The sequence below is a fragment of the Micromonospora sonneratiae genome (assembly GCF_042679305.1).
GTDB lineage: Bacteria > Actinomycetota > Actinomycetes > Mycobacteriales > Micromonosporaceae > Micromonospora_H > Micromonospora_H sonneratiae.
Map to the genome: position 1 here is coordinate 115343 of NZ_JBHTMP010000001.1, position 113182 is coordinate 228524.

The following is a 113182-nucleotide window of genomic DNA, read 5'->3' on the forward strand; positions in this document are numbered from 1 at the left end:
GTCGTCCCGGCAGGCCATCGTGCGTTCCTGGGCCGGCCCCGCCAGCACGTTCAGGTAGTACAGGTCGTACCCCGGGGCGGCGATCGACGGACCGTGGTAGCCGTCGGGGACCAGCACCACGTCGCCGGTGCCGACCTCGGCCAGCACCTCTGTGCTGCCGTAGACCCGCTGGTAGGCCAGCCCGCCGGTCTCGAAGTAGTAGATCTCCTCCAGCACCGCCTCGCCGTCGCCGTCGGTGTCGTGCTTGTGCGGCGGGTACGACGACCAGTTCCCGCCGGGCGTCAGCAGTTCGACCGCGACGAGCCGGTCGCACTCGAACGCCTCCGGGGCGCAGAAGTTGTTCACCTGGCGGGTGGCCGGACCGGCGCCGCGTACCTCCACCGGTACCCGGTCGGCCGGTCCGTAACGGGCCGGCAGCCGACGCGAGGCCCGGGCCGAGGGCAGCGCGCAGCGCAGACCGGTGCCGGTCGCGACGGTGACGGTGGCGGCGATCGGCAGGTACGCGAAGTCGGTGACCCGGTCGAACACGCTGTCCCGGCCGTCGAGCCGGAACGTCCGCCCGTCGCAGGTCACCTCGCCGCTACCGGCCAGCGGCAGCAGGATCTGCTCGAACTCACCGGTGTCGAAGGTGACCTCACCACCGACGGGTAGTTCCAGCACCCGCAGACCGCAGTAGTGCCAACCGGCCAGTTCCGGGGTCACCTGGACCGGGCAGCCGTCGCCACCGCTGGCCGTTCCCGCTGGTAGATACATGTCCTCACCCCAACAGTGCGGCGGCGGCGTCGACGGCGGCAGTCACGTCGTCGTCCGGTGGATAGAGCAGCGCCCGCCCGACCACGAGACCGCGTACGCCCGGGTTGGCCAGTGCCTTCTGCCAGGCCGCGTACGCCTCCTCGCCCGCCGACTCACCGCCGAGCAACAGCACCGGCAGCGTGGTCGACTCCAGTACCCGGTCCATGTCCGGCACCACCGGCAGTTTGAGCCAGGTGTACGCGGACGATGCGCCGAGCGCCTGGCCGACGCCGATGGCCCGGATCAGCGCCTCGGGCCGGGCGTCCAACTGTGCCCTACCGTCGGTCCGGGTCACCGGTAGCGGTTCGATCATGGCCATCAGCCGGTGCCGCGCCAACTCGGTCACGGCGCGTCCGCAGGCCTCCAGGGTGCTGATCGTGCCCGGGTCGGCCGGGTCGATGCGGCAGAGCATCTTGCCACCGTCGAAGCCCATGTCCACGATGGTCCGGGGGTCGTAACCGGTGAACCGGTCGTCGAGTTCGAACACCGCACCGGTGAGGCCGCCCCGGTTCATCGACCCGATCACCAGGCGACCGTCCAGGTCACCGAGGAGCAGCAGATCCTCGATGACGTCCGCGGTGGCCATGACGCCGTGCACCCCCGGCCGGGACAGCGCGGTACGCAGTCGCTGGAGCAGGTCGATCCGGCTGGCCATGGCGTCCGGCCGGTCCCGTACGGCGACGGTTCCCCGCGCCGGATGGTCAGCGGCAATGATCATCAGCCGTTCGTCACCCCAGCCGGTCCGACGACGCCGGTCCGCGGCGGCCTGCGCCACCAGTTCGGGACGGCTGGCTCGCTGGCGGGTCAGGGCACGGATCGCATTCTCGGTCGTCATGCTGCCTCTCCCATCAGTGCGCACACCTCGTCGACCGTGGGCATCGCGTCCGAGCAGGCCAGCCGGGCGGCGACGTGCGCGCCAGCCGCGTTGGCGAAGCGCAGGGTCCGCTCCAGTGGCCAGCCCGCCAGCAGTCCGTGGCAGAGCGCACCGCCGAAGGCGTCTCCCGCGCCCAGTCCGTTGACCACGTCGACCGGTGTCGGCGGCACCACGATCCGCCTACCGTCGACGTGTCTGGCCAGCACACCGTCGGGGCCCTGCTTCACCACGGCCAGCCGTACCCCGGTGGCCAGCAGGGCGTCGGCCGCCGCATCGGGCTCGGTCTCACCGGTGGTGACGGCGCACTCCTCCCGGTTGCCCACGGCGATGGTCACCGCGCCGGTGGCCAGTGCGTCCCGGTAGGCCCGGGTGGCCTGCGCCGGCTCGGCCCACAGCCCCGGCCGGTAGTCGAGATCGAGCACGGTCCCGCCGTCGGCCGGACCCGCTGTAGCCCGGTCGCGTCGCAACTCGAGTACGGCATGGTGCGCGGCCCGGCTGGGCTCGGCCGAGAGGCCGGTGCCGGTCAGCCACACCAGCCGCGTGGCGGCCAGCACTGGCCGGTCCAACTCGTCCGGATGTATCGCCAGGTCAGGGGCTTTCGGCTGGCGGTAGAAGTAGATCGGGAAGTCGTCCGGCGGGAAGATCTCGCAGAAGGTGACCGGGGTGGGGAGCCCGGGCACCTCGGTCACGTACGCGTCGTCGACCCCGTACGCCCTGAGGGCCCGGCGCACGAACGTCCCGAACGGGTCGGCCCCGGTCCGGGTGACCACGGCGGTACGTCGACCGAGACGGGCCGCTGCGACGGCCACGTTGGTGGCGCTGCCGCCCAGGAACCGGGCGAAGGTGTCCACCTCGGACAGCGGCACTCCGGAGCGCAGCGGGTACAGGTCGACGCCGACCCGGCCGATGGCGACGAGGTCGTAGGGCCCCTCGCGCGGCGACCGGTCCAACACGGGTGTGCCCATCACGCACCTGCCGAAGAGGCGAGACGGGCCAGGCTGCGCTGGACGTCGGTCAGTGGACCACTGCCCCCGGCCGGCTCGCCGACCAGCACGGTGTCCTGTTCCATGACGTACCAGCCGGCGTAGCCGGCACCGGTCAGCGCGGTCAGGATCTCGGCGATGCCGACGTCGCCGTCGCCGAGCGGCCGGTACATCCCGGTGGCGACCGCGTCGCGGTAACCGACGTCCCCGGCCCGCACCCGCGCGGCCAGCGCGGCGTCGACGTCCTTGAGGTGTACGTGGGCGATCCGGTCGGTGGCCTTGCGGGCGATCTCGACCGGATCGGCACCACCGACGAGCAGGTGTCCGGTGTCCAGGCAGAGCCCGATGTCACTGCCGTCGAGGACCCGCCAGACCTCCTCGGCCCGCTCGACCAGGGTGCCCACGTGCGGGTGCAGGGTCGCGACGATCCCGTGGTCGGCGGCTACTCCGGCCAGTGCGTCGAGGCGGGCCAGCAGCGTACGCCAGCCGGCGGTGTCGCGCGTGCGCCGCTGGTCGTACCCGACCTGCCCGGTGGCCGCCGCCAGCACCAGCGTGGACGCTCCGCTGGCCAGGAACGCCGGTAGCTGCGCCAGTACCTCGGGCACCGGATCGTGCCCCGGTTCGTGCAGTACGACGGGCACGAAGCCGCCCACCGCGGTCAGCCCGTACCGGCCGAGGAACTCCCGCCGCTGCGCCGGGTCGGCGGGCAGGAACCCGTCCGGCCCGAACTCGGTGGCGACGATGCCGAGGGCGGCCATCTCGGTCAGCACCCGGTCGGCGGTCAGCTGATGACCCCAGCCGGGCACCTCGCACACGCCCCAGGAGATTGGTGCTCCGGCGATCCGCATGGTGTTCACTGTCCCCCCACTCCGGCCGGCTCACCGAGTCGGACCTCGTCGACGCGTACCGGGCGACGCTCGTGGCGGGACAGCTCGGCCGCCTCGGCCACGTACAGCGCCTCCAGGGCCTCGTCGACCGTGCACGGGCTGGCGGTACGCCCGGCCACCACGTCGACGAACGCGGCGATCTCGGCGGCGTACGCCGGCCGGAAGCGGTGCCAGAAGTCGGGCCAGGCCGGTTCGACGGGTGCGGTCACCCCCGGCTCGGCCGAGCGCAGCGGGGATCGCGGGTCCAACCCGACGACGTAGGTGGCGAGGGTGCCGGCCAACTCGACCCGTACGTCGTACCCGGCACCGTTGTAGCGGGAGCCCTGCACCGTGGCAAGTGTCCCGTCGGTGAAGGTGAGAATGGTCGTCGCGGTGTCGACGTCGTCCGCCTCGGCGAAGAACGCCGCTCCCCGGTTCGCTCCGGTGGCGTACACCTCGACCACGTCGGCGCCGGTCAACCACCGGGCGATGTCGAAGTCGTGGATGTGGCAGTCGCGGAAGATACCGCCGGAGAGGGGGATGTAGTCGGCGTGCGGCGGGGCCGGGTCCCCGGTGACCAGGTGGAGCCGGTGCAGCGTGCCGACCTCGCCGGCCTGGAGCGCGGCCCGGGCCGCCAGGTATCCGGCGTCGAAGCGGCGTTGGAATCCGATCTGGACGGGAACACCGGACTCGGCCACCCGTCGGGCGACGTCGACGGTCTGCCGGACGGTCATCGCAACCGGTTTCTCGCAGAAGACCGGGATACCTGCGGCGATCGCCCGGAGGATGAGGTCGGCATGTGTCGCGGTGGGTGTGGCGATCACAACGGCGTCGGGGCCGGTCGCGAAGGCCGCCTCGACATCGTCGGTGTACGCGGCGTCGAGCGCTTCAGCGGCGGCGCGGGCGCGACCGACCTCGGGATCGACGATGATCAGCTGGGAGACCTCACGGTGGACGTGCAGGTTGGCTGCGTGCGCCGTACCGATCCGTCCGGCTCCGAGCAGGGCGATGCGCATTGACGAACACCTCCTGGTGATGACCGTCGACACCGTGGGGTCGGGCAGGAGCTGGTTACGTGGCTAGATTTCTAGCTCTCGAACGCACACCATGTCAACATTTTGTAAAGACATTCTGACGTCTGATATTCTCGTTCGACAATGAGGAATTCGCGAGGAGCATCTTGACCAGTCCGCTGCCCATCACCCTCGACCGGTCGAGTCCGGTTCCCCTCTACTTCCAGGTCGCCCAGCAGATCGAGCAGCTCATCGACCGGGGCGAGTTGGCGCCCGGGTCACGCCTCGACAACGAGATCCAGCTGGCCGACCAGACCGGGCTGTCACGACCCACCATGCGACAGGCCATCCAGTACCTGGTCGACAAGGGACTACTGGTCCGCAAGCGCGGCGTCGGCACCCAGGTCGTACATGGCATGGTCAAGCGTCCGGTGGAGCTGAGCAGCCTCTACGACGATCTCAGCCACGGCAACCAACGCCCCAGCACCAGCGTGCTGGCGGTCGAGACGGTCCCGGCCGACGACGCCACCGCCGTCGCGCTGCGGATGCCCCCCGGCACCGAGGTGGTACGGCTGGAACGGCTACGTTTCGCGCAGGGGGAACCACTGGCCATCATGCACAACTGGCTACCCACCGGCCTGACCGAACTAACCGTGGAGCGCCTCGAGCGACAGGGCCTCTACGAACTGTTGCGCGGTGCCGGGGTGCACATGCGCGTGGCGAACCAGCGCATCGGTGCCCGCTCCGCCACCGCTGCCGAGGCCCGGCTGCTGCACGAGCGCCGGGGTGCCCCGCTGCTGACGATGAGCCGCACCACGTACGACGACAACGGTCGGGCGGTCGAGCACGGCTCGCACGTCTACCGACCGACGCTCTACAGCTTCGAGATCGCCCTCGTCGAGCGCTGAAACCGGGCCGCCGACCCACACCTGCCCGCCGAAGGCGGCCGAGGGTGAGCGAGCGGTGTGCCGACCCCCGCCGTCGTCGGAGGTGGTCGACACACCGCTCGACGTTTCAGGAGCGTGGACTCCAACCCGAGGTGTCGACCACCAGGCCGGCTTCCTCGGCGACATCGTCCCACTTCACGAACTTGAAGTTGGTGTTCTCCCGTACCTCGCCGTTCTCGTCGACGGCGACCGGCGTGTTCTCACCGTCGTGCACGACCAGCAACCCCTCGTCGAAGGTACTGCCGAGCGGCACGTTCAGCACCGCAGCGCCGTCGCACACCTCGGAGCCGTCCGGGTCGTCCGGGTCGTCGTCGGCGACGACACGGAAGTGTCCCTGGTACGCGTTGGCGCCCTGCAACTGGTAGACCGCGAACGCGTTCTCACCCTGGCTCGACGCCAGCAGGTAGCCCCTACCCGCGCCCCGGTAGTAGATGGTCAGCCCCTCGACGTCCGAGGACAGGTGGGTACCGCCGTATCCGGGGTCGGTCCCGTACGTGCACTCGTCGGTCGCCGGATCGTAGGTGGCCGGTACGCCGTACTCACGCACCCTGTCGACGAGCACCGGCGTACCGAGCAGGGTGGCCGGCATCCGCCAGATGCCGACATCCTCCTGGCCGGCGTAGAGCGTGCCGGTCCGCGCGTCGACCACCATGCCCTCGAACTGCGGATCCTCGCCCGGCTCCAGGCAGGGCTGCCAGTTCGCGCCGTTGGGCAGGGTGAAGCTCGCCGGCATGGTCAGTGTCCGCTCCACGGTGTAGGTCACCCTACCGGCCGGTGTGGCGATCAGCCGCAGTAGCGCAAGCTCCGTGGTATCCCGCCGGCTCACCAGGGCGTACGACCGGCCGGTGGCCCGGTCCTGCCAGGCGGCCAGCCCGTACACGGTCCGCTGCTCGTTCACCTCGTCCTGGTCGACGGAGAAGATCAGTGGTGCCGCCGGGTCGGTGACGTCGACCAGCGGCGCTGCTCCGACCCGGGCCGCCGCCGGGTCGATCCGGTAGACGCGCAACTGGTCACGCCCACGGTCGGAGACGACGGCGAGGTCACGGGGCGTACCGCCGACCTTCACGTCGTACAGCAGGTCGACGTTGTTGAACCGGCCACCCTCGTCACCGGGACGAGGTGGCGCCGGCACCGGGACGGCTTGCAGGACCGAGCCGGAGAGCGAGTAGGCGAACAGCCCGCCTTCCTTGGCGGTACCGATCACCACACTTCGGGCCGGGTGCGTCGGGTGTAGCCAGATGGCGGGGTCGTCGGCGTTTGCGTTGCCACCCGCGTCATCGTCGAAGAGAGCTGGTGTCTCCAGCTCCGCCTCGACCTCCGGAATGCCGGCGGTCTGCGCCGCCTGGGCAGAGAACGGGGACACGGTCATGGCGATGGCGATGGCAGCCGCCGTGAGTAGACGGCCCCTTCGATTTTGCACAAGTGCCTCCCAGGGAAGAGGGGTGTTCCGACAGGGGGAAGGACCTTGAGGCAGGAGATTACATTAAGATGTATTGACAAACAATGCTCTAGACATAGATCGAAGTTGAACTTCCAGCGAAGGATCCGGGTGGCGGTATGCGGCCGATGGAGGTGAAACGGTGCAACGGGCATGGTTCGGCAGGGACGGTCCAACGGGCACGGACGCCACCGGCGAGCTACGACGCCGTCGGGAAGTCCAATGCGGAACGAGCCGCCTCCGACGGCTCCGGCCAGCGACCGGTGACCACCTTGCCCCGCGTGTAGAAGGCGACCCCCTCGGTGCCATGCGCGTGCACGTCGCCGAAGAGCGACGCCTTCCAGCCGCCAAAGGAGTGGTATGCCATCGGCACCGGTACCGGCACGTTGACGCCGATCATGCCGACGGTCACGCCACGTACGAAGCGGCGGGCAGCGGCACCGCCCGAGGTGAACAGCGCCGTGCCGTTGCCGTACGGGTTGGCGTTGATGATGGCGATCGCCTCGTCGAGACTTTCGGCCCGCAGCACCACCAGCACCGGGCCGAAGATCTCCTGCTGGTAGGCCTCCATCGTCGGCGTCACCCGGTCCACCAGGCACGGACCGACGAAGAACCCGTCCTCGTGACCGTCGACCCGCAGTGCGCGACCGTCGACCACGATCTCGGCCCCGGCCTCCCGCGCTCCGGTCACCGCGGCGACCACCCGTTCCCGTGCCTGCGCCGTGACCACCGGGCCCATCTCGCTGCCTGCCTGATCACCCGGTCCGACGACGATCGCCGCCGCCTGCCGGGCCAGCAACTCGACCAACTCGTCCGCGATGGACCCCACCGCGACCACCACCGAGACGGCCATGCAGCGCTGCCCCGCGGAGCCGTACGCCGCCCCGGCGATCTGCCGGGCCGCGTCCACCAGGTTCGCGTCGGGCAGCACCACCGCGTGGTTCTTCGCACCGCCGAGTGCCTGCACCCGCTTTCCCGACGCCGAGGCCCGCCGGTGGACGTGGCTTGCGATCGGGGTGGAGCCGACGAACGAGACCGCCGCAACGTCGGGGTGGTCGAGCAGCACGTCGACCGCCTCCCGGTCACCGTGTACGACGTTGAACACCCCGTCCGGCAGGCCGGCGTCGGCGTACAACTGCGCGACCAGGTTGGCGGGCGAGGGGTCCCGCTCGCTCGGCTTGAGCACGAACGTGTTGCCGCAGGCGATGGCGATCGGATGCATCCACATCGGCACCATGACCGGAAAGTTGAACGGGGTGATCCCGACACACACCCCGAGCGGTGCCCGCAGCGAGTACGAGTCGACACCGGTGGACACCTGATCCGAGTACCCGCCCTTGAGCAGTTGCGGGATGCCGCAGGCGAACTCGATCACCTCCCGGCCGCGTACCACCTCGCCCCGCGCGTCCTCGACGGTCTTGCCGTGCTCGGCGGTGATCAGGCGCGCGAGTTCGTCCTCGTGCCGCTCGACCAGGTCACGCAGCGCGAACATCACCCTCGTACGTCTCGACAGCGACGTCTCGCTCCACGTGTCGTACGCCTTCGCCGCCGCAGCGACGGCAAGGTCGACCTCGGCCCGCCCGCCGAGCGCCACCTGTGCCTGTGGGTGTCCGGTGGCCGGTTGCCAGACCGTCGCATACCCGATGCCGCCCGCGGCTGGCGCTCCGCCGATCCAGTGATCGATGGTACGCATCGAGCCTCCCCTCGTCGCAGGTATCGACGTCGAGCCTCACGCGAGAGAGCACATTTGTCAAGACATACTAATGTCAGCTGGAGACTCCCCTCCTCCGCTCTGCGGGCATGTGACGATCCTGGGGAGATCCTGTGTGTGGGCACAGCCGAAACCCGACTGTCCATCGATACTGGCAAGTCGAAGCGGCCACCCAAGGGCTCGCCTCATCGTGGGGAGTTGTACAGACGATGCTGTCCAAGTTCGTTCCACAGGGGAAGGTACGGGCTGCCACCGTAGCCACGGCCGGTACCTTCGTCGCCTCGGCGGCAGCCGTACTCATGGCCATGCCGGCTGCCGCCGCAGTCACGCCACCAAATCAAGTCCACAATGCCCCTGCCACCGACAACCAACCACCGGACAAGCCAACCGGCCTAACGACCTCGCCACAGACCTTCTGCACCGCGGTGCCCCCCAGCTACGCCGGGGATGGCTCCATTTCCCTCTATGCGCCGGTTTCCGATCCCGACACCGGCGTGCTCGGCGTCGAATACAAGCTGTGGAGGACCGCCGACCCGACCGAGACAGCAATCGTCTCGTCCGATCCGAACCTGCTCACGTACCCGTCAGGCAGCACAGCGCTGCGTGTCGTGCCCGTGGACACCCTGCGCACCGCGGCTGCGGGCAGCCTCACCGATTTTTCCTGGAAGGTGCGGAGCACCGACTTCGACAGCAACAGTCCGTGGTCCGACACCTGCCGGTTCGTCTTCGACCCGACCCGCCCCGGGGCACCGACGGTCACCCCGCCCACCACGCAGATGGTCATCGGCCAGCCCGCGACGTTCACCATCACCCCGCCCGCCGGCCTTGTCCCCACCTACTACAACTACCAACTCAACAGCCGGCCGCCGAAAATTGTCCCGGCGACCTCCGGCCACGCGACGATCGCCGTCACCCCTACCCGGTTCACCAACACCCTCACCGTCACCAGCCTCTCCGTCGCTGGAAACTTCGGTGAGTCCACCACGATCTTCTTCAACTCGATCGAAGGACCGCCGGCACCAGATGGTGACCTCACCGGCGACGGAGTCCCCGACCTGCTCACCGTCGGCGCGACCAACGACCTTCCGTCCGGGCTCTGGCTGGCAACGGGTGGGGGCGCCAGTGGCGTCAACCCGAACATCACGAACCTGGGCGCGAACGGAAGCGGGATGACCGGCAACAACTCGCCGGCAGATTTCGACGGCACCCAGGTAGTTACCGGCCGGTTCCTCGGCGGCAGCCTGCAGGACTTTCTCATCTACTACCCCAGCTCTGGGCAAGCCGGAATCCTCCGCGGAAACGGCGACGGGTCGGTCATCGAAGCGCAAAGCAGCGGCAATCAATTCAGCATCGATCCCAGCCAACTCGTGGATCAGGACGGCAATTCGCCACTACAACTCGCCAGTGCAGGCGACAGTCGAGGGCTCAACACCCCGTACCCCGACCTCGTCGGCACCAGCGGCGATTCCGTCAACGGCTATCACCTCACCTATTACACAAACGGGGGATGGACCGGCGGTTACAACTCGGTGATCCGCACTGCCACCGCCACTCCCACGGCTGGAAGCGACTGGCAGAACTGGACCATCACCACCGCACAGTTGGCCACGGGCACCGCCATGTTCCTCTGGAACCGGACCACCGGAGCCCTGCATCTCTGGACCAACCTCGGGTTCGACGCCGAGACAGGGCAACTCACCTACACTCCGTACGCCCTGGCCACCGGCTGGAACATCGGAACCACCCAGACCCTGCAGGCCGCGGACATCGACAGTGACGGCGACGCCGATCTGTGGACCGTCGGCCCCGGCGGACAGAGCACCGCCTGGTCGGTCAGCGGTCTGGCCGCCGGTACTGGCACCATCACCGCCCAACCATCCCAGCCCCTGATCCCCTCCCCCTGAAACCACCGATGACGTCGGTCGCCGGAGCACCATCGACGGGTGGCGGTGTTCCGGCGGTCGGCCCATCCTCCGGTCCGGCCGCCGGGACCACTGTCCGCCGGAGGTCAGTGGCTTCGGGCGGGGGTGAACCGGTAGACGGCGAAGACGAAGTCGGGGCACACCATCTGGCAGGCCGTACAGCCGGTGCAGCCGGCGGTCAACTCCGGAAAGCGGTAGCCCAGCTCGTTGACCTCGGTCGACATTGCCAGGACCTGTGGCGGGCAGGCGCTGATGCACAGCTCGCAGCCCTTGCACCTGTCCTCGTCGATCACCAGGGTTCCCCGGCTCACCTTCGGCGACTCACCACCCGGCTCACTCATTCCTACCCCCTCTGGTCGTTGCGTGGACGATGGCCAACACCCGGGACCGGTCAGCGGCCGTCGCCGGGGTGGCCTCGGCCGGGAAGACACCTCGCTGTCGGAGCGCCCGTACCGCGTTCTCGGCGGTCATCCGTACGTGGTCGAGGGCTGCGGCTGCCGCCGCGTCCGCGTCACCGGCGACCAGCGTCTCGTACTCCCGGCGCAGCGCGGCCCGCTCGTCGTCCATCGCGTCCTCGATGGAGAACCGGGCGGCGACCGGCACCAGTCCGCTGAAGCTGCGCAGCAGGGCCCGCAGGTGCGGACCGGCGGCGGCGTGGTTGACGACCTTACGGAACTCCCGGGCCAGCCGCTCGAACTCTGCCACCTGCCCACAACCGGCCAGCGCCTCGGTGAGCTTGCCCAGGGTCTCCCGTACGCCGGCATCGGCCCCGGCGGCGGCACGGCTGCTGGTCAGGGCGCTGAGCATCCCGTACAGCTCGAATGCCTCGCGAACCGTGTCCGCGTCGAAGGCCGCGACGAACGCGCCCCGGTAGTGCGGCATGCTGACCAGCCCGTCGCGTTCCAGGTGCATGAGCCCTTCGCGGACCGGGGCCCGGCTGATGCCGAGCGCCTGGGCGACACCGTCCAGGTCGATCCGGTCGCCACTGCGCAGCGTGCCGTCGAACAACAGGCCGAGGACGTACGCGGCGACAGCCTCGCCGGTCTTCATCCGCACCAGCGGCGTCACGTTACCAACTCCCCGAGTGGATAGATCTGCTCCATCGACTCGCCAAGATAACCAGGCCCCTCGGCGGCCGGTACGAACCAGCCGGTCGGACACATGGTGAGGATCTCGACCAGGCTGAAGCCGGCCCCGGAGAGTTGGGTCTCGAAGGCGCGCCGCAGCATCCGCTTGGTCTGGGCCACCCCACCCGCCGTCGACACCGCTCCCCGGGCGACGTACGCGGTGCCGCGCAGCCCTGCGACCAGGTCGGCGACCGGGATCGGGTAGCCGTGCGCCTCCGCGTCCCGTCCGGCGAGACTGGTCTTGGTCCGCTGGCCGAGTACGGTGGTCGCGGTCAACTGGCCGCCGGTGTCACCGAAGACGCCGTTGTTGAGTAGCACGCAGGTGATCTTCTCGCCCCGGGCGGCGGCATGCAGCACCTCCTGGAGTCCCTCGTTGGCCATGTCGCCGTCGCCCTGCATGGTGAAGACGGCGCACTCCGGACGCACCCGCTTGATGCCGGTCGCGCAGGATGGTGCCCGGCCGTGCAGACACTGCAACACGTCCACGTCCATGATCCGGACGAAGCTGCCGTAGCAGCCGTGGCCGACCACACCGATCGTGCGCTGCACGATGTCCAGTTCCTGCAACACCTCCAACAGCACCCGGAGCGCCACCGGCTCGCCGCAGCCGGGACACAGCGAGTGTTCGCCGAGCAGCAGCGACGGCCGGAAGTCGGCGACCTTTCGGGCGGGTCCCGAGGGCGGCTGGGAGGTGTCGATGGTGACTTGTTCGCGGGTCATGCGGCAGCACCTCCGGTGGCAGCGGCGAGGATCCGGTCCCGGATGACCGGGGCGTCCATCAGCTCGCCGTAGGCGAGCCCCGACTCGGCGATGCTCACTCCGCCGATGAACCGCACCGCCGACCGGTCGGCGGCGTGGATGCGTACGTCGTCGAGCATCTGTCCGGCGTTGAGTTCGAAGACCAGCACCCGTTGGACACCGGCGGTGGCGGCGGCCAGGGCGTCGCCGGGGAACGGCCACAGGGTCACCGGCCGGAACCACCCGATCCGGTGTCCGTCGGCTCGCAGTTCCTCGACGACGTACTCGACGAACTTGGCGGCGGAGCCGAACGCCACCACCAGCGTTTCGGCGTCGTCGGCGTACGCCTGCTCGTGGCGGGCCTCGACCGCGTCGATGGCGGCGAACTTGTCCGCGATGGCCCGCCAGTGCCCGTCCGGCCCCGGTCCCGGGTCGGTGGCCTTGCCCATCGCCCAGGTCCAGATCTGCCGCGACCGTCCGGTACCACCGCCCGTACCGTCGAGCACCCAGTCCTTCTCCGGCAGCGGCCCGAAGTCCAGCGGTTGCACCGAGACCCCGACCCGGGTCTGGGCCAGCAGCGGATCACCGTAGAGGATCACCGGTACGCGGTACCTGTCGGCGAGGTGGAACAGCAGCTGCGTGTGCTCGACAGCCTCGGGGATGTCCTTCGGGGCGAGGGTGATGGTCCGGTAGTCGCCCCAGCCACCGCCGCGCGTGCACTGGAAGTAGTCCTGCTGGTTGCGGGCCATGTTGAAGACCACGAACGGCGTTTCGTTGAGCGCCGCCTCGGCAATCGTCTCCTGCATCAGCGCGATGCCCTGCCCGCATGATCCGGTGGCGGCGCGAGCACCGGCCGCAGCGGCACCGAGGACCATGTTGACGCCCTCGATCTCGCTCTCCGCATTGAGGCAGACACCGCCGGCCTCGGGCATCCGGTGCGACATGTTCTCCAGCAGCCCGGTGAAGGGCGACATCGGGTAGCCGGCGAAGAACCGGCAGCCGGCTGTGATCGCCGACTTCGCGATGGCGGCGCTGCCTTCGAGTAGTTCCAGGGTCATCGGGAGACCTCCGCGAGGTTCAGGGGGCCGGCCTGCGCGTCGAGCGCGGCGGCACCGGCGGCCAGCGCGCGGGCGTTGGCCGCCGCGTGCTGTTTCCGGTACGGCGGGAGCAGTTCCTCCATCGCGGCGACGAGCGACGCCGGTTCGACGAGGCGGGTGACGGCGTTGTATGCCCCGAGGAGGGCGAAGCCCATCGCCTGGGGTGCGTCGGCCGCCTTCGCCACGGCGGCACCGTCCACGCCGTACACCGTCATGGTCGGCATCGTCGCCGGGTCGACCAGGGGCAGATTGGCGATCACCGGACCGCCGGGGCGTAACCGGGCGAGCGCCGGCTGGCTGAACCGGTGGTGTACGACGATCGCCGACCAGGCGGAGGCGAGGACCGGCAGGCCCCGCAACGGCCCGTCGCCGATCACCACACTGGCCCGGGAGGGTCCGCCGCGCATCTCGCCGCCGTAGTCGGCGCTGAGCATCGCGTGCCGCCCCTCCCGGGTGGCGGCCAGGGCAAGGGTCTTGGCCAGCAGCTGGATGCCCTGGCCACCGACCCCGGTGACCACGAGTTCGCGCTCCATGGACCCTCCCACGTCGAGATCTTGACTCCGTTTGAATATTGAATACAAAATTCAAACGGACGGTCAAGGGCTGGACGTCAAGGAGGAAGCACAGTGCGCGCAGCGGTTCTGCACGGCTTCGGTGATCTCCGGGTCGAGGAGGTCGCCGACCCCGAGCCCGGGGTCGGGGAGGTGGTGGTCGACGTCGCCTGCGTGCAGCCGAGCGTCACCGAGTGCATGCTCGTCGCCGGTGACCGGGTCGCCCTGCACCAGCACCTGGCCGACGCGCTGGCCGCCGGTCCCACCCGCTTCGGCGGCCACGAGTTCTGCGGCATCGTCCGGTCCGTCGGGCCGGACGTCCGGCACGCCCGCCCCGGCGACCAGGTCACCGCCGTCGAGACCATCACCTGCGGCCGGTGCGCCGCCTGCCGGAACGGCCGGTCCGACGCCTGCGTCGCACCACAGTTCATCGGGTTCACCCGGCCCGGTGCCCTCGCCGAGCAGGTGGTGGTGCCGGAGTCGTGCCTGGTGCCCGTACCACCGGGGGTGAGCGCCGCAGCCGGAGCCGCCATCCAGCCGTTGGCCGGTGCCATCCACGCACACGCGCTGGCCGCCGTCCAGCCCGGCGAGACGGTGCTGGTCATCGGCGCCGGGGTCATGGGACTGCTGGCCGTACAGGTCGCCCGGTACGGAAACGCCGGTCTGGTCGCCGTCAGCGGACGGAGCCCCGCCAAGCTCGCCCTGGCCAGCCGGTTCGGCGCCGACCTGGTCGTCGACGCCAGCACCGGCCACGACGGCGTGCTGGCAGCGGTACGGGACGCGACCGGCGGTGTCGGGGTCGACGTGGTCGTCGAAACCGCCGGCGGCTCCCCCGAGGTCGGACTCGCCGGCACCGGCACCCTGGACCTGGCCGCCCGTTGCGTACGACGGGGTGGGCGGATCGTGATGGTCTCCGTACTGCCCGAGCAGGCCCCCGCCCCGCTCGGCCTGCTCCGCGAACGATGTGTCTCGCTGCTGCATCCCCGGTCCGGGGCCGGCGGCTACTCCCCCAGTGGTGGAGTGTTCGCGCACGCGCTCCGGCTGGTGGCCCGAGGCGACGTCGACGTGGAATCGTTGATCACCCACCGGTTGACCGGCGTCGACCTGATTCCCGAGGCGGTGGCGATCACCCGGGACAAGTCCACCTACGGCGCGATCAACCCGGCTCAGGTCGACCTCACCGCCGCTGGAGGACTGTCATGGAACTGCTGATCGGTGACATCGTCCGACAGGCCGCACGGATGTGCCCGAGCGCGGTGGCAGCGACCCTGGCCGGCCAGCGGGTAACCTTCCGTGAGCTGGACCAGCGTGCCGACCGTACCGCCAACGCCCTGGCCGGGCTGGGTGTCCGACGCGGCGACCGGGTCGCCTGGTGGACCGCGCCGACGATGCGTACGCTCGACGGCTTCCTCGGCTGCGCCCGGCTCGGTGCCGCCTTCGCCCCGATCAACCCGACCCTGTCGGACACCGAACTGGCCGGTGTGCTGTCCTACCTGGGCCCGCGCCTGCTGGTCACCGACCGGGACACCGTCGCGTACGACGGCGCACTGGCCCACATCGGTGGACGTCCGGCACCCGGAGCCGACCTGGACGCGCTCACCGCCGCCGCAGCGGCCGTACCACCCGACGGGCACGACCGGGTCCTCGACTCCGACCCGCACATCGTCTACCTGACCAGCGGCAGCACCGGCCGCCCCAAGGGCGCGCTGGTCAGTCACCGGGCGAGTTGGCTACGGGCGGCACCCGGCGGCGGCACGTTCACCACGGGACTGCGTGGCCGGGGCGGGGTGCTGTGCAGCTTCCCGCTCTACCACTACGGCGGTTGGCACTACGTGATGGAGGCGTGGCAGAACCGCACCGCCGTACACCTGGTGGGTAGGGCCGACGCACCGCAGGTGATCGACGCGGTACAGCGGGAACGCCCGTCGGCGATCTACTGCATTCCGGCGGTGTGGGAACGCCTGCTCGACCCCGAGCACCGGCATGCCGACCTGTCGTCGCTGCGGCACGCCGACACCGGCACCTCCGGGGTGTCCGTCGACCTGATCAACCGGATCAGGCAACGGCTGCCCGGCACCACCACGACCATCCTCTACGGCTCGACCGAAGCGGGTCGGATGGCCGCGCTGCCCGACGGTGACCTGCTGAGAAAGCCAGGCAGCGTCGGTCTGCCCGCCTTCCCCGGAGCACTGTGGGTGGACGCGGCGGCAGTCGGCGAGGTGGGTGAGGTGTGTGTCAGCGGACCGGGGCTGATGTCCGGCTACCACGACCTCGACGCGGAGACCACGACGGCGTTGAGCGACGGTGTCTACCGCTCCGGTGACCTCGGTTACCTGGACGACGAGGGCTACCTGCACCTCACCGGACGGCAGCGCGAGGTGATCCGTACCGGTGGTGAGTCGGTCTCACCGTACGAGGTGGAGTACGCCCTGCGGGACCTGCCCGACGTGCGGGACGTCGCCGTGGTCGGGTTACCCGACCAGCGGTGGGGCGAGGTCGTCTGCGCCGTACTGGTGCTGGCACCGGGGGCCACCTGTCCCGAGGTGGCCGCCATCCGCACTCACGTCGCCGGACGGCTGGCCGGGTTCAAGCAGCCGCGCCGGGTGGCGGTGGTGTCGTCGATCCCGCGTACCCCGGCAACCGGCCAGATCCAGCGGTCCCGGATCCGGGAGTCCCTTCAGGAACGTCACCTTGGCCAGCCTTCCTGACCCGTGACACCAGCCAGCGGGGCACCGACCTGCGACACCGACCGCACCGCCGGAGCCCGGTTCAGCGCTGGACCCGGGCTCCGGCACCGGCCATCAGGGCTTCGACGTCCCGGCGGCTGACCATCGAGGTGTCCCCGGGGGTCGTCATGGCCAGGGCCCCGTGGGCGGCGCCGTACTCGACCGCCACGGCCAGGTCGCCCCGCTCCTGTAGCCCGTAGATCAGCCCGGAGGCGAAGCTGTCACCGCCACCGACCCGGTCGAGGATCTCCAGCCCCGGCCGGTGGGTGGCCTCGACGAACCCGGTCCCGGCGGACCAGGCGAGCGCACCCCAGTCGTTGACGGTGGCGGTACGTACGGTCCGCAGGGTGGTCGCCACGACGCGGAAGTTGGGGTACTCCGACGTGACCGCCTCGATCATCCGCCGGAAGTTGGCCACCTCCAGCCGGGAGAAGTCCTCTTCCGTCCCGGGCACGTCGAACCCCAGTGCCGCGCTGAAGTCCTCCTCATTACCGATCATCACGTCTACGTACCGCGCCAGCTTCCGGTTCACCTCCTGCGCCCGCGATTTTCCGCCGACCGCCTGCCAGAGACTGGGCCGGTAGTTGAGGTCGTACGAGATGACCGTGCCGTGCCGACGCGCAGCGACCATGGCTGCCTCGATGGTCTGCGCGGCGGTCGGCGACAGCGCCGCGTAGATACCGCCGGTGTGCAGCCAGCGAACGCCGCGCCGGCCGAACAGGTCGTCCCAGTCCACGTCGTCGGCGCGGAGTTGACTGGCCGCGCTGTGTCCCCGGTCCGAGGTGCCGACCGCACGACGCACACCGAAACCACGTTCGGTGAAGTTCAACCCGTTGCGCACCGTACGGCCCACGCCGTCGTACGGCAGCCAGCTGATGTACGAGGTGTCCACCCCGCCCTGTAGGACCAGGTCCTCCAGCAGCCGACCCACCTCGTTGTCGGCGAACGCGGTGACGATGGCGGTACGCATTCCGAAGCAGCGCCGCAGCCCCCGCGCCACGTTGTACTCGCCGCCGCCCTCCCAGACCCGGAAGCTACGGGCGGTGCGTACCCGTCCCTCCCCCGGGTCGAGTCGCAGCATCACCTCGCCGAGTGACACCAGGTCGTAGCGGCAGGTGTCGGCGGGACGTACGTCAAGCGGTGGCATGGCTCCTCGTTCGACTTTCGTGGACCGTGGCCACTGCGGCCGAGGTCCGGGTGGTGACTTCACGCCAGTTGCCGGCGGTGATCAGATCGGACGGCGCCAGCCAGGTGCCACCGACTGCCAGTACCGCCGGGTGGGCGAGGTACGTGGCCAGGTTGCCGGCGTGCACACCGCCGGTGGGAATGAACCGCACGGACCGGAACGGGGCGGCCAGGGCCCTGATCATGGCGATGCCGCCCAGTTGCTCGGCGGGGAAGAACTTGACGGTCGTCAGTCCGGCGTCGAGGGCCATCTGGATCTCGGTGGCACTGGACACCCCGGGAAAGACCGGTAGCCCGAGTTCCTGGCAGTGCCGCACGACGGTGGGGCTGAAGCCGGGACTGACGACGAACCGGGCACCGACGGACACCGCCCGGTCGACCTGCGCCGGGGTCAGTACGGTGCCCGCACCGACGAGCAGGTCGGAACGGGCGGACAGGGCCGCGATCGCGTCGGCCGCCGCATCGGTGCGGAAGGTGACCTCCACGGTGTGCAGGCCGCCCGCGGTGAGCGCGGCGGCCAGCGGGTCGGCGTCAGCGGCGGTGTCAAGCACGACGACGGGCAGGACGCCACCGGCCGTGATGGCTGCTTCGACGTCCACCGCCCGTTCGGCCCGGCTGGTGGAGGTCACCTCGTGGTCTTGTCCCATCGTCTGCACCGGCTCTCTCAGAAGTAGGTACGCAGGACGTCGACGATGGTGTCGCTGTCGTCGACGACCGGGATGAACTGCCACTTGTCGAAGGCAGTACACGGGTGGGAGATACCGAAGCAGACCAGGTCACCGGGCCTGACCTCGGCACCGGGCGGCACCCGGAGGTAGGTGTGGTGGTCGTTGATCCGGGTGACCTCCGTCCCGTCGGGGACGGTGTCGACGGCTCCGGAGGTCCGCCGGATCCGCAGCGGGACCGGCAGCCCCTCGTCGTACGACGCGTCCCGCTTGCCCATGCCGACGATCGCCAGTCCCGCCTCGGGGGTGGAGTTGACCTGCGCCCAGAGTTCCAGCGCCGGTTCCAACGATCCCCCACCGGGAATCCGCCGGAACGGGGTGCGCTCGGCGTAGAAGCCGTGGTCGTGGCTGACGTACGCGCCGCTGCGCAGCACCACACGCAGCGTGCGGCCGGGTAGCCAGGCCCCGCCGAGTTGGTCGGCCACGACGTCGAAGTACGCACTGCCACCGGCACTGACGACCACCTCGTCCGTCGGTAGCAGACCCCGTGCCGCCAACTCGACGACGGCCTCCCGGGTCCGGCGCAGGTACGCCGAGACGGCGGCGACGTCCGGTAGGCCCCCCTCGTAGGCGGTGACGCCGTCGAGGCGTACCCGGGGTGTGGCGGTGACGGCCTCGGCGACCTCGACCAGCTCGGCGACGCTACGGCAACCGGTCCGCCCGCCGGGGTGGCCGAGTTCGGCCAGTACCCGTACGGGTGTCTCCCCCGGCTGGTCGGCGAGCGCGGCACCGATGGCCGCCACCCCGGTGACCGAGTCCACGAAGAACCGTGCGTCGAACCCACGGTCGAGTTCGCCGGCCAGCCAGCGCAGCGGGCCCGGATCGAGCAGTTGGTTGGCCAGCAGTACCCGGGGCACCCCGAGGGCACGGCAGGCCAGCAGCTGGTTGGCGGTGGCCACGGTGACGGCCCAGGCACCGGCGGCCAACTGCGCGTCGAGCAGGGACGGGGCCATGGTGGTCTTGCCGTGCGGGGCGAACGAGAGTCCGTGGCGGGCGCAGAACTCGGCCAGCGCCGCGATGTTGTGCGTGAGGGCGGCACGACGGGCGACCAGCACCGGCCAGGTGACGGCTCCGTCGAAGAGACGGTGTCCGGCGGCGGCGAATTCGGCGGCGGCCACCGGGGGACCCGGCTGCCAGAACCCCTTCGCCCGCCAGTCGAGGGTGCCCCCGTCGGCTCGGTCGCGACGCATCCTCTCCCCCAGACGTTCGAATGTGGCTCGCTTGTTGGCTGCACAGCATGCACGATCCTGATCCGTGGGTCAACGTCTTGACGCCGCCGACCAGCAGGGCGCAGGCTATACGCCGTCGCCGTTTACGAACTATTTTCGAACCTAACTATTTCGAACCTGGAGTGCTGATGGTGATCGGTCTGGTCATCCACACCAGCCACCGTGCCGCGTTTGAGGACGCGGCGCGCACCCTGGCCGGGGTGACCGTCGAGTGGGTCGTCTACGAACACGAGGACGCGGTCCACGGGCTCGTCGGGGACCTGCTCGACCGGCGGGGTGTCGACGGGCTACTGCTCGGCCTGGTCCCGTACGCGAAATGCCGTGACCTGCTGCCGCCGGACCTGCCGGTCGCCATCCTGCGCTCGGCCGGCCTGGACCTGTCGCTGGCCTTCTTCAAGGCCCTGGCCCGGGGCTGGCGGCCCACGCCGGTCAGCATCGACACCTACGACGCCCAGACGGTGTCGGAGGTCGTCAACGCGCTGGAGCTGGACCCGGCCCAGGTCACCTGCCTGCCGTACGACCCGGAACAGAGCGTGGCCGAGATCGTGGCGTTCCACCGCACGGCGCTGGCCCGCACCGGCGGCGACTACGTGATCAGCCTGCGTACGGCAGCCGCGGCCCAGCTCCAGGACGACATCGGCGTGATCGGCGGGCTCCCCGGACCGGCCACGATCCGGGCCCAACTGCACGAGTTGGCGCTGCGGGTGCAGTCCAAACAGGCCAGTGCCCTGCGGTTCGCCGCCGGAGTCTTCCTGGTGGGCAGGGCCGGGCCGAAACTGGACCTGGACCGGGCCCGGGTCGGCCTGATGAACCTGCTGCTCAACACCCCGGGTTTCGCCGACGCCTGGATCGAGGACCGGGGCCGACGGGGGGTGGTGGTCTTCGCCCACCAGGCGCTGTTCGAGCAGGCGACCGACAACTGGGTGTCGCTGCCCGCGCTCAGCCAGGCCCAGGAGACGCTCGGCATCCGGGTCGCGGCGGGCTTCGGCGTGGGGGCCTCCGCCCGTAGCTGCCTGCACCTGGCCGAACGGGCCGCCGCCCGGGCGGAACAGGAGCAGCAGCCCAGTGCGTACCTCATCGAGGACAGCGGCGTCATCATCGGTCCGATGGGCCCGGTCGGTTCCGCCGTCGCCTTCACCTACCGGGAACACGGGGCCGAGTTGGAGCAGCTGGCCACCGAGGTTGGCCTGAGCGCGGCGACGCTGTCCCGACTGGCGGCCGTCGAGCGGTCGCTGGAGGGCCGCGCGATCTCCCCCAGCGACCTCGCGCAGCAGCTCGGTATCACCGACCCCAGCGGGCGACGGCTGATCCGCAAGCTGGGCGACTCCGGACTGGTCGAGGTCCAGGGCAGCACCCAGGTGCACCGCAAGGGTCGGCCCGCCCAGTTGTACCGGCTGTGCATCGGCGCCGCGATGGAGCGCCGATGAACTGGGACCTGCTGCTCGCCGGTGGTGACCTGCTCGATCCCGGCACCGGACGGACCGGACGGCACGACGTCGCGGTCCGCGACGGCCGGATCGCCGCGGTGGCACCGGCCCTGCCCCGCGACCAGGCCGCCGAGGTCGTCGACGTGACCGGCCGCCTGGTCACACCGGGTCTGGTCGACCTGCACACCCACGTGTACGCCGGGGCGACGTACTGGGGCATCGACCCCGGGCCGGTGGCCTGGCGTTCGGGCGTGACCACCTGGGTGGACGCGGGGTCGGCCGGGGCGTACTCGTATCCTGCCTTCGCCGCCATGACGTCCGGCTACGCCGTACGGGTACCCGCGCTGCTGAACATCTCCGCAGTCGGGCTGATCGCGCCGGTCGGTGAGTCGCGGGACCTGGCCAACTGCGACGTCGACCTGGCGACGGCGACCATCCGGGCGCACCGCGACACCATCGTCGGCATCAAGGCACGGATGGACCGGAACACCGTCGGCACGCACGGGCTGGCCCCGCTGCACCGGGCGATCGAGGTGGCCACGACCTGCGGGCTTCCGGTGATGGTGCACATCGGAGCGGCACCGCCCTCCCTGGCGCAGCTGTTACCGCTGCTCCGACCGGGAGACATCGTCACGCACTGCGCCAGTGGCATCGCGGCCGGATCGGACGGGTTCGACCCGGCCACCAGGGACGCCTACCAGGCCGGCGTGCTGTTCGACATCGGGCACGGTTCGGGTGGCTTCGCGTACGACGTGGTCGAGGCGCAACTGGCCGCCGGCATGCCACCGCACACCGTCTCCACCGACCTGCACAGCCGGTCGCTACACGGTCCGGTGTTCGACCTGCCCACCACGATGGCCAAGCTCCTGGCCGTCGGGATGAGCCTCGATCAGGTGGTCGCGGCAACCACCGTCGGGCCGGCACGGGCACTCGGCCTCGCCGACGGGGTGGGCACGTTGGCCCCCGGCGCGTGCGCCGACATCGCCGTCTTCCTCGTCGAAGCCGGCCGGTTCGAACTCTCCGACGTGCACGGACAGCGGCGGACCTCGCCGCTGCGGCTGGTCAACGAGCTGACGTACCGCGCCGGTCGGCCCCTGCCGCCACGACTACCCCACCCCGTCCCGCCGTGGATCGGGCTCACCGACGCCCAACGGCACGCCCTGACCGGGCGGGACCACACCGTACGCAACCTGCTGACCACTCCACTGGTGGGCCCGGAAGGGCTCGCCGAACAGTTCCCCCGATTCCCCCGATCCGGAGGTTGACCCATGCCCAAGAAGATCATCATGACCGACCGGGCGGCACCGCCCGGCGGGCCGTACTCGCACGCGGTGGTCGCCGGTGACCACGTCTACCTCGCCGGGGCGTGTCCGGTGCTGCCGGACGGCACCTGGGTCAGGGGCACCTTCGTCGAGCAGGCACGCGCCGCGTTCACCAACCTGTCCAGGGTCGCCGAGGCGGCCGGCGGCGACCTCAGCCGGGCCGTACGGGTCGGGGTCTATCTGCGCGACCCCGCCGACTTCGCCGCGATGAACGAGGTCTACCGGGAGTTCTTCGGCACCGAGAACCTGCCCGCGCGGACCACGCTGCCGGTCGCGCTGGACGGGTTCGACATCGAGGTCGATGCGGTCCTGTATCTGGGCGACTAGTCCCACTGCCCGCCACCGGGACACCGATCCGGTCCGCACCGCCCGCTGATCGCGGGAGCCACCCCCGAAGGCGGCTTTGGCCTGCCCGGAAAACCACCCTGAGCTGGGAAATTGCACCTTGACGAGCGTCGCCGGGCAGCCCACTCTGTACGACATTGAAATCAACCTAATTACGAACATAGCTCGTTATTGAGGGAGAAAACCATGCGGAAACCCCTCGCACTCACCGTGCTGCTGGCGCTGGCGCTGGGCGTCGGTGCCTGCGCCCCGTCCACCGAAGCTCCCCGCGAAAGCACCGACGACAAGACCGGCACACTGCGCGTCTGGCTCTTCGACGAGGCCAACCGCGCCGCCAAGGAGGCGGTCGTCAACGCGGCGATCGCCGAATTCACCGCCTCCCGTCCGGACGTCAAGGTCGACGTGAGCTACCTGGCGACCGACACCCGGGCGGAGAAGTACAAGGGGGCGCTCAGCGACCCCGCCAGCGCACCCGACGTGACCGAGATCGGCAACACCGACCTGGCCAGTTTCGTCGCCGCCAACGGCATGGCCGACGTCACCCAGGACCTGAAGAACTGGTCGGAGAACGCCGACCTGCCGGCGGACCTGGTAAAGACGGTGACCGTCGACGAGAAGGCGTACGGCGTACCGTGGTGGATCGGCGTCCGGGCGCTTTACTACCGCACCGACGTCTTCACCGAACTCGGGCTGCAACCGCCCACGTCGTACGACGAACTCGTCGACGCGGCCCGCAAGATCCGCTCTGCCCGCAAGGACATGCTGGGTATCGCGGTCGGGGGGCTCTACACCTTCGGCGCGCTGCCGTTCGTCTGGGACGCCGGCGGCGACATCGCCACCAACTCCGGTGGCGGGTACACCGCGACCATCGACTCACCGGCGTCGAAGGCCGGCATCACCGCGTACACCAACCTGTTCAGCGACGACATCTGCCCGGCGCGGCAGTGCGTCGACCTGACCGGCGGCGGCACCGTCGAGGCGTTCGCCGCAGGCCGGGCCGGGATGGGCATCCTGGGCAACTTCAACCGCTCGGCGGTGGAGGCCGGTGCGGTCAAGGGCAAGTACGCCGTGGTCCCGCTGCCCGGCGCGAAGGCCGGATCGATCGCCCCTGCCTTCGCCGGCGGCAGCAGCCTGGGCGTCTTCCGCTCCACCACGCACCGCAGCCTGGCCGTCGAGTTCATGCAGCTTCTGGCCAGCAAGAAGTACACCCTGAAGCTGTACGACGCGATGGGCTTCGTACCGGCGATGAAGTCCGCCCGGTCCGAGGTGATCGCCAAGGAGCCGTTCCTCAAGCCGTTCGTCGACACGATGGACGCCGGAACCCGGTTCGTCCCGGTCCACAAGGCCTGGACCACCATCGACGCTGAGAAGATCCTGCCGAACCTGCTCCAGAAGGTCATCACCCGGCGGGCCTCGGTTGACTCGGCGGCAGCCGAGGCGAACACCCAGATCACCGCGGCGTTCGCGAAGTAATGACGATGTCCCCGACGATCCGCCGGCAGCGGCTGACACCCCTGTGGCTGCTGCTGCCGGCGCTCGCCGTGCTGGTGCCGATGTTCGCGTACCCGATCTACCAGCTCGGCCTGCTCTCCCTGTACGAATACGGACAACCGCAGGTCAGCGGCGGCGAACCGGCCCGGTTCCTGGGGGCCGGCAACTTCCAGGCCCTCTTCGGGGATCAGGTCTTCTGGACCGTGCTCGGTCAGACCGTGGTCTTCGCCGCCGGCTGTGTGGTCGTAACGCTCGCGCTCGGCGCGGCGCTGGCGGTTCTGCTGACCCGGGTCGGCCGGACCGCCCGGGCGGTGCTGTCGTTCGCCGCGCTGGCGGCCTGGGCCGCACCGGCGATGACCGGCTCGGTGGCCTGGATGTTCCTGTTCGACAGCAACCTCGGTCTGGTCAACGAGGTGCTCGGGCTGCCCGGCTACAACTGGCTCTACGACCGGAGCGTGGCCTTCGCCCTGGTCGGCGCGGTGGTGGTGTGGCACTCCTTCCCGTTCGTGATGATCACCCTGTACGCCGGCATCCAGGCGATTCCCAGCTCCGTGCTGGAAGCCGCGGCGCTGGACGGGGCGGGGGCGTTCACCACCTTCCGGCGGATCACCGCGCCGATGCTGCGGCCGCTCATCACCATCGTGGTGATCCAGTCGATCATCTGGGACTTCAAGGTGTTCACACAGATCTACGTGATGACCCGCGGCGGCGGCATCGCCGGACAGAACATGGTGCTCAACGTGTACGCGTACCAGAAGGCGTTCGCCTCGTCCCAGTACGGCCTGGGCTCGGCGATCGGCGTCGTGATGACGGTGATCCTGCTGGTGGTCACGCTCTTCTACCTGCGGGCGCTACGCCGCAGCGGGGAGGCGCTGTGATCCGCCGTCGCATCGCGGACACCGTGGCGATCCTCGTCGCGGTCGTAACGGTGTTTCCGATCTACTGGATGGTCCTGTCGGCGCTGAAACCGACCGGCGAGATCCAGTCCTCCGACCCGAGACCATGGACGCTACATCCGACGCTGGACCACTTCCGGTCGGCGCTCGGGGTGAGCGGATTCGGCCGCTACCTTCTCAACAGCCTGACCGTCGCCCTGGTGGTGGTCGCACTGAGCGCACTGCTCTCGTTCCTGGCTGCGGTCGCGCTGACCCGCTACCGGTTCCGCACCCGTACCACCATCCTGGTGATGTTCCTGATCGCGCAGATGGTGCCGGTGGAGGCACTGAGCATCCCGCTGTTCTTCCAGATCCGGGACCTGGGCCGCACCGTGCCCGGCCTCGGGCTGAACACGCTCGGCTCGCTGATCCTGGTGCAGCTGGCGTTCAGCCTGCCGTTCGCCATCTGGATGCTGCGCGGATTCGTGGCGGCGGTGCCGCAGGAGGTGGAGGAGGCGGCCACCATGGACGGCGCGGGCCGGTTCACCATCCTGTGGCGCATCCTGTTCCCGCTGGTGGCGCCCGGTCTGGCCGCAACCAGCGTGTTCTCCTTCATCACCGCGTGGAACGACTTCCTGTTCGCCAAGACGTTCATCATCAGCGCCACCGAGAAACAGACGTTGCCCGCCGCGCTGCTGGTGTTCTTCAAGCCGGACGAGAACGACTGGGGTGGCATCATGGCTGCCTCCACCCTGATGACGATCCCGGTGCTGGTCTTCTTCATCTTCGTCCGACGCCGCATGGTGTCCGGTCTCGGTGGGGCGGTGAAGGACTGATGCTTCCCCGGCCGGTCACCGCCCACCCCCGGGCGGGCAACCACGTCCTGACCGAGGCGACGACGATCGGTAGCGACCCGACCTGCGTCGGGGTCGCCCGGCAGTTGCGGGACATGCTGTCCCGCTCCACCGGCCTGCCGCTGCCCGACGCCGACCCGTCGGACGCCGTCATCACACTCGCCGTCGACCCGGCACTCCCCACCGAGGGATACCGGCTACGGGTACGCCCGGACCGCATCACCATCACCGGCGGCTCGCCCGCCGGAGCCTTCTACGGTGTGCAGAGTCTGCTGCAACTACTGCCACCGGCCGTGTACCGCCACGCGCCGGTGGCGTCCGGGCCATGGACCGTGCCCGGGGTCGAGATCGAGGATCGGCCACGCTTCGACTGGCGTGGCTGCATGCTCGATGTCGCCCGGCACTTCATGCCGGTGTCCGGCGTACTGCGTCTCATCGACCTGCTGGCCGCACACAAACTCAACGTCCTGCACCTGCACCTGACCGACGACCAGGGCTGGCGGGTCCAGATCCGCCGCTACCCGAGGCTCACCGAGGTCGGGGCGTGGCGGCACGAGTCGATGGTCGGGTCCCGCCAGCACGAACGCTTCAACGGCCGGCCGCACGGCGGCTACTACAGCCAGGACGACATCCGGGAGATCGTCGCCTATGCGGCGCAGCGGTTCGTCACCGTGGTGCCCGAGATCGACCTGCCCGGCCATACCCAGGCCGCCATCGCGGCGTACCCGTGGCTCGGCAACGCCCCCGACGAGCCGGTCGCCGTCTGGACCCGCTGGGGTGTCTCCCATCGCGTGCTCAACGTCTCCGACCGGACCATCGAGTTCTTCCGGCACGTGCTCGACGAGGTGATGGAACTGTTCCCGAGCCGATACATCGGTATCGGCGGCGACGAGTGCCACAAGGGCGAGTGGCGGGCCAGCCCGATCGCCGCGCAACGGATACGGGACCTGGGCCTACGTGACGAGGACGAGTTGCAGGGCTGGTTTGTGCGACAGTTCCAACAGCACCTCACCGCCAACGGACGGGTGTTGTTCGGCTGGGACGAAATCCTGGAGGGCCACCTCTTCCAGGGGGCGGCGGTGGCGGCCTGGCGTGGTCCGGCGCTGGCCGTCGCGGCGGCACGGGCCGGGCACGACGTGGTCGCCTGCTGGGACACCTCCGCCTACCTGGACTACCGCCAGTCCGACTCGGCCGAGGAGCCGATCCCGGTGGGCACGGTCCTCACCGTCGCGGACGTCCGGGCCTTCGAGCCCGTACCGGCCGCGTTGCCCGCCGAACTGGGACATCGGATCCTCGGTGCCCAGTGCAACCTCTGGACCGAGCACGCCGACAGTCCCCGTGCCGTCGACTACCTCGCCTTCCCACGGCTGTCGGCGTTCGCCGAGGTAGCGTGGTCCCCCGCCATGGCCGCGCCCTGGGGCGACTTCGACGGGCGCCTGCACGAGCACCTGAAACGGCTGGACGTGCTCGGCGTCGAGTACCGCCCGCCCGGCGGGCCGTTGCCCTGGCAGCGCCGGCCGGACGCGCCGGGCTGGCCGCGCGAACGGGCCGACCGGGACGCCGAACTCGCCGCGCTCACCCACAACGTGCTGCATGCCCCGAGCGGAACCGGGGACCCGCCTGCTTAGACCAGGGCCGGGGAGTAGCGGCAGGGGGTCATTGACGGTCTGGCCGGGACCAGCGGGGCATCGTCTCGGTGAAACAGCCCGACTCGTGCTTCAGGATCAGGTACGCCTCGTGGTCGGCGGCAGAGTCCCGCGTCCACAGTTGGAAGACGTGCTCCTCGCCGTCCACGGTCCACAGTTCGAGGATTCCGCCGGTGAGGCCCCGGCTCAGATGTGCCTGGTCGATGTCGTCGAGATCGAACTGGACACCCTGGATACTGAACTTCCTTCCCAACGGGCACCCCCTCCGACCTGGGTCACGAGGATACCCCGAATGCCCGGGAAACACCCCCCGTGGCCGATGGGCCGGGGTGGATACTTCCCGGGCGTTCACTCCGGTACGGCGTCCTCCGGTGTCCCCCGGGCCAGGCCGGCCAGCACGTCCAGAGCGTCGGCCAGCACGTCGTGGGTGGGTGCCCCCAGGGCGAGTCGTACGGCGTTCGGCGCGTGGCCGGCGCCGACGGCGAATGCGGCACCGGGCGCGACGGCGATCCCCTGTCGGGCGGCAGCGGCGACGAAGGTCTCGGCCCGCCACCGGTCCGGCAGTTCCCACCAGCAGTGGTACCCGTGCGGGTCGGCATGGACGGTGAACCCGGCCAGCCGCTCGGCCCTGATCCGCTGGCGCTGTTGCGCGTCGAGATGCTTGGCCCGGCTGATGGCGGCGACGGTGCCATCGGCCAGCCACTGGGTCGCCACGTCCAGCGCGAACCGGGAAGCCGTCCAGGCACCGGAACGCAGCGCCGACATGACGCGCTGTTCCACGTCGCCGGACGGCGGCACGGCGAACCCCAGCGTCAACCCCGGGGCCAGCCGCTTGGAGAGGCTGTCCAGCAGGATCGTACGTTCGGGAGCGAGTACGGCCAGCGGCGGCAGATCGTCCCGGAGGAAGCCGTAGATGCCGTCCTCGATCGCGTAGAGGTCAGCCCCGCGCAGGGCTTCCACCAGCCGTACCCGGCGGTCCTCCGGCATCGTCACGCCCAGTGGGTTGTGTACCGCAGGTTGGAGATAGACGGCACGCAGCGGCAACGCGGCGGTCACCGCCTCGGGGACGAGGCCGTGCTCGTCCATGGCCAGCGGGACGAGGGTGATGCCGAGTCTGGCGGCGATGCCCTTGACCACCGGATAGGTGAGCCGCTCCACGCCGAGTCGTTCGCCGGCCGGAACCAGGGCGGAGAGCACGGCGGCGATCGCCTGCCGGCCGTTGCCGGCGAAGAGGATCCGTCGGGGGTCGGGGCTCCAGCCGGCCCGGGCCAGGATCGCCGCTGTCGCCTGTTGGGCCGCCGGGGTCCCTGCCGGCCCCAGCGCAGCCATGCTGGCCGCGAACACGTCCGGGCGGGACATCCGCGCCAGGCCGGCGGCCAGCAGCTCCGACTGCTGCGGCAGAACCGGGAAGTTCAGTTCCAGGTCGACCCGGGCCTCTGCCGGCTCGACGAGTGCAGGCTCGGGACCTGCGGCGGCGGCCCGTACGAAGGTGCCCCGGCCCACCTCCCCGACGGCCAGCCCTCGGCGGACGAGTTCGCCGTACACCCGCGCTGCCGTGGAGCCGGCGATTCCGCGCTGTCGGGCGAACCTGCGCTGTGGTGGCAGCCGTTCACCCGGGCGTAGGCGTCCGGCCGCGATGTCGGCCGCGAGTTGGTCGGCAATGCTGCGGTAGTCCTCCACCAGCCCACTCCGTCCAACCATCGGGAAAATTGTACCGAGATCAATCTTTATATTGCTCCGCAATATTGCACCGAATAGCATCGAGTCGTCAAGGCGGAGAACGCGGAGGAATCTCGATGGGCACTGTGACACTCGACGGCATCACGTTCGGCTACGACGACACCGGCAGCGGCGACCCGCTGGTCCTCGTACACGGCCATCCGTTCAACCGGACCATGTGGCTCCCCCAGGTCGAGACCTTCAGCCAGCGCGGCTGGCGGGTCATCACCCCGGACCTGCGCGGCTACGGTGAGAGCACCGTCGTGCCCGGGAAGACGACGCTCACCACCTTCGTCCACGACATCACCGCGCTGCTGGACCACCTGGGAATCGACCGGTTCGTACTCGGCGGCCTCTCCATGGGTGGACAGATCGTCATGGAGTTCCACCGCCTGTTCCCCACGCGGATCCGTGGTCTCGTACTCGCCGACACCTTCGCCGCCGGGGAGACCGAACAGGGCAAGATAGGGCGTAACGCCCTGGCCGACCGACTGGTACGGGAGGGAATGGGACCGTACGCCGACGAGGTGCTGGCCAAGATGGTGGCACCGGCCAACATCGAGGCGCTGCCGGCGGTGGCCACACACGTGCTGGACATGATGCGCGGCACCGACCCAGAAGGGGCCGCCGCCGCGCTGCGCGGCCGTGCCGAGCGTCCCGACTACCTGGGCATGTTGGCGCACATCGCGGTGCCGACCCTGGTCGTGGTCGGCAGCGAGGACGAGTTCACTCCCATCAGCGACGCCCGGGTGCTGCACAGGCGGATCCCCGACTCGACCCTCGCGATCATTTCCGGGGCCGGACACATGCCCAACCTGGAACGGCGTGCGGAGTTCGACGCCGTACTCGGCGACTTCCTCGATGCCCTACTCGTCACCAACACGCGCCCCGGTTCGGCTCCCTCGACGACGGAAGCCCGGTGAAAGCCATGTCCGTACGGCCATCCACCGTGTTCGTCACCGGTGCCAGCTCCGGCTTCGGAGCCGCGATCGCCCGACGCTTCGCGGCCGACGGTGCCCGGGTCGTCGCCTGCGCCCGCCGGGTCGACCGGCTCGCGGCGCTCGCCACCGATCTGGGCCCGCATCTCCTGCCCCGGCAACTCGACGTACGGGACCGGCAGGCGGTGGAGCAGGTGGTGTCGGACCTGCCCGCCGAGTTCGCGGAGATCGACATCCTGGTCAACAACGCCGGCCTGGCCAGAGGGCTACGGCCGGCCCACGAGACCGACCCGGAAGACTGGGCGGAGATGGTGGACACCAACTGCAAGGGACTGCTGCACTGCACCCGGGCGATCCTGCCCGGCATGGTCGCCCGGGGACACGGTCACGTCGTGAACCTTGGCTCAATCGCCGGGACCTATCCGTACCCGGGTGGCAACGTCTACGGTGCCAGTAAGGCGTTCACCCGCCAGTTCAGCCTCAACCTCCGCGCCGACCTGCACGGCACGGGCGTACGGGTGACCTGTGTGGAGCCCGGACTCAGTGGCGACACGGAGTTCTCCACGGTGCGCTTCGACGGTGACCAGGCGAAAGCGGATGCGGTGTACGCAGGGACCCGACCACTGCTACCGGACGACATCGCCGAGGCGGTGTACTGGGCGACGGCGCAGCCGACCCACGTCAACGTCAACACCATCGAGTTGATGCCGGTCACCCAGAGTTTCGCCCCACTCCAGGTGCATCGCGACGTTTCCTGACCGGTCTCCGTCCCGCAGTCCCGGGCACTGGCCAGGCGTCCGCAACCAGGGATCGCGCCATTCGGTCCCGGCTAGTACGGTGCCCTGGTACGGCGGGACGGAGGGCGTGGGCCGGTGCAGACAGAGGAGTCAGCCGCTGTCACGGGTCCCGCCTGGACATCGTCCAGGTCCGGCACCTACCCGGGACGGTTCCCGCTGTCGGTCGAGCGGCACACGATGAACCTGGTCGACCGCCTCGTTCCCGGTGTCACCACCGTTACCCTCAACGCGCGCTACTACGCGCTGCACGGGCTGGTCGCATCCGAAGTGGATCGACGCGGGCTCAACCTCGCCGCCGCACAGAACCTGCTCCGCCGTGCGGAGGTGACCATCGGAGCGGTTTCCACCCGGCACTACCAGCGGAATCCCGCCGCCCACGAAGCACTGTCCCGTCCTCACGCGTACGACACGATCCTCCCGCAGGTACGGGCAGGCCAGGTGGATCTCGACCGGCTGGCCGCTCCACAGGTCTACGCCCAGCCGAACTGGGGCTTCTGGCCGGCCTACCGTGGGTCGGAGATGCTGCTGCGGATCGTCACCCGCACCAACGAGATCGGACCGGGTGAGCGCCTGGACCAGTCGGCCGTCCAGGCCGGGTTGCGGGACGTGTTGGAGTTGCTCGACGAGAAGACGCTCGACGTCGACCTCCTCGACGCGTACGAGGAGCTGTGTGTCTGCCGAGCCGTCGACAGTCCGGACGGGGCCTGGCTTGCCCGCCTGCTCGCAGCAAGCGGCACCGACGCGGACGGCACCCGGGCCGCCGTCCGCCGGCAGACCCTGCGAATGATCGCCCGCTGCCTGCAGTTGACCGAGGTATACCAGGTCAGCACTGACGTGTCCCAGTTCGTGGCCTACGCACCCGAGTCCTTCGAAGACAGGGTGTTGACCAGCCTCGACCTGACCGCCGAGTGGCGTGGTCTGATCCTGCGGAACCACTCGGTGGCGGCGTGGCGGGGCCTGTGGGCCTGGCTCGTCAACGGAATGAGCGGACTGACGACCCGGTCCCAGTTCACCGACCGGTTCGCCGAGGCCCTGCCCGACGTCGCGGTGGCGGACTTCCTCGCCGGCCTGCCCCACACGTCGACCCCCGCCGGTCGTGCGGCACCCGCCGAGCACGATCCCGACCTGGACGCCGCCGCGACGCCCGTACGCTGCCTCGGCGTCCTCTGCCTCGGTGCTCGACGCGCCATGGAGCTGCGTGGACGGGAGCTGCACGGCTTCCAGGGTCACGATCCGGAGGACATCTTCGAGGAGCTGGCACCGGCCTGGCTGGCGGCCCAACTCGACAGATGGAAACCCCGCTCACTCCGGGACTTCGCACGCTGGCTGGCCGAGGTCATGCTCAACCGCTCGCAGCGACTCGCCCTGGCCAAGGCTCGCCGCGACCCTCGTAGCGGCACCCTGAAGATTCCGACCCGGGTACACACCCGCGACGAGTTCGTCTTCCGCGACTCGGTGGAATCCTCCGGTGGTGCCGCGCTGCGATGGGACCAACTGGCCGGCATCCTCGCGGGGGCGGGCCTGCTCAGCCGAGTCGATGGGGTATGGACCCTGGGACCCCGTGGAGACCTGATTGTCTGACCATCCCGTCACCGAACCGAGCATCAGCAGCGCCGACGCCCCGGTGGACGTGGCGGTGTCTCCACTGGGCCACCTCTTCGCCGAGGAACGCCACGGCGATCGGCAGGCCCGCGAGGCGGTGTTCTGCACCTTCAACGCGGATCTCGGCTTCTTCGAACGGACGGTGCTGGGCGTCACCCAGGCAACCGGTGCCCGCATCACGGTTCTCGGTGACGCCCGTATGTCGAACCCGGATCCTCGTGCGGCCCGCAACGCCGGAACCCGGTACGTGCACGGCATCGCCGTCACCGGTAACGGCAGCGCCTTCCATCCGAAGCTGATGGTGGTGGCCGGGCCTGAGCGTGTCGTTCTGGCCATCGGCTCGGGAAACCTCTCGGTGGGCGGTTGGCATCTCAACACCGAGACGTGGACGGTGACGACGGCCGACCGCCAGCGCTGTCCGGCGCTGGTGCCGGAGGCCGCCGCCTGGCTGCGTACCCTCGGTCGCGTCTGCACGATCACGCCCGGGGCAGTCGCCGGTCTGCACCGCACCGCCGAAACACTCGACACCCTGGCCTCCCACAGCCAGGTCATGGCGACCGGACACCGCCTGGTGCACAACTCGGAGCAGTCGATCATCACCCAGCTACCGTCCGATCCGGTCGAGGAACTTCTCCTCCATGCGCCGTTCCACGACGACAACGCCGCGGCCATCCACGCCCTCGTCCGACGGCTCGCCCCCGGCCGCGTGACGCTGGCGGTCCAATCCGGTGGCCGCACCGTCATCCAGCCTCAGGCACTCGCGCGAGTGTTCGACGAGCTTGCCGTGCCGCTGAAGGTGGTCGAAGACCGTGGAAAGGCATATCGGCACGGCAAGCTGATCGAGGCCCGTACGGTGGCTGGTCACCGTTGGACGCTGACCGGCAGTCCGAATCTCTCGGCAGCCGCGCTCCTGCGGTCGGTGGCCGATGGCGGCAACGTCGAACTGGGCGTGCTCGCCCAGCCCTCGGTCAGTCTCTTCCCCGACGGTACGCCCATCACGCTGGCCGAGGTGCCGGCCATGTCGATCACAAGCCCTGTCGCCAGCCGGGCCACGCCTTCCGTGTTCCTGGTCGAGGCCGTCCGCTCGGTCGACGGGCTGCGACTCACCCTCGCTCGTCCGCCCCAGCAGCCGGTGCAGATCCTCGCCTCTCCTGGAACGGACTACGACACCTGGAACGAGATCGGAACCGTTCCGGCCGGCAGCGCGACCTGTCTACTCCAGAACGTCGACCTACCGGGTGGATGCCGAGTGCGCCCCTGCTGGCAGGCGAACGGCATCGTCCGAGAAGGCCCGTTGACATTCGTCACCGACCCGGTCCGGGTACGTGCCAGGATCGGAGACGGGCACACCCGCCACGACGCGTCCCCCGGTCCGATCGAACTGTTGGGCGACGCCCGGCTGATCGAGCGCTGGTTGGACGCCGTCCAACAGTATGCCGCTGCCACCCGCGCCGTCACGCTACCCCGGATCGGGGCGACCGGGCCCGCTGGTGTCGCGTCGGAATCCGGCACTGCGGGACCGCGCATCGATTCCGACAGCGAGGATTGGCTGACGTATTCCGACGACGCGAAGAGTCGGCTGGGCGGCAGGATGTTCCGATTCGCCCTCGGTGTTCGCCCCACAGCGGCCCTCATGATGGACGAGGCCGACCCGACACTGCTGGCCCCCACCGACCGCCTCCTCGACGAACGTACGACGGGTCTGCAGGACGATGATCCGAACAGCGTCGACGACGACACCGCCCCCGCCGGTTCCGGGGACGCCAACGGGGAGGCTCCCACCGGTCAGGAACCGTCCGACGGGCAGACCGTCGACAGTGGGGACGACCGACGACGGCTCTCCCCACAGGAGCGGCGACGGATCCGACGCCGCCTCTGGCGAGCCGCCCACGAAGAGGCACCCGACCTGCCCGCTATCGACCGGCTGACGATCGGCACGCTCGTCCTGGTCTCCATCGATTTGGGGATCTGGGACAGCGCGGACGGCGACGACGGGTGGGCCGAGGTCCTCGCCACCCTTCTGACAGTGCTCGACCTCGGGGACGTCCCGACCGAGGTCGAGGCCAGTGCAGCCAGCTTCGCCGCCGTGGCGATCTACCTGATCCGCGACCACCTGCCGGTCTCCGGACGTACCCGAGAGGTCATCCGATACGAGGCTGCTGCGGAAAAGACCGCCCACCTCTATCCGGCAGCCGACCTCGACCTGATCGGCAGCCATTCCGATGGCCTGCACAACAGCCGAGGCTTCCCGGTCGACCCCGACGAGGTGGTACGGGTCATCTCGATGATCGTCCAGGACGATCCGCTGGCCGACGCCATCGAAGTCCTCGGTACGCGGCACGGTGACTGGACGATGCACCGTCATCAGGGTGCCGTGCTACACGTCCACGGAGCCTTCCGTAACCCGTTCACCGCTGCCGCCGAGGCCCTGGATGCCGCCGATCGAACGGACATGTTGGCAGTGTGGGCCACCAATACCCACGGTGGCTGGGCCCTGGCGGTCCGCTCGGGCCAGGATCTGTTCCACATCGAACTGTCCCGTGGGCTCGTCATGTGGCGGCACTACCGCCTCGGCCGACTGACCACCGCGACCCGGCTCTGCCGGGACAGTGAGCTGGCCAGCCGGCTACGCGTGTCCCACGGCCCGCTGACCCAGCCGATCCCTGGTGCCACGACCGCGTTCCTCCGCGTCGGACTGGACGTCGCGCACGGCCCGCCCGACTGTTTCTGAACCACTGGTGGCAGTCGCCGCACGATCCTCGGACGGCTCGGCCACTCACGGCCCGGTAGATCACATCTTTCATCCGGTACGGAGGCGGGTACGCAGTTCCGCCTTGGCGACCTTGCCACCGGAACCGCGCGGCAGTTCGTCGACGATCTCCAACCGCTCCGGCCAGTTCTCCGGGGAAACCCCACGAGCACCGAGGTGCGTCCGCAGGCCGTCCAGGTCGAGGGTGGCACCTGGCCGGAGCACGACGACGGCACAGACCCGCTCGCCGTACGTCGGGTCGGGCACCGCGACCGCGGCCACCATGGCCACGGCCGGATGGGTGCCCACCTGCTCCTCGACGGCGGCGGCGCTGACGTTCTTTCCGCCCCGGATGATGAAGTCCGACTTGCGGTCCACCACCCGTAGGTAGCCCTCCTCGTCACGGACGCAGATGTCCCCGGTCAGCATCCAGCCGTCCGGGGTGAACAACCGTTCGTTGGCCTCGGCATCGTTGAAGTATCCGAGACAGGTGGCCGGCCCGGCGCAGGCCGCCTGTCCCGGGCCGCCGCTCGCGGTGACGTCGGTGCCGTCCTCGGCGAACAGCCGTACGTTCATCTCGTCGATGATGCGACCGGCCGTACGCAGCCGCCGGTCCCGGCTGTCCGTGGTCCCGGTACGCGACAGCGCGCCGGTCTCGTTGGACCCGAAGAACTGCAGCACCTGGGCACCCGTACGTTGTTCGAACTCGGCGGCCCGCTCGAACGGGATGGCCTCGCCGCCGGTGAACATGCAGCGCAGCGAACTGAGGTCGTATCGGTCGGGTTCGGCGTTGAGCATCATGATGAACTGGGTGCTGACGCAGCACACGACCGTGACGCGTTCCCGCTCGATCAGCTCCAACGCCGTGGCGGCGTTGAACCTCGGCATCACCACCGTGGGCGAGCCGAGCAGGGTGGGGGTGAAGTTCGCGGTCCACTGCGCGAAGCCGTACGGGGCGGGGATGAGGGTGAGGAAGACGTCGTCGGGGGTGAAGGCACCCGCCTCTACGGCGAGTTCGTGGTAGTACATCCAGCGGTTCTGGTTGTGCACCACGCACTTCGGCATGCCGGTGGTGCCGGACGTGCCGTTGAGCAGGTGGATCTCGCCCAGCCCCAGGGCACGGGCGGTGAGCTGCTGCCGTTCCGCCACCGTCGGTTCCGGCCAGTCTGCATCCGTCAGCTGCATCGGCAGCTCCAGTCGGATCCGCAGCGGTAGGCCGTCGACGAGTTCGCCGATCGGGGTTCCCCGGTGCTCCGCGTGGCTGATCAGGGCGCTCGCGCCACCGACGGTGAGCAGGTGGCGCAGTTCCAGTCGGCCGGCCCGGGGCCCGACCGCCACCACCACGACTCCGGCCTTCTGCGCGGCAAGATAGGCGACGTGCACCGGGACGCCGTCCGGGAGCAGTACGCCGACCCGTTCACCCCGGGCCAGCCCGCTGCGCAGCAGCACCGCCGCCAACCGGTCGGAGAGGTCGTCGAACGCCTGCCAGGTGAGCCGGTCGTCACCGGCGATGAAGGCCGGCCGGTCCGGGATGCGGGCCGCGTGCTGGCGTACCCGTTCGACGAGAGTGTCGGTGCCCCACCGGCCCACCTCGGCCAGCCGGTCGGCAACGTAACGCTCGTGGACGCTTCCGGGAGCCGGTGCCGTCCCTCGGGGGAAGAGATCCGTCACGTCGCTGAACTCCACCATCCACCCCTACCTAACAAGCGCTTGGTTGTGGCATTCTGTTTCCGATCGAGGACGTATGTCAAGGAGTCGGGATGCAGATCTGGAAGGGACCCGCCGGGCAGCAACTGCTTACTCGCCCGGTCCAGGTGGGCGAGCATACGCACCGCTCGTTCGAGGTGGGGCCGAACATGGTCACCGACCACGTGCCGGGAGCGCCATCGGTCCTCTCCACGCCCGCACTCATCGCACTGATGGAGGACACGGCCGCCGACATCCTGCGTCCGCACTTCCTGCCGGGCGCGGCCTCCGTCGGCACCTGGATCGGCGTACGGCACACCGCGCCCGCCCTGGTCGGAGAGCAAGTCGAGGTCCACGCCACGGTGGCCGAGATAGCGGGCCGACGGGTCACCTTCGACGTGGCGGCCCAGGTTGCCGGGCGACAGATCGGCGACGGTCAGGTCACCCAGACCCTGATCCGGGGCACCGCGCCAGACCCCGGCACGACCGGATGAGAGTCACCTCCGCCACCGGCTGACCGCTTGACAACAACCGCTGGCTGGCGAAGAGCCCGATCGGGACACGGACCTCCATACCGGTCGCGATGGGCGGCGTCTACCCGATCACGGATTGTCCGCCAGCGTTGAATTCCCGGTACCTTCTGATGTACTCGGCAGCTACGTCCGGCATCGGCGCGTCGTCGTTGTCGGCGAACCAGATCTCGTTCTCCAGCCAGTACCGGCACAGGAACGTCTCGAACGACTCACCGCAGAACACGATCGCGTCGGGTTCGGTGCCATCGCCTTCCTCGGCCTCGTAGGTGTCCTCGGAGCCGTAGAAGTCGGCCGAACAGACCACAGCGTGATCACGGCCGTCGGCGGTGAGGTACAGGTACCAGTACAGGCAGCCCTGCTGATCTGCGAGGAACCTGACCAGGTAGCCGTCGCCGACGGGCGATCGGACGGGCTCAGCGGCGACATCGACGAAACACGCCGTGCAGGACCGGATCCGGCGCTGCAACGTCGGTGTGCGCATCAGCGCCAGAAAGGCTGGTGGTAGTGACACACCGAGCCTTTCGCAGGCCGACAGCAGGGCCGGCAGTTCGGTCGCCGGCTCGGTACCGATGCTCCATTCGTCGTGCGTGGGCTGCGCGGCCAGCCAAGCCAGGTCCCCGGTCATCGCAAACGGCACCGGTGGCAGGTCCTGAAACTCGTATCGGCCGTAGGTGCCCACGTCAGGCCGGCTGTCCACCCCAGCGCCCTCCAAGCCGATCCCCCACCAGTAGGGACGGAACGGCGAATCCTGCGGTAGCACGCGAATCTCCTCCTGCCCGGCGCCTGTCACCGTCATCCGGCTCGGGTGGAAGGTATTGCCCGGGTACGACAAGATCACCGCACCCTTCAACCGGCACATGTCGGCACGGCCGCCGCACGACCCGACACGCTCAATCGGCCGAACTGATGACCTGCGACCGCCCACCTGTCAGGCTGGCACGGCAACGGTGACCGAGCGACCGCCAAAGCGTGACTTTTCGTTCCGATGTTCCCCAAGGGCCGGTGACGGTGAGCGTCTGGGCGATGGCGGCGGCCACGGCGTGCCGCACGCAAGCCGGGCGGTTCGAGGACGCTCTCAGTTGGGCACGATGCGCTGCGGCAGCCCGGCGCGTAGCTGGGACATCTTCGCCAGCAGGTCGTAGAACGTCGACGAGACGCATTCACCGATCAGAAGAGGCCTGTCGCGCATCTCGGCGGGCGTGAACGTCAGGCCCGCCAGGGCACACACGATGCGCATGTTGATGTAGTAAGGGTGGTCGCTCTCCTCATCATCGGTCGCCGCCAGGATGGCGGGCCGAAGGACCTCCGGCGTCTCCTCGTCATAGAACTCAGCGTTGTACGGCTCGGTGATGTGACAGAGAATCTCGCCATCCTCGGCATAGCCGAAGCTCTCATCGGAGTTGATCGTGAAGATACTGGTGGCCGCCATCCGACCGTCCTGCGACAAGCCGACGGCCATCAGCTGGTGATCGGCGGTGTCCGCGGTCACCCCTGACGCGTCGTACACGAACGTCCACTCACCATGCTGCCCGGCGACGAGCAGATCCGCCATTCGATCCGCACCCACCGCCGCGTGCATGACGGTCGACCACTCGTCGGGGCGCTGGGTCGGCAACTCGTTCGGCGCAAGTCGTCGAACGACCCTGCCGCCCACAAGCTCCATCGCGGCCTGCGGGTCCAGACCGCGCACCACGTGCAGCAGGTGGTTGGGATCACGGGTCCCGAGTTCGGACAGCCACCGGGGCACGCCTTCATCCAGCGCCTCAGGGATGAAGCCGGGAACAACCATGGCAAGCCCTCCAAACACTTCAGGTGTACCTGCCTGTTACACGTACCTGACCAACGGCCGGTTCATGCCATCGAGCTGGCGCACGGCCTCCCCGCCAGCTCGTCCGGTCATCGACCCGCCTACGGGTGACAGCCCATCGGATGCGCCGGCTGGTACATGGGCGGCTCGGGTAGCAGCGCGGCGAACTGGACCCACAACGGCTCGATCAGCCATGCTGGGACGGCAGGCACCGAACCTCCGTGACCTGCGGCTGAGTGGCTCAGCCAGCTCTGCCGTCGGTACGCCGAGTCGGGCGAGGGCCCGGGCGGCGGACAGCCTGCTCCAGCGGTCGTCCAAACGATCGCGCAGCTGCGGTTCCAGGTGCACGACCGCTGCCCGGGACGCGTGCGCGAGGTCGGCGATGAGGTCCGCAGTATGGTGCGCGGGCGTGTCTCCGGCGACGAGCACGCCTTCCACCGTTGGCAGCACGCCTTCCGGCTCCGGCCACGGCCGCTACCACCCGCGCCGCCAGGACTTGTTGGTCCCGCTGAGGATGTAGCCGCTCGGCCGTACCGGTCGGATATGCGGTCGCTACGGGCAGCAACGGCGTCAGAGCGTCACCGAGCTCGTTGATGACCTACATCGACGTCCAAGGCACCCGCGCGTTCCCCGCCAGGCTGGCGCGCAGGGCGTCGGGCACCACGTCCCTGTCCCCGGTCAGCCGTCGGACGGCCAGGGCCGCTCGCAGGTCGCCCGCCTCCAACGCTCGGGTTCGCCACTGCGGGACGGCCGCGTGATCGTCATGACCCAGCATGAGCAGCGCCTCAGCGCCTCAGCGGCCTGCGGACCTGCGTACGGCATCGCGGCCAGCAGGTCCGGCACGAGGTCGGCGGCGTCCGGACCCCAGTGCCCCACCATCCCCGCCAGCACCTCGACGGATGCCGGATGGACGGCTGCCGCACACACCGGCTCGATCCAGCGCGGGTCACCGAGCCGCTGCAACGCGCTGCCGTACGCGTGCGACAACCCAGACAATCGCATCAAGACCATCAAGCACGCAGGCAGCCTACGGGCCCGTCCACACAGCAGTGCGGGTCCAGCCCACCGCATCCGCAGACGGCACGACAAGCCGTCCAGCATGGCACCAACACGTCACGGTACGGCCGGAGACAGGACCTTCCCGGTCACACCAGCCTGCGCAGGGCCGGCTTGTCGACCTTGCCGCCCGCGCCCATCGGCAGGACGGGCAGGTGGACCAGCCGCTCCGGCCAATTGACCTTGGACACCCCGCCGTCGGCCAGGTGTTTCCGCAGGTCATCGAGGGTCAGTTCGACGCCGTCCCGGGTCGCCACGAAGGCGCAGACCCGCTCGCCCAGCACCTCGTCCGGCATCCCGACCACGGCAACCTGGGTCACCCGGGGATGTCCGCCGACCGCCTCCTCCACCACCAGCGCGCTGACGTTGTGCCCGCCCCGGATGATGAAGTCGGCCGTCCGACCGGTCACCGACAGGAACCCGTCCTCGTCCAACTGTCCGAGGTCACCGGTCAACAGCCAGCCGTCCGGCCGGAAGAGGATCCGATTCGCCGCCTCGTCCCGGAAGTATCCGGCGGTGCAGCCCGGCCCGTTGGTGGCGATCTGTCCGGGGCCGCTCTCCACCGGTACGCCCTCCGGGGTGAAGAGCCTCACCCGGGTGCCCGGGACCGGGCGGCCCGCCGTACTCAACCGTTTCTGCTGACCATCGTCGACCCGGGTCAACGAGATCGGGCCGGCCTCGTTCGACCCGTAGAACTGCAACACGGCGCAACCGGTGCGCTCCTCGAACTCCATCGCCCGCCGATACGGCACCCGCTCACCCCCGGTGAACAGCACCCGCAGTGAACTGAGGTCGTACTCGGCAAACTCGGGGGAGTTCAGCATCATGATGAACTGGCTGGTCACCGCCGCCAGCACGGTCACCCGGTGCCGCTCGACCAGACGCAGGGTCTCGGCCGGGTCGAACTCGGCGGCCAGCACGGTGGGATAGCGGTACTGGGCTGGCACCACATGGGCGCTCCACAGCCCGAAGGCGTACGGCGCGGGCAGCGCGCTCAGCACGACCTCGTCCGGGCCGAAGGCGCCCGCGTCGGCGGCCAGCGGCCCGAAGACCTTGCGTACGTTCATGGTCTGCCGCACGCACTTGGGCAGACCGGTGGTGCCCGAGGTGGAGTTGAGGAAGAACAACTCGTCCGGGCCGAGACCGCGTCCCTCAATGGCGACAGCAGCCTCCGTCAGGCCGGGCACCGGCAGGGCGACACCGTCACCTGCCAGCAACAACTCCGAACCGACCAGGTCCAGCACCAGGTGCCGGGGAGCACCTACCGCCCGTGCAATCTGCTCCCCCGGCCGGCCCCGGTGCGTCGACCGGGTCACCAGGGCACCGGCGCCGGTGTGCCGCAGCAGGTGGGTGATCTCGGCATCCCCGGCCCGGGGGCTGAGCCCGACCGTGACCAGTCCGGCCTTCTGGGCGGCCAGGTACGCGACATGGGTGAGCGCGCCGCCGGTGAGCAGGACCGCCAGCAGGTCACCCGGCTGCCAGCCGGCGAGGGCGTAGGCCCCGGCCAGTCGGGTGGCCAGGTCGTCGTACTCCCGCCAGGTCAGCGTGGCGTCGCCGGCGTGGAAGGCGACCGCCTCCGGCGCGGCGGCGGCATTGCGGGCGACCAGGTCGGCGATGGTGTCGATGTCCCAGACACCATCGGCGTAGTAACGATCCCTCGTCGCCTGCGGAAACTCAGACACCTGCTCCACCATCCAATCTCAGCACCGCGCCGGTGGCGAACCTTGCCTCCGCCGAGCCGAGGTAGGCGATCGCCGCAGCGATCTCCTCGGGTTGGGACACCGGCGGGTCGACCAACGCCCGTCCGTGGGCCAGCAGCCGGGGGTCGGCGTCCGGTACCGGCGTCAACTCCCGGGTCAGCGGGGTGTCGATCGACCCGGGGCAGACGCAGGCGACCCGTACGCCGACCGGGGCGTACTCCACCGCCAGCGCACGGGTCAGCGCGACCACACCGCCCTTGGCCGCCGAGTAGGCCGCGCTGTAGCGGTAGCCGCGTACGCCGGCCAGCGACGAGACGGTGACCAGCGCGCCCTTCGTCTTTGTCAGGTGCGGCAACGTCTCCCGGGCAACCAGGAAGGTGCCGGTGAGGTTGACCGCCAGCAGTCGTTCCCACTCGTCGAGTGCCACGTCGGTGGTGTGGCCGAAGGAAGCCACCCCGGCGGCGGTCACCACCAGGTCCAGTCGGCCACCCCACTGGACGGCCCGGGTGACGGCCGCGCGTACGGCGCGTTCGTCACGAACGTCGGCCGGTACGGCGAGACCGGCCGGGCCGAGACCGGCGTCGTCCTCGGTCACGTCCAGGCAGGCCACCCGGGCACCCTCGTCCGCCAACCGCCGAGCCGTCGCCCGGCCCAGCCCGGAGGCGGCCCCGGTGACCAACGCGACCCTACCCGGGTAGCGGCCGGTCGTCACGACCGCACTGGTCATGACGTCCGCGCCGGGCCGACAGTCGGGTCGCCAGGAGTGGCGGCGGCCCGGGTGGCGGCATCGCGCATGGATCGGGCATCGTGACCGGCCAGTGAGTCGGCGCCGACCTCGGCGTTGTGGGCGTGCGCCAGGTGGTGCAGCCCGAAGACGGAGTCCATGCCCGCCTGCAGTCCCATCAGGTCCTCGGCCTGGTTGACCGCCTTCTTCGTCAGCGCCAGCCCGAGCCGGGGCATCGCCGCGATCCGTCGTGCGATGTCCCGCGTCGAATCGATCAGTTCGTCGCGGGGCACCACCCGGTTGACCATGCCGAGTTCCAGGGCACGGCCGGCTGGTACCCGCTCACCGAGGAAGAGGAACTCCTTGGCGAAGCGTGGCCCCATCACCCACGGGTGGGCGAAGTACTCCACGCCCGGTATGCCCATCCGGACCACCGGGTCGGCGAAGAACGCGTCGTCGGCGGCCACGATCAGGTCGCAGCACCAGGCCAGCATCAGCCCTCCGGCGACACACGCGCCCTGCACCATGGCGATGGTGGGCTTGGGAATCTCCCGCCACCGTCGACACATCCCCAGGTAGACCTCGGACTCACGGGCGAACCGGCTCTCCGCACCGGCCTTGCCGACGTGGTCCCACCAGAGGCCGGCGCGGCGTGGGAACGACCTGTCGATGTCCCGTCCCGGCGTGCCGATGTCGTGACCGGCCGAGAAGTGGTCCCCCGCCCCGGCCAGCACGATGACCTTGACGTCGTCGTCGGCGACCGCCCGGTAGAAGGCGTCATCGAGGGCGTAGGTCATCGCCGAGTTCTGCGCGTTGCGGTATCTCGGCCGGTTCATGGTCACGGTCGCGATACCATCGGCCACCTCGTAGCGGATCACCTCGTCGGCCGGTCCGCCCGCTGCCTCGTCGCTCACGCCGCCACCTCCTCGTTCAGGTCGAGCGCGCCGGCCAGCCGGTCCAGGTGCGCGTCCACGTCGCAGTTGGCCGCCAACGCCCAGGTGCGCTTGGCGTAGAGGTGCAGGTCGTACTCGACGGTGTAGCCGATGGCGCCGTGGCACTGGATCGCCGCCCGCGCCACCTCCTGCGCCGCCTCGGCCGCCAGGACCGCCGCCATCGAGACGTCCGTGGCGCGGTTCGGCCGCCGTTGGGCCACGGCCCAACCCGCAGCCTGTACGACGGGAGCAGCGAACTCGGTGCGCAGCAGCGCGTTGGCGAGGTGGTGCTTGACCGCCTGGAAACTGCCGACCGGTACACCGAACTGGCGGCGTGTTCCGACGTACTCCACGGTCAGGTCGAGCATCCGGCGGCCGAGTCCCACCAGTTGTGCCGCCGTGGCCAGGTCGACGTGGAGGCGGGCCGTCGACACCAGCTCCGGATCGTCGGTGACCGGGTCCCCGGCGGTGTCGGGCAGCCGGGTCAGCGCCCGCGATCCGTCCACGGTGGCCAGGGTCGGACCGGGTTCCGGTGTGACGAGCCGGGCCTGGGTGTCGGTGAGGACCAGCACCAGGTCGGACCGGTCGCCGTACGGGACCAGACCGTCGGCACCGGCCACAGCGACCCGGGTGGCCCCGGACAGGACGTCCGGCAGGCGTGGGTCACCGACAGCGGCCAGCAACGGGGTCACCACCATGGCGGTCTCGGCGGCCGGCAGCGGCACCGCCGCGTAGCCGAACTCCTCCAGCAGCGGTACCAGGTCGGTCTCGTCCAGGCCCAGCCCGCCGGCCTCCTCGGGCACGGCCGTGCCGAAGACGTCCATCTGCGCCAGTGCGGTCCAGAGTTCGTCGACTGCGGCCTTCTCGCCGTCGGGCCAGGCTGCCCGTACCACGGCGGGCGGGCACTGGGCAGCCAGCATCTCCCGGACCGCGTCCCGCAACGCGATCTGGTCCTCGCTGAGGGCGAAGTGCATGTCACCTCCCTTTGTGCGTCAGGCTCGGGGCAGGCCGAGCACCCGCTCGGCGACGATGTTGCGTTGGATCTCGTTGGTGCCGGCGTAGATCGGCCCGGAGAGGGAGAAGAGGAAGCCTCGACTCCACGGTCCGTCGAGTTCGGCGGCCGGTCCGAGCAGGTCCTGGGCGGTGGCGTGCAGGTCGATGTCGAGTTCCGACCAGAACAGCTTGTTCAGGCTGGACCGGGCGCCCGGCTGCCGGCCGTCCAGCAACTCACTGACCTGGCGCAGGGTGAACAGCTGGTACGCCTGCGCGTTCAGCCAGGATCGGACCACCCGGTCCCGCAGGCGGGGCGGGAGTCGGCGGGACCGGGCCAGTTCGACGAGCCGGTCGGCGGCGGAGAGGAACCGCCCGGGTGAGCGCAGGGTCAGGCCCCGCTCTGAGCCGGTGGTAGCCATCGCCACCCGCCAGCCCTCGTCGACCCCGCCGAGGACGGCGCTGTCCGGCACGAAGGCGTCGTTGAAGAAGACCTCCGCGAAGCCCTCGTCGCCGTCGAGCCGTCCGAACCCGCGCACGGTCACTCCCGGGGTGTCCAGCGGAACCAGGAAGTAGGTGAGTCCCCGGTGCCGCTGTGCCGTCGGATCGGTACGGAACAGTCCGAACAGGTGGGTGCAGAACGCGCCCCGGGTGGTCCAGGTCTTCTGGCCGGTGAGCCGCCAGCCGCCGGCTGCCTCGTCCCGTACCGCCCGGCTGCTGATGCCGGCCAGGTCGCTGCCGGCTTCCGGTTCGGACCAGCCCTGACACCACAGGTCCTCGGCGGCGGCGATCCGGGGCAGCAGCAGATCCTGTTGCTGCGGGGAGCCGAACTCGAACAGGGTGGGCGCCAGCAGGAAGATGCCGTTCTGGGTGACCCGCTGCGGGGCACCGGCCGCGTAGTACTCCTCCTCGAAGATCAACCATTCCCACAGCGAGGCGTCACGGCCGCCGTACCGGGCCGGCCAGGAGACCGCCGCCCACCGTGCGGCGTACAACTGCTTCTCCCATTCGACGTGCCGGGCGAAACCCTCCCGGGTGTCGCCGGACGGCAGCGGCTCGGCGGGTACGTTGGCCCGCAGCCAGTCCCGGGCCTCGGCCCGGAACGCCGCCTCCGCCGGAGTGTCGGTCAGGTCCATCAGGGCCGCCCGAACTCGTCACGGACCCGGTCCGCCACACCGGACAGGTTGAGTTCGAAGGTGAAGCCCTGCTCGTAGCGGTAGCTGCGCTTGACGTCCCACGGGTCGATGCCGTTGAGCGAGGCCTTGGCGGCCCGGATCACGGTCGGGTCCTTGGCCGCGATCTCCCGGGCCACGGCCAGCGCCGCGTCGCGCAGTTCCGCCCGGGGCACCACGGTGAGGACCGAGCCGTAGGCGTGCAGTTCGGCGGCGGTCGCGGTGGCGGAGGTGTACATCATCGCCCGCATGCGGTGCTGCGGCACCAGCCGGGACAGGTGGGTGGCCGCACCGAGTGCGCCCCGGTCGACCTCGGGCAGACCGAAGGTCGCGTCGTCGCTGGCGACGATGATGTCCGAGTTGCCGACCAGGCCGATACCGCCACCGAGGCAGAAGCCGTGCACCGCGGAGATAACCGGTACGGGGCAGTCGTAGACGGCGGCGAACGCGGCGGCGCACCCCCGGTTGACCTCGACCAGCGCACCGAAGTCCGTGGCCGCCTGTAGCTCCTTGATGTCCACCCCGGCGTTGAAGCCCCGGCCCTCGGCCCGTAGCACCACCACGCGTACGGCGGCGTTCGCCCCGAGTGCGTTGAGCGCGTCGGCGAGGCCGTACCAGCCGGCCACCGGCAGGGCGTTGACCGGCGGGTTGTCCATGACGACCTCGGCGATGCCGTCGCCGTCCACCGTCGTGTTGATCATGTTTGCTCCTCGGAGAACGGTGACCGCCCGGCCACAAACGTCGCCCAGCCCTGTACGGCCACCGCGCCGGTCTGGGTGCTACAGGTCAACTCCAGGTCACAACGGGTTTCACCGTCCTGCTCGTACTCCCGCACCACCTGGCCGGTGCAGGTGAGGGTGTCGCCGGGAAACACCTGTGCGGCGAAGCGCACCCGGAACCGTCGTACCGCGTCGGCGCCGAGCCAGTCGGTGGCCCAGGTCGCCAGCAGCCCGGCGGAGAGCATGCCCAGGGCCAGTGGTGCCGGCAACCCGGCGGCGCGGGCGAACGGCTCGTCGTGGTGGATCGCGTAGAAGTCGCCGGAGGCACCCTGGTAGCGGACCAGGTCGGTACGGGTCAACGGCCCGTAGACCAGCGGCTCGGGAACGGTGACCGTACTCATGCCGACTCCCCCAGTCCCGCGGTCTCCACCCCGGTCAGCCGCGCCTCGGCGACCAGCCGGCCGGAGGCGTCACGGAACTCGGTCACCATCACGGCGAAGGTGAGCGTCCCCCGCCGCCCCTGCTTGTCGTAGATGTCCTCGATCCGGGACCGGCAGGTGAGCTTCTCCCCGGCACGGGGCGGCGGTCCGTGGAAGACGAACTCCTGCTCGGCGTGCAGGCCCCGGCTCGGGTCCATCCGCACCTCCCGCCAGGGGTCGGCCTCCTCGGACTGCCAGAAGACCATCGTGGTGAGGAAGGTGGCCGGGACGACCGGTGCCGGGTCCACCAGGTAGGCCGGGTTTTCCGAGCCGGTGGCCACCGCGAACTCGCGGATCTTTCCGCGCTCGATCTCCATGCCGAACTCGGCGCCGGCGCGGCCCTTCGCCGCGACATCGACCATCGGGCTCTTCCCTTCTGACGAGTGCTGGTTGCTGACCCGCGCACGGGTGTTGGCTGCTGCTGGCCCCCACTCGGGGGTGCCGGCTGCTGCCGACCTGCTCAGGGGTGCTGGCTGCTGACCGAGATGACCTCGCCGACCAGGTACGAGGCGTAGTCGCTGGCCAGAAACACGATCACGTTGGCGACCTCCCAGGGTTCGGCCGCCCGGCCGAACGCCTCCCTACTGGTCAACTCAGCGAGTAGGTCGTCGGTGGTGACCTTGGACAGGTGCGGGTGCATCGCCAGGGACGGGGCGACCGCATTGACCCGTACGCCGGCCTTGGCGGCCTCCAGGGCGGAGGCGCGGGTCAGCGCCATCACCCCGGCCTTGGCCGCCGCGTAGTGCGCCTGCCCCTCCTGCGCCCGCCAGCCGATGACCGAGGAGTTGTTGACGATCGCGCCGGTCCCCCGGGGCATCATGTGCCGTAGCGCGGCCCGGGTGCAGCGGAACGTCCCGGTCAGCGTGACGTCCAGGACGCTGTGCCACTGTTCGTCGGTCATCTCCACCACCGGTGCCGTACCGCCCAGGCCGGCGTTGTTGACCAGGACGTCGAGCTGCCCGTACGCCCCGATCACCGTGTCGAACATCCGCTGCACCTGCGCCTCGTCGGTGACGTCGCAGACCACCGACACCGGCTCGCTGCCCATCACCTCGGCCAGCCGGGCGGCCGACTCGGCGAGTCGGCGCTCGTGCCGGTCGCTGATCGCCACCCGGGCCCCCTCCTGGGCACACCGTTCGGCGGTCGCGTAACCGATCCCGGTGCCGGCGGCGGCGGTCACCAGCACGGTGCGGCCGGCGAGTAGTTGATGACTGGTCGGTGCGGACACGACAGACTCCTTCACCGTCACGTCCCGGCTGATCCGGACGGACATCTCAGAGAAGCTACCAAGCGCTTGCTTGGGATGTCTAGGGTTCGGCTCGTTGTCGGCGGTACTCGGCCAACGGCACGGCCACACTGGCGTCAGTGGACAACCGGGGTCGGTCGGCCTCGACCGCCGGCAGCGGCGTCACCGGGCGCAGGGTGGCCAGCGACCGCTCGGCCAACCGCTGATACGTCCGGGTGCCGTTGGCCTTCCAGGCCAGTTCGTCGGCGGTCAGCTGTCGCCGTACCTCGGCCGGAGCGCCGGTGACCAGCGTCTGCGGCGGCACCACGAATCCCGCCCGGACGAAACTGTGCGCTCCGACGAAGGCCCGCTGGCCCACCACGGCACCGTCCATCACCACGGCACTCATTCCGACGAGTGCGCCCTCGCCGATACGGCAGCCGTGCAGCACCGCGCCGTGCCCGACGTGGCCGTCCCGTTCGAGGACGGCCTCCGTACCCGGGAAGGTGTGGAACGAACAGTGGTCCTGGAGGTTCGAGCCGGCCGCCATGACGATCCGGCCGAAGTCACCGCGCAGGCTGGCGAACGGGCCGACGTAACAGCCCGGTCCGACGTGTACGTCGCCGATCAGGACCGCCGTCGGGTGGACGTAGGCGGTCGGGTCGACCACCGGAACGACACCGTCGATCTCATACGCCGGCATCGACGTCACCACCGAACGAGGCCAGCACGCTCCGGGCCTGTCCCATGATCCGGTCGATCAGTTCGGCGCAACCGGGCAGGTCGTCGATCAGTCCGCTGACCTGACCGGTGGACATCACCCCGAGTTCCGGTCGCCCGTCGACCATCGCGGCCTTGAGGAGCATCGGGGTGTTCGCCGCCAGCACCACCTGACTGAGCGCCAGGCCATGCGAGCGGCGCATGGCCAGTCCCTCCCGGACCATGTCGCGCCACGGCGTACCGGTCAGCTTCTGGAAGGCCACCGCACTGCGCAGTGCCCGCGCCAGCCGCCGGGTCCGCCCCGCCCCGGCCAACCCGTCCACGAACGGGGTACGCAGCAGGCGCTGCGGCACCCCGTCCAGCGCGTCGGTGACGACCGTGTCGGTGACCGAGGCCCCCAGATAGAGCTGCTTCACCGCGTCCGGGACGTCACTGTCGCTGGTCAACAGGAACCGGGTGCCCATCGCGATGCCGGCGGCGCCGTAGGCCAGCGCCGCCACCAGGCCACGTCCGTCGAAGAACCCACCGGCGGCGATGACCGGGATGTCCACCGCGTCGACCACCTGGGGCAGTAGCAGGGTGGTCGGCACCGGGCCGGTGTGACCGCCGCCCTCACCACCCTGTACGACCACCGCGTCCGCCCCCCAGCCGGCGACCTTCTCAGCGTGCCGGCGAGCACCCACCGAGGGCACAACGACCACGCCGGCGTCCTTGAGCCGGGCGATCAGCTCGGGTTTGGGCGCCAGCGCGAACGAGGCGACCTTCACCCGTTCGCGGATGAGCAGCGCGACCCGGTCCAGGACGTCGGGGGCGTCGGCCCGAAGGTTGACCCCGAACGGCGCGTCGGTGAGTTCCCGGGTCTCCCGGATCGCCGTCTCCAGCTCGGGGTAGCTCATCGTGGCACTGGCCAGGATCCCCAGCCCACCGGCGTTGGCGGTGGCCGCCGTCAGCCGTGGTCCGGAGACCCAGCCCATGCCGGTCTGCACGATCGGATAACGCACCCCGAAGAGGTCACAGATCCGGGTGTGCAGGGCCGTCGTCAACGGACCTCCTTCGAACGGGCGTCCCGGGGGTCGATGACCTCACGGATCAGACGCAGTTCCTCGGCGGTCGGCTGCCTGGTCTGCGGCACCTCGTCGGGCACCACCAGCTCGAACCCGGTGGCGGCCTGGACCTCGGCCACGGTGACCCCGGGGTGCACCGAGACCAGTCGCATCCGGTGGTCCGGGGTGGCGAAGTCGAAGACGCCCAGGTTACTGACCACCCGGCGCAGCTCGTGGAAGCGGCTCACCACGTCCCCGGCGGCGGCGGCCCGGTCGTAGCCGACCCCGCTGACCATGTCGACGGCCGCGGTGAAGACGCGCGGACTGTGCCGGGACACCCAGTAGCTGGTCGGGTGGTGCACGGTGTTGCCCGGCGCCCCCCGCACCCCGAGGAGTTGCACCTTGGGCCGGTCGAAGTCACCGATCGCGGAGATGTTCATGTTGCCGTAGCGGTCGATCTGGCTCGGCCCCATCATCACGTGCCGCCGGCCACCGTAGATCAGGTCGAAGATGTTCCGGAACGGGATCCAGCCCTCGATCACCGGCGGCGGCTGGCCGATCGCCCAGGTGCCCCGGGTCAGGTACGCCTCGCCGTCGGACAGGAGCAGGTCGGGCTCGAACGTGGCACGGGCCAGTCGGGCACCGATCATCGGGATGAGCCCGATCGGGCTGGCCAGGATCTCCCCGTCCCCGCGCCACGCCTCGGCGCAGGCGACCACGCACACCTCCGCCCGGGTCGCGCCCGCCACCACCGTACCCGCGTTGTCCATGTCGCTCACTTGTCCGCTCCTTCACCGCTGGAGGTCGTCGTGGCCCCGATCGACCGCACTGCCTGCCGACCCCGTACCGCTGCCTGGTAGCCGGCCTCGTCGGTGTCCAGGTACCGCGTCCGGAACTCGGCCCAGGTCTCCGGGTCGGCGGCGGCGCTGACGTACTCCCGCTGGAACTCCTCGTCCCGGTCGTAGTCGGGGACGCAGGAGGTGAAATGTGCCCCGTTGGGCGCCTCGACCACGCCCCGCACCATCCAGCGCTGGATCCGCAGGGTGTGTACGGAGGCGGTGGCGGTCAGCTCCTCGGTGGGCACGATCCGCTCGCAGGAGACGTAGGCCCGGTCCGCAGCCATGCAGAAGAGGTCGTCGAAGTACGGGTCGGGGCCGAGGAACTGGGCGTTGCCGTGCATGTCGGCCCGGTTGAGGTGCACCAGCGCGGCATCCAGCCGCAGTGCCGGTACGGCCAGCAGTTCCTCGTCGCCGTACGGGGACGTCACCGTCCTGAGGTCGGGGTTGACCCGCAGCACGTCGGAGCCGAGTCCGGCCCGGGTGGGCAGGAACGGCAGCCGGCAGGCGGCCGCGTACAGGCCCCATTGGAGCATGCCCTCGTCGTACTCACTGACCTCGACGGCACCCGCCTGCCGGGCGGCCCGGAAGTGCGGTTCCAACGGAATCGAGTCGAGTGAGACGAAGCCGTAGATCAGTCGACGGACCTTGCCCGCCGCCAGCAGCAGTCCGACGTCCGGACCTCCATAACCGACGATGGTCAGATCGGTGAGGTCGGAACGAAGAATCGCCCGCACCAGTGACATCGGCTTACGCCTCGATCCCCAACCCCCGATACCGATGGTCATCCCGGAGCTCAGCTCCGCCACGACCTCGTCTTCGGTCATTCGCTTGTTCGCCATCGCCGCCTTCTTGCCATTGAAAGTGCCCGGCTGCTCACCGGCGGAAGGGTCGTCAGATCGACCAGCATCCGTGCATCTCGTTTCCGGTGATTCGGTAGGCGCCAACATACCAAGCGCTTGGTTGGTTACGCTATACTCCATGGCGAGCGGTACACCACAACGGCGGCGTCGGTACACTCCGAGTGCCGTTGAGCCGGGGCACCCTCGTAGTCCCCAACGAGCAATACCTCCATTCCGTCGAACTGTCTGCGAGAAAACATGGCGCGAGAGTCTGTAGACCGGCGCGAGGCCATCCTCGGCAGCGCTGCGGCCCTGTTCGCCCAGAAGGGTGTGGCCGCGACCACGGTCCGCCAGATCGCCGATGAGGTCGGCATCCTCTCCGGCAGCCTCTACCACCATTTCGATTCGAAGGAGGCCATGGTCGACGAGATCATCTCGTCGTACCTGGAGGACCTCCGGACCCGTTACGACAATGTGCTGAAGCGGGAGAGCGATCCCCGCGACCAGTTGCACGACCTGGTCGCGGCGTCACTGGAGGTGGTCGAGGCGCATCCGCACGCCACCGAGATCTACCAGAACGACGTCAACTACCTGCTTCAACTCGAACGCTTCAGCTATCTGAAGACCGCCGGCAAGCAGGTGCAGAACACCTGGCTACAGGTGATCGAGGCCGGAATCGCCAAAGGCACCTTCCGCTCCGACCTCGACCCGAAGATTCTCTACCGGCTCATCCGGGACGCCGTCTGGCTGTCCGTACGCTGGTTCAAGCCCAGCAGGGACTACCCGATCGCCCGCCTGGCCGAGGACTGCACCTCTCTGTTCCTGGACGGTCTCACCGCTACCCGGACCTGAGCGACCCCGATCCGGCGTAGGCCGCACAGCGGCCCACGCCGGTTGCCCGGACACTCAGGCGTTCGTCGGGTGGACACCCAACGGCTGCTGGCGGTGCGCGAGATCGGACTCGAAGGCCGAGGCCACCGCCGCCACCGTCCACGCCGGAATCCGTACGGCCGGAGCCGCCACCCCCGGATGCGTCATCAACGACAACTCGTCACCGTCGATCCGGACCACCTGTCCCGAAATGCCCGCCGCCGTATCGGACAGCAGGTAGACCACGGCAGGGGCGTTGGTCGACGGGTCCTTCCCCACGTTCTGTCCGGCTGCCCGGTCACCGAGATAGCGCTCGAAGGCGTCCGCCATCCGGGTGTGCGCATTCGGCGACACGGCGTTGACCCGTACGGCGGTGCCGGCCAGGTCCGCGGCCCAGCAGTAGGTGAGTGACGCGACGCCGCCCTTGCTGGCCCCGTACGCGGCCATCGCCGCCGAGCCCGCATGGGAGCCCGAGGTGACGTTCACTATCGAACCGCCGCCGGCCTGGTCCCGCATGGCCCGGATGGCGTGCAGACCGCAGTACGCGGTGCCGAGGAGGTTCACCTCGACCACCTTCCGGAACTCGTCCGGGTCCTGCTGGTACGGGCTGGCCAGCCGGAAGACCGCAGCGTTGTTGACCAGGCCGTCGATCCGGCCGAACGCGCTCCGGCAGGCCTCGACGACCCGCCCCGCCCCCGCCCAGGTGCCGATGTCGGAGTCGTCGCAGACGGCCCCGATCGACGCCGCCACCTCGGCGGCGGCGTCGATGTCGACGTCGTTGACCACGACCGAGGCCCCCTCGGCGGCGGCGAGCCGGGCGTAGGCGGCACCGAGCCCACGCCCGGCTCCGGTCACCACGACCGCCTTACCGGCCAGGCTTCCGGCGCTCCGACCGGCCCGGCCACCGACGCCGGTACCGGGCGGGATGGCCGGACCCGGCAGCCCGGCACCGGCCGTCGGGTCCGGGCGCATCAGGAGAGCCTCTCGATCACCAGCGCCATTCCCTGGCCGCCGGCGGTACACATCGTCTCCAGGCCGAACTGCTTGTCCCGGAAGCGCAGCGAGTTGATCAGAGTGGTGGTGATCCGCGCGCCGGTCATCCCGAACGGGTGCCCGACCGCGATAGCTCCACCGTGGACGTTCACCCGGTCCGGATCGATGCCGAGTTGCCGGTAGGACGGGATCACCTGTGCCGCGAACGCCTCGTTGATCTCGACCAGGTCGATGTCGGCAACGGACATCCCGGCGTTCGCCAGCGCCCGCCGGCTGGCCTCCACCGGACCGAGCCCCATGATCTCCGGGCTGAGCGCCGACACGCCCGTTGCCACGATCCGGGCCAGCGGCGTCAGGCCGAGTTCCCGGGCCCGGACGTCGCTCATCACCACCAGTGCGGCAGCTCCGTCGTTGAGCGGACAGCAGTTGGCCGCGGTCACCGTCCCGTCCGGACGGAACACCGGCTGCAGGTTGCGCACCTTCTCCAGGGTCACCCCGGAACGGGGCCCGTCGTCCCGGCGCAACACCGTACCGTCGGGGAGCGTGACCGGCGTGATGTCGATGTCCCAGAACCCGTCCGCCTGCGCCTTCTCGGCCAGGTTCTGGCTCCGTACGCCGAACTCGTCCTGTTCCTCGCGGGTGATGCCGAACCGCTGGGCGACGTTCTCCGCGGTCTGCCCCATGGCGATGTACGCGTCGGGTTCCTCGCCGTCCTCACGCGGGTCGTGCCACACCTCGGCCCCGGCGCCGCTCCGGCGGGCGGTGCGCTCCTCGGCGGCGGCGTAACGGGGGTGGTGGGTGCCTGGTGCGCCGTCGGACTTTCCCCGGTCGTACCGGGAGACGACCTCGACCCCGGCGGAGACGAAGGCGTGTCCCTCACCCGCCCTGATGGCGTGGAAGGCCATCCGGGTGGTCTGCAGGGAGGACGCGCAGTAGCGCTGGACCACCGTGCCGGGCACATCGTCGAGGCCGAGTTGCAACGCGACCATCCGACCGATGTTGTAGCCCTGTTCACCGGCGGGCTGAGCACAGCCGAGCAGTACGTCGTCGAGGTCGTGCGGATCGAGCGCGGGCACCTGCGAGAGTGCGGCGCGCACCATGGTGGCGGCGAGATCGTCGGCCCGTATCCCGGTCAACGAGCCCTTGTAGGCCCGACCGATCGGTGAGCGGGCCGCTGCCACGATCACGGCTTCTGGCATTGCCTGTCCCCTTTATTGAGTGACCATCCAGCCGCCGTCGACCGGCAGCAGCACGCCGTTGAGGTAGCCGGCGAGCGGGGAGAGCAGAAAGAGAACCGCACCGGCGATGTCGTCGGGCACTCCGGCGCGGCGCATCGGATTACGGGCGATCAGGGAGCGACCCAGTTCGGTGTCGGCGAAACCGGCCATCCGGGGGGTCTCGATGAAGCCGGGTGCGATGGCGTTCGCCCGGACGGCCGGCGCGACACGGGTGGCCAGGTGCCGGGTGTAACCGGCGATCGCGGCCTTGCCCGCGCAGTACCAGGCCGAGTCGGTGCCGACGAAGTTGCCGGCGACCGAGGCGATGTTGACCACGGCGGCACCCGACGGTGGTCGGGTGGCCAGCCACGCGTCGGTGACCGAACGCACGCTGCCCACGGTGAGCGCCAGCGCGTGGTCGAAGTCGAGGTTGCCGCTGCTGGCCGGTCCGGCGTTGTTGACGAGGTACCGGGCCGGTCCGCTGGCGACCAGTGCCGCCGATACCGCCGCCGGATCGCTGACGTCGGCGGTCGCCGCGACGGCGACGCCGCCCTCGGCCGTGATCTCCTCGACGGTCGCGGCCACCGCGTCCGCCGACAGGTCCCACGCCGCCACCCGCAGCCCGGCCCGGGCCGCCATTCGCGCGGTTGCCCGGCCGATGCCACTGCCAGCGCCGGTGACCACCACGGTGTCGCTGACTGCAAAGCCCAACTCCATACCAGTAACCTAACAGGCGCTTGGTTAGTTTTGCAATGGTGATCGGCCCCGGCGGTGACTCCCACCGATCCGGCCGGCGGCGCACGACCAGGTCAGGCGGCGGTTCACGGCGGCGGCACACCGGCTCACATCTGCGTACGGAGGCGCGACTTGAACACCTTGCCGCTGGCGTTGCGGGGCAGTTCCTCGACGACGACGACCGACCGCGGCACCTTGTAGTTGGCCAGGTTCGCCCGACAGAAGGCGACGATCTCCGCCGGTTCGACGTGGGTCCCCGGACGGGGCACCACGAACGCCCGCCCCACCTCGCCGAGCCGCTCGTCCGGCACCCCGACGACCGCCGCCTCGGCCAGCGCCGGGTGTCGCAGCAGCGCCTGCTCTATCTCGGCGGGATAGGCGTTGAAGCCGCCCACGATGAACATGTCCTTGAGCCGGTCGGTGATCCGCAGGTAACCCCGTTGGTCGAGCACCCCGATGTCACCGGTGTGCAGCCAGCCGTCCCCGTCGATCGCCGCCCGGGTGGCGGCCTCGTCCTCGAAGTAGCCACGGGTCACGTTGTAGCCCCGGATCAGCACCTCACCCGGCTCACCGGGCGGCAACGGCACACCGTCGAGGCCCACCACCCGTACCTCCACCTCGGGCACGGGGGCGCCACAGGTGGTGGCGACGGTGACCGGAGTGTCGTCCGGCTGGCACATCGTGGCGGTACCGCCCGACTCGGTCAGCCCGTACGCGGTCACCACCGTCGGCATGGCCAACTCGGTACGGAGCCGCTCGATCAGGACCACCGGGACCGTGGTCGCACCGGTGACCGCGACCCGGAGGCTGGACAGGTCCCGACCACCCCGCTCCGGATGGTCCAGGATCGAGGTGTACAGCGTCGGCGGGCCGGGCAGGACGGTGATCCGTTCCCGCTCGATAAGGTCCATCGTGGCCGGCACGTCGAGCACGGACTGCGGCACGATGGTCGTACCCCGCAGGAGACAGGCAAGGACACCGGCCTTGTAGCCGAACGTGTGGAAGAACGGGTTGACCAGCAGGCACCGGTCCCCTGGGCGCAGGGTGGCCCGCTGTGACCAGGAGACGTACAACGCGATGGTCTGCCCGTGGGCCAGCATCACCCCCTTGGGGTGCCCGGTCGTGCCGGAGGTGAAGAAGATGTCACAGAGATCGTCCGGCGCGACGTCCGCCGCCCGCCGCCGGGCCTGTTCCACCGGGACCGTGACCCCGGCGGCCAGCAGTCCGTCCCAGCCCAGCACGACCCGATGCGCAGATTCCGGCGGCTCACCCGCCGTGACCACCACCGTCGACAGATGCGGTAGCTCCTGGTCGTCGAGCATCGCGACGTAGTGGTTGCCGAGGAAGCCGTCCTCGGTGACCAGCAGCCGGGCCCTGGTCCGCCCCAGGATGTACGCGGCTTCGGCACCCTTGAACCGCGTGTTGATCGGCACCAGTACGGCACCGGCGCTGACCGTACCGAGCGCGGCCACCACCCAGCGCCAACCGTTCGGAGCCCAGATCGCCACCCGGTCCCCCGGCGCCACACCATGACCGATCAGCGCTCGGGCGAACCGCTCGACCTCATCGGCGAGCTGCGGAAAACTGAGCCGCACCGCGCCGTCGACCACCGCGTCACGGTCGGGATAGGCGTACGCGCAGCGGCGTACGAGGTCGGGAATCGTCCTGGCAGTTGTCGGGTCCGTCACGTCCGTCAGCACGTTGGCAGGTTACCAACCGAGCGCTTGGTTGGTAAGGTCCGAGACGTGACTGACACAGAGGCATACCTGGTCGACGCCGTCCGGACGCCGGTCGCCAGACGCAACGGCGGGCTCGCCGGGATCCACCCGGCCGATCTCGGCGCACACGTGCTGCGGTCCCTCGTCGACCGGACCGGCATCGACCCGGCCACCGTCGACGACGTCATCTTCGGCTGCGTGGACGCGATCGGCCCGCAGGCCGGCAACATCGCCCGTACCGCCTGGCTGGCCGCCGGGCTGCCCGAGGAGGTTCCCGGGGTCACCGTCGACCGCCAGTGCGGCTCCTCCCAGCAGGCCGTGCACTTCGCCGCGCAGGCCGTCCTCTCCGGCACCGCCGACCTGGTGGTGGCCGGCGGTGTGCAGAACATGTCCAGGGTCCCGATCTCCTCGGCGATGACCGCTGGCGTACCGCTCGGTTTCACCGACCCCTTCTCCGGCTCGACCGGATGGCAGGAGCGCTACGGCGACCAGGAGATCTCCCAGTTCCGGGCCGCCGAACTGATCGCCGACAGGTGGGACATCAGCCGGCGGGAGATGGAGGAGTTCGCACTGGAGAGCCACCGGCGCGCGACGACCGCCATCGACTCGGGTCGGTTCGTCCGGGAGATCGTCCCGCTGGCCGGGGTGGAGGCCGACACGGGCCCACGCCGCGACACGTCACTGGAGAAGATGGCCGCCCTGGCGCCGCTGACCGAGGGCGGTCGGGTCACCGCCGCGCTGGCCAGCCAGATCTCCGACGCCGCCGCCGCACTGCTGGTCGCCTCGCCCCGCGCGGTCGCCGAGTACGGGCTACGCCCCCGCGCGCGGATCCACCACCTCAGCGTCCGCGCCGCCGACCCGGTCTACATGCTCACCGGGCCGATCCCGGCCACCGAGTACGCCCTGAGCCGTGCCGGGCTGCGGGTCGCCGACATCGACCTGGTGGAGATCAACGAGGCGTTCGCCTCGGTCGTGCTGGCCTGGCAGCGGGAGACCGGCTTCGACCTGGACCGGGTGAACGTCAACGGCGGGGCGATCGGGCTCGGTCATCCGCTGGGGGCGACCGGCGTGCGGTTGATGACCACGTTGCTGCACGAACTGGAGCGCACCGGCGGACGGTTCGGGCTACAGACCATGTGCGAGGGCGGAGGGACAGCCAATGTCACCATCATCGAACGGCTCTGAGCCGACCCGGTCGGCGACACCACTGACCGGTCAGGTGGCGGTGGTGACCGGTGGCACCCGGGGCATCGGCCGGGCGATCGCCCGCCGGCTACGTTCCGCCGGCGCGTCCGTACTGGTCTGCGGACGGTCCGAACCCGCCGACCTACCCGACGGAATCGAGTTCGTCGCCGCCGACGTACGCGACCCGCAGCAGGCGACCCAACTGATCGAGAAGGCGGTACGCCGGTTCGGTCGACTGGACATCGTGGTGAACAACGCGGGCGGCTCCCCCGCCGTACCGGCCGCGACCGCCTCCCCCAACCTGGTGACCTCGGTGGTCCGGCTCAACCTGATGGCTCCGTTCTTCGTCGCGCAGGCGGCGAACGCGGTCATGCAGCAGCAGGAGGGGGGCGGTCACATCCTCAACATCGGTAGCGTCGCCGCGATCCGTCCGGCCCCGGGCACCGCCGTCTACGCCGCGGCGAAGGCCGGGCTGGCCGTACTCACCCAGGCCCTGGCCGTCGAGTGGGCACCTGCCGTACGCGTCAACTGTGTCACCGCCGGCATGGTCCGTACCGAGGAGACCGGCGACCACTACGGTGACGAGGAGGCCCTGGCTGCGGTTGCCGCCACCGTCCCGCTCGGTCGGATGGCGACTCCGGACGACATCGCCGACACCTGCCTGCTGCTGACCTCACCACTGGCCGGCTACGTCACCGGCGCGAACCTGGTGGTCGACGGTGGCGGCCAGCGGCCCGCGTACGCCGACACCGCCCGCCCGACACCCCGCGACTGAGCGCCCCGACAGCGGCGCGCTCCGGATTTCGCATTGGCCCCGTGGGCCACCGGTGGCCCGGGCGATAATCGAGGCTCGCCCGGGCCGCCGGCCCGATCCGGATCTGTGTGGGAGATGTCCGTATGGCTCAGGACCTGCGAGCGCGTTCGGCCGCCGAGGTCTTCGACGACCATCTCCGCTTGTCGGGCGAGAACCGGTTCGAGGAGGACATCGAACGCAACGTCTCCCCGGACTGTGTGGTCCTGGAACGCCGCGGGGTGTTCCGGGGGCGCGATGGCGTACGTGAGTTGGCCCGGTTCCTCGCCGAGGAGATCCCGGACGCGCGGTACACCTACACGTGCCGGCTGGCCGAGGGACGCGTCGCGTTCCTGGAGTGGACCGCCGAGGCCGCGCACACCCGGGTACGGGACGGAGCGGACTCGTACGTCATCGAAGACGGCTGGATCATGGCCCAGACGATCCACTACACGGTCGAGTCGACGGGCGCGACCCCCTGACCCATGGCTGCCGAGAGACCGGCCCGGTCGGCGATCAACCGGCGCAGGGCCACCTCGTCACCGAGCAGCAACCGGTTGGCGGTGGCCCGCTTGAGGTAGAGGTGCGCGTCGTGTTCCCAGGTGAAACCGATTCCGCCGTGCAGCTGGATGCTCTCCGCGGTCACCGTACCGGCGGCCCTGGTCGCGACCAGCTTGGCCAGCGGAGCGGCCACGGCGAACTCCGCCGTACCGGCCACGCGCAGCGCGTACCAGGCGCTGGAGGTGGCCGCCTCCACCGCCACCGCCAGGTCGGCGATCCGGTGCCGTAGCGCCTGGAAGTGCGCCAGTGGAACGCCGAACTGTTCACGTGTCCGGAGGTAGTCGATGGTCGACTCCAGGCTGGCCCGGGCCACCCCGATCGACTCGACCGCCACCGCCGCCCACATCAGATCCAGGGCATGCTCGGCACCCCGCCGGCTGACCAGGGTGGCGGGCGTCGCGGTGAACTCGAGCCGCACCTGCCGTCGGGTCGGGTCGAGGGTGCTGTGCTCCGTACGCCGGGTGTCGGCGGTCCGCACCGCGTACAGGCCCGGTTCGCCGTCACACAGCGCCGCGACGACGGCCACGTCGGCAACCTGCCCGTCCAGGACATGCTCCTTGACCCCGTCCAGCAGATAGCCGGCACCGGATCGCCGGGCCGTGCAGGTCCAGTCCTTCGACGACCAGCCCACGCCCGGCTCAGCCAGCGCCAGGGTGGCGACGGTGCCACCGTCGGCGATCCCGGCCAGCAGATCAGTGGCCAGGTCCCCGTCGAGCGCAGCCGCCGCCGTGACCGTGGCGAGGTACGGGGCCGGCAGCAGCACCCGCCCCGCCTCCTCCAGGACGAGTCCCATCTCCACCTCGGAGGCGCCGAACCCGCCGTACTGCTCGGGAATGGCCAGCGCGGTGACCCCGAGTTCGCTGGTCAGCCGCTGCCACAGGGCGGAATCGAAGCCCGCAGCCGCGCGTACCCGCTCCGAGGTGGCCTGTCGGCTCAGGAACGTCCGGACCGTGTCGCGTAGTTCCGCCTGCTCGGCGGTGAAACCGAAGTCCACCCGTACCCCCTAGCCGCGCGGTACCCGGCCAAGCAGCCGGTCCGCGATGATGTTCCGCTGGATCTCGTTGGAGCCGCCGTAGATGGTGTCGGCCCGGGTGAAGAGGAACAGGCGTTGGGCGTCGGAGAGACCGTCGTCGGCCAGCGTCGCCGCCGGACCGGTCACCAACATGGCCAGTTCGCCCAACTGCTGGTGCCAGGGTGCCCAGAGCAGCTTGGCAACCGACGCCTCCATTCCCGGCAGGTCCCCCTCCGGGGTGCCCAGGGTCCGGAGCGCGTGGTGGCGAAGGACCTGCAGGCCGACCCAGGCGTCCGTGATCCGGTCCCGCCAGACCGGATCGTCGGACACGCCGTTGGCCCGGGCCACCCCGATCACGTCGTCCAGTTCCCGGGCGAAGCCGAGTTGCTGGCCGAGCGTGGCCACGCCCCGTTCGAAGGCCAGCGTGCCGGTGGCCACCCGCCACCCGTCACCCGGCTGTCCCACGATGTTCTCCGCCGCGGTGACCGCGTCGTCGAAGAACACCTCGTTGAACTCGGAACTACCGGTGAGCTGGGTGATCGGGCGTACCTGCACGCCGGGCTGGTCCATCGGCACCAACAGGTAGGACAGTCCCCGGTGCTTGGGCGCCTGCGGGTCGGTACGGGCCAGTACGAAGCACCAGTCGGCGATGTGCGCCAGGGAGGTCCACACCTTCTGACCGGTGATCCGCCAGACGTCGCCGTCCCGGACCGCGCGGGTCTGTACCGCGGCCAGGTCGGAGCCGGCGTTCGGCTCGGAGTAGCCCTGGCACCAGAACTCGGTGGCGGCGGCGATCGGCGGCAGGAAGCGGCGGCGCTGCTCCTCGGTGCCGAACGCGATCAGGGTCGGGGCCAGCAGATATTCCCCGATGTGGCTGAGCCGTCCCGGGCCGCCGGCCCGGGCGTACTCCTCGAAGAAAATCACCTGTTGGGCGATGCTGGCCCCACCGCCACCGCTGGCCCGGGGCCAGCCCAGCCCGATCCAGCCGGCCCCGCCCAGCTCACGTTCCCACTCCGTACGCAATGGGATGTTCTCGTGCTCGCGGCCGGGACCACCGGTGCCGGCCAGGGCGGCGAACCTGCCGGTCAGATGGGCCGCCAGCCAGTCACGGACGGTGGCCCGGAAGTCGTCGTCGGACAGTTCGGTGACAGCGGGCATCTCAGGCTCCGTAGACCGGTGCCGGGGTGGGTGCGCGGCCGATCAGGTCCCGGACCACCGGCCCGAGTTCCTCGGGACGCCAGCGTCGGCCGGCGTCGATCGGCTCGCCGTGCTGCCAGCCGTCGGCGACGCTGACCGCACCACCGGCCACCTCGAAGACCCGGCCGGTGACGTCACCGGCGTCGGCGCTGGCCAGCCAGACCACCAGCGGGGAGACGTTCTCGGCGGCCATCTGGTCGAATCCGTCCTCGGGGGCCCGCATCGCGTCGGCAAAGACGGCGGCGGTCATCGCGGTACGCGCCGACGGCGCGATCGCGTTGACGGTGATGCCGTAACGGGCCAGTTCCACCGCCGCGACCTGGGTGAGTGCCGCCACGCCGGCCTTGGCCGCAGCGTAGTTGCTCTGCCCGACGCTGCCCATCAGCCCGGCCCCGGAGCTGGTGTTGACCACCCGGGCGGCGACCGGCTGTCCGGCCTTGGCCTGGTCCCGCCAGTAGGCGGCGGCGTGCCGCAGCGGCGCGAAGTGCCCCTTCAGGTCGACCCGGACCACGTCGTCCCACTCCGCTTCGGAGAGGTTGACCAGCATCCGGTCCCGGACCAGCCCGGCGTTGTTGACCAGGGCGTCGAGCCGGCCGAATGCCTCGACCGCGGCGCCCACCAACTGTTCGGCGTAGCCCCAGTCCGCGACGTCGCCGACGCTGGCGATCGCGGTGCCGCCGGCCCGCTGGATCTCGGCGACCACGTCGGCCGCACCACTGCCGACGTCGTTGACCACCACCCGGGCACCGGCCGACGCGAAGGCCAGCGCGTGCGCCCGACCGAGTCCCTGCCCGGCTCCGGTCACCACGACCACCCGGCCTGATTCGCTCATGCCAATCCTCACTCTCCTAGGACCTCCCGCCGATAGCGGGTCACGGTCGCCTCGACCTTGGCCGGTCGTGCCGGATCCGCCCGGATCACCACCCGCGCCACGCCCAACTCCGCCAACTCCTCCGCTTCCGCCCGGGAGGCCGGCGCGCGGGCGGTGATCTCCACCGCCGCCGGGTCCCGGCCGAGCGCCAGGCACTCGTCGCGTAGCCGGCCCAGCAGCTTCCGCAGTCCGGCCACGTCCACGCCGAGCGGATAGAAGCCGTCCCCGAACCGGGCCGCCCGCCGGACCGCCGCCGGGCTGTGCCCGCCGATCATGATCGGAACACCGGTGGTACGGGTGGGCCGTGGTCGGCTGTGCACGTCGGCGAAACGTACGGTCTGCCCGGTGTAGCTGGCCGGCGCCCGGGTCCAGAGGACGCGCAGCGCTTCGAGGTACTCGTCGGCCCGGCGGCCCCGGCCCGCGAAGGGCACCCCGACCGCGTCGTACTCCTCCGCCAGCCACCCGACCCCGATCCCGGCGATCAGCCGGCCGCCACTGAGTACGTCGAGCGTGGCCAGTCGCTTCGCCAGGTGTACCGGGTTGTGCTCGGGCAGGATGAGCATCGCGGTGCCGAGCATGAGTCGGTCGGTGTGCGCCGCCGCGAAGGTCAGCCAGTGCAGCGGGTCGGGGATGTCGTCCCGGGGCAGCAGGTTCATCCGGCCACTGGGGTCGTACGGATAGGCGGACGCATAGCTGTCCGGCACCACGACATGTTCGACGGCCCACACCGATTCGCAGCCCAGGTCCTCAAGTTGTCGTACGAACCGCGCCGCGACGTGCGGATCGGCGCCGCTGGTTCCGGCGAGCACTGGCATCACGCCCAACTTGACACCCATGACGGATACCCTACCAAACGCTTGCTTGGTAAGCTAGCCGGCATGATCGACGACTTCTCCGGCCGCCCCGGTGCTGCCCTGGTCGCGGGCGCGACCGGCGGCATCGGCACCGCGATCGCCCGGATGCTGGCTGCCCGGGGCAGCGCCCTGGCCCTGACCTACCGGCGCAATGCGGACGCGGCCGACTCACTGGCCACCGAACTCGGACGCGCCGCAACCTGGCAACTCGACCTGACCGACGACGAGGCCAGCACCGCGGTACTCACCGAGGCCGCCGAACGGTTCGACGGCCTGCACACCGTGATCTACGCGGCCGGGCCACACGTGCCGATGGTCCACCTCAGCCGGATCACCCCGGCGGCCTTCCGCACCCAACTCGAACAGGACGCGATCGGTTTCTTCCACCTGATGCGCGCCGCGCTGCCCCTGCTGCGTCAGAGTCGCGGCAGCCTGATCGCGGTCACCACGGCCGCCACCCGGCGGTACCCGGTCCGCGACGGTCTCTCCGCCGGGCCGAAGGGTGCCGTCGAAGCGCTGGTCCGAGGCGTCGCCGCCGAAGAGGGCCGGTACGGCGTACGCGCCAACTGCGTCGGACCCGGCATGTTGACCGATGGCATGGCAGCCCGGTTGATCGCCTCCGGCGACCTCGACGAGCGTGCACTGGACGTCGCCCGGGCCAACATTCCGCTACGCACCTTCGGCACCGCCGACGACGTGGCCGAGGCGGTCTGTTTCCTGGCCAGTGACCGCGCCCGTTTCATCACCGGTCAGCAACTCGACGTCGACGGTGGTTACACCGTCTGACCGACTTCCCACCCGCAACGGAGTGAGGCCGACCGGGCCGGCCAACGCTGATCGGGATCCCCAGCGTGGGGATCCCGATCAGTCGCATGCACACGACCAGCCCATCAACGAGGTCAGCCAGTAGGTCGCAGCTCCCTGGGGCGTTCCACCCCGATGGCCGCGCGATAGGCGTCGTCCAACGCCCGCCCGCCGTCCTCCTCCTGTGCCACGACCTCGCCACGCACGAGCACGTAGCCCCGGTCGACCACGGAGCGCAACACACCCAGCGCGGGTTCGGCCAGCAGCACCGCCACGCCCTCCCGGGCCAGACCGGTCACCGTACGGGCCAGTTCCTGCACGATGAGCGGGGCGAGACCGGTCATCATCTCGTCCAGCAGGAGCACCTTCGGCGAGCCCATCAACGCCCGGGAGACCACGAGCATCTGCTGCTCGCCACCGGACAGCACGCCGACCAGACTGCGCAGCCGGGTACGCAGGATCGGGAACCGGTCCAACGCGTTGTCCACCGCGGACTTCGGCAGATGCAGCAGCTCGGCCATCACCTGCAGGTTGTCGGCCACGTTCAGGTGCGGAAAGAGCTGCCGCCCCTGGGGCACGATCGCGATGCCGGCCCGTGCCCGAGCAGCCGGCCGCAGCCGACTGACCTCCTCACCGTCGAGGGTCACCTTGCCGGTCGACGGCACCGATCCGTACACGGCCAGCAGCAGACTGCTCTTGCCGGCACCGTTCGGCCCGACCAGCGCGGTGACCGTACCGCCCGGGACGGTCACGGTCGCGTCGGTGACGGCACTGGCGTGACCGTAACGGACGCTGAGCCCGTCGACCTTCAATTCATGAGCGGACATCTTCCACCTCCGCCTCCCGGGTTCCGGTCTCGGACCCGACGTCCGGATCGTCGACCGAACCGAAGTACACCTGCTGCATCTGCGGGCTGGCCAGACACTCCCGTGGCTCTCCGTCGAAGGCGACCCGGCCCCGATCGAGCAGCATGATCCGATCGACCAACCGGGCGACCAGGTCCACGTTGTGGTCGACCAGGATCACGCCGTGCCCACGCCGCCGTACGGTGTGGATCACCTCCGCGATGCCGGCGACGCCCTGCGCGTCGGACCCGGCGAACGGCTCGTCCAGCAGCAGCACCAGCGGATCCTGTCCGAGCGCCCGCCCGACCTCGACCAACCGTTGTTCGCCCAGCGACAGGTCACCGGCCTCCCGGTCCAGGCCCTCGATCCCCAGTTCCTCGGCCAGCAGCCGGATCGCTCGCACATCGTCGGCGACCCGGGGTCGTAGTGCGCCGGCGAACGCGCCGACGGTCATCCGCCACAGCGACGCGTGCCGACGGGCGGCGCGACCCAGCAGCAGGTTCTCCCGGACACTCAGCTCCAACGCCAGTTGCGGATACTGGAAGGTACGGGCCAACCCGGCCCGGGCCCGACGCGAGGCCGGACCGGACAGCTCCGCCCCCCGCAGCACCAGTTCGCCCGCGGTGGCCGCCTGGGTACCGGAGATCAGGTCGACCAGGGTGGTCTTGCCGGCGCCGTTCGGGCCGACCAGCCCGAGCACCTCCCCGGCCCGCAGCTCGAAGGACACGTCCTCCAGCGCGGTCACCCCGCCGTAGCGTTTGGTCAGGCCCCGCCCGACCAGGAGCGTTTCCTCACCCATGGTCGACCCGTCCCTTCCTCGACAGCGCCCAGATCCGGGTGCGTAGCTTGTCGGCGTACCCGATGACACCGCGCGGCGCGATCAGCATGATGACCAGCACGCCCAGGGCCAGCAGCAGCGTGCCGCTGGTCTGGATGGCCGGGAAGTTGAGGGTCAGTTCGACGGCCAGCACCGCTCCGGCGACCGCACCCCACGGAGTCCCCGCCCCACCGATGAGCGGCATGAAGATGGCCAGGAACACGATGTTGAGGGTGAACGTGTCGGGGGTGATGCTGCCGGCCGAGTAGGTGAACAACCCACCCCCGACGGCCGCGATCGCCGCCCCGAGCCCGAGGGCGACCAGGTTCATCACCGGCACCCGTACGCCGGCGGCCTCCACCGCTCGCGGTGCGTCCCGCATGGTCCGCACGATCACGCCCCAGGGCGACAGCCGCAACCGGTCCAGCAGGAACGCGATCACGCAGACCACGACCGCCGAACCGACCACCACCTGGTAGTGGTCGGGGGTCCAACCGAACAGGTTGAGCGGACGCAGGTTGCCCAGGCCGGCGGAGCCACCCGTGATGCCCTCACCGTCGATCAGGAAGGCGGTGAACGCCATGCCGAAGAGCAGGGTGACCGCAGCGAGGAAGAAGCCGGACAACCGCCGGGTCACCAACCCCAGCAGTACGGCGATGAGCGCCGCCACGATCGGCCCGACGATCCACGCCACGGCCAGCGGCAACGCCGTCTTCGTGGAGATCAGCCCGACGGCGTAGCCACCGATGCCGGCGTAGGCGCCGTAGGCCATGGACAGGGATCCGGCCATCAGGTACGGCACGTACATCCCGAGGGCGATCAGCGCGTAGGTCGCGGCGGAGGTGACGAGGGTCTGCCGGTAACCGTCGCTGCCGACCCAGAGCAGGATCAGGGCCGTGGCCACGACACCGAGCGCGAGTCCGCCGATGCCCGGTACCTCGCGGATGTCCCAGCGGCGGGTCTCGCCGGCCGCAGGTCGACTGGCCAGCGTGGTCATGCGCGCACCGTCCTGACGAACAGGCCCTGCGGGCGGAAGGCGAAGAAGAGCAGCGCGATCAGGAGCATTCCGTACACGTGCGACTGGCCACCGAAGTAGTACGGCAGGAAGACCTCGGCCAGGCCGAGCAGCATGCCACCGACGAGCGGGGCCCACACCGATCCGGTGCCGCCGATCACCACGGCCAGGAAGCCGGACACCGACCAGTGCAGCCCGGAGAGGGAGTGGACGCCCGCCTTCGGCGCGAACAGCAGGCCGGCCACTGCGGCGAGGAAGCCGGCCAGCAGGAACGCGATGAGCCGGATCCGGTTGACCGGCAGACCGAGCAGGGCAGCGGCGTTCTTGCTGTCGCCAACCGCCCGCAGCAGACGACCGGTCCGGCTGGACCGGATCCAGACGGCGGTGGCTCCGAACGCCACCACGGTCACCGCCATCAGCAGCAGGGAACTCGGCTGGATGACGGTCTCGCCGACGGTCACCGGATCGAACGTGGCGAGGCTCTGCCCCGGCAGCGTCGGGTGACCGAAGAGATAGCCGGCGAGCTGCTGGATCGCGAACAGCACCGCCGCCACCGCCACCAGCGCCGGCAGTTCACCACCGCCGCTGCGGTGCTGTACCGGTCGAACGACACCGAGCTCGGTGACGGCGGCCAGGGCCAGGGTCGCCAGGACCCCGATCGCGGCGGCGCCCCACACCCCCATGTCGTATTCGATGACCAGCCAGGAGGTACACAGGCCGGCCATCATCGCGTACGGACCGATTGCGAAGTTGAAGAAGCCGGCACCGACCTGTACCAGGTAGTAGGCCAGCGCCAGGATGCCGAAGAAACAGCCCATCTCCACCGCGGAGAGCCAGAGCTGGAGTTCTGTCATGGAAACTCCTCGGGAACGTACCGGGTGAGGGTGGCCGGTTCGCCCATGCGCACCCTCACCCGTGCCAGGTCAGGCAGTGCAGGGTGGCTGGTAGGTCGCCCAGGGACCCTTGGGCCGGTTGTCGGCCCCGAACTCGATCAGCGACAGGCCGCAGAGCCCGTCCGCGCCGAGGTGCTTGGTGGGAGAGAACGACAGCGTGAAGTTCTCCTGGCCGAACGTCGCCGGGTAGCCGCTCAGGCTCTGGATCGCCTCGTTCAGCTTGGCCGGATCGTCCGGACCGCCGGCCTTCTCGATGGCCAACTTGAGCAACTGCACCGAGTCCCACGCCTGCGCGTCGAAGGCGGTGATGTCGTAGTCGTCGCCGTTCTTCTTCTTGAGCAGCTCGGTCAGGGCCTTGGTACGCGGGTTGTTCTGGTTGATCGAGCCCATGAAAATCAGACCGTCCAGGGCACCGGCGTTGGCCAGCTTCCACGACGAGGGCTGGTTGCCGATCGAGGCCAGCGAGAACCTCGGCTTACCGCTGAGCTGCTTGGCCAGCGTGTTCTGGGCCAGCACCTCGAACGCGCCGCCGACGCTGGTCACCAGGACGGCGTCGGGATTGGCGTTCTTGAGCCGGGCGACCTGGGCGGACAGGTCGGAGGCGTTGGCCGCCCCCTTCTCGGTGGCCACCAACGTGACACAGGGCATCTTGTCGAGCAACGCCTTGTTCAGTGCCGCGATGGTCGTGGTGTCGTCGGTGAGCACGCCCAGCTTGCTGATGTTCGCGGCCTGGAAGGCCCCGCAGTAGACCCCGGCCCAGTCGGCGGTGGTGTTGGCCAGCATGTAGATGAGTTCGTTGTTGGGCGGGTCGACCAGGGTCGAGGTGACGCCGGTCGGTGCGATCGCCGGCAGCTTGAGCTGGGTGAGCGTGGACTTCGCCTGCATGACCGCGGCACTGCCGCTCTGCAGGAGGAAGGCCTTCGCCCCCTGGCTGGCGAGTTTCTGCAGTACGGCGGGGACCTTGGTCGGATCGCTCTCGTCGTTTCCGACCACCAGCTTCAACGGACGGCCGAGCACGCCGCCCTTGTCGTTGATGTCCTGGACCGCCACCCGGATCGTCTTGCCGGCGATGATGCTGTACGAGGCACCCGGCCCGGTGCTGTCCTCGTCCATCCCGATGATGATCGGTGCTCCGGTCGCGGTGCCGCTGGTGGGTTCGTCCGTGTCGCTGCCGCCGCCACCGCACCCGGTGGCGGCCAACGCGAGGGCGGCTAGACCTGCGACCAGGCCAGTCGTTGTTCCCTTTGATATGGCCACTTCTACCCCTGCCTCGCACGTTCTGGTAAAGGATCTGGGTTATATGTCCTTTTGAAGGGGTCTCGGCTAGGCCGAACTCCCACTGCCGACCACAGCGGTCGACGACCGCCGACGACGTGCGCTTCCAGTGACGCAACTTGACACGTCCCGGAAACCTATCAAGCGCTTGGTTGAAGCACATCATGCTGTCGAGTCCGCGCCGTGTCAAGGACCACAATGTGACACCGGCATCACGAAAAGATCAAGAGGTTCCGCCGTCCCGTGCGCGGGCAACCACCCTGGTCAAGGCCACGATGTGAGCCGCCATCAGGTGACGAAGCACCCCATCGACAGTTACGGAGAGTTGGCGAGGCCGTCACGAAAGACGTAGCCGTCGGGGTGGTTTCCGTGACGGATCCCGTACATGAAGTTGCGATCGACGGCCGGAGCCGCTATGGACCACCCCCGACGACAGGAACGGCGAACGCAACGGCCTGGCAACCAGCGGGCAACACCAGGCCGGTTTTCCGGTCTCACCCTGGCCGGGCCGCCGAAGTGCTACCACTGCGAGAGAAGGTCGGACGAGGGCAGAGCGAGCTGATCATGCGCAAGAGCATCGAGTTGGACCTCAGCTCCTCGGATCCACACCTACGAAGGCCCACGTTCCTGGAGCTGTTCTTCGACCTCGTCTTCGTCTTCGCACTGACCCGGATCGTCGCCCGCATATACGAGGGACTCACGATCCGCCCCGCCGGACACGAGTTGTGGGTGGTTTCGCTCGGGTTCTGCAAGTCGGTCTTGCTGCTGGTGGCCCTCTTCGCTGTCTGGCAGGGCACAGCCTGGTCGACCAGCAGGTACAACCCGGATTCCGGGATAGTTCAGACCGTCGTGATCATCGCGCTGGTCGGCAGCATGGTGATGGGCGTGGCCCTGCCCCGGGCGTTCAGCAGCAGCGGTCTACTCTTCGCGGTCGCGTACTGCGTGGTACAGGTCAGCCGTCCCCTGCTGTTGCTCACCGCGGTACGCGAGCATGAACGACGTTCCCTCAAAGTCCGGATGTTGATCACGCACAGCACCCTGTCGGTGGCGTGGATCGCGGGCGCATCGACCACGGGCTGGTCCCGGGGCCTGCTCTGGACCCTGGCGCTGGCCACCGAGTACACCCTCGTCCGATTCGGCTGGCCGGTACCGGGGCTGGGGCGTTCCCGTTCATCGAGGTGGAACATCGCCGGCAGCCACCTGGCCGAGCGGTTCCAGCAGTTCTTCCTGATCGCGCTCGGCGAGACGATCCTGGTGATCGGTTGGGCCTACAGTGACCATCTGGCCCCCGAGCGCACGATCGCATTCGCGGTCTCGATCGCCACGTCAGTGCTGATCTGGCGGATCTACTTCCACCGCGCCGGCAGAATCCTCGCCGAGGCCGTTGCCCTGTCCAGGCATCCCGCGACGATCGGTAGGTCCGCCGCCAACACGCACCTCGTCATGACCATCGGCATCGTCGCGACCGCTGCCGGCTACGAGCTCTCCATCGGCCACCCGCTCGATCAGCCGGAACTCAGCTGGCTGCTGCCCATCCTCGGCGGGCCGGCGCTGTTCATCGCCGGCCGGTCCCGCTTCGAATACGAGGTGTTCTCCCGAGTGTCCCCCTCGCGGATCGTCGCCATCGTCGTGCTTATCGCACTCGTCCCCGCCGTACAGGGGGCACCCACGGTGGTCGCCTCAGCCGCCGCGATGCTGGTTCTCACCGCGGTGGCCATCGCCGACGCACGTCGGTCGCGGGGCGCCCCTCCCGAGCCTGCCGCACCGCCGTTCTGACCGACCGGGTCACGCCCCGGGTCAGACGGGGGCGATCTCGTGGACCACGGCAGTCACCACCAGCGATTTCGCTGTCTTACCAGCGGCATTGGTGACGGTCAGCGAGTAGGTGTGCCGCTGGACATCGCCCCCCTTGCCGCTACAGGGAAAGTTCAACGTCTCGGTGCCGGTCGGCGGATAGTTGTCGGCGTAGATGCCAGGGCCGTCGACGGACAGGGCGACCTTGTCGACGTTGGTTACCTTCCAGGCCAGCACGACGGGGGTTCCGGGGATGGGATTGGCGGTCGTACCAGCGGGACAGGTGGGTTTCTGCTCGATCCGGAACGAGACGATCGTCGGACGAATCGCGGCGGACCCCGCGCTCCGGTCCGTACCCCCGGGCCTCCCGTTACCGCTGCCGCCGGGAACCGTACCGCCACTGGGGGCGGCCGTGGCCGGCGCATGACCATCGACACCGGTGCTCGGTGCAACCGGGGACGCCGACGACGCGACCGGGTTTCCGGGGCCGAGCCCCTCCTCGGCACTTCTCGTACCGTTGTCGCCGCCCCCACACCCGGCGAGCAGCAACAGCACGCTGACGAGGGCAGCGGTACGGATGGACTGTGGGACGGGCATGCTCGCTCCTTGAGGACACCGTCGGGGCTGCGACATGGTTCGCCTCTTCACGTTAGGGAGCATTGCCAAACGTGAGAATCCCGGTTTAGTGCCAATCGAAATCGCTGATCGTACGGGAGCCGGGGGTCGCGCCAGGCAGCCTGCCGGGGTCGCCCGGGCAAACCCTGAGCTCAGGATCGGTCGTTGCCCGGCCCGGGGCACGATCCCTCACAGTCGGCGACACCGACCTAGGCAATCAACCAAGCGCTTGGTAGCCTCCTGCTCAGCCTGATTGCTTGAGGCAATCATTCCGAGCAGAAGGCAGCGAAGAAACGTGTTCCGTGCGCTGCGCCATCGCCCGTTCCGGCTCCTATGGCTGTCCGTGCTGCTGATCCAACTCGCCCACTGGCTCGCGGTCGTCGCCTTCCAATGGGAGGTCGCGAACCGCACGAACAACGACGCGCTGCTGCTGGGCGTCCTCTACTTCTTCATCATGGCGCCGTTCCTGCTCTTCTCCCTGCCAGCCGGCGTGCTGGCCGACACGCGGGACCGACGACGCCTACTGGTCACCGCACTCTGCTGCGCGGTAGCGCTCGACAGCCTCTGCATCCTGTTGGCCGGGCTCGATGCGATGCCGACCGTCATGGTCACCGCGTTGGGTTTCCTGGCCGGTTGCGTCGTCACCGTGGTCTCCCCGACCAACCAGGCGCTCACCGCCAGTGCCGTGGACCCGGCTGACCTGACCAGCGCCATTCCACTCCAGGCTGCCGGTCTCAACCTGGCCCGGATCCTCGGCCCGGCGCTGGCCGGCCCGCTACTCATTCTGGCCGGCTCGACGTTGGCCTTCACCGTCTGTTGTCTGACGGCCATCGCAGCAGCTCTGTTGGCCTGGCGGCTACCGACCCCACCTCGACCACCAGCCCCGCTGGTGCGGACCGGAATGCACCGACAGATGCTGGCCGGGATCACCCATGTCCGGCAACGGCCCCCAGCAGCGACGGCCCTGGCGATCACCGCCATCACGTCGCTGTTCGGCTCGTCCTATCAGGCCCAGCTACCGATCGTCGGTGCCCGCATCTCCGACGACGGCAACTCGGCGTTCCTGGTCCTGGTCACCCTCGGTGGTATCGGTTCGCTACTCGGCATCCTCAGCGTCGCACGCCGCCGGGGCCGGGTGACGCTGCGTTCCGCCGCCTGGCAGGTGGTGGTGCTCGGGATCGTGTTGGCGCTGGTCGGGCTGACCACGTCGGCACCGCTGGTCGCCCTGCTCATCGTCGCCGCCGGCGGCCTCACTCTCTCGATCATGACCTCGGTCAACTCGATACTCCAGCAGGTGGTCGACGACGTGCAGCGGGGAAGGGTGATGAGCCTCTACATCCTCTGCTGGGGTGGGCTGTTGCCGTTCGGCGGGTTGGCCATGGGTGCCATGAGCGAGGTAACCGATCCGGGCTGGACATTCGCGGTGTTCGGCGCGGTGACCACGGCCGCCGGCCTGGCCTCGACCATTCGCACCGGGCACGGCCGGCCCCGCCTCGGCTGACGCCCCCGCTCCCGCGGCCGGCAACTGTATGGTTGCCCGCACGCCCGCCTGTTGCCGACGGGGTTCCCGTTGCCGGCCGATACCACGCCCGCCGGGAACGAGAAGGATCCTTGCCAGGCTGTCGAGCTGGGCGCACAGACGGGGCAGCCGCTGCGACACGATGGCACGAGCTACTGAAAGCGCCTGGCGCTGTCGCGTCAATTCCCGGTCGATTGGTCAGGCGTACGTCGACGTCCCGGACATACGTCGCCGGGCCGGGCCGGTCCGGGATCGTCGTAGCAGATGTGGGACGACGGGCAGGCCATGTGGGGGGTTGCAGCGGTCTCCTGGAAACCGGCCGCACAGCCCGGCCGCCGGCGGCAGACGTGACGGCCCGAACGCAGGTCCAAGGCTCCTGACTATGGGGGCACCCCGGTGCCCGGAAAGACGTACGGCCGCCTTCGAGGTGACCACCGGGTCCAACCGGACCGGGTGGCTCATCGAAGGCGGCCGTCGCGCCGAGCGCTACCGTCCACGCCGAACAGTCAAGCTGATCTTCACTTCACCATGGCCACGGCCCGCAGGTCCATGTAACCCAGGTTGGCCCAGGGAAGGTTCTTGGCGTTGATCACCTTGGGGTTGGCGATGATGGCGTGGGTCTGCCGGCAGAGCGGGATGAACCAGGCCTCCTGTAGCACCTTCTCCCAGATCTGCTGGTAGAGCTTGGCGCGCTCCGCCTCCGGCAGTGTCGGGTTGGCGGCCTGCTCGGCCAGGGGCTGCACCGCCGCGGTGTCCGCGACGATCCGGTAGCTGCCGAGGAAGTACGTCGCCAGCGTCTCCGCCGGATCACCCTTGGGGTTGAACCCGTTCGACACCATCGAATCGAAGTCGCCGGCCTGGTAGCGGGCATCGTGCTCACTGTTGGGTACGGGGACGAGCTTGACGTCCGCGCCCGCTTCCTTCAACGCGGCCTGGATCACGTTGGCCGGCTGTTCCGTGTTCGTCTGGGCGGCAAAGGTCAGGTCGAACTTCACGCCACCGGCCTCCGTGACCAGTTGCTTGGCCTTCGCGATGTCCGGTGCGTACGGGTACTGGTAGCCCTTCAGCGCCGGCCAGGAGTCCTCCGGATAGAACTGCCGGTACGGGGTGCAGGTGCCGGAGAAGAGCGCTGCGATCTTCTCCGGGTCGATGGCGTGGGCGATCGCCTGCCGTACCTTGAGATCGGTGAGGTTGCCCTTCTTCGCGTCGAGGAAGAGGCTCATCACGTTGCGGAACTGCACCTTGTCGATGTTGAAGGTGCCGCGTTTGGCGAGGTCGTCCGCCCGGGTCAGATCGTTCGGCGCACTGACCCCGGTGATGTCCAGTTCCCCCGCCGCGACGCCGTTCAGCCGGGTGGTGTTGTTGGCGACCCGGGAGATCTCGAGTCCGGCCAACTTGCCGACCTCGGGATCCCAGTAGCTGGGTGCCCGCTTCATGGTGATCTTTTCCTGGGGCACGAACGCGGTGACGACGTACGGGCCGGAACCGGCGTCGCCCGGGTTGTTCGCCAGGTCCCGGGACGGGTCCGCCAGTGCCTTCGGGCTGATCATCATGCCCGCGTTGGAGCTGAACAGGCTGGGCAGTTCGGCCCCCTGCCCCTTCACCAGGTGCAGCCGGGCTGTCGTCGGGTCGACCACCTCAACCGACGTGATCGACTTCAGTGCCTGCTTGACCGTGCTCTTCGGATGGGTCTTGCCCCGATCGAGGTTGGCCTTGACGGCGGCAGCGTCGAAGACGGTGCCGTCGTGGAACTTCACGTCCGTGCGGAGCTTGAGTTCGAGGTAGGCACCGTCGCTGGAGAACTGCCACGACGTGGCCAGCATGGGCAGCAGCTTGTCCTTCCCATCCACCTGCGTCAGCCGGTCGTAGATGGGTGAGAGGTTTCCCTGGCTGGCAACGCTGGCCAGCATCATCGGGTCGAGCGTCGGCATGGGAAGGGCCCAGGCCACCCGCAACACCGCATCGGGATTGATCTCCGACGAGCCGGACGGCTTGTTCGTACCACCGCCAGAACAGGCAGTGGCGGTGAGTGCAACGACGCCCAGAAGGGCAACAAGTACCTTATTTCTTCGCAGGATCACGCTAATCCTCTCAAGTTAAGAATTGGCCGCCTAGTGGACGAAAGGGTCAACCGCGGATTACCGCTGGGCCCGCCTCGTCGAGCAACTGCACGATGTCGACATCGTCGAATCCGTATTCGCGCAGCACCTGCTCGGAATGCTCCCCCGGCAGCGGCGATGGAAGGTGTACGCCGCTGGGCGTACGGGAGAACCGGGGCGTCGGAGCCGACTGCCGTACGCCCTCGTAGTCCACGTAGGCGTCCGGTGTGTGGTAGCGCCGGTCGCTCATCGCCTCGTCGACAGACAGGACCGGGGTGACACACGCCTCCACGCCCTCGAAGGCCACCGTCCAGTCAGCGAGGTCGCGACTGCGGACGACTTCGGCGATCCGCTGCTTGAGGACCGGCCACGACGATCTGTCGTTCTGCCCGTCGACCGGTACGTCGGTCAACTCCAGAACCCGTAGGAGGTTCGCGTAGAACTCCGGCTCCACCGCCCCGACCGCCAGGTACCGACCGTCCCGCGTGGCGTACACGTTGTAGTAGGGCGCACCGGTGTCGAAGGCGTTCGTACCCCGTTGCGGATGCCAGTTCCCCCTGGCCAGCAGCCCCTGTACGACGATCCCCAACTGCGCGGTGCCGTCCAGGATCGAGGCGTCGATGACCTGCCCCCGCCCGGAGCCGTTCCGCTCCACCAGGGCGCTGACGATGGCGAAGGCCAGGGTCAGCCCGCCACCGGCGAAGTCGCCGAGGTACATCAGCGGTGGGACCGGACCGGAATCACCGGTCCCGATGGTGTCCAGCAGGCCCGAGGCAGCGAGAAAGTTGATGTCGTGCCCCGGTTCTCCCCGATTCGGTGCGGTCTGCCCCCACCCGGACATCCGGCCGTAGACCAGGCGGGGATTGGCCTCGAGACACTGCTGCGGTGCCAGGCCGAGCCGCTCGGCGACACCCGGCCGGAAACCCTCCATCAGGACGTCGGCCCGGTCCACCATCCGGCGGGCAGCGGCCTGGCCGCGTGGAGACTTCAGATCCAGGGCGACGGAGCGTCGACCCCGGTTCATGACGTTGTTTCTGGCCCGGGTGCGCTGCGTCGCCGAGAGGTCCGCGCGGTCGATCCGTACGACGTCGGCCCCCATGTCGGACAGCAGCATCCCGGCGAACGGGACCGGTCCCAGCGCGGCCAACTCGACCACCCGTACGCCGACGAGCGGACCCTGGGACTTCGGGCGAAGATGTGTCATCCGGCTCAGTCCACTCTTCCTAGACGCTCTTCTTCCGGCCGGGCAGTTCGCTGGCCCAGGTGTCCGCGGTCACTCCGTCCGTACGCAGCTGGTGCTTGAGCACCCGGCCCACGGGATTACGGGGAAGCCCGCTACGGAACTCGATGAACCTGGGCATGGCGTAGCGGGGCACCCGTCCGACGGACCACTCGTGCAGTTCCGGCTCGGTAAGCGCACTGCCTTCGACCCGTACCGCGGTGACCTTGACCTCGTCCTCGTTCAGCGCCGACGGAACGGCGTGGACGGCGACCTCGACGATGTCGGGGTGGGCACCGTAGATCGCTTCCAGCTCGAAGCTGGAGATGTTCTCGCCGCCCCGACGTAGGTAGTCCTTGTTCCGGTCGACGAAGTAGAGGAAGCCGTCGTTGTCGATGCGGCCCAGGTCGCCGGTGTGGAACCAGAGATCCCGCCACACGGCCACGGTCTGCTCCGGCCGACCCCAGTAGCCGTCGAACATCGCGCCGGGCCGCTTCGGCCGACAGACGATCTCCCCGACGGTGTTCGCCGGAACCGGGTAGCCGTCGGCGTCCACGATGCGGACCTCGAACGAGTCGTTCTCCTTGCCCGCACTCCCGGCCCGGTACTGGTCCGGCGGCGTGGAGGTGATCAGGGATGCCTCTGTCATGCCGTACGCCCCGGCACCCACCCGGGCCACCCCGAAGCGTTCCTGCCAGACCCGTGCCAACTCGGCGGACACCGGCGATCCGCTCACCACCCGCAACTGGCCACGGGCCCGTACGGCCGCCTCCGTCTCCGGTGCTTGGGCGATCATGGGCAGCATCGAGCCCATCAGGGCGGCAATCGTCGCGCCGCTGCGTTCGATGTCGTCCCAGAACCGGCTGACCGAGAACCGGCTGGCCAGGCTGATCGAACTCCCCAGCAGCACGGTGGCGGTGACGTGGGAGACCGCAGCCAGGTGGAACAGCGGCAACGGGGTCCACAGCAGTTCCTCGGGCCGACGCTCGACGTTCGCCATGATGTCGCGGGCCATGTTGCAGATGTAGCTGTGGCTGACGATGCATGCCTTGGACGGACCGGTGGTTCCCGCCGTGTAGATCAGATGGCTCGGGTCCCGTGGCCGGGAGGGACGAGCCCGGAAATCGCTGTCGCCCTGGGCCAGCACCGCATCGAAGGTGAAGGTCGCGCCGGAGTGTCCGGCGACGGCGGCATCGGCACCGTCGACCACCACGGCGGTGAGGTCGGCGGCGATGCCACTGGCACCGCGCATGAGTTCCTCGGCGAACTCGGTCTGCGCGATGAGCAGCCGGGGCGCACTGTCGGTCACCTGGTGTCGCAGGATCTCGCCCACGTTGGAGGTGTTGTAGGGCACCACGATCACGCCGCACTTGGCCGCCGCCCACCAGCTGAGCAGGGCCGTACGGCCGTTACGGGCCATCACCCCGACCCGGTCGCCCGGTGCGACGTGCGCGGCGAGAAAGTCGGCCAGTTGGTTGGCCTCGCGGTCCAGTTCCGCCAGGGCGTACGGCTTGTGATTGAAGTAGATCGTGGTGTCGGAGCCCTTCGCCAGGCCGGTCTCGATTCCGTGCAGGATCGACTTTCCGTTGAGTTGATCGCTGGCCGGCCAGCCCGTCATTGTTCCTCCTCCATAGTCCGGCCTCGCGTACCGACCGGTCGCCCTGGCCGACGTGAGCTGCCCCGGGACGACGCTCGCGCAACGATGCCGGCCATCGACACTCGACACGTAACCAAGCAAGCGCTTGGTTCAAGGTAACAATGCCCCCGATGCGGGTCAAGGCACTGCCACCCCGGCCAATCAGCCAACAAAGTCGACCCCAAGGCCCGATCCGGAGCCCCCGCACCCCGAGGCCTTGACCTCGACGAGCACCCCGACCTAGTTTCGTAGCAAGCGCTAGCTTGGTAGCGACATCCGTTCCAGTCAACTCGATCGAAGGAGGGTCGGATGACTGCCGCCCCGCCCGGAAACCTGGCCACTGCCGGTCCCCCGGCATCAACCGAGGAACCACTGGCCTATCTGGAGCGACTCCGCTCGATCGTCGGCAAACGGGGCGAACCACGCCGGGCCAAGGACCCGATCAGTGGACCGATCATCCGCATCTGGTGCGACGCGGTCGGTGACGAGAACCCTGCCTACCAGGTCCCCGACTGGGCCCGACAGTCCCGGTTCGGCGGGATCATCGCCCCCGCGACCAGCCTGAACATGTGGACCCTGCCCGGCAACCGCAGAGCCCACCGGTACGGGGAACCCCTGGACGTCGTCACCGCGATGCTGGCGGAGCGGGGCTTCACCTCCGTCGCCGCCGTCAACAACAACCACGAGTACTTCCGACCGCTGCGCCCGGGCGACCATCTCTCCCAGATCCAGCACATCGGAGCGGTGTCCGAGGAGAAGCAGACCGCCCTGGGCCGGGGACACTTCGTCGACCTCGTCAGCGAGTACGTCACCGACACCGGCGAACTGGTGGGGCGGGTCCTGTTGCGGATGCTGCGCTGGAATCCGTCGACCAGACCGGCAACACCGACGGGCGACCGGGGCACGCAGGACCGGGGCACGCAGGACCGGCTCCAGCCGATGACACGACCGCGCGCGAAGTCGGTACCGGCCGCCTCCGGAACCGGGAGCGTACGTTCCTTCCTGCAACCGGTCTACGCCGTCGAGCCGACCGACGAGCGACCGTTCGTCGTCGCCGAGGTGGAGCTGGCCGACGGCACCACCCTGGTGGCGGATCTGCTCAACGTCGAGCCGGACTCCGTCCACGTCGGGATGCGGGTCGACGTCCTGTCCCGGCAGACCCGCTCCGGTGACCTGATCCCGGTCTTCCAGCCCGCCCGGCCGACACGGCGGGTCGACACGATGACCTTCGCCGGCGTCGAGCCGGGAACGGTACTCGCACCATGGCCCGTACCACTGACCCAGCTGTCCATCGCGGCGCTGGCAACCGCCACGTTCGACTTCAACGACGTGCACCTGGACCGCGACGCGGCGGTACGGCGCGGTGCGCGCGACGTCTACATGAACATTCTCGGGTCCACCGGGCTGGTCAACTGCTTCCTGACCGACTGGGCCGGACCGGAGGCGATGCTGAAGGCCATCCAGGTCCGGCTACAGAAACAGAACTACCCGGGTGACACGCTCACCCTGGTCGGCACCGTGGTCGAGAAACGCCTCGAGGACGGTGCGGGTCTCGTCGACGTGGAGGTGCGGGGCTACAACGCCCTGGGCGATCACCTGGTGGCCAGGTGCACCCTGGACCTTCCGGTCGCGTGATGTCCAGCCCACCCGACACCGGGTCCCGGTCGTCCGGAGACGATTCGATGCACGCCTCGGTCCTGCTCCGGTCGGGTCCGGGCGAACCACTGCACCACCGGCGGGTGACCAGACCCGTCCCCGGGCCGGACGACGTGCTGATCCAGGTGTACGCGGCCAGCCTGGACCGGGTCGACAACTACATCCGTCGCGGCACACACGGGATGGCGGTCACCGAGCCACAGACCCCCGGCCGGGACATGGCCGGTGTCGTAGCGGCGGTCGGGACGAACGTCCACGGTTTCCGGCCGGGTGACGAGGTGATCGCCCTCGGGTCCCGGACACACGCGGAGTACGCCCTGGCCCCGTACTGGCACACGCTGCGCAAGCCGCCCGAGTGGTCGTACGCCGAGGCGGCGGCGCTGCCGACGGCCGGGCGTACGGCGTACGACGCGATCGTGAACATCACCCGGGTGCAGCCGGGTGAACGCGTCCTGGTCGTCGCCGCCAGCGGAGCCGTGGGCAGCTTCGCCCTCCAGCTCAGCTCGCACCTCGGTGCCGAGGTGTACGCCACGGCCGGCCAGGACTGGAAACGGCGTACCGCCTGCGCCCTGGGTGCCCGGGCCGCACTGGACCACTACCGTGCCGACCTGGCCGACCAGATCCGTGCCGCCACCGGCGGGGCCGAGATGGACGTCATCGTCGACCCGATCGGCGGGGAACTGTGGGAGCGCCTGTTGACGGTGCTGGCCCCGGGCGGTCGGATCGTCACCTGTGGAGTCACCGCAGGGGCACGGGGCAGCCTGCACCTCGGTCGGCTGATGACCAGGGGTTGGCACATCCACGGCATCGGTCGCCCCGGCCGGACGCAGATCGCCGAGCATCTGCGGGGCTGCCTGGACCTGATGGTCGCGGCCGACCAGCGGCCGATCGTGGACCGGACGTTTCCGCTGGCCGAGGCGACGGCCGCACACGACTACCTGGAGGAGTCGGACTTCTTCGGCCGCGTCGTGCTCACCAACATGGCCGAGGAACCGTCGACGCGGTAGCGGGTCAGCAGTGTGCCCGGTGTCCCGGCATGAAGTGCCACACGGCCCCGGAACCGAATCCACCGGTTCCGGGGCCGTTTCCGGTCCTGTTTCCGTTTCCGTCCGGCCGGCCCGTCGTCCCCTGGACCCGGTGGGGACGACCCGTCGTTCCTGGACCGGTGTTCCGGTGACGACGCCTCGTCGTTCCTAGACCCCTCGTCGTTGCTAGACCGGTTCCGGTGGGGACACGAAGATGCCCGTACCCAGCACCGTCGGCGTACCACCGGCACTCAGCCGGCCTTCGACGGTGGTCTTGCGGCCGTGCCGGGAGGACACCCACGCCGACAACTCCAGGGGCTGCTCCAACGGCGTGGGGGCGAGGTAGCGCAGGGTGAGCGTCCCGGTCATGGCCGTGATCCCCAGGGCCCGCACCAGCGTTCCCATGATCCCGTCCAGCAACAGCGCGCTGTAGCCCCCGTGCACCAACTCCGGTGGCCCCTCGAACAGCGGACCCGGTGTCAGGGTCCCGCTGGCCGTACCGTCGGCCCCGATGGTCACAGCCATCGGTACGGCCAGCGGGTTGAACAGGCCGAGCACCGGGTCGGCCGAACCCTGGACCCGCCCCTGGAACGGTGCGGTGGGCAGCGGGAACCGCAGACACCGGGGGCGGGTGGCGGTGGTGAGCAGGTCGGTGATCCGTTCCACCCGCTCGGCTGCCCAGCGCAGCTCGTCGGGCGTAACGTCGGTCAGGGCCACGGCGGACATGAGTCGACGGGTCGCCTCGACCAGGTCGGCCCGGTCACGATGATCCGCCGGGTCCCAGTCGCTCCCCGGAACCTGCCCCGGCCCGCCGTTCGCGGCGCGTTCGCCCGCCCGTACGACGTCCCCCATCACGATCGCGTGGCGTCGAGCATCCGTTGGCCACTGGCGTCCCGGGGAACCGGCACCGGGATGGCGGCCAACAGCCGCCGGGTGTACTCCTCGGTGGGCTCCTGGAAGATCTGCCCGACGGTGCCCTGTTCGACGACCCGACCGGCCGCCATGACCAGCACCCGGTCGGCGATGACCTCCACCAGGGCCAGGTCGTGGCTCACGAACAGGTAGGCGAGACCGAGCTCCTCCTGTAGATCGCGCAGCAGGTTGAGCACCTGCGCCCGGACCGACACGTCGAGTGCGGCAACCGGCTCGTCGCAGACGATCAGACTCGGGTTGAGCGTCAGTGCCCGCGCGAGGGCCACCCGCTGTAGCTGTCCACCGGAGAGTTCCGCCGGATAGCGCCCCAGGTAGCGGCGACCGATGCCGACCCGGTCGAGCAGTTCCGCCGCCCGTCTGTTCCGGGCGGCGCGGTCGAGATCGGTGTGCACGAGCAGCGGCTCGGCGACCGCCTCGGCGACGCTCATCCGGGGGTTGAGCGAGCTGTGCGGGTCCTGGAAGATCATCTGCATCCGCTGGCGCAGTCGGCGCATCTCGGCCGCACCGATCCGGAGGACGTCGACACCGTCGAACATGATCCGTCCGGTGTCCGGTTTGATCAGTCGCAGGACCATCCGCCCCAGGGTGGACTTGCCGGCTCCGGACTCGCCCACGACCGCCAGGCACTCCCCCCTGTCGAGGGTGAAGCTGACGTCGTGTACGGCGGGTAGTCGTTGCTTCGGTCGGCCCAGGAGATCCCGGCCGGTGGAGAACGACTTCGACACATTCGATACGTCGAGCAGGCTCATGGGACGGTCACTCCCCGAAGTTCGATTTCCTTCGTCCGTAGGCACCGGGTCTCGGCCGTCGAACCCGCCGGGACCAGCCCGGGACGGTCGACGTCACAGACGCCGGGTTCGCGGTACGGACACCGGTCATGGAACCGGCAGCCGACCGGCCAGTGGCCGGGAGCCGGGATGCTGCCCGGGATCGCGGTAAGCCGCCGGTCGGTGAGCAGCCCCGGTTTGGGGATGGCGGCCAGGAGACCCGAGGTGTACGGGTGCGTCGGCCGGAAGAAGACATCAGCGGCCGATGCGGACTCGACGATCTGACCGGCGTACATCACCATGACGCGCTGGCAGAGTTCGGCCACCACCGCGAGGTCGTGGCTGACGAACAGCAGCGACACCCCGGTCTGTTCCTGGAGCTCACGCAACAGGTCAAGGATCCGCTTCTGCACCGTGACGTCGAGCGCGGTGGTGGGCTCGTCCGCGATCAGCAGGCGTGGATTGCAGGCCATGACCATGGCGATCATCACCCGTTGGCACATGCCACCGCTGAACTGGTGCGGATAGTCGTCCACCCGCTGGGCGGCCCGGGGGATCTGTACCAGGTCGAGCATCTCGATCGCCCGGGCCCGGGCCCGACGTCGGTCCAACCCGAGGTGTCGACGGACCGACTCCGCGATCTGCTCCCCCACCGTGAAGGCGGGATTCAGGCTCCGGATCGGCTGCTGGAAGATCATTCCCAGGCTCGGCCCACGCAGCCGTTGCCACTCCCGCTCGGGCAGCGCCGTCAACTCACGGCCGTCGAAGGTGATCGACCCGGCGGTGATCCGACCGCTGGAGACGCCGACGAGTCCCATGATGGCCAGCGACGTGACCGTCTTGCCGGAGCCCGACTCACCGACCAGTGCGGCGGACTCCCCCTGCCCAAGGGTGAAGGACACGTCCTCCACCACCGGCAGCCACTCACCGCCGGCGGCCGGGAAGGACACCGCCAGGTCACGTACCTCGAGCAGTGGGCGGTTCTCCATGTCAGTCTCCGTTACTGCTTGCGGAACGGTTACGCAGCATTCCCCTGCGCACACCGTCACCGAGGTAGGTAAAGGCCAGCACGGTCAGGAAGATCATCACGCCGGGTGGCCACACCAGGTACGGCGCCAGGCCCATGTTCGACGATGCGGTGGAGAGCATCGAGCCCCAACTGGAGGCGGGAGCCCGTACCCCCAGGCCGAGAAAGCTCAGGCTGGCCTCTGCCGCGACGGCGGTCCCCAACGACACCGAGATCACCAGCATGATCGGTGGCATCACGTTGGGCAGGATGTGCCGGACGACGGTACGCAGACTGGTGCACCCGAGGGCGACGGATGCCTCGATGTACGTCTCGTGCCGCACGTCCATCGTGCTGGCCCGAGCCACCCGGAAGAACCGGGGTGCCATGATCAGACCGATGGCCAGCATGGCATTGGTGATCCCGGGGCCGAGCACCGCCACGATGGTGATGGCCAGTACGAGCGACGGGGCGCTCATCAGGGCATCCATGATCCGGGTCAGCACGGCCCCCAACCAGCCGCCGAGGTAACCGGCGATCACGCCCAGCGGCAGGCCGATGACCAGGGCGACGACGACCGCCTGGACCGCCGCCTGCAACGACACCCGGGCACCGAAGATCAGTCGGCTCAGCACGTCCCGGCCGTAGTCGTCGGTGCCGAGCCAGTAGTCGGAGTTGGGTGGCTGCAACCGGTGGTAGACGTTCTGGGCGTCCGGGTCGTACGGCGCGACCAGCGGTGCCAGGATGGCACCGACGACGAGCAGGAGCAGGAAGCCGCCGGCCACGAGGGTGGAGCGACGCCGCAGGATTCCCCGCAGCATCCCGGTGGGCCGGGTCTCCGGCTCGCTGCCGAAATCGTCGACGAGTTCGCCCGCGGGCGTGGTGCCCTTCGTCATGTGCGCACCTTCGGGTTGAAGTAACCGTAGGAGATGTCGACCAGCAGGTTCACCACCACTACGACGGCGGTGGAGAAGAGGACGAATCCGAGCAGCACCGGAATGTCACGGCTGAGCACGCTGTCGACCGCCAGACTTCCGAGCCCCGGCATGTTGTAGATGACCTCGATCGTCACCGATCCGGCCAGCACCTCGGCCACCCGGAAGCCGAGCACCGTGACCACCGGTACGGACGCGTTCTTCAGCGAATGCTTGAACAGGATGGAACTCCGGCTCATCCCCTTCGCCTGGGCGTTGAGGATGTAGTCCGACTTGAGTACCTGCCCCAACGCGGACCTCAGTTGCAGGGTCACCTCGGCCGCCGGCAGCAGCCCCAGGGCGATGCCCGGCAGGATGAGATGCGACAGCCAGGGCCAGAAGCCGGCGGACAGCGGCTCGAACCCGAAGGTGGGCAGCAGTTGCAGGCTCACCGCGAACACCGAGGCCAGCACCAGCCCGAACCAGAACGCCGGGATGGCGATGGCGATCGAAGCCAGCCAGTTCACCAGCCGGTCGACCAGCCCGCCCGGCCGCAGCGAGGCCACGATCGCCATGGCGACGCCCAACAGCACGGCCATCACCATGGCGAACAGCACCAGGGACATGGTGGTGCCCATCCGCCGTACCAGCAGGTCGGTCACCGCCTCGTTGGTGACGAACGACTGACCGAGGTCGCCCTGTAGCGCCGCGACCACCCAGTCGAAGTACCGTTCCAGGACCGAACCGTTCAGGTTCAGCTGTTCCCGGATCGCCTCGATCCGCTCGGGGGTCGGCTGGTCGCCGGCCAGCACGACGGCCGGGTCGCCCGGGGCGAGGTCGATGAGCAGGAAGACCAGCAGGGGCACCACCAGCAGCAGTGGGATCCCCACGAGCAGTCTCCTGCCTGCGTAGCGCAGCATGCCACGTCCCTTTCGACTCGGTCAGACGTCCGTGGACAGGATCAGGCCGCTCGTGGGTACGCCCACCCCGGCGGTGACCAGCACGTGGGCCACGTCGGCCGGCTGGCTCGTGGAGGTGCCCCGGATGAGCCGTACGCCCTCGGCGATGCCGTTGGTGCCGTGCAGGTACGCCTCACCGATCTGACCACCGTGCGTGTTGGTGGGCAGCGCCCCGTCCAGCTCGAGGTTGCCGTCGGCGACGAAGTCCCTGGCCTCGCCCCGGCCGCAGAAGCCGTACTCCTCCAACTGGTTGAGCACCAGCGGGGTGAAGTGGTCGTACAGGATGGCGGCGTCGATGTCCCGTGGGCCCAGGTGCGACTGCGCCCACAGCTGCTGTGCACACAGCTCGACCTCGGGAATCCGGGTCAGGTCGTCCCGGTAGTAGCTGACCATCGGGTACTGGTCCGGGCCGCTCCCCTGGGCGGCTGCCGTGATCACCGCCGGCTTCTGCTTCAGGTGTCGGGCCCGTTCCCGGCTCACGATCACCATCGCCTGCCCGCCATCGGTCTCCTGGCAGCAGTCGAGCAGGCGCAGGGGCTCGGCGATCCACCGCGACGCCTGGTGGTCGGCCAGAGTGATCGGCTTGCCGTAGAACCAGGCCCGGGGGTTCACCGCGGCGTGCCGACGCAGGCTGACCGCGACCCGCCCGAAGTCCTCGCTGGTGGCACCGTACGCGTGCATGTAACGGCGGGCGAACATCGCGATGTGCTGCGCCGGGGTCAGCAGCCCGTACGGATTGATCCAGCTGCGGTACTCGTTGTCGGTGGTGGCGGCGGTCTTGGCCGGGGGCGGACCCAGCCCGAACCGTACACCGGAACGCTCGTTGAACGCCCGGTAGACCACGACGACGTCGGCGATGCCGGTGGCCACCGCCATCGCGGCCTGCTGCACCGGTGCGCAGGCCGCTCCGCCGCCCTGCGAGATCCGGGAGAAGAACCTGAGCTGCGGAATCCCCAGGGTCCGCGCCACCATGTTCTCCGAGTTGCTCTCCATGGTGAACGTGGACATGCCGTCGACGTCCTGTGGTGTCAGGCCCGCGTCGGCCAGTGCGGCGAGTACCGCCTCGGCGGCCAGGTGCAGTTCGCTTCGGCCCGAGTTCTTGGAGAAGTCGGTGGCGCCGATCCCGACGATCGCCGCCCTACCCGAGATGAAGTCCGAGGTCATTCCGCCACCTCCGGCTGCTGCTGGGCTGCTGACGTCGGTAGCCGCAGCGTCACCTCGGACGAGGTGTGCACCCCGATGCTGTTGGTGCCGGTCACCGCGACCGTGACGGTGTCGTCCTGCTTGGCCTTCACCCGGCCGGTCAGGACCAGGGTGCCGCCGGAGAAGTTCGGTACGCCGAGGCGGGTGGCCAGCCGCACCAGCACGGCTGCCGGGCCCGACCAGTCGGTGACGTACCGGCCGACGAGTCCGTTGGTGTTGTTGATGCTCATGTACGTGTCCGGGGTGCCCCGCTCCACGGCCCGCTGCGGATCGTGGTGCACGTCCTCGTAGTCGCGGGTGGCCAGGGCACCCGCGACGATCACGGTACGGGTGACCGGGATCTGGAGTTCGGGTAGTTCGTCACCGACTGATATCTCGTCGAGGGTGCGGGTTCTGGTGGTCATGCGGTGCCTCCGGCGATCTGCGTGCCGATCTGGTGCAGGTGCCAGCTCGCGGAGCCGAGCGTGTTGGCCAGTTGACTGCTCCACAGCATGTAGCGGTGGATCGGATAGGTGACGTCAGCACCGAGTCCGCCGTGCAGGTGCTGCACGGTACGGGCGACGCGGTCGCCGGCGTCCGCGGCCCACCACTTCGCGGCGTGCGCGGCGGCGGTGGCGGGCCGGTCGGTCTCCTGCCGCCACAGGGCGTTCCAGAAGGTGACCTCCATCGCCTCTGTGTCGATGTGGCAGTTGGCGGCCTGGTGCGCGGCGGCCTGGAAGGTCGCCAGCGGAGCACCGAACTGGTGCCGCTGCGACAGGTACTCCGCCGTCTGCCGGACCGACTCCTGACTGACGCCGAGTTGGAGTGCGGCCAGTCCGACCCAGGCCCGCTGCAACAGCCAGGACACCGGCTCCGCGTCGTCGTCGGACTCGAGTCGCTGGGCGTGGGCCGAGGTGAGGGTGAGGTCGGCGGACCGGCCGCGATCGGTCCGCTCGTAGGTCTCGCGGACGACCCCGGGCTGGCCGGTCTCGACCAGAAACAGTTCGACGCTCCCGGCTTCGGTGCTGGCCGGTACGAGCACGGCGTCGGCGAGGTGCCCGAACGGCACCGAGGTGCAGGTGCCGGAGAGTTGCCACCGGTCGGACCCGTCCACCCGTACGGCGGTGGCCTCGGGTCCCCCGGAGCCGAGGAACTCCAGGGCGGCGGTCAGCACGGCATCGCCCTGGGCGACCCTGGGCAACCAGGTGTTGCGCTGTTCCTCGGTCCCGTACCGGAGCAGTGGTAGGGCACCGAGCACCACGGTCTCCCAGAGTGGCACCAGGGGAACCCGCCGTCCCTGTTCGACCAGGGCCAGGACGAACTCCGTCAGGCCGAGACCCGCGCCGTCGTACTCTGCCGGTACGACCAGGCCGAGCACTCCCGAGTCGGCCAGGTCACGCCACAGCCGGCGGTCGAACCGCTCGTCGCCGGCCTCGATCTCCGCCAGGCGCTGCGGGTCGCCGTGCCGGGTGAACACTCCCTGGGCCAGTTCGCGTACGGTGAGCTGGCCCTCGGTCAGCTGAAAGTCCATCAGGCCCTCTCTCTCGCGGCACGGAACCGGGGCAGGGTCAGCTCTTCGTCCCGTTCGAGCCACTCGATCTCGACGGGCATGCCGATGTGGATGCTGTCCGGATCGCCGGCGAAGTCGGCGACCAGACGGGTGCCCTCTTCCAGGTCCACCAGCACGACCGGCAACGGATAGTCGAAGCCGGGTGCCTTGGGATGGTGGCTGGTCACGTAGCTGTGTACGGTTCCCCGCCCGGAGGCCGGGACCTCGTGCCAGCCGAACGACCGGCAGTGCGGGCAGGCCGGCGACGGCGGGTGGCGCAGCGCCCCGCAGTCGTCACACGCCTGGATCACCAGTCGGCGCTCGCGGGCCGCCTTGAACCAGAACTCGTTGTCCCGCAGGATGAACGGCTTCGGCCGTACGGCGGGATCGGCCTGCCGGGTCTCCCCGTCCGCGCCGCCGGTCTGCGTCTTGGCGGTGGCAGCGGCCCCGGACTGCGGGTTGAACCGCAGGATCCGGAACCGTTGCTCGGCGACGATCTGCCCGTGCTGGTCGCGGTAGGTGCGCAGGGTGGTGATGAAGTGGCCGTCCCCCAGACCGGTGCGTTTACGCGGGGAGACGTCCTCGATGACGGTGGTCATCGACAGCTCGTCCCCCGGCCGCAACTCGCGGTGGTAGTTCTGCTCGTCGTTGGTGGCTACCACTCCGGTGAACCCGGCATCGGCCAGCAGCTTCAGCAGCCGGGCCATCGGCGTGTCCGGTGCGGTACCGGAGGCGGCGGCCTGGTGTGCCCGGTAGCCGACCATGAGCCAGGTCGAGAGCATCGGCGGCGGTGCGACGATGCCGTCGCGACCGGTGGCCCGGGCGGCCTCCTCGTCCAGGTACACCGGGTTCTCGTCGCCCATGGCCTCGACGAAGTGCCGGATCATCGGCCGGTTGACCGGCTCCTGGGCGTGCCGGACCGGCGTCGCCTCCTGGCCGACGAAGGTACGGAGGGTGACCAGGAAGGTCTCTTCGTCGGTCGCTGTCGTGGTCGTCATCGAGAGTCACCGACCCTTCCGGGGCATACCGAGGCCATTGACGGCGATCATGTCGCGCAGCACCTCGTTGGTGCCGCCACCGAAGGTGTTGATGTACGAGCCCCGGGTGAGTGCTTCCAACCGCCCGGCCAGTGGGGCGGCGGGTGCTCCCGGGCGTCGGGTGGCCAGCGGCCCGACCGCCCCGAGCAGGGTGCGGCACACCCGGTCGTGCGTCTCGGTGCCGAAGACCTTGGCCACCGCCGCTGCGGCCGGGGCGGGGCTCTGGCCTTCGTCCGGCACCGCGAGCTTCCAGTTCAACAGCCGCATGGCTTCGATCTCGACGTAGCTGCGGGCGAGGTCGTGGCGAACCCAGCTCTGGTCGATCAACTGCTGACCGTCGACCTGCGTCCGCCGGCACCAGTCGACGGTGTCGGCCCACAACTGCTCGGTACGACCGCCGAAGGCGGCCAGCCCGACCCGTTCGTGCCCCAGCTGTGAGGTGATCAGCTTCCAGCCACCGTCGACCTCACCGACCAGGTTCTCCGGTGGCACCCGCACGTCGTTGTAGTAGGTGGTGTTGGTGTGTGTCAGGCCGGAGGTGGCGATCGGTGTGCAGCTGAAACCGGGCGTTGCGGTCGGCACGATGATGATCGAGATCCCGCGGTGTCTGGGGGCCTCCGGGTTGGTCCGGCAGGCCAACCAGATGTAGTCGGCCTGGCTGGCACCGCTGGTGAACACCTTGTTGCCGTTGATCAGCCACTGGTCGTCGACGAGTTCCGCCTTCGTCTTGAGCGAGGCGAGATCGGTGCCGGCCTCCGGTTCGCTGTAACCGATCGCGAACAGGATGTCCCCGGTCAGCATGCCGGGCAGCAGGGCCCGCTTCTGCTCCTCGGTGCCGAATCGCTGGATCGCCGGGCCGATGTTGTTGATGGTGACGAACGGGAACGGCGCGCCGGCCCGCTGCACCTCGTCGAACAGGATGTACTGGTCGATGGCCGACCTGCCCTGACCGCCGTACTCGGTCGGCCACCCCAGTCCCAGCCAGCCGTCCCGGCCGATCTGCCGGACCACCTCGCGGTAGGCGGGCCGGTCCTCGTTGGTCCCGCCGATCGCCTCCCGGACCTCCGGGGTCAACAGCGCTTTGAAATAGGCTCGCAGCTGCCTGCGTAGTTCCTGCTGTTCCGGGGTGTAATCCAAGAACATCTAATCGGTCCTTCTTCCTTGGAAGGCAGAGACGGCTGAGGGTCAGGAAGGCGACTGGCAGCGGGTTCGCTCGTCCACGGTGACTACCTCCTCGACCCGTTCTCGTACCTGTCCACCAGCTCTGGATTCGACGGGTGACGTCGCCGGGCCGGCGCTGCGCACGCGTCCGGTGGTCGACGGTCCGGCCTGGCGTCCACATCGGACGGCCCGGCCTCCGGGGCCACCGCCCACTGCCCTCACCCCGCGCGGAGCCTCTGGCAAGTCCGTACGCAGGTCGGCACTCGTCAAGCAAGCGCTTGGTTGAGAGCATATACTCGACCCCGAAGGTGTCAAGACCTCGCCATCGACCCGCCCGCCCCACCCCGGCCGCCCCGACCACCACGACTCGACGACCCGGGCGACGCGCATCCGACCAGGCGATGCACATCAAGCAAATGCTTGCTAGGTTGGCGGCTCCATGCAAGCCTTTCCGGCAGATCGCGTCACGAGCCCCGAAGTACCGAGGGGACGATCCTGGCTCTGGAGGAAGAATCGGATGCGCTTCGGGATCCTCACCCCGATCGTCGTGCAGCAGCCGACGGAAGCCGCGCCCTGGGAAGCCATGGCCGGCGTCACCGAACTGTCCCGTATCGCGGCGGCGGCCGACCAACTCGGCTACCACCACCTGACCTGCAGCGAGCACGTCATCATCCCCGCCGCGACGGCGGCCACCCGGGGTAGCACGTACTGGGATCCGTTGGCGACGTTGGGCTTCCTCGCCGGACGTACCCGGCAGATCCGACTAGCCACCAACGTGCTGGTGCTCGGCTACCACCACCCCCTGGCGATCGCGAAGTCGTACGGCACGCTGGACCAGCTCAGCGGCGGACGGGTCGTACTCGGCGTCGGTGTGGGCAGCCTCGAAGAGGAGTTCGACCTGCTGGAGGCACCATTCGCCGACCGGGGGCCGCGAGCCGACGACGCCATCCGGGCGTTGCGGGCCGCGTGGGCGCAGGCGATTCCCGAGTACGCCGGAACCTACTACCGCTTCAGCGGCCTGGTCGTCGATCCCCACGGCGTCCAACGGCACCTACCAATCTGGGTCGGTGGGCGGACCCGCCGGTCGCTTCGACGGGCGTGCGAACACGGCGACGGTTGGAAGCCGTTCGGCCTGACCCTCGCCCAGATCGCCGACATGCTCCGTACCGTCGACCGCCCGTCCGGATTCGACGTGGTCCTGCAACCGCGCAACCTCGATCCGCTGGGCGACCCCACCGGCACCCGATCGAACGTCGAGCGCGCCTTCGAGGCGGGTGCGACCATCATCAACGCCAGGTTCGTCCACCACGGTCCCGACCATCTGATCGAACAGCTGGCGGCCCTCACCACGCTGTTTCCCGACGCCGGCTGGACCCGACCGACCTTCGAGCAAGTCACCGAGGAGCAACCATGACCGACACCGATCAGATCGCCGCCCTCGAACGCCGGGTGCGGGAACTGGAGGACCGGCTGTCCCTCTTGCAGATCCTCGCCACCTACGGCCCCGGCGTGGACGGCGGCTTCCCGACCCCCACCGCCGATCTCTGGGCCGAGAACGGCAGCTACGACGCCGGCCTGGTGACGATGGTCGGCCGTACAGCCATCGCCGACATGGTGACCAGTGAACGGCACCAGCAGCTGATCCGGGACGGCGCCGCCCACCTACAGGGCATTCCACACATCGAGGTCACCGGTGACACCGCGGTCGTCACCGCGTACTCACAACTCGTCCTACGCGACCGGGACAGCGACAGCTACCGGATCTGGCGCACCGGCGTCAACCGTTGGGAGTTCGTCCGTACCGCCGAGGGATGGAAGGTCACCCACCGGGTCAACCGCCAACTCGACGGTTCCACCGAGGCGCGCGACCTTCTGGCCGCCGCCGTCGATTCCACCGCCTAGAAAAGGTCGGAAGGAAACCGGCCTCGCCATTTCTTCCAACATGCGGTCTTCAACGCTCTGACCTGCGCATTCCTGCCGACGAGCCGGCTGGTGTCAGATCAGATCTAGCGACGAACTCCACGTACCATGCACGATTGGACAGTGAAGAACGTCGATCGGTTTCGGAATGGTGCCGCCGACCGTGCGGGCGTGATGTCGGACCGGCTGGCCGAATTGGTGTCGTGCGAGTCGCCACCGGGCGACGCACCGGCGTTGACATGCTGCGCGAACCTCCTCGACACGTGGATCAGCCCGATCCTCGATAGACCCGTGCAGCGGGTGCTACTCGACGGACTACCGCATCTACTCTGGCCTGCGGACGACCAGAAGGTGCTTCTACTCGGCCATTTCGACACCGTATGGCCGGCGGACACCATCCGAAACTGGCCCTTCGAAGTCACCGGCACCATCGCCACCGGACCTGGCGTATGCGACATGAAGGCCGGAATCATCCAACTGTTGACCGCGCTCGAGCTACTGCCCGACAGCTCACAGGTCGGCGTGCTGCTCACCTGCGACGAGGAGAGCGGATCACCCGCCTCCCGCCCGCTGATCGAGGAACAGGCGAGACGGTCGGGTGCGGTACTGGTCTGTGAACCGAGTACCGAGACGGGACAGTTGAAGGTGGCGCGTAAGGGTGGTTCAGTCTACCGGATCACCGCTCGGGGCAGGGCCGCGCACGCCGGGGTGGAACCCCATCTCGGCGTCAACGCCACGGTCGAACTGGCCCACCAGATCCTGACCGTACGAAGGTTCGCCCGGGACGGCACAAGTGTCACACCCACGGTGCTCACCGCCGGCACCATGACCAACGTGGTGCCGGAGACCGCGGAGCTCTGTGTCGACGTCCGTGCTTGGACGCGGGCCGAACTCGAGCGGGTGGACCGGATGATCCACGCCCTGACGCCGCGGTTGCCCGATTCCCGGCTGGTGGTCAGCGGGGGGATCAACCGGTACCCACTGCAACCCACCGTGTCACAGCCCCTGATGGAGTTGGCCCAGTTGGCGGCGGCCGAAGTCGGCCTGCCACCGCTGACCGGGGTGGCTGCGGCGGGCGCGTCGGACGCCAACTTCACCGGTGCGCTTGGCGTACCCACGTTGGACGGGTTGGGTGCCGTCGGCGGTCGGCCACACGCCCGTGGCGAGTACGTCGATCTGTCCCACCTTCCCGATCGGACCGCCCTGCTGGCAGCCCTGACCGAACGCGCCGTCGCGCTCCCAAGCAGGGATCGGGTGCCGTCCTGGAGTGGTCGGAGGTAACCGAGCCACCCCCGACCCCGGTAACCTTTCGCAAGGCTGTGCTCACACGGCTGGCGGCCGAGCGAAGGATGGATGCCTGTATGACGGCAGGAGCCGGGCAGCGGCCCCGTCCGAGGTACTCCCCGCCCCGGTTCGGCGTCGAGGAGGAGTTCCTCGTGGTCGACCCGGTGACGCGGAAAGTGGCGGCGGATGCGACGACGATCGTGGACCGGGCCAGGGCACGACTGGGCACCCGGGTTTCCGGCGAGATCACCAAGTTGCAGGTTGAAACCAAGACGGAGCCGTGCACGTCGACCAGGGAACTGACCGGTCAGCTGATCGAGGCACGTCGCGTGGTCGCCGACTGCGCCCGGGCCGACGGGTTACGGATCATGGCCAGCGGAACGCCCGTACTGAGCGGCGCGGTCCCCCCGCCCATCACCGAGGGCCCCCGGCAGGCCCGAGGCATGGCAACCTACCGGGGCCTGCACGACGAGCAGAGCATCTGTGCGGTACACGTCCATGTGGAGCTGCCCGACCGTGACCGGGCCCTGAAGGTCAGCAACCATCTCCGCCCGCTGCTGCCGACACTGATCACGCTGACCGCCAACTCGCCGTACTGGGAGGGGCGGGACACGGGTTACGCGAGTTGGCGGACCGTGACGTGGTCTCGTTGGCCGGTGGCCGGCCCTCCGCCGTACTTCACCTCGGCGGCCCACTACGACCAGGTCGTCAGGACCCTGTCCGATGCCGGCGCGCTGGTGGACGCCGGCACCATCTTCTGGGACGTCCGACCGTCCCCGAGGCAACCGACCCTGGAGATCCGGGTGGCGGACGTCCCGATCACGCCCCAGGAATCGGCGGCATTCGCCGCCCTGGTCCGGGCCCTGGTGGTGGCCGCCGGTGAAGCGGTGGACCGGGGAGAGCCCGGCCCCGCCGTCCGGGACGAACTGATGCGCGTCGCCTACTGGCAGGCGGCCCGCGACGGGATCTGGGGGTCCGGACTCGACGTGTCCACCGGCTGCCTGGTGCCCGCCGCGCAGCTTGTCCACCGTCTCGTCGACTCCGTACGCCCCGTCCTGACCGAGTTCGGCGACGACGAACTGGTGGCGGACTGGACCCGCCGATGGTGTGCCGACGGCACCGGTGCGGTACGGCAGCGCACCGCGGCCGGGCGAAGGGGGCAGCTCACCGACACTGTCGACCACCTCATCGAGCAGACCGCGCCATTGGCCGGCTGACCAACCGGGACCGTCGTGGCGGTCGTCGGAGCCGAGTCGGAATCAAGCAATCCAGAGGAACAAAAGTCCTGGACGGTACGGAATTCTGGAACGAGACGGATGCTACCTTTCCAGGAGGCATTTGATGAACGTCGATGCACCCCCGTCTCCACTGACCGAGTTCCGGATGGCACCGGGTGACAGCGTGCGCGCCGCCCAGGAATTCGCCGACCGAATGGTGACGCGTCGATCGGTTCGCCACTTCTCCCCCAATCCGGTTCCGGACGAGGTCGTGGCGGAGGCGATCCGGGCGGCGGCCAGCGCTCCGAGCGGTGCCAACCTGCAACCGTGGCGGTTCGTGGTGGTGACGGACCCGGTGCGGAAGCGGCGACTGCGGGAGGCGGCGGAAGCCGAGGAACGCGAGTTCTACACCCGCCGGGCGTCGGCGGACTGGCTCGACGCGATCGCCCCGATCGGCACCGACTGGCACAAGCCCTTCCTGGAGATCGCCCCGGTGGTGATAGTGGTCTTCGAGGTGCACCGGGGCCCGCACAGCCCGAAGCCGTACTACGTGAAGGAGTCGGTGGGCATCGCCGTCGGTCTGCTGATCAGCGCATTGCATCATGCCGGGCTGGCCACGTTGACGCACACCCCGAGCCCGATGCGGTTCCTGAACGAGATCTGCGAACGGCCATCCGAGGAACGCCCGTACGTGGTGATGCCGGTCGGTTATCCCGCTCCCGACGCCACGGTTCCCGGCCTGGTACGCAAACCACTGTCGGAGGTGATGGTCCGCTACTGAGGCCGGGTCCGGAGGCGTACGACCTCAGCGGGCCGAACCGAGTTCCCGCTCGAAGAAGGACAGCAGCGGCGCGACGTGCCGATCGGGTCGTCGCCACTCGGCCAACAGGTCCTCCAGCAGGTGCAACTCCCCGACGAGGGTCCGGCCCCGGTAGCGCCGGACGACCGGGTGGATGAACGCGCTCTCCGCTGCCCGGTCCGGTTGGGGGTGCCGCTCGATGGCGAAGACGTCGGCGTACTCGTCACGCCCCCAGCGCAGTCCGAAGGTGTAGTAGTGCGACGAGTCCGCGAAACGCGCGACGACGTGGTCCTCGGGCAGGTCGACGTAGTGGCGTACGGTTCCGGATGCCGCGTCGACCACCAACGCGTCACAGAGATACTCGAACTGGGTCCAGAGAGCCGAACTCCAGTTCACCCGGTCGAGTACCAGCGTCATCAGCCCCTCCGGCTCTGCCGGTAGGGTCTCGTAGCTCAGCGGCACCCGCTCGTAGCGTTCCCGCAGCAGTCGGGTGAGCGTACGCAGGTTGTACCGAAAGCCGTCGATGAAAGCCGACGAGGCCCGCTTGAAGTCCCGTGCCTGGGCGATGGTGCCGGCGAAGTAGAGCCCGTCGACATTGGTCGACTGCCAGTCCGGTCGACTCTGTGGCAGCCGTCCGCTCGGCACCATCTCCGGGCGGGTCGCCGCCGAGAAGATCGACGTGTCCATCGCGAACCCGGTGCAGCGGAGCACCGAGTCGTACTCGAGGACCGCCGTTTCGCCGTCGGCGTGGGTGTACGTCAGTCGTACCTCGAACCGGTCGCCCACCGGGCGGATCTCGTCGACTACGCAGTCGAGCACCGAGTGCAGCGTCTTGAACTGGTAGCTGTCCAGGACCGCCCCGTGGTGACCACGGACATCGCCCGGATGCTTGGTGTTCCATGCCAGGCGCAGCGGCCGGGGGCTGGCCAGGTGCACCATCGACGCGTGCCCGAGGATGGCGGATGCGGTCTCGAATGCGGAATTGCCCTTGCCGAGAATGAGCACCCGCTGGTCTGCGAATCGTGCCGGATCGGTCTCCATTGCCTCGTAGCCGATCGCGTGCTCGATACCCCGGATCGCGGGTACGTTCGGCCGGCCCCAGCCGATCGCCACGACGAGACAGTCGCAGCTCAGCTGGCCCGAGGAGGTGTCCAGCAGGAAGCCGTCCCCGAGCCGTTCGACCCGCTCGACAGCCGTCCCGAACCGTACCGCGAGCCCATGGTGACGCTGGAAGTCGGCGAGGTACCGCACCATGTCGTCCGCATTCGGAAAATACTCGCTGCTGTACCTGGGAAACGGAAGGTCGGCGGGTTCGTGTAGAAGCGAGTTCCAGTCCCAGCGCAGACGGATCTCCGGATCGGCGCTCGTCGTGTGCACCTTGTTCAGGGAGATCAGCTTGCGATGCCGGGGAAAGCGTCGGAAGAACTCACCCGGTGCCGCCGCCCGTTCCAGGGTCACGTAGTCGCTGCCGGCCTGCTGCAGGAAGTAGCTGAGCTGAAGTCCTGCTGGCCCGGCACCAACTATGACGTAGCGGTGGTGCTCGGCGGTGTGGGCCTTCGGGTCGGTGTGCGTGGCGGACATCGCTTCTCCCGTCGCCGGATCACATTGTGAGCGACGATCGTCGATGACGATCCGGGTGTCAACGCGGGGCGACGACCGAGTCGATCAGGCGGACGACCGTACCGGTCAGGCAGGATGATCGGCGTTGGCCTGGGGGTAGCGGCGCGCCAGTTGCCAGCCGCACGCCAGCAGGTCGACGCACGCCGACAGCGCAGCGGCGAGGCGTACCTCGTGCGGCCCGGTCAAACTCACGGACCGGTACCCCTCTCAACCCCTCACCCATCGAACCTGGGAACCTGCCCCGGACTCCATGCATCGACGATCGCCACCCGGCAATCGGACATGTCATCGACCATGGCCCTTGAGTCCAACGATCCGATGAATGGCAACCGTTGATGTCCAGCTACGGCATATGCGCGGGATGTACGTGCCCTGTACGGCGATCCGTCTAGATTGCTGTGACCGTCGAAGCAGGTCAACGACGTCAGTCCATTGGAGGTTCACATGAGTGGAGCACTCGACCTGACCGGCCTGGATGCCACCGAGGTGTCCTGGTCCGACAACCCGGAGAAGTCGACCGACCTCTACGCGGTGGCACCGGCCGGCAGCATCTCGGTCACCGAGGGCGCGAACGACGGCCGGAGCTGTTGCGGTGGTGGCTGCGGTGGTCGTCCGATCCAGTGGTGCTGCATCAACTGCCACTGATCCGGCGACCGGCGTAACCGGCACCGTACGACGGTGCCGGACGCGGTAACGGTTGGGGTGCCGGTGCCCCGGTGCCCCAACCTTCGAGGTACGGCTCACGGTAAGAGGGAAGTCGGATGGATCATCGGCCCGATGGCGCGATCGAACTGAGCGTGGTGGTTCCCACCTACGAGGACGCGCAATGTCTGGAACTGACACTACGTTCACTGGCCCGGCAATCGCTGGCGGCGGAGCGGTTCGAGGTGATCGTGGTCCGCGACGGCGGCGAGGCCGACGGTTACGCCGACATTCCCGACGCTGGCAAGGGCCTGAACCTGCACCTGGTGGAACTGTCGGAGCAACGCGGCCGCGCTGCGGCCCGTAACGAGGGTGTCCGACACGCGACTGCCGGGTTGCTGCTGTTCCTCGACGCTGACTCGTACGCCACACCACGGTTGCTGGAGCGCCACCTGGCGCACCATCGCGTCGCGGGCCGTCCCGCCGTCCTGATCGGTCGGCGGGACGAGATCGGGTTGGAGCACATCGAGGCCGCGTTGACCGGCCAGGAGACGATCCCGACTCCCCGCCGACGCGCGGACGGCGGCGGTGACCTGCGCTTCCCCGCCGGTGACCCGGCCGGTGAGGAATGGTTGCAGGCGGGCTGGCTGTTCAGCTTCACACACAACGTCTCGGTCTCCCGCGCACTGTTCGACGAGGTTGGCGGGTTCGACGAGCGGTTCGGACTGCGCTGGGGCCTGGAGGACATCGAACTGTTCTACCGGGTGCACCGGCACCTGGGGCTCACCGAACGCAACTTCGCCTACGACGACCAGGCCGCCGCCTACCACCTGCCGCACCACCGCAACATCGACCGCAACTGGGGCGACTTCGCCGCCAACCGGAACCTCGTCGCCGACACGTACCGCGTCGTCGAGTGGGAGTTCTTCGGAATGCTGGAGGTGTACGACTCAGCGGAACGGATCGTGCACTACCGGTCGGCGGTCGCCGACTGCGTACGGCGATCGGCCTGCCGGATCGGCCCGGCTGTCGAGCATCTCTCCAGCCGACTGCCGGGCCCTCGGGTGCTCTGGGTGGGGACCGGCAGCGACCAGATGGCACTACCCGCCGAAACGCTCACCTTCGACTACGCCGCCCCGCCCAGCCAGACGAACTTCCACCTCGTCGGCATGGATCCGCCGATCGCTCCGGGCAGCCTGGACGCGGTCGTCAGCGTGGAGTTCTGGCGGTACCTACGCTGGGACGACCTGTGCCAGTTCCTCAACGTAGCCGGCCGGCTGGCCGACGAGATCCATCTGGTCAGCACCGGCGAGACTTTGGCGGCACCGTTCACGCCGAGCCCGGCGAACCTGGGATACCTGCGTCGTGTCCTACGGGTCGCGTTCGAGACCGAGCTGGCCGAGGTCGACGGGGTGGGCACCGTACTGACCCTTCGGCCGCATCGGGCACCGGCGCAACTGGCCCAGGCGGGCATGGCCGATACCAGCACGCCCACCGCATGAGTGGGACCGGCGGCTGGACGGACCGTTCCGTGCTGGCGTTCCGGAGGCGGCCCGGTTCGGAGACCCATCGCGCCGGAGACACGGGGCACTGAGGATGGACGTACAGGAGCAGGCTCCCCCGACGGCCGACGGCCCGGTCGAGCGGTATCTGGCCGCGGTGGAGGGGCAGTCCGGCAACGCGCCGGCGACGTACGCCGCGCCGCGCGGCAAGCGCTACCCGGGCAGTCTGCGGCGGCAGTTGCGCTGGCCGGGACCGGGTGCGGAGCCGCTGGGCGACTCGGGGCTCGACCGGCTCAGCGCCCTGCTGCTGGGGTACGCGCCGAGCCGGCTGGAGATGTTGACCACGGCTGGCTTCTCGGCGCTGACCGGCCGGCCCGGCGCCGACCACGGCGCGGCCCGTTTCCTACCCGCCTGGTTCACGCTACGGCGCGACGTACCGTCCGGTGGCGCGTTCTATCCGGCCGAGGTGTACCTGTTCTGGACCGGCTCCGCCGAGTTGTCCGCTGGTGTCTACCACTACGACAACGTGCACCACTGTCTGGAGCTGTTGCATGACGCCAACCCGGCCGCCGACCTGGACCGGCTGTTGGGTGGGCCCACCGCCGAGCCTCGGCACGCTCTCTGGCTGACCTGCCGGCCGTGGAAGAACGCCGGCAAGTACCGCGCCTTCGGCTACCAGCTGTCCACCGTGGATACCGGCGTCCTGCTCGGTCAGTTCGCCGTGTCGCCGCTGGCCGGTCGCGTACGTCTCGATGTCGATCCGGTGGCGGCCGACAACCTGCTCGGTCTGGACGGCGAGGTGGAGAGCGTGCTCGCCGTCATCGAACTGCCGGGCGACGCGTTCGCCGGCCCTGGTGCCGTGTCCCCTGCCCCGGGAGCGGTCCCGATCCAGGTACCGGTCCCGACCGGTCTGGACGCCGACCGGCTCAACCTGGCCGGGGCGGACCCGGCCGCGCTGGCGCTGCATCGGGAGATGTCCGGCCGGGGCGATCCTCGGCAGCAGGCGCATCCGTCGCCCGCTACGCCGCCCGGCACAGTCGAACCGGCTGCTGGGGCATGCCCGATCGAACTGCCGGCCGCAACGCGGCTGGATCTGGGTACCGTCCGTGGTCGGGCATCCGCCGGCGACCTGGTGCCGGGACTGCGGATCGGGCAGCTCGCCGACATCCTCGTGTACGCCAGTGGACGTCTGGCCGGCTCCGCCGCACTCGCTGACCTGGTCGGGCATCCCCGATATCCGACACTGTGGTGCCTGGTCAGCCAGGTGATCGGGCTGGCCCCCGGGGCATACCGCTACGATCCGCGACTTCATGTGCTGGCCCCGTCCGGCGGAGCAGCCGATCCCCGGCTGCCGGGCGCGGTGCCCTTCGGCATCGACCCTCGGATGAGCACCGCCGGCGCGACCATCTTCTTCGTGGCCGGTGGACACCCGCCCATGCGGAAGCTCACCCCTGCCGCCCTGCGCCACCTGCACCTGCTCACCGGCGTGGCGGTGCAGCTGTCCGGGCTGGCCGGTCAGGCCGTGGGTGCGGCGGCACGACCGGTCGGTGGATTCTCCCCGCAGGCTGCCGCTGCCCGACTCGGCCTGCCGGACGGGGAACTGCCCATCGTGCAGATGCTGATCGGTGCGCCGAAGACCCGGGCCGGCTCGTTGGCTGTGGCGTTCACGGAAGGTAGTTCAGATGCAGGGTGACGGGATCCCGGTCCTGGTCGGCACACAGACACCGGCAGAGGTCCTGGCGGCAGTCGTCGATCACGGGGCGGTGCTGCTCCGCGACGGTGGTTGGCAGCAGGACACGTTCGTGGCGCTCGGTGACGCGCTGATGGAACCACTGCCGTACACGGGTGGGTTCCACAACGAGCGGGACGTGGTCGGCGACGACAGGACCACCACCACGGTCACCCGGGGAACACAGGGTATGCCGCTGCACCGCGAAGCGTCGTACGCTCCCGGCTCCCCCGACCTGCTCACCTTCCTGTGCCAGCGGCCGGCCGAGGACGGTGGCGAGACCACCCTCTGCGACGGCATCGCGTTGCTGGCCGCTCTGCCACCCGCCGTACGGGCCGAGTTCGAGCAGTTGAGCATCGTCTGGGAGACCAGCATGCCCACCGGCACGTGGCAGCGCCTGTGCGGTACGGACGACCCCACGGTGGCCGAGCAGCAACTCCGCCGGTGGGAGGGGTATCTGCGGCCCTGGGAGTCGATCCACATCGACTTCACCGACACCGGGTTGACCACGGGGTTCGGTACGCACTGCACCCCACCGACACGCTTCGGCGGTGTCCCCTCCTTCTGCAACTCGCTGCTGATCAGTCGGCCGGCCGAGGACGAGTACCAGGACCAGCGGCTACGCGTACGCACCACCGCCGGGGGGCCGGTGCCGGAGCGGTTGCTGGACGCCGTGTCGGCAGCTGCCCAGCGGTTGACCATCGCGGTGCCGTGGCGGGCCGGAGACGTACTGCTGGTCGACAACTCGCGATACCTGCACGGCCGCCGGGCGTTCAAGGACGCCGGCCGCACGGTCATGGTCCGGATGGGGTTCCTGCACGAGAACGAGGCGGCATGAGGGCGAAACTGCGTGACGACCTGCTGTACGTACCGGTCGAGAACGGCGTCTACCTGGAGACGGGCACCGGCAGCACCGAGATCAACGGAGGTTCGGCGTACGCGTTGATCCAGCGGATCACTCCGTACCTGGACGGCTCCAACACCGTCGACGCGATCACGGCCGGCCTGCCCCCCGCCCAGAAACGCCTGGTGACCGATCTGGTCACGGTCCTGGTGCAGCGGGGCATCGCCCGCGACCTGGACAGCGAGCCGCCGCACCACCTGCAGGACTGGGAACTCGACCGGTACGGACAAGCGATCACGTTCGCCGAGCATGTCGCCGATGCCCCGCTGCACCGCTTCGAGCGGTTCCGTAACGGCCGGGTACTGATCATCGGCACGGGCCAGGCAATGTCCGCCCTGGTGCAGACGTTGTTCGACCTGGGTCTGCGGAGCGCGACGCTGCTGGAGACGGCCGAGGCGCCGACGGAACATGAGGCCTACCACCGCGTCCTCGACCGCTGTCGCGCCCTGGACCCGACGGTCGAGCTGCACCTCGTACCGGACGGGACGGCCGCGCTGGCCACGGAGACCACACTGGCGACGCTGTTCGCCGGGTACGACGCGGTCCTGCACTGCACTGACCGGACGATGGCGGACCGCGCCCTGACCATCACCCGGGTCGCCCGGGCACAGGGGGTGCCCGCGCTGCATGCCGTCCCCACCGGTGAGGGTGCCTGGGTGGGGCCGACCACGGGCGGCATCGCCGGCGGCTGCTGGGAGTGTGCCGTACGCAGTGCGCGGGGTGCCGGCTCCACCGACGGTGCGCTGCTGGCGGACGACCGGCCGGAGCTGCGGCCGGAGTTCCTGACCCCGCCGGTGCGTGCGCTGCTCGGGGCGACGCTCGGGTTCGCCTACTTCCGCAGTGCTGTCGGGGGCGAGAGCTCCACGACGAACAGGATGACCTACGTCGATCTGGAATCGGCGGAGACCAGCGAGCACCTGCTCGGTGTGCATCCGCGCTGCGGCTCGTGCCTGGTCGGACAGTCGCCCCGCCCGATCGCCGAGCGGGTGGCTGAGATGGCGCAACGGGAGTCGGTCGACCAGGAGACGTTCGCGACCCGGGTCACCGGGTTGATCGACCGGCGTCTCGGTCCGCTGCTGGAGGTCGGTACCGGAAGCCATTCACAGTTGTCGGTCAGCTGCCTGGAGGCGACCGTCGCCAGCCTGACCGCCCACGGCACCGGGCCCCGGGCCGTCACCGCAGTCGGCGGGAACCGTCGTCAGGCGCTCACCCGCGCGGCCGTCGCCGGGCTGGAACTGCTGGCCGCCGAGGCGGCGCAGTCCACCGACGTCGAATGGTGGGATCCGCGAACCGGCGAAACCGTGCCGGCCGGGCCCGACCCGGCAGCGCATACGGTGGTGGTGGCTGGCGGCTTCAGCTGGGCGGAGGCGCAGGGACGGGCACTGCTCCGGCTACGCCGCGCCGAGGCCCCGGCGCCCGCCTCCGCTCCCGGATCCGACGCGGGTACCGGGGCCGAGAACCCCGGTGGCCGGCTGGACCGGTCCGACTGGCCGGCAGCGGCCCGGGTGATGGCCGACGAGATGGCCATCCTCGGCCACGACCTGTACGCCTGGTCCGATGTGTCCAGCACACCGTCGGTCTTCGTGGGTACCCGCTCCCGATGGTTGGCGCACGCCTGTGCAACGGAACTGGACATCGCGGTGGAACTGGCGATGCAGGCTGCCGTCGCCAGCCTCACCGGACGCAGCCCGGACGGTACCGACATCGGGCCGGATGTCGGCCAGGGCAGTTGGGACACCGAACTCGACCCGCTGCTGGCGGAGGTCGTCGGGACGGGACAGCGGCTGCTGATTCGTCCGGCCGACCAGGTTCCCGCCCTACGGAAGGTACTGCCGTTCATCGTCGAGGCGACGCTGGTGCCCGACGCCGGGAGGATCCGATGACCGAAGCCGTTGTCGCACCGTCCCTGCCGGTCGACCGGGCGGGGCTGCACCTGTCCGGCGACGGGGCACTCCGACAGGCCGTGGCCGCCGGCATCGACCAGCAGCGGTACGACCTGCTGGCCCTCGACGTGATCGCCCTGGACCGGGACGACGCCGACCGGGTGATGGCCGCCGCGCAGCAGGCGTACCGGGCCGGCCGGGGCTTCCTGCCCGTGTACCCGACACCTCGGGGGGTACGGGTCGGACCGTACACCCCGGCTGGTTCGTCCGGCTGCCACCACTGCGTACGCATCCGCGAGGGCCGGGCCCGGGTCACCGGCACGCCGCAGCGATCCGCGTTGTGGGAGGCCCTCTACAGTGGCACGGTCACCGCGCCCGCACCGGTACTCGCGCCACCCGTACTGACCGTCGTGGCCGCCCTGGTCGCCGACGAACTCGACCGGATCAGCTCCGGTGGTTCACCCCGGTGCTCGGATGCGGTCCTCCAGGTCGACACCACGACCCTCGGGGTCGGTCGACACCGGTTCATCGCCGACCCGGGCTGCCCGCTCTGCGCCGACCTGCCCGAGGACGACCCGTCAGCCGGCAGCCTGACCCTCGTATCCCGGCCGAAGTCGCGACCGGACGAGTATCGGGCCCGCAGCCTCGCCGCCGAGCACGAGCAGTTGCTGGAGATGATGGTCGACGCCGAGACCGGACTGATCTCGACGCTGACCGTGCACCATCACCATCCGATGATCCTCGCGGCGGCGATCGGCGGCCCCGCCTGCTGCACCGAACTGTCCGGATACGGGCGCACGTTCCGGTACGACGCCAGTGTCTCGGTGGCCATCGCGGAAGCGCTGGAGCGTCTGGGCGGCACCCTGCCCCGGTCGCGGCGTACCGCCGTGACGGCCTCCTTCCGTGAACTGGGCGCGCAACGTGCGGTCGATCCGGTGGCCCTGGGCCTGCCCGCCGAGCCACCCAGTCACCACTCGGTCCGGTATCACCCCGACCTGCCGGTGGAATGGGTGTACGGCTACTCGTTCCGGCGTGGCGGCCCCGTACTGGTGCCGGAGAGTTCCGCGTACTACGGCTCCCATGCCACCACCTTCGGGGTGGAGAGCTCGAACGGCTGTGCCCTCGGCGGGACGATGGAGGAGGCGATCCTCCACGGCATCTTCGAGGTCGCCGAGCGCGATGCCTTCCTGGCGACCTGGTTCGCCCGGCTGCCCGTGCCCCGGATCGACCCGAGGACGTCGGCCGATCCGATGACCCGGTTGCTGGTGGGTTGGTTGGAGCGGACGACCGGAAGCCGACTGCACGTCTTCGACATCACCATGCCGGAGGGCATCCCGGCCATGTGGTTGATGCTGGTCGACGAGAGCGGCCGGGCGGACCAGCCCAGGGCACTGTGCGGGGCCGGAGCCCATCTGGACCCCGAGCGGGCACTCTGGGCGGGGCTCGTCGAGCTGGCCAGTGTCGCCGACGCCACGCAGGAGATGGTGGCCGACGACACGACCGCACCGCGTCTGGTCGCCGACTCCGATCTGGTGGAACGCATGGAGGACCACGCTCTGGTGGCGGCCTCACCGGAGAGTTGGCACCGTTTCGGCTTCCTCTACGAACGCGACGAGATCATTTCGATGGAGCAGGCGTTCCCCATTGCCCAGCGCTACCAGCCGTCGACGGACCTGCTGGAGGACCTGCGATGGGTGGTGGACCGCTACTTCGACAGCGGCCTGGACGTCGTGGTGGTCGACCAGACCGCCCGGGAGCAGGAAGCCGCGGATCTGGTCTGCGTCAAGGTGATCGTTCCGGGGCTGTTGCCGATGGTCTTCGGGCACCGTAACCGACGTGTCGACCTGCCCCGGTTGCGGGAGCTACCGGTACGGCTCGGCTACCGGTCCGCGCCGCTCGACCCCTCGGAGATCAATCCCTACCCGCATCCGTTCCCATGACCAGGAGCCGCACCGGCGTCGGTACCGTGTCCATCCGTGCCACGTTCCTGATCCATGGTGCGGTGCAGGGGACGTGGGCCTCCCGGATTCCCGGGATCAGCGATGGCCTGGAGTTGACCAACGGTGCTCTCGGCATCGCCCTGTTCCTCCAGGTCGTCGGTGGACTCGCCGCGCTGGCCTGGGCGGGCCGACTGGTCCGTCTCCACGGTGCGGTGCTCGTTACCCGGGTGGGCCTGGTCAGCTATGTCGCCTCCCTCGTCGCCATCGGGCTGGCTCCCTCGTTCGGGCTGCTGTCGGCGGCGATGGTGCTGGTCGGTGCTGCGGGAGCGGCCTGTGACGTGGCGATGAACGCCCAGGCCAGCGCGGTCGAGAAGAGCCTGGACCGGCCGATCATGTCCGGCCTGCACGGTGCCTGGAGCGCCGGTTCGCTGGTCTCGGCCGGTGTCGCCGTGGCGGTGGCGACCGTCGGGGTGGGCGTCCGACCGCATCTCGTCGCCGTCGCGGTGGTGTTGCTGGCCGTCGCCGTTCCGACGCTGTCCGGTGTACGACCGGTGCCGGTGACGCCGGCGGCAGGCCGGCAGCGTTCGGGCCCGGCTCCGGCACCACTGGTCCGTCTCGGCTGCCTGGCCGCGCTGGCCATGTACGCCGAGGGGGCCGGGGCGGACTGGAGTGCCGTGTACGTCCATGACGTCACCGGGTTGGCTGCGGGAACGGCGGCCGTGGGATACGCCGGATTCGCTGCGGCGATGGTGGCCGGTCGGTTCGTCGGTGACTCGATCGTGCGCGCTGTCGGGCCGGTGCCGACCGCCCGGACAGCGGCGACGGTGTCCGTCATCGGGTCGGTCGTCGTCATCACGGCCGTGGCGGCACCGATGGCCGTCGCGGGTTTCGTGCTCCAGGGCGTCGGGCTGTCCGTCCTGGTGCCGCTGCTGCTCAGCGCGGCGGGACGACACGGCGGCGACCACGGCGCGGGTTCGGCCATCGCGACGGTGAGCGCGATCGGCTACGTGGGTTGGCTCGTCGCGCCGATGCTGGTGGGTCAGTTGGCTGAACTGGCGTCACTGCGGGCTGCGTTCGCCACCGTGGCTGTCGCCGGCGTCGTCCTGGCCTTCGCGGCCGGTGCGGTGGCGCAACGGACCACGACACCGAAGAAGGAGGGATGCGCCGTCGAGGGATGAGGACGGCCGTCGGGATGCTCACCCGGCTCAGCGCCAACTGTCAGATCACCCGGGTCGGATCGCCCGGGAGTGACGTCGACTCCAGGCATCTTCATGTAGGAGGACAGATGACCGCGTTCCTGTATCACTTCCATGGCCTCGGCAAGTACGACTTCTCATCCATGTCACCCGAGGACCTCGAATCTCTCCAACAACTGGCGGCGGCTCGCGACGTCGAGATCCTCCCGACCGTCTATCTCCGGCGGGAGGCCCTGCCGGCGCTGCGGGAACTCGTCCAGCGGTACGGGGTCCTGGCCGCCGAGGGAGCCGTACCCAACATCGCGGGTTTCGCGATCGAAGGGCCGCTACTCGGTCCGGACGGCGGCATTCCCAGACGGGGCAGGTGGTACCCGACCGCCGACGAGTGGACGCAGATCGCCGACCTCGGACCGCACGGTCTCCGGTATGTCGTGATGGCACCTGACGGAGCTGCGCTCGACGAGGTACTCGACGACGGAATGACCTTCGCCGACCTGCTGGACCGCTGCTACGACAACGGCGTACGCATTGCGATCGGCCACTTCCACCGCAACGACCCCGAGCGCAGTGCCCGCCGGGTAGACGAGGTCCTCGACTATCTGCACTCCCGCTACGAGTCGTCGCCCAACCTGGTGTTGACCGATCACCTCTACAACGACATGCCCCGCAACTTCGTGCATGCCTGGCGGACCGAGGTGGCGCGGACGCGGCGGCCCGAACAACTGGCAGCGGTCGTGGGCCCGACCTGGACCAGGCACAACATCGGTGAACTTCTCGGCCCGGTGCCGGCGGCGGTACTCAATGCGGCACTCGACGGCCGCCTGATGCCGTGCCTCAACTTCGACGGCCGCCATGTCGATCTTGCGATCTCCCGCCGTACCGTCGACTTCCTCGGATGCGAACGACTGATCGCGCTGACCGACCACACCGAGGTGAACGTCATGGCCGGTGAGGTGTTGAGCCAGGACTCGTACAGCAGGCTGCGGTTGCGTGACGACGGTGCCGTCGCGGCCGGCTCCTCCGGCTACGAACAGCAACGGGAGAACATGCTCTCGATCGGCATGGCCCACGATCAGATCGACCAGATATTCTATCGGAACCCAAAGGCCGCAATCGATTTCCGGCCGAAGCGACAGACCGCCACCGTCTGAAATCACCCTGACCCGCCGGAGGGCCGCGACGCGATGCGCCTTGTCTTTCTTCGACACGGACAGACCGCCGAGAACACGATAAGGAGAATCTCGACCGCTCGTCCCGGCCCCCCGTTGGATACGACAGGTCGCCGGCAGGCAGCGCAGGCCGGGCGGCGGCTCGCCGCCCGGCCGGACGTACGGGCGGTGCTGTCCAGCCCGCTGCGGCGGGCGGTGGAGACCGCGACCGAGGTGGCCACCGCCCTCGGCGCCCCGGTCGAGATCGTCGAGGAGCTGGCCGAATGCGGAGCCGGCGAGATCGAGGGACGCCTCCACGACGACATCGCCGCGCAGATCGAGGACACCTGGCACCGCTGGTTCAGGCTGGCGCAACTCGACCATCCCTTCTCCCCGGGTGGAGAGTCGGCCAATTCGGCGGTGCTACGGGTCGGTCGACTCGTCGAACGGCTGAGTGCCACGGGTGGACCTGACACCACGTACGTGCTCGTCGGTCACGGCACGCTGTTTCGGATCGCGCTGCCCTACCTCTGTGCCAATCTCACCCCGGAATTCGTCCTTGCCTGCCCGGGAATCGACAACACGGAACAGGTCGACGTGGTCCGGGTCGACGGCGTCACGTACTGCGAATCGTGGCGGGGCGAGCCAGTGCCGGTGGCGGTGAGATCCAGTTGACCGCCGGCTCGGAAGCGGCACCGCACACCCACATCTCGATCGTGACCGCCGTGCATCCGCAGCGGACGGAGTACCTCACCGAAACCGCGGAGAGTATCGCCGTTGCCCGGGACAGCCTCGGAGACCACGGCATCGGGATCGAATGGTGTCTCGTGGTCGACGGCCCCGGCGTCGACCGGTCCACGGTCGACAAGGCCGGTGCCGACCACGTACTGCAGTTGCCGATCACGCAGGGAGTGTCAGCCGCCCGCAACCACGCACTCGCGTTGAGTTCGGGCGACTGGGTCTTTCCGCTGGATGCCGACGACATGCTCGACGTCGACGGTTTCACGGCCCTCGCCACCACCCGGCTGGCTGACGACATCGTCTGGGTGGCGACCAACCGCTGCTGGCTGGACGACAGGTCGCGTACGCCGCGTTGGATCGAGGAGCCACGCAGGTGGCGGCGGTACCAACTGGAGGAGGAATGGACCTCGCCCTTTCCCTTCCACCCCAACAACATCATGGTGCGCCGGTCGATCGCCCTGGCGACGTTCGGTTGGCCCGGCCTCGGGGTGAACGAGGACGTCGCGTTCTGTCTCACCGCAGCAGCCGCCGGTCCCGGGTTGACGCTGCCCACGCTCACCGTTCTCTACCGGCGTTGGTCCGGGCAGACCATCGTCCGGCCCGGATACCACGAGTCGAAGGTCCACTCCTTCGCCACGATCGAGGCGGCGGTCAACGCACGGCGCGGTCGTACGGGTATGCCACCCATCAGAGCCCCCAGACCGAGTCCGCACTGACACCACGATCCGACCCCGGCTACCGTAGCGACAACTCGCCGCCCAACTCGTAGCGTCCCGTAGTGCAAGATCGATGCTGCCTGCGGGCCGCCGAACTGGCGCTTTGATGGTAGGAGTTGGCCGTGGCAATGCGTTTCGGGATCCTCGGCGCCCTCACCGTCTGGCTCGATGGTCGGCCACTGCCACTCGGATCGAGCAAGCAGCGACTACTCTGCGCAACCCTGCTACTGAACGCCAACGAGGTGCTGAGCACCGACTACCTGGCCGACATGCTCTGGGGTGATCCCCAGCCCGCATCGGCCGCCGCCAACCTACGCACGTACGCCCACGGTCTCCGTCGAACCCTCGAGACACCGATCGGCCGGCCCCGGTTGCACCGGCGGACCGGGGGCTACCTGCTCGAAGTGGGCCCGGACGAGTTGGACCTGGTCGAGTTCCAAGCCGTCGCTGCACGCGGCCGGGACGCGTTGGCCGCCGGCGACCTCGCCGCTGCCGAGGCGAGCCTGGAGACGGCACTACGGCTGTGGCGCGGTACGCCACTGGCCGAACTGCCCCTACCACCGTTGCTGGCGCAGCGCGTCGCCCAGCTCGAGGAGGAGCGGCTGCTGACCGAGGAGGACTGGGTCGAGGCGAGGCTGTCGTTGGGCGCATCCGCCGACCTGGTCGGACGACTGCGTAAGACGGCGGAGGAGCACCCGCTGCGCCAGCGCACCTGGGGCCAGCTGATGGTGGCGCTCTACCGCACCGGTGACGTGGCCGGCGCGGTGGCGGCGTACCGACGGGCCCGGCAGACCCTGGCCGACGAGACCGGGCTGGACCCGAGCCCGGCTCTCGACCAGATCTACCAGGACGTGCTCAACCACAACCCCCAACTCACCGACACCGCGCCTGCCCGGAGCCGGTCTCCGCTACTGCGACCGCCGATGTCCGAACTCCCGCCCAGCCCGGCAGCCCTGGTCGGGCGGCAGCCGGAGATCGCCACGGTGCTGTCGTGGCTGGGGGACGCCCCCGAGCGATCCGTGGTGGCCCTGCACGGCCCCGGCGGTGTGGGAAAGTCCGCGCTGGCCGTCCGGATCGCCAGTCAACTCGCCGACCGCTACCCGGGCGGCACACTCTACGTCGACCTCCAGGGCGCTGACGCGAACCTCGGCCCCCTGCATCCGGTCGACGTGGTGAGACGATTCCTGCGCGCGCTCGGCGTACCGGGCAACGCGGTCCCCAGTGAACTCGGCGAGGCCGTCGCCGCCTACCGGTCGGAGATCGCCGGCCGGGGGCTGTTGGCCGTACTCGACAACGCCCACAACGCCGCGCAGGTCAAACCGTTGCTACCGGTGGACCCCAGTTGCGCCGCCATCGTGACCAGCCGGCAGATGCTGGCGACCCTGCCGAACAGCCACCATCTGGCGATCGGTCTGCTCCCCACCGCACAGGCCGTGACCCTGCTGGAAGCCGACTGTGGAGCCGACCGGGTGGCGGCACAGCCGAGCATGGCGACGCGGCTGGTCGAGCTGTGCGGTCACCTCCCACTGGCCATTCGCATCGTCGGTGCCCGGCTCGCCAGTCGGCCGGAATGGCCGCTGTCCAGTTTCGCCGATCGGCTGGCCGACCCCGCGCAGCGTCTCGACGAGTTGGAGTACGACGACCTCAGCGTCCGGGCGTCGGTACGGATCGCCTACACCACGATGGAACGCGGAGACCCGCGGGACCAGCGCTGCGCCCGCGCCTTCCGGCTGATCGGTGCGGTTCCCATCCCCCAGATCACGGTACGCGCCGTCGCCTCCCTGCTCGGTGAGCCGACCACCGTCGCCCAGACGGCCCTCGACCGGCTGGCCGACCAGCGGCTCGTCGACCCGCGTCGCCCCGGTACGTACGGCATCCACGACCTGTTGCGCCTCTACGCCCACGAACAGGCCGGGGTGGAATCCGACACCGAGCGTCAGGCCGCTGTCGAGCGGCTCATCGAGACGTACCTGCTCGGGGCCCGTCGTGTCGAACAGTTGGCCAACGCCGGCTGGTCACCGACCCCGGAGGAGGCGAGCGCGGTGCTCCCCTGGCAGGATGCACCGGCGACTCCCGCCGAGGCGACGGCCTGGTTGGCCGACGAACACGCAAACCTGGTTGAGCTGTTCACCCAGGCCAGCACCATGCCCGGTGACACGCCGCGACTCGCGGCCCGACTGGCCTGGGCCAGCGTCGCGGTGCTGCACCGCCACGGCTACCGGCACGAGGCCTTCACCGTCATCGACGGCGCGGTGAGCGTGACGACCCGGCTCGGCATGACGTTGGAGCTGGGTGCGGCCCTCTTCTACCGTGCGCAACTGACGAAGGGGGCCGGCAACGCGGATGCCGTCGAGGCGGACCTGGCCCGGTGCCTGGAGTTGACCAGGTCGCTGGGCAACCAGGCACGCATCTCGGCCTGTCTGGACAGTCTCGGCAACCTGCGCTACCGGCAGGGTGAGCCGGTGGAGGCGCTGGTCTTCCATGAGGAAGCGTTGGCGGTACGCCGTGCCCTGGGACTTCCGCTGCCGATCGGCGCGAGCCTGAGCAACATGGCCCAGGTACGGTTCGACAACGGCCAGGTCGCGGAGGCGTTCGAGGGTGTGGACGAGGCGTTGAAGCTCGCCCGCGAGATCGGCGCCACGGGCCTGGAGGGCGCGGCGCTGAGCATGCGGGGCCGACTGCTGTGTCGTACCGGGCACTGGGCGGATTCGCTGTCCAGCCTCACCGAGGCCATCGTCTGTACGGAGGCGACCAACGATCTGCACACCCGCTGCGAAGCGCACCTCACCCGCGTCGCCACCCACCTGGGCCGGGCCGATCACGAGGCGGCCCTACGGGACGCCACCCGGGCGGAGGACCTGGCGATGCGGGTCGGTGACCACTACCTGCGGGCCGTTGCCCGCTGGGCCGCCAGCCGGGCGTACGCCGCAGCGGGTGACGAGGCCTCCGCGCGGCAGTTGGCCGAGCAGGCCCGGGAACTCGGCCGCCCGGTGAGCGCCTATCGGGAGCCGATGTACGAGCACTTCTTCGGCAGCCTGCCTACCGCCCCATGATGGAGTGACCTG

General features: G+C 69.5%; 103 protein-coding genes and 2 pseudogenes (1 of these 105 only partly in view). 41 read left to right on the forward strand and 64 right to left on the reverse strand.

Going from position 1 to position 113182, the window contains the following annotated elements; translation table 11 throughout:
* The 5 genes in view from iolB to ACFQ4H_RS00580 are tightly spaced (at most 5 nt apart) and all read right to left on the reverse strand, a layout consistent with a single transcriptional unit that may run on beyond the window.
* Window positions 1-753 carry the 5' portion of a 5-deoxy-glucuronate isomerase gene (gene iolB / locus ACFQ4H_RS00560; protein ID WP_377565566.1) on the reverse strand. 90 nt of this gene lie to the left of the window's left edge, so the window shows 753 of its 843 coding nt (coding positions 1-753); the start codon lies at window positions 751-753; the stop codon falls past the left edge of the window.
* 4 nt (window positions 754-757) lie between these two features.
* A complete protein-coding gene (locus ACFQ4H_RS00565) occupies window positions 758-1627 on the reverse strand; it encodes a Cgl0159 family (beta/alpha)8-fold protein (RefSeq protein ID WP_377565569.1) in 870 nt (289 codons plus the stop codon).
* Window positions 1624-2631 carry a 5-dehydro-2-deoxygluconokinase gene (iolC, locus tag ACFQ4H_RS00570; RefSeq protein ID WP_377565571.1) on the reverse strand — a complete coding sequence of 336 codons (1008 nt, stop codon included), beginning with the start codon at window positions 2629-2631 and terminating at the stop codon, window positions 1624-1626. The genes ACFQ4H_RS00565 and iolC overlap by 4 nt, the downstream gene beginning before the upstream one ends.
* A complete protein-coding gene (locus ACFQ4H_RS00575; protein WP_377565573.1) occupies window positions 2631-3497 on the reverse strand; it encodes a TIM barrel protein in 867 nt (288 codons plus the stop codon). The genes iolC and ACFQ4H_RS00575 overlap by 1 nt, the downstream gene beginning before the upstream one ends.
* Window positions 3498-3502: 5 nt before the next feature.
* Window positions 3503-4531, reverse strand: a complete 1029-nt coding sequence (locus ACFQ4H_RS00580) for a Gfo/Idh/MocA family oxidoreductase (protein ID WP_377565575.1) — start codon at window positions 4529-4531, stop codon at window positions 3503-3505.
* Between the two features lie 164 nt (window positions 4532-4695).
* Between ACFQ4H_RS00580 and ACFQ4H_RS00585 the strand changes: the two genes are divergently transcribed.
* Window positions 4696-5436: a GntR family transcriptional regulator gene (locus ACFQ4H_RS00585; protein WP_377565578.1), complete on the forward strand. Its 741-nt coding sequence runs from the start codon at window positions 4696-4698 to the stop codon at window positions 5434-5436.
* Window positions 5437-5542: 106 nt separating this feature from the next.
* Here ACFQ4H_RS00585 and ACFQ4H_RS00590 read toward each other — a convergent pair whose 3' ends face one another.
* Both ACFQ4H_RS00590 and ACFQ4H_RS00595 read right to left on the reverse strand, forming a co-directional pair.
* On the reverse strand, window positions 5543-6895 hold the full coding sequence (locus ACFQ4H_RS00590; protein WP_377565580.1) for a phytase: 1353 nt from the start codon (window positions 6893-6895) through the stop codon (window positions 5543-5545).
* A gap of 217 nt (window positions 6896-7112) precedes the next feature.
* Entirely contained in the window at window positions 7113-8606 is a 1494-nt protein-coding gene (locus ACFQ4H_RS00595; RefSeq protein ID WP_377565582.1) for a CoA-acylating methylmalonate-semialdehyde dehydrogenase, read from the reverse strand.
* 227 nt (window positions 8607-8833) lie between these two features.
* Here ACFQ4H_RS00595 and ACFQ4H_RS00600 point away from each other — a divergent pair, with 227 nt between their 5' ends.
* Window positions 8834-10528: an autotransporter outer membrane beta-barrel domain-containing protein gene (locus ACFQ4H_RS00600; RefSeq protein ID WP_377565584.1), complete on the forward strand. Its 1695-nt coding sequence runs from the start codon at window positions 8834-8836 to the stop codon at window positions 10526-10528.
* A gap of 104 nt (window positions 10529-10632) precedes the next feature.
* Here ACFQ4H_RS00600 and ACFQ4H_RS00605 read toward each other — a convergent pair whose 3' ends face one another.
* Genes ACFQ4H_RS00605 through ACFQ4H_RS00625 form a run of 5 tightly spaced genes read right to left on the reverse strand, consistent with a single transcriptional unit; the run spans window position 10633 to window position 14041 of the window.
* Window positions 10633-10887, reverse strand: coding sequence for a 4Fe-4S dicluster domain-containing protein (locus ACFQ4H_RS00605; RefSeq protein ID WP_377565586.1), 255 nt, complete (start codon window positions 10885-10887; stop codon window positions 10633-10635).
* Window positions 10880-11614 carry a GntR family transcriptional regulator gene (locus ACFQ4H_RS00610; protein WP_377565589.1) on the reverse strand — a complete coding sequence of 245 codons (735 nt, stop codon included), beginning with the start codon at window positions 11612-11614 and terminating at the stop codon, window positions 10880-10882. Before ACFQ4H_RS00610 ends, ACFQ4H_RS00605 begins: the two co-directional genes overlap by 8 nt.
* Window positions 11611-12393 (reverse strand): thiamine pyrophosphate-dependent enzyme, encoded by a 783-nt coding sequence (locus ACFQ4H_RS00615; RefSeq protein WP_377565592.1) that lies wholly within the window; start codon window positions 12391-12393, stop codon window positions 11611-11613. Before ACFQ4H_RS00615 ends, ACFQ4H_RS00610 begins: the two co-directional genes overlap by 4 nt.
* On the reverse strand, window positions 12390-13469 hold the full coding sequence (locus ACFQ4H_RS00620) for a hypothetical protein (protein WP_377565595.1): 1080 nt from the start codon (window positions 13467-13469) through the stop codon (window positions 12390-12392). Before ACFQ4H_RS00620 ends, ACFQ4H_RS00615 begins: the two co-directional genes overlap by 4 nt.
* Window positions 13466-14041 (reverse strand): 2-oxoacid:acceptor oxidoreductase family protein, encoded by a 576-nt coding sequence (locus tag ACFQ4H_RS00625; RefSeq protein WP_377565599.1) that lies wholly within the window; start codon window positions 14039-14041, stop codon window positions 13466-13468. Before ACFQ4H_RS00625 ends, ACFQ4H_RS00620 begins: the two co-directional genes overlap by 4 nt.
* 93 nt (window positions 14042-14134) lie before the next feature.
* Between ACFQ4H_RS00625 and ACFQ4H_RS00630 the strand changes: the two genes are divergently transcribed.
* Both ACFQ4H_RS00630 and ACFQ4H_RS00635 read left to right on the forward strand, forming a co-directional pair.
* Window positions 14135-15271, forward strand: coding sequence for a zinc-dependent alcohol dehydrogenase (locus tag ACFQ4H_RS00630; protein ID WP_377565601.1), 1137 nt, complete (start codon window positions 14135-14137; stop codon window positions 15269-15271).
* Window positions 15259-16767 carry a class I adenylate-forming enzyme family protein gene (locus tag ACFQ4H_RS00635; protein WP_377565603.1) on the forward strand — a complete coding sequence of 503 codons (1509 nt, stop codon included), beginning with the start codon at window positions 15259-15261 and terminating at the stop codon, window positions 16765-16767. The genes ACFQ4H_RS00630 and ACFQ4H_RS00635 overlap by 13 nt, the downstream gene beginning before the upstream one ends.
* Window positions 16768-16828: 61 nt before the next feature.
* On the opposite strand, the gene ACFQ4H_RS00640 is transcribed toward ACFQ4H_RS00635, so the two are convergent.
* Genes ACFQ4H_RS00640 through ACFQ4H_RS00650 form a run of 3 tightly spaced genes read right to left on the reverse strand, consistent with a single transcriptional unit; the run spans window position 16829 to window position 19885 of the window.
* A complete protein-coding gene (locus tag ACFQ4H_RS00640; protein WP_377565606.1) occupies window positions 16829-17932 on the reverse strand; it encodes a sugar kinase in 1104 nt (367 codons plus the stop codon).
* Entirely contained in the window at window positions 17919-18617 is a 699-nt protein-coding gene (locus ACFQ4H_RS00645; protein ID WP_377565608.1) for a bifunctional 4-hydroxy-2-oxoglutarate aldolase/2-dehydro-3-deoxy-phosphogluconate aldolase, read from the reverse strand. The genes ACFQ4H_RS00640 and ACFQ4H_RS00645 overlap by 14 nt, the downstream gene beginning before the upstream one ends.
* Window positions 18618-18634: 17 nt before the next feature.
* Window positions 18635-19885 (reverse strand): alanine racemase, encoded by a 1251-nt coding sequence (locus tag ACFQ4H_RS00650; RefSeq protein ID WP_377565610.1) that lies wholly within the window; start codon window positions 19883-19885, stop codon window positions 18635-18637.
* Window positions 19886-20052: 167 nt separating this feature from the next.
* On the opposite strand from ACFQ4H_RS00650, the gene ACFQ4H_RS00655 reads away from it, so the two are divergent.
* The 7 genes from ACFQ4H_RS00655 to ACFQ4H_RS00685 all read left to right on the forward strand — a co-directional run bounded on the left by ACFQ4H_RS00655 (window position 20053) and on the right by ACFQ4H_RS00685 (window position 27866).
* Window positions 20053-21351, forward strand: coding sequence for a transcriptional regulator (locus tag ACFQ4H_RS00655; RefSeq protein ID WP_377565612.1), 1299 nt, complete (start codon window positions 20053-20055; stop codon window positions 21349-21351).
* Entirely contained in the window at window positions 21348-22616 is a 1269-nt protein-coding gene (locus ACFQ4H_RS00660; protein WP_377565615.1) for an amidohydrolase/deacetylase family metallohydrolase, read from the forward strand. The genes ACFQ4H_RS00655 and ACFQ4H_RS00660 overlap by 4 nt, the downstream gene beginning before the upstream one ends.
* Window positions 22617-22619: 3 nt before the next feature.
* Window positions 22620-23000: a RidA family protein gene (locus ACFQ4H_RS00665; protein WP_377565617.1), complete on the forward strand. Its 381-nt coding sequence runs from the start codon at window positions 22620-22622 to the stop codon at window positions 22998-23000.
* A gap of 204 nt (window positions 23001-23204) precedes the next feature.
* On the forward strand, window positions 23205-24491 hold the full coding sequence (locus tag ACFQ4H_RS00670) for an extracellular solute-binding protein (protein ID WP_377565619.1): 1287 nt from the start codon (window positions 23205-23207) through the stop codon (window positions 24489-24491).
* Window positions 24492-24496: 5 nt separating this feature from the next.
* Entirely contained in the window at window positions 24497-25387 is an 891-nt protein-coding gene (locus tag ACFQ4H_RS00675) for a carbohydrate ABC transporter permease (protein ID WP_377565621.1), read from the forward strand.
* Entirely contained in the window at window positions 25387-26220 is an 834-nt protein-coding gene (locus ACFQ4H_RS00680; protein WP_377566217.1) for a carbohydrate ABC transporter permease, read from the forward strand. The genes ACFQ4H_RS00675 and ACFQ4H_RS00680 overlap by 1 nt, the downstream gene beginning before the upstream one ends.
* The gene (locus tag ACFQ4H_RS00685) at window positions 26220-27866 is read left to right on the forward strand and encodes a beta-N-acetylhexosaminidase (protein WP_377565623.1); all 1647 of its coding nucleotides are present in this window, start codon (window positions 26220-26222) and stop codon (window positions 27864-27866) included. Before ACFQ4H_RS00680 ends, ACFQ4H_RS00685 begins: the two co-directional genes overlap by 1 nt.
* 28 nt (window positions 27867-27894) lie before the next feature.
* Here the strand turns inward: ACFQ4H_RS00685 and ACFQ4H_RS00690 are convergent, their stop codons facing one another.
* Together ACFQ4H_RS00690 and ACFQ4H_RS00695 are read right to left on the reverse strand one after the other, a co-directional pair.
* On the reverse strand, window positions 27895-28137 hold the full coding sequence (locus ACFQ4H_RS00690; RefSeq protein WP_377565626.1) for a hypothetical protein: 243 nt from the start codon (window positions 28135-28137) through the stop codon (window positions 27895-27897).
* Between the two features lie 95 nt (window positions 28138-28232).
* A complete protein-coding gene (locus tag ACFQ4H_RS00695; RefSeq protein ID WP_377565628.1) occupies window positions 28233-29585 on the reverse strand; it encodes an aminotransferase-like domain-containing protein in 1353 nt (450 codons plus the stop codon).
* Window positions 29586-29680: 95 nt separating this feature from the next.
* On the opposite strand from ACFQ4H_RS00695, the gene ACFQ4H_RS00700 reads away from it, so the two are divergent.
* From ACFQ4H_RS00700 to ACFQ4H_RS00715, 4 genes are all read left to right on the forward strand, one after another.
* Window positions 29681-30526 (forward strand): alpha/beta fold hydrolase, encoded by an 846-nt coding sequence (locus ACFQ4H_RS00700; protein ID WP_377565630.1) that lies wholly within the window; start codon window positions 29681-29683, stop codon window positions 30524-30526.
* A gap of 5 nt (window positions 30527-30531) precedes the next feature.
* Complete coding sequence (locus tag ACFQ4H_RS00705; RefSeq protein ID WP_377565632.1) at window positions 30532-31299, forward strand: SDR family oxidoreductase; 768 nt, start codon at window positions 30532-30534, stop codon at window positions 31297-31299.
* 114 nt (window positions 31300-31413) lie between these two features.
* Window positions 31414-32919 (forward strand): hypothetical protein, encoded by a 1506-nt coding sequence (locus ACFQ4H_RS00710; protein ID WP_377565635.1) that lies wholly within the window; start codon window positions 31414-31416, stop codon window positions 32917-32919.
* Window positions 32912-35671, forward strand: a complete 2760-nt coding sequence (locus ACFQ4H_RS00715) for a hypothetical protein (protein WP_377565637.1) — start codon at window positions 32912-32914, stop codon at window positions 35669-35671. The genes ACFQ4H_RS00710 and ACFQ4H_RS00715 overlap by 8 nt, the downstream gene beginning before the upstream one ends.
* A 69-nt stretch (window positions 35672-35740) precedes the next feature.
* On the opposite strand, the gene ACFQ4H_RS00720 is transcribed toward ACFQ4H_RS00715, so the two are convergent.
* Window positions 35741-37378 carry a class I adenylate-forming enzyme family protein gene (locus ACFQ4H_RS00720; RefSeq protein ID WP_377565639.1) on the reverse strand — a complete coding sequence of 546 codons (1638 nt, stop codon included), beginning with the start codon at window positions 37376-37378 and terminating at the stop codon, window positions 35741-35743.
* Window positions 37379-37449: 71 nt separating this feature from the next.
* Here ACFQ4H_RS00720 and ACFQ4H_RS00725 point away from each other — a divergent pair, with 71 nt between their 5' ends.
* The gene (locus ACFQ4H_RS00725; RefSeq protein WP_377565642.1) at window positions 37450-37869 is read left to right on the forward strand and encodes a thioesterase family protein; all 420 of its coding nucleotides are present in this window, start codon (window positions 37450-37452) and stop codon (window positions 37867-37869) included.
* Window positions 37870-37969: 100 nt separating this feature from the next.
* Here the strand turns inward: ACFQ4H_RS00725 and ACFQ4H_RS00730 are convergent, their stop codons facing one another.
* The 17 genes and pseudogenes from ACFQ4H_RS00730 to ACFQ4H_RS00810 form a co-directional block, all read right to left on the reverse strand.
* Window positions 37970-38704 (reverse strand): hypothetical protein, encoded by a 735-nt coding sequence (locus tag ACFQ4H_RS00730; protein WP_377565644.1) that lies wholly within the window; start codon window positions 38702-38704, stop codon window positions 37970-37972.
* A 279-nt stretch (window positions 38705-38983) separates the two neighbouring features.
* Window positions 38984-39697 carry a DUF6461 domain-containing protein gene (locus ACFQ4H_RS00735; protein ID WP_377565646.1) on the reverse strand — a complete coding sequence of 238 codons (714 nt, stop codon included), beginning with the start codon at window positions 39695-39697 and terminating at the stop codon, window positions 38984-38986.
* A gap of 125 nt (window positions 39698-39822) precedes the next feature.
* Window positions 39823-39927 (reverse strand): annotated as a pseudogene (locus tag ACFQ4H_RS00740) (IS5/IS1182 family transposase); the annotation flags it as partial.
* A gap of 466 nt (window positions 39928-40393) precedes the next feature.
* Window positions 40394-40717 (reverse strand): hypothetical protein, encoded by a 324-nt coding sequence (locus tag ACFQ4H_RS00745; RefSeq protein WP_377565648.1) that lies wholly within the window; start codon window positions 40715-40717, stop codon window positions 40394-40396.
* 143 nt (window positions 40718-40860) lie between these two features.
* A complete protein-coding gene (locus tag ACFQ4H_RS00750; protein WP_377565650.1) occupies window positions 40861-42453 on the reverse strand; it encodes a class I adenylate-forming enzyme family protein in 1593 nt (530 codons plus the stop codon).
* On the reverse strand, window positions 42446-43198 hold the full coding sequence (locus ACFQ4H_RS00755) for an SDR family NAD(P)-dependent oxidoreductase (RefSeq protein ID WP_377565652.1): 753 nt from the start codon (window positions 43196-43198) through the stop codon (window positions 42446-42448). Before ACFQ4H_RS00755 ends, ACFQ4H_RS00750 begins: the two co-directional genes overlap by 8 nt.
* A complete protein-coding gene (locus ACFQ4H_RS00760) occupies window positions 43195-44109 on the reverse strand; it encodes an enoyl-CoA hydratase (protein ID WP_377565654.1) in 915 nt (304 codons plus the stop codon). The genes ACFQ4H_RS00755 and ACFQ4H_RS00760 overlap by 4 nt, the downstream gene beginning before the upstream one ends.
* A complete protein-coding gene (locus tag ACFQ4H_RS00765) occupies window positions 44106-45101 on the reverse strand; it encodes an acyl-CoA dehydrogenase family protein (RefSeq protein ID WP_377565656.1) in 996 nt (331 codons plus the stop codon). Before ACFQ4H_RS00765 ends, ACFQ4H_RS00760 begins: the two co-directional genes overlap by 4 nt.
* An 18-nt stretch (window positions 45102-45119) precedes the next feature.
* Window positions 45120-46253 (reverse strand): acyl-CoA dehydrogenase family protein, encoded by a 1134-nt coding sequence (locus ACFQ4H_RS00770; RefSeq protein WP_377565659.1) that lies wholly within the window; start codon window positions 46251-46253, stop codon window positions 45120-45122.
* Window positions 46253-46990 carry an enoyl-CoA hydratase family protein gene (locus ACFQ4H_RS00775; protein ID WP_377565662.1) on the reverse strand — a complete coding sequence of 246 codons (738 nt, stop codon included), beginning with the start codon at window positions 46988-46990 and terminating at the stop codon, window positions 46253-46255. Before ACFQ4H_RS00775 ends, ACFQ4H_RS00770 begins: the two co-directional genes overlap by 1 nt.
* A complete protein-coding gene (locus tag ACFQ4H_RS00780) occupies window positions 46987-47409 on the reverse strand; it encodes a MaoC/PaaZ C-terminal domain-containing protein (protein WP_377565664.1) in 423 nt (140 codons plus the stop codon). Before ACFQ4H_RS00780 ends, ACFQ4H_RS00775 begins: the two co-directional genes overlap by 4 nt.
* A complete protein-coding gene (locus ACFQ4H_RS00785; RefSeq protein ID WP_377565666.1) occupies window positions 47406-47849 on the reverse strand; it encodes an FAS1-like dehydratase domain-containing protein in 444 nt (147 codons plus the stop codon). The genes ACFQ4H_RS00780 and ACFQ4H_RS00785 overlap by 4 nt, the downstream gene beginning before the upstream one ends.
* Before the next feature lie 98 nt (window positions 47850-47947).
* Window positions 47948-48760 (reverse strand): SDR family oxidoreductase, encoded by an 813-nt coding sequence (locus ACFQ4H_RS00790; RefSeq protein ID WP_377565669.1) that lies wholly within the window; start codon window positions 48758-48760, stop codon window positions 47948-47950.
* Window positions 48761-48794: 34 nt separating this feature from the next.
* Complete coding sequence (locus ACFQ4H_RS00795) at window positions 48795-49415, reverse strand: gamma carbonic anhydrase family protein (RefSeq protein ID WP_377565671.1); 621 nt, start codon at window positions 49413-49415, stop codon at window positions 48795-48797.
* Window positions 49402-50475 carry an NAD(P)H-dependent flavin oxidoreductase gene (locus tag ACFQ4H_RS00800; protein WP_377565674.1) on the reverse strand — a complete coding sequence of 358 codons (1074 nt, stop codon included), beginning with the start codon at window positions 50473-50475 and terminating at the stop codon, window positions 49402-49404. Before ACFQ4H_RS00800 ends, ACFQ4H_RS00795 begins: the two co-directional genes overlap by 14 nt.
* Window positions 50472-51224, reverse strand: a complete 753-nt coding sequence (locus ACFQ4H_RS00805; RefSeq protein WP_377566219.1) for a CoA-transferase subunit beta — start codon at window positions 51222-51224, stop codon at window positions 50472-50474. The genes ACFQ4H_RS00800 and ACFQ4H_RS00805 overlap by 4 nt, the downstream gene beginning before the upstream one ends.
* 95 nt (window positions 51225-51319) lie before the next feature.
* Window positions 51320-52153 (reverse strand): annotated as a pseudogene (locus tag ACFQ4H_RS00810) (CoA transferase subunit A); the annotation flags it as partial.
* Window positions 52154-52411: 258 nt separating this feature from the next.
* Here ACFQ4H_RS00810 and ACFQ4H_RS00815 point away from each other — a divergent pair.
* Complete coding sequence (locus ACFQ4H_RS00815) at window positions 52412-53005, forward strand: TetR/AcrR family transcriptional regulator (protein ID WP_377565676.1); 594 nt, start codon at window positions 52412-52414, stop codon at window positions 53003-53005.
* Window positions 53006-53059: 54 nt separating this feature from the next.
* Here ACFQ4H_RS00815 and ACFQ4H_RS00820 read toward each other — a convergent pair whose 3' ends face one another.
* From ACFQ4H_RS00820 to ACFQ4H_RS00835, 4 genes are all read right to left on the reverse strand, one after another.
* A complete protein-coding gene (locus tag ACFQ4H_RS00820) occupies window positions 53060-53995 on the reverse strand; it encodes an SDR family NAD(P)-dependent oxidoreductase (RefSeq protein WP_377565678.1) in 936 nt (311 codons plus the stop codon).
* Window positions 53995-55215, reverse strand: coding sequence for an acetyl-CoA C-acetyltransferase (locus tag ACFQ4H_RS00825; protein WP_377565680.1), 1221 nt, complete (start codon window positions 55213-55215; stop codon window positions 53995-53997). Before ACFQ4H_RS00825 ends, ACFQ4H_RS00820 begins: the two co-directional genes overlap by 1 nt.
* Window positions 55216-55227: 12 nt before the next feature.
* The gene (locus ACFQ4H_RS00830) at window positions 55228-55950 is read right to left on the reverse strand and encodes an SDR family NAD(P)-dependent oxidoreductase (protein WP_377565683.1); all 723 of its coding nucleotides are present in this window, start codon (window positions 55948-55950) and stop codon (window positions 55228-55230) included.
* Between the two features lie 125 nt (window positions 55951-56075).
* The gene (locus ACFQ4H_RS00835; RefSeq protein ID WP_377565685.1) at window positions 56076-57668 is read right to left on the reverse strand and encodes a FadD3 family acyl-CoA ligase; all 1593 of its coding nucleotides are present in this window, start codon (window positions 57666-57668) and stop codon (window positions 56076-56078) included.
* A 45-nt stretch (window positions 57669-57713) separates the two neighbouring features.
* On the opposite strand from ACFQ4H_RS00835, the gene ACFQ4H_RS00840 reads away from it, so the two are divergent.
* The 3 genes from ACFQ4H_RS00840 to ACFQ4H_RS00850 all read left to right on the forward strand — a co-directional run bounded on the left by ACFQ4H_RS00840 (window position 57714) and on the right by ACFQ4H_RS00850 (window position 60143).
* Entirely contained in the window at window positions 57714-58871 is a 1158-nt protein-coding gene (locus ACFQ4H_RS00840; RefSeq protein WP_377565687.1) for an acetyl-CoA C-acetyltransferase, read from the forward strand.
* Window positions 58846-59646, forward strand: coding sequence for an SDR family oxidoreductase (locus tag ACFQ4H_RS00845; RefSeq protein WP_377565689.1), 801 nt, complete (start codon window positions 58846-58848; stop codon window positions 59644-59646). Before ACFQ4H_RS00840 ends, ACFQ4H_RS00845 begins: the two co-directional genes overlap by 26 nt.
* Before the next feature lie 122 nt (window positions 59647-59768).
* Window positions 59769-60143 carry a nuclear transport factor 2 family protein gene (locus tag ACFQ4H_RS00850; RefSeq protein ID WP_377565691.1) on the forward strand — a complete coding sequence of 125 codons (375 nt, stop codon included), beginning with the start codon at window positions 59769-59771 and terminating at the stop codon, window positions 60141-60143.
* On the opposite strand, the gene ACFQ4H_RS00855 is transcribed toward ACFQ4H_RS00850, so the two are convergent.
* The 4 genes from ACFQ4H_RS00855 to ACFQ4H_RS00870 are packed head-to-tail and all read right to left on the reverse strand — an operon-like array spanning window position 60110 to window position 64138.
* Window positions 60110-61216 (reverse strand): acyl-CoA dehydrogenase family protein, encoded by a 1107-nt coding sequence (locus ACFQ4H_RS00855; protein WP_377565693.1) that lies wholly within the window; start codon window positions 61214-61216, stop codon window positions 60110-60112. The genes ACFQ4H_RS00850 and ACFQ4H_RS00855 overlap by 34 nt on opposite strands.
* Window positions 61217-61225: 9 nt before the next feature.
* Complete coding sequence (locus ACFQ4H_RS00860) at window positions 61226-62374, reverse strand: acyl-CoA dehydrogenase family protein (RefSeq protein ID WP_377566221.1); 1149 nt, start codon at window positions 62372-62374, stop codon at window positions 61226-61228.
* A 19-nt stretch (window positions 62375-62393) separates the two neighbouring features.
* Entirely contained in the window at window positions 62394-63263 is an 870-nt protein-coding gene (locus tag ACFQ4H_RS00865; protein ID WP_377565695.1) for an SDR family oxidoreductase, read from the reverse strand.
* Window positions 63264-63271: 8 nt separating this feature from the next.
* Window positions 63272-64138, reverse strand: coding sequence for an LLM class F420-dependent oxidoreductase (locus ACFQ4H_RS00870; RefSeq protein ID WP_377565697.1), 867 nt, complete (start codon window positions 64136-64138; stop codon window positions 63272-63274).
* Between the two features lie 42 nt (window positions 64139-64180).
* Here ACFQ4H_RS00870 and ACFQ4H_RS00875 point away from each other — a divergent pair, with 42 nt between their 5' ends.
* Window positions 64181-64942: an SDR family NAD(P)-dependent oxidoreductase gene (locus ACFQ4H_RS00875; protein ID WP_377565700.1), complete on the forward strand. Its 762-nt coding sequence runs from the start codon at window positions 64181-64183 to the stop codon at window positions 64940-64942.
* Between the two features lie 113 nt (window positions 64943-65055).
* Here the strand turns inward: ACFQ4H_RS00875 and ACFQ4H_RS00880 are convergent, their stop codons facing one another.
* From ACFQ4H_RS00880 to ACFQ4H_RS00900, 5 genes are all read right to left on the reverse strand, one after another.
* The gene (locus ACFQ4H_RS00880; RefSeq protein WP_377565702.1) at window positions 65056-65787 is read right to left on the reverse strand and encodes an ABC transporter ATP-binding protein; all 732 of its coding nucleotides are present in this window, start codon (window positions 65785-65787) and stop codon (window positions 65056-65058) included.
* On the reverse strand, window positions 65774-66604 hold the full coding sequence (locus tag ACFQ4H_RS00885; protein ID WP_377565704.1) for an ABC transporter ATP-binding protein: 831 nt from the start codon (window positions 66602-66604) through the stop codon (window positions 65774-65776). Before ACFQ4H_RS00885 ends, ACFQ4H_RS00880 begins: the two co-directional genes overlap by 14 nt.
* On the reverse strand, window positions 66597-67619 hold the full coding sequence (locus ACFQ4H_RS00890; protein ID WP_377565706.1) for a branched-chain amino acid ABC transporter permease: 1023 nt from the start codon (window positions 67617-67619) through the stop codon (window positions 66597-66599). The genes ACFQ4H_RS00885 and ACFQ4H_RS00890 overlap by 8 nt, the downstream gene beginning before the upstream one ends.
* Window positions 67616-68491 carry a branched-chain amino acid ABC transporter permease gene (locus ACFQ4H_RS00895; protein WP_377565708.1) on the reverse strand — a complete coding sequence of 292 codons (876 nt, stop codon included), beginning with the start codon at window positions 68489-68491 and terminating at the stop codon, window positions 67616-67618. The genes ACFQ4H_RS00890 and ACFQ4H_RS00895 overlap by 4 nt, the downstream gene beginning before the upstream one ends.
* Before the next feature lie 69 nt (window positions 68492-68560).
* Window positions 68561-69787, reverse strand: a complete 1227-nt coding sequence (locus ACFQ4H_RS00900) for an ABC transporter substrate-binding protein (protein ID WP_377565711.1) — start codon at window positions 69785-69787, stop codon at window positions 68561-68563.
* Window positions 69788-70369: 582 nt separating this feature from the next.
* On the opposite strand from ACFQ4H_RS00900, the gene ACFQ4H_RS00905 reads away from it, so the two are divergent.
* Window positions 70370-71581, forward strand: coding sequence for a low temperature requirement protein A (locus ACFQ4H_RS00905; protein ID WP_377565714.1), 1212 nt, complete (start codon window positions 70370-70372; stop codon window positions 71579-71581).
* Window positions 71582-71602: 21 nt separating this feature from the next.
* Here the strand turns inward: ACFQ4H_RS00905 and ACFQ4H_RS00910 are convergent, their stop codons facing one another.
* The gene (locus ACFQ4H_RS00910; protein ID WP_377565716.1) at window positions 71603-72196 is read right to left on the reverse strand and encodes a hypothetical protein; all 594 of its coding nucleotides are present in this window, start codon (window positions 72194-72196) and stop codon (window positions 71603-71605) included.
* Between the two features lie 313 nt (window positions 72197-72509).
* On the opposite strand from ACFQ4H_RS00910, the gene ACFQ4H_RS00915 reads away from it, so the two are divergent.
* Window positions 72510-73715, forward strand: coding sequence for an MFS transporter (locus ACFQ4H_RS00915; RefSeq protein ID WP_377565718.1), 1206 nt, complete (start codon window positions 72510-72512; stop codon window positions 73713-73715).
* A gap of 536 nt (window positions 73716-74251) precedes the next feature.
* Here ACFQ4H_RS00915 and ACFQ4H_RS00920 read toward each other — a convergent pair.
* From ACFQ4H_RS00920 to ACFQ4H_RS00930, 3 genes are read right to left on the reverse strand one after another with little or no spacing between them, the layout of a single operon-like run.
* Window positions 74252-75814 carry an ABC transporter substrate-binding protein gene (locus ACFQ4H_RS00920; RefSeq protein WP_377565720.1) on the reverse strand — a complete coding sequence of 521 codons (1563 nt, stop codon included), beginning with the start codon at window positions 75812-75814 and terminating at the stop codon, window positions 74252-74254.
* 46 nt (window positions 75815-75860) lie between these two features.
* Complete coding sequence (locus tag ACFQ4H_RS00925; RefSeq protein ID WP_377565722.1) at window positions 75861-77036, reverse strand: CaiB/BaiF CoA transferase family protein; 1176 nt, start codon at window positions 77034-77036, stop codon at window positions 75861-75863.
* Window positions 77037-77055: 19 nt separating this feature from the next.
* The gene (locus ACFQ4H_RS00930; protein ID WP_377565724.1) at window positions 77056-78669 is read right to left on the reverse strand and encodes an AMP-binding protein; all 1614 of its coding nucleotides are present in this window, start codon (window positions 78667-78669) and stop codon (window positions 77056-77058) included.
* 327 nt (window positions 78670-78996) lie between these two features.
* Between ACFQ4H_RS00930 and ACFQ4H_RS00935 the strand changes: the two genes are divergently transcribed.
* Complete coding sequence (locus ACFQ4H_RS00935) at window positions 78997-80322, forward strand: FAS1-like dehydratase domain-containing protein (RefSeq protein WP_377565726.1); 1326 nt, start codon at window positions 78997-78999, stop codon at window positions 80320-80322.
* Complete coding sequence (locus ACFQ4H_RS00940) at window positions 80322-81350, forward strand: quinone oxidoreductase family protein (protein ID WP_377565729.1); 1029 nt, start codon at window positions 80322-80324, stop codon at window positions 81348-81350. Before ACFQ4H_RS00935 ends, ACFQ4H_RS00940 begins: the two co-directional genes overlap by 1 nt.
* A 204-nt stretch (window positions 81351-81554) precedes the next feature.
* On the opposite strand, the gene ACFQ4H_RS00945 is transcribed toward ACFQ4H_RS00940, so the two are convergent.
* The 10 genes from ACFQ4H_RS00945 to ACFQ4H_RS00990 are packed head-to-tail and all read right to left on the reverse strand — an operon-like array spanning window position 81555 to window position 90858.
* Window positions 81555-82220, reverse strand: coding sequence for a PaaI family thioesterase (locus ACFQ4H_RS00945; RefSeq protein ID WP_377565732.1), 666 nt, complete (start codon window positions 82218-82220; stop codon window positions 81555-81557).
* Window positions 82220-83050, reverse strand: coding sequence for an ATP-binding cassette domain-containing protein (locus tag ACFQ4H_RS00950; protein ID WP_377565735.1), 831 nt, complete (start codon window positions 83048-83050; stop codon window positions 82220-82222). Before ACFQ4H_RS00950 ends, ACFQ4H_RS00945 begins: the two co-directional genes overlap by 1 nt.
* Window positions 83047-84057 (reverse strand): ABC transporter ATP-binding protein, encoded by a 1011-nt coding sequence (locus ACFQ4H_RS00955; protein WP_377565738.1) that lies wholly within the window; start codon window positions 84055-84057, stop codon window positions 83047-83049. The genes ACFQ4H_RS00950 and ACFQ4H_RS00955 overlap by 4 nt, the downstream gene beginning before the upstream one ends.
* A 1-nt stretch (window position 84058) precedes the next feature.
* Entirely contained in the window at window positions 84059-84970 is a 912-nt protein-coding gene (locus ACFQ4H_RS00960) for an ABC transporter permease (protein WP_377565741.1), read from the reverse strand.
* Window positions 84967-85908 carry an ABC transporter permease gene (locus ACFQ4H_RS00965; RefSeq protein WP_377565744.1) on the reverse strand — a complete coding sequence of 314 codons (942 nt, stop codon included), beginning with the start codon at window positions 85906-85908 and terminating at the stop codon, window positions 84967-84969. Before ACFQ4H_RS00965 ends, ACFQ4H_RS00960 begins: the two co-directional genes overlap by 4 nt.
* Before the next feature lie 21 nt (window positions 85909-85929).
* The gene (locus ACFQ4H_RS00970; RefSeq protein WP_377565748.1) at window positions 85930-87111 is read right to left on the reverse strand and encodes a lipid-transfer protein; all 1182 of its coding nucleotides are present in this window, start codon (window positions 87109-87111) and stop codon (window positions 85930-85932) included.
* Window positions 87108-87554: a hotdog family protein gene (locus ACFQ4H_RS00975; protein ID WP_377565751.1), complete on the reverse strand. Its 447-nt coding sequence runs from the start codon at window positions 87552-87554 to the stop codon at window positions 87108-87110. The genes ACFQ4H_RS00970 and ACFQ4H_RS00975 overlap by 4 nt, the downstream gene beginning before the upstream one ends.
* Window positions 87551-88660 (reverse strand): acyl-CoA dehydrogenase family protein, encoded by a 1110-nt coding sequence (locus tag ACFQ4H_RS00980; protein WP_377565754.1) that lies wholly within the window; start codon window positions 88658-88660, stop codon window positions 87551-87553. The genes ACFQ4H_RS00975 and ACFQ4H_RS00980 overlap by 4 nt, the downstream gene beginning before the upstream one ends.
* Window positions 88660-89676, reverse strand: coding sequence for a bifunctional MaoC family dehydratase N-terminal/OB-fold nucleic acid binding domain-containing protein (locus tag ACFQ4H_RS00985; RefSeq protein WP_377565757.1), 1017 nt, complete (start codon window positions 89674-89676; stop codon window positions 88660-88662). Before ACFQ4H_RS00985 ends, ACFQ4H_RS00980 begins: the two co-directional genes overlap by 1 nt.
* A gap of 6 nt (window positions 89677-89682) precedes the next feature.
* On the reverse strand, window positions 89683-90858 hold the full coding sequence (locus ACFQ4H_RS00990; RefSeq protein WP_377565760.1) for an acyl-CoA dehydrogenase family protein: 1176 nt from the start codon (window positions 90856-90858) through the stop codon (window positions 89683-89685).
* 535 nt (window positions 90859-91393) lie between these two features.
* Between ACFQ4H_RS00990 and ACFQ4H_RS00995 the strand changes: the two genes are divergently transcribed.
* From ACFQ4H_RS00995 to ACFQ4H_RS01015, 5 genes are all read left to right on the forward strand, one after another.
* A complete protein-coding gene (locus ACFQ4H_RS00995; protein WP_377565763.1) occupies window positions 91394-92290 on the forward strand; it encodes a TIGR03619 family F420-dependent LLM class oxidoreductase in 897 nt (298 codons plus the stop codon).
* A complete protein-coding gene (locus tag ACFQ4H_RS01000; protein ID WP_377565766.1) occupies window positions 92287-92778 on the forward strand; it encodes a nuclear transport factor 2 family protein in 492 nt (163 codons plus the stop codon). Before ACFQ4H_RS00995 ends, ACFQ4H_RS01000 begins: the two co-directional genes overlap by 4 nt.
* Before the next feature lie 141 nt (window positions 92779-92919).
* Window positions 92920-94077, forward strand: a complete 1158-nt coding sequence (locus tag ACFQ4H_RS01005; protein WP_377565768.1) for a M20 family metallopeptidase — start codon at window positions 92920-92922, stop codon at window positions 94075-94077.
* Window positions 94078-94157: 80 nt separating this feature from the next.
* The gene (locus ACFQ4H_RS01010) at window positions 94158-95297 is read left to right on the forward strand and encodes a carboxylate-amine ligase (protein ID WP_377565771.1); all 1140 of its coding nucleotides are present in this window, start codon (window positions 94158-94160) and stop codon (window positions 95295-95297) included.
* A gap of 166 nt (window positions 95298-95463) precedes the next feature.
* Window positions 95464-96078: a nitroreductase family protein gene (locus tag ACFQ4H_RS01015; RefSeq protein WP_377566223.1), complete on the forward strand. Its 615-nt coding sequence runs from the start codon at window positions 95464-95466 to the stop codon at window positions 96076-96078.
* 24 nt (window positions 96079-96102) lie between these two features.
* Here the strand turns inward: ACFQ4H_RS01015 and ACFQ4H_RS01020 are convergent, their stop codons facing one another.
* The gene (locus ACFQ4H_RS01020) at window positions 96103-97677 is read right to left on the reverse strand and encodes an NAD(P)-binding domain-containing protein (RefSeq protein ID WP_377565773.1); all 1575 of its coding nucleotides are present in this window, start codon (window positions 97675-97677) and stop codon (window positions 96103-96105) included.
* Window positions 97678-97782: 105 nt separating this feature from the next.
* Window positions 97783-97908 (reverse strand): hypothetical protein, encoded by a 126-nt coding sequence (locus ACFQ4H_RS01025; protein ID WP_377565775.1) that lies wholly within the window; start codon window positions 97906-97908, stop codon window positions 97783-97785.
* Window positions 97909-98160: 252 nt separating this feature from the next.
* On the opposite strand from ACFQ4H_RS01025, the gene ACFQ4H_RS01030 reads away from it, so the two are divergent.
* From ACFQ4H_RS01030 to ACFQ4H_RS01080, 11 genes are all read left to right on the forward strand, one after another.
* Window positions 98161-98361, forward strand: coding sequence for a hypothetical protein (locus tag ACFQ4H_RS01030; RefSeq protein ID WP_377565777.1), 201 nt, complete (start codon window positions 98161-98163; stop codon window positions 98359-98361).
* 116 nt (window positions 98362-98477) lie between these two features.
* The gene (locus ACFQ4H_RS01035) at window positions 98478-99860 is read left to right on the forward strand and encodes a glycosyltransferase family 2 protein (RefSeq protein ID WP_377565780.1); all 1383 of its coding nucleotides are present in this window, start codon (window positions 98478-98480) and stop codon (window positions 99858-99860) included.
* Window positions 99861-99954: 94 nt separating this feature from the next.
* Entirely contained in the window at window positions 99955-101553 is a 1599-nt protein-coding gene (locus tag ACFQ4H_RS01040; protein WP_377565783.1) for a hypothetical protein, read from the forward strand.
* The gene (locus ACFQ4H_RS01045) at window positions 101543-102427 is read left to right on the forward strand and encodes a TauD/TfdA family dioxygenase (RefSeq protein ID WP_377565786.1); all 885 of its coding nucleotides are present in this window, start codon (window positions 101543-101545) and stop codon (window positions 102425-102427) included. The genes ACFQ4H_RS01040 and ACFQ4H_RS01045 overlap by 11 nt, the downstream gene beginning before the upstream one ends.
* Window positions 102424-104376 carry a TOMM precursor leader peptide-binding protein gene (locus ACFQ4H_RS01050; RefSeq protein ID WP_377565788.1) on the forward strand — a complete coding sequence of 651 codons (1953 nt, stop codon included), beginning with the start codon at window positions 102424-102426 and terminating at the stop codon, window positions 104374-104376. The genes ACFQ4H_RS01045 and ACFQ4H_RS01050 overlap by 4 nt, the downstream gene beginning before the upstream one ends.
* Window positions 104373-106316, forward strand: coding sequence for a TOMM precursor leader peptide-binding protein (locus ACFQ4H_RS01055; RefSeq protein WP_377565790.1), 1944 nt, complete (start codon window positions 104373-104375; stop codon window positions 106314-106316). The genes ACFQ4H_RS01050 and ACFQ4H_RS01055 overlap by 4 nt, the downstream gene beginning before the upstream one ends.
* On the forward strand, window positions 106313-107494 hold the full coding sequence (locus ACFQ4H_RS01060) for an MFS transporter (protein ID WP_377565793.1): 1182 nt from the start codon (window positions 106313-106315) through the stop codon (window positions 107492-107494). The genes ACFQ4H_RS01055 and ACFQ4H_RS01060 overlap by 4 nt, the downstream gene beginning before the upstream one ends.
* 107 nt (window positions 107495-107601) lie before the next feature.
* On the forward strand, window positions 107602-108663 hold the full coding sequence (locus ACFQ4H_RS01065; protein ID WP_377565796.1) for a hypothetical protein: 1062 nt from the start codon (window positions 107602-107604) through the stop codon (window positions 108661-108663).
* Between the two features lie 33 nt (window positions 108664-108696).
* On the forward strand, window positions 108697-109335 hold the full coding sequence (locus ACFQ4H_RS01070; RefSeq protein ID WP_377565799.1) for a histidine phosphatase family protein: 639 nt from the start codon (window positions 108697-108699) through the stop codon (window positions 109333-109335).
* A complete protein-coding gene (locus tag ACFQ4H_RS01075) occupies window positions 109293-110117 on the forward strand; it encodes a glycosyltransferase family 2 protein (protein WP_377565802.1) in 825 nt (274 codons plus the stop codon). Before ACFQ4H_RS01070 ends, ACFQ4H_RS01075 begins: the two co-directional genes overlap by 43 nt.
* 128 nt (window positions 110118-110245) lie before the next feature.
* Window positions 110246-113170, forward strand: a complete 2925-nt coding sequence (locus tag ACFQ4H_RS01080; protein ID WP_377566225.1) for an AfsR/SARP family transcriptional regulator — start codon at window positions 110246-110248, stop codon at window positions 113168-113170.
* The last annotated feature ends 12 nt before the right edge of the window (window positions 113171-113182 follow it).

Bases quoted from the DNA above. Each gene is read 5' to 3' on its own strand.
- ACFQ4H_RS00770 (WP_377565659.1), bottom strand. From the start codon at position 46,253: ATGGACCTGACCGACACTCCGGCGGAGGCGGCGTTCCGGGCCGAGGCC.
- ACFQ4H_RS01080 (WP_377566225.1), top strand. From the start codon at position 110,246: ATGCGTTTCGGGATCCTCGGCGCCCTCACCGTCTGGCTCGATGGTCGG.
- ACFQ4H_RS00965 (WP_377565744.1), bottom strand. From the start codon at position 85,908: ATGCTGCGCTACGCAGGCAGGAGACTGCTCGTGGGGATCCCACTGCTG.
- ACFQ4H_RS00830 (WP_377565683.1), bottom strand. From the start codon at position 55,950: ATGGAGTTGGGCTTTGCAGTCAGCGACACCGTGGTGGTCACCGGCGCT.
- ACFQ4H_RS00755 (WP_377565652.1), bottom strand. From the start codon at position 43,198: ATGACCAGTGCGGTCGTGACGACCGGCCGCTACCCGGGTAGGGTCGCG.
- ACFQ4H_RS00650 (WP_377565610.1), bottom strand. From the start codon at position 19,885: ATGCGTCGCGACCGAGCCGACGGGGGCACCCTCGACTGGCGGGCGAAG.
- ACFQ4H_RS00845 (WP_377565689.1), top strand. From the start codon at position 58,846: ATGTCACCATCATCGAACGGCTCTGAGCCGACCCGGTCGGCGACACCA.
- iolC (WP_377565571.1), bottom strand. From the start codon at position 2,631: ATGGGCACACCCGTGTTGGACCGGTCGCCGCGCGAGGGGCCCTACGAC.
- ACFQ4H_RS00665 (WP_377565617.1), top strand. From the start codon at position 22,620: ATGCCCAAGAAGATCATCATGACCGACCGGGCGGCACCGCCCGGCGGG.
- ACFQ4H_RS00625 (WP_377565599.1), bottom strand. From the start codon at position 14,041: ATGGAGCGCGAACTCGTGGTCACCGGGGTCGGTGGCCAGGGCATCCAG.
- ACFQ4H_RS00575 (WP_377565573.1), bottom strand. From the start codon at position 3,497: ATGCGGATCGCCGGAGCACCAATCTCCTGGGGCGTGTGCGAGGTGCCC.
- ACFQ4H_RS01000 (WP_377565766.1), top strand. From the start codon at position 92,287: ATGACCGACACCGATCAGATCGCCGCCCTCGAACGCCGGGTGCGGGAA.
- ACFQ4H_RS00950 (WP_377565735.1), bottom strand. From the start codon at position 83,050: ATGAGCCTGCTCGACGTATCGAATGTGTCGAAGTCGTTCTCCACCGGC.
- ACFQ4H_RS00990 (WP_377565760.1), bottom strand. From the start codon at position 90,858: ATGTTCTTGGATTACACCCCGGAACAGCAGGAACTACGCAGGCAGCTG.
- ACFQ4H_RS00685 (WP_377565623.1), top strand. From the start codon at position 26,220: ATGCTTCCCCGGCCGGTCACCGCCCACCCCCGGGCGGGCAACCACGTC.
- ACFQ4H_RS00955 (WP_377565738.1), bottom strand. From the start codon at position 84,057: ATGGAGAACCGCCCACTGCTCGAGGTACGTGACCTGGCGGTGTCCTTC.
- ACFQ4H_RS00785 (WP_377565666.1), bottom strand. From the start codon at position 47,849: ATGGTCGATGTCGCGGCGAAGGGCCGCGCCGGCGCCGAGTTCGGCATG.
- ACFQ4H_RS00605 (WP_377565586.1), bottom strand. From the start codon at position 10,887: ATGAGTGAGCCGGGTGGTGAGTCGCCGAAGGTGAGCCGGGGAACCCTG.
- ACFQ4H_RS00890 (WP_377565706.1), bottom strand. From the start codon at position 67,619: ATGACCACGCTGGCCAGTCGACCTGCGGCCGGCGAGACCCGCCGCTGG.
- ACFQ4H_RS00970 (WP_377565748.1), bottom strand. From the start codon at position 87,111: ATGACCTCGGACTTCATCTCGGGTAGGGCGGCGATCGTCGGGATCGGC.
- ACFQ4H_RS00935 (WP_377565726.1), top strand. From the start codon at position 78,997: ATGACTGCCGCCCCGCCCGGAAACCTGGCCACTGCCGGTCCCCCGGCA.
- ACFQ4H_RS01030 (WP_377565777.1), top strand. From the start codon at position 98,161: ATGAGTGGAGCACTCGACCTGACCGGCCTGGATGCCACCGAGGTGTCC.
- ACFQ4H_RS00675 (WP_377565621.1), top strand. From the start codon at position 24,497: ATGTCCCCGACGATCCGCCGGCAGCGGCTGACACCCCTGTGGCTGCTG.
- ACFQ4H_RS01015 (WP_377566223.1), top strand. From the start codon at position 95,464: ATGGCACCGGGTGACAGCGTGCGCGCCGCCCAGGAATTCGCCGACCGA.
- ACFQ4H_RS00705 (WP_377565632.1), top strand. From the start codon at position 30,532: ATGTCCGTACGGCCATCCACCGTGTTCGTCACCGGTGCCAGCTCCGGC.
- ACFQ4H_RS00725 (WP_377565642.1), top strand. From the start codon at position 37,450: ATGCAGATCTGGAAGGGACCCGCCGGGCAGCAACTGCTTACTCGCCCG.
- ACFQ4H_RS00765 (WP_377565656.1), bottom strand. From the start codon at position 45,101: ATGCACTTCGCCCTCAGCGAGGACCAGATCGCGTTGCGGGACGCGGTC.
- ACFQ4H_RS00815 (WP_377565676.1), top strand. From the start codon at position 52,412: ATGGCGCGAGAGTCTGTAGACCGGCGCGAGGCCATCCTCGGCAGCGCT.
- ACFQ4H_RS00850 (WP_377565691.1), top strand. From the start codon at position 59,769: ATGGCTCAGGACCTGCGAGCGCGTTCGGCCGCCGAGGTCTTCGACGAC.
- ACFQ4H_RS00980 (WP_377565754.1), bottom strand. From the start codon at position 88,660: ATGGACTTTCAGCTGACCGAGGGCCAGCTCACCGTACGCGAACTGGCC.
- ACFQ4H_RS00905 (WP_377565714.1), top strand. From the start codon at position 70,370: ATGCGCAAGAGCATCGAGTTGGACCTCAGCTCCTCGGATCCACACCTA.
- ACFQ4H_RS00795 (WP_377565671.1), bottom strand. From the start codon at position 49,415: ATGCCGGCGTATGAGATCGACGGTGTCGTTCCGGTGGTCGACCCGACC.
- ACFQ4H_RS00780 (WP_377565664.1), bottom strand. From the start codon at position 47,409: ATGAGTACGGTCACCGTTCCCGAGCCGCTGGTCTACGGGCCGTTGACC.
- ACFQ4H_RS00875 (WP_377565700.1), top strand. From the start codon at position 64,181: ATGATCGACGACTTCTCCGGCCGCCCCGGTGCTGCCCTGGTCGCGGGC.
- ACFQ4H_RS01070 (WP_377565799.1), top strand. From the start codon at position 108,697: ATGCGCCTTGTCTTTCTTCGACACGGACAGACCGCCGAGAACACGATA.
- ACFQ4H_RS00880 (WP_377565702.1), bottom strand. From the start codon at position 65,787: ATGTCCGCTCATGAATTGAAGGTCGACGGGCTCAGCGTCCGTTACGGT.
- ACFQ4H_RS00730 (WP_377565644.1), bottom strand. From the start codon at position 38,704: ATGACGGTGACAGGCGCCGGGCAGGAGGAGATTCGCGTGCTACCGCAG.
- ACFQ4H_RS00820 (WP_377565678.1), bottom strand. From the start codon at position 53,995: ATGCGCCCGGACCCGACGGCCGGTGCCGGGCTGCCGGGTCCGGCCATC.
- ACFQ4H_RS01060 (WP_377565793.1), top strand. From the start codon at position 106,313: ATGACCAGGAGCCGCACCGGCGTCGGTACCGTGTCCATCCGTGCCACG.
- ACFQ4H_RS00695 (WP_377565628.1), bottom strand. From the start codon at position 29,585: ATGGTTGGACGGAGTGGGCTGGTGGAGGACTACCGCAGCATTGCCGAC.
- ACFQ4H_RS00660 (WP_377565615.1), top strand. From the start codon at position 21,348: ATGAACTGGGACCTGCTGCTCGCCGGTGGTGACCTGCTCGATCCCGGC.
- ACFQ4H_RS00825 (WP_377565680.1), bottom strand. From the start codon at position 55,215: ATGCCAGAAGCCGTGATCGTGGCAGCGGCCCGCTCACCGATCGGTCGG.
- ACFQ4H_RS00595 (WP_377565582.1), bottom strand. From the start codon at position 8,606: ATGCGTACCATCGATCACTGGATCGGCGGAGCGCCAGCCGCGGGCGGC.
- ACFQ4H_RS00940 (WP_377565729.1), top strand. From the start codon at position 80,322: ATGTCCAGCCCACCCGACACCGGGTCCCGGTCGTCCGGAGACGATTCG.
- ACFQ4H_RS00745 (WP_377565648.1), bottom strand. From the start codon at position 40,717: ATGCGATTGTCTGGGTTGTCGCACGCGTACGGCAGCGCGTTGCAGCGG.
- ACFQ4H_RS00895 (WP_377565708.1), bottom strand. From the start codon at position 68,491: ATGACAGAACTCCAGCTCTGGCTCTCCGCGGTGGAGATGGGCTGTTTC.
- ACFQ4H_RS01010 (WP_377565771.1), top strand. From the start codon at position 94,158: ATGACGGCAGGAGCCGGGCAGCGGCCCCGTCCGAGGTACTCCCCGCCC.
- ACFQ4H_RS00645 (WP_377565608.1), bottom strand. From the start codon at position 18,617: ATGGGACAAGACCACGAGGTGACCTCCACCAGCCGGGCCGAACGGGCG.
- ACFQ4H_RS00635 (WP_377565603.1), top strand. From the start codon at position 15,259: ATGGAACTGCTGATCGGTGACATCGTCCGACAGGCCGCACGGATGTGC.
- ACFQ4H_RS00580 (WP_377565575.1), bottom strand. From the start codon at position 4,531: ATGCGCATCGCCCTGCTCGGAGCCGGACGGATCGGTACGGCGCACGCA.
- ACFQ4H_RS00735 (WP_377565646.1), bottom strand. From the start codon at position 39,697: ATGGTTGTTCCCGGCTTCATCCCTGAGGCGCTGGATGAAGGCGTGCCC.
- ACFQ4H_RS00790 (WP_377565669.1), bottom strand. From the start codon at position 48,760: ATGTCCGTCCGGATCAGCCGGGACGTGACGGTGAAGGAGTCTGTCGTG.
- ACFQ4H_RS00775 (WP_377565662.1), bottom strand. From the start codon at position 46,990: ATGATCAACACGACGGTGGACGGCGACGGCATCGCCGAGGTCGTCATG.
- ACFQ4H_RS01065 (WP_377565796.1), top strand. From the start codon at position 107,602: ATGACCGCGTTCCTGTATCACTTCCATGGCCTCGGCAAGTACGACTTC.
- ACFQ4H_RS00620 (WP_377565595.1), bottom strand. From the start codon at position 13,469: ATGACCCTGGAACTACTCGAAGGCAGCGCCGCCATCGCGAAGTCGGCG.
- ACFQ4H_RS00995 (WP_377565763.1), top strand. From the start codon at position 91,394: ATGCGCTTCGGGATCCTCACCCCGATCGTCGTGCAGCAGCCGACGGAA.
- ACFQ4H_RS00865 (WP_377565695.1), bottom strand. From the start codon at position 63,263: ATGAGCGAATCAGGCCGGGTGGTCGTGGTGACCGGAGCCGGGCAGGGA.
- ACFQ4H_RS00925 (WP_377565722.1), bottom strand. From the start codon at position 77,036: ATGACACATCTTCGCCCGAAGTCCCAGGGTCCGCTCGTCGGCGTACGG.
- ACFQ4H_RS00975 (WP_377565751.1), bottom strand. From the start codon at position 87,554: ATGACCACCAGAACCCGCACCCTCGACGAGATATCAGTCGGTGACGAA.
- ACFQ4H_RS00945 (WP_377565732.1), bottom strand. From the start codon at position 82,220: ATGGGGGACGTCGTACGGGCGGGCGAACGCGCCGCGAACGGCGGGCCG.
- ACFQ4H_RS00640 (WP_377565606.1), bottom strand. From the start codon at position 17,932: ATGCCACCGCTTGACGTACGTCCCGCCGACACCTGCCGCTACGACCTG.
- ACFQ4H_RS01020 (WP_377565773.1), bottom strand. From the start codon at position 97,677: ATGTCCGCCACGCACACCGACCCGAAGGCCCACACCGCCGAGCACCAC.
- ACFQ4H_RS01035 (WP_377565780.1), top strand. From the start codon at position 98,478: ATGGATCATCGGCCCGATGGCGCGATCGAACTGAGCGTGGTGGTTCCC.
- ACFQ4H_RS00565 (WP_377565569.1), bottom strand. From the start codon at position 1,627: ATGACGACCGAGAATGCGATCCGTGCCCTGACCCGCCAGCGAGCCAGC.
- ACFQ4H_RS01055 (WP_377565790.1), top strand. From the start codon at position 104,373: ATGACCGAAGCCGTTGTCGCACCGTCCCTGCCGGTCGACCGGGCGGGG.
- ACFQ4H_RS00600 (WP_377565584.1), top strand. From the start codon at position 8,834: ATGCTGTCCAAGTTCGTTCCACAGGGGAAGGTACGGGCTGCCACCGTA.
- ACFQ4H_RS01045 (WP_377565786.1), top strand. From the start codon at position 101,543: ATGCAGGGTGACGGGATCCCGGTCCTGGTCGGCACACAGACACCGGCA.
- ACFQ4H_RS00960 (WP_377565741.1), bottom strand. From the start codon at position 84,970: ATGACGAAGGGCACCACGCCCGCGGGCGAACTCGTCGACGATTTCGGC.
- ACFQ4H_RS00720 (WP_377565639.1), bottom strand. From the start codon at position 37,378: ATGGTGGAGTTCAGCGACGTGACGGATCTCTTCCCCCGAGGGACGGCA.
- ACFQ4H_RS00870 (WP_377565697.1), bottom strand. From the start codon at position 64,138: ATGGGTGTCAAGTTGGGCGTGATGCCAGTGCTCGCCGGAACCAGCGGC.
- ACFQ4H_RS00930 (WP_377565724.1), bottom strand. From the start codon at position 78,669: ATGACGGGCTGGCCGGCCAGCGATCAACTCAACGGAAAGTCGATCCTG.
- ACFQ4H_RS01050 (WP_377565788.1), top strand. From the start codon at position 102,424: ATGAGGGCGAAACTGCGTGACGACCTGCTGTACGTACCGGTCGAGAAC.
- ACFQ4H_RS01040 (WP_377565783.1), top strand. From the start codon at position 99,955: ATGGACGTACAGGAGCAGGCTCCCCCGACGGCCGACGGCCCGGTCGAG.
- ACFQ4H_RS00885 (WP_377565704.1), bottom strand. From the start codon at position 66,604: ATGGGTGAGGAAACGCTCCTGGTCGGGCGGGGCCTGACCAAACGCTAC.
- ACFQ4H_RS00655 (WP_377565612.1), top strand. From the start codon at position 20,053: ATGGTGATCGGTCTGGTCATCCACACCAGCCACCGTGCCGCGTTTGAG.
- ACFQ4H_RS00910 (WP_377565716.1), bottom strand. From the start codon at position 72,196: ATGCCCGTCCCACAGTCCATCCGTACCGCTGCCCTCGTCAGCGTGCTG.
- ACFQ4H_RS00700 (WP_377565630.1), top strand. From the start codon at position 29,681: ATGGGCACTGTGACACTCGACGGCATCACGTTCGGCTACGACGACACC.
- ACFQ4H_RS00985 (WP_377565757.1), bottom strand. From the start codon at position 89,676: ATGACGACCACGACAGCGACCGACGAAGAGACCTTCCTGGTCACCCTC.
- ACFQ4H_RS00670 (WP_377565619.1), top strand. From the start codon at position 23,205: ATGCGGAAACCCCTCGCACTCACCGTGCTGCTGGCGCTGGCGCTGGGC.
- ACFQ4H_RS00615 (WP_377565592.1), bottom strand. From the start codon at position 12,393: ATGACCCGCGAACAAGTCACCATCGACACCTCCCAGCCGCCCTCGGGA.